113 protein-coding genes, 5 tRNA genes and 2 pseudogenes (2 of these 120 running past the window's edge) are annotated in these 111,766 nt (G+C 50.0%); 71 read left to right on the top strand and 49 right to left on the bottom strand.

Annotated elements, in window-relative coordinates; genetic code table 11:
• Positions 1–72: the beginning of a DUF389 domain-containing protein gene (locus CYJ98_RS08270; RefSeq protein WP_070646540.1), read on the bottom strand. 1,404 nt of this gene lie to the left of the window's left edge; only the first 72 of its 1,476 coding nucleotides appear in the window; it begins with the start codon at positions 70–72; its stop codon lies beyond the left edge, outside the window.
• A 271-nt stretch (positions 73–343) separates the two neighbouring features.
• Positions 344–998: pseudogene (locus CYJ98_RS08265) on the bottom strand (IS1595 family transposase).
• 254 nt (positions 999–1,252) lie between these two features.
• Between CYJ98_RS08265 and acpP the strand changes: the two are divergent.
• The 5 genes from acpP (at position 1,253) to CYJ98_RS08240 (ending at position 6,331) form a co-directional block, all read left to right on the top strand.
• A complete protein-coding gene (acpP, locus tag CYJ98_RS08260) occupies positions 1,253–1,489 on the top strand; it encodes an acyl carrier protein (RefSeq protein ID WP_003679644.1) in 237 nt (78 codons plus the stop codon).
• Between the two features lie 161 nt (positions 1,490–1,650).
• Entirely contained in the window at positions 1,651–2,898 is a 1,248-nt protein-coding gene (fabF, locus tag CYJ98_RS08255; protein WP_049336023.1) for a beta-ketoacyl-ACP synthase II, read from the top strand.
• A gap of 182 nt (positions 2,899–3,080) precedes the next feature.
• On the top strand, positions 3,081–3,773 hold the full coding sequence (locus CYJ98_RS08250; protein WP_101755783.1) for a hypothetical protein: 693 nt from the start codon (positions 3,081–3,083) through the stop codon (positions 3,771–3,773).
• Between the two features lie 141 nt (positions 3,774–3,914).
• Positions 3,915–4,802, top strand: a complete 888-nt coding sequence (locus tag CYJ98_RS08245) for a homocysteine S-methyltransferase family protein (RefSeq protein WP_101755797.1) — start codon at positions 3,915–3,917, stop codon at positions 4,800–4,802.
• 98 nt (positions 4,803–4,900) lie between these two features.
• A complete protein-coding gene (locus tag CYJ98_RS08240; protein WP_101755784.1) occupies positions 4,901–6,331 on the top strand; it encodes a basic amino acid/polyamine antiporter in 1,431 nt (476 codons plus the stop codon).
• 66 nt (positions 6,332–6,397) lie between these two features.
• Here CYJ98_RS08240 and CYJ98_RS08235 read toward each other — a convergent pair whose 3' ends face one another.
• The gene (locus CYJ98_RS08235) at positions 6,398–6,727 is read right to left on the bottom strand and encodes a rhodanese-like domain-containing protein (protein ID WP_101755785.1); all 330 of its coding nucleotides are present in this window, start codon (positions 6,725–6,727) and stop codon (positions 6,398–6,400) included.
• A 50-nt stretch (positions 6,728–6,777) separates the two neighbouring features.
• Positions 6,778–7,434 carry a protein-L-isoaspartate O-methyltransferase family protein gene (locus tag CYJ98_RS08230; protein ID WP_101755786.1) on the bottom strand — a complete coding sequence of 219 codons (657 nt, stop codon included), beginning with the start codon at positions 7,432–7,434 and terminating at the stop codon, positions 6,778–6,780.
• Positions 7,435–7,618: 184 nt separating this feature from the next.
• Between CYJ98_RS08230 and tpiA the strand changes: the two genes are divergently transcribed.
• The 5 genes from tpiA (at position 7,619) to CYJ98_RS08205 (ending at position 9,997) form a co-directional block, all read left to right on the top strand.
• On the top strand, positions 7,619–8,392 hold the full coding sequence (gene tpiA / locus CYJ98_RS08225) for a triose-phosphate isomerase (RefSeq protein WP_004519014.1): 774 nt from the start codon (positions 7,619–7,621) through the stop codon (positions 8,390–8,392).
• Positions 8,393–8,399: 7 nt separating this feature from the next.
• The gene (gene secG, locus CYJ98_RS08220) at positions 8,400–8,759 is read left to right on the top strand and encodes a preprotein translocase subunit SecG (RefSeq protein ID WP_036492092.1); all 360 of its coding nucleotides are present in this window, start codon (positions 8,400–8,402) and stop codon (positions 8,757–8,759) included.
• A gap of 15 nt (positions 8,760–8,774) precedes the next feature.
• Positions 8,775–8,860: transfer RNA gene (locus tag CYJ98_RS08215), tRNA-Leu, on the top strand.
• A 90-nt stretch (positions 8,861–8,950) separates the two neighbouring features.
• Complete coding sequence (locus tag CYJ98_RS08210; protein ID WP_101755787.1) at positions 8,951–9,508, top strand: UbiX family flavin prenyltransferase; 558 nt, start codon at positions 8,951–8,953, stop codon at positions 9,506–9,508.
• A gap of 54 nt (positions 9,509–9,562) precedes the next feature.
• Positions 9,563–9,997: a pyridoxamine 5'-phosphate oxidase family protein gene (locus CYJ98_RS08205; RefSeq protein ID WP_101755788.1), complete on the top strand. Its 435-nt coding sequence runs from the start codon at positions 9,563–9,565 to the stop codon at positions 9,995–9,997.
• 53 nt (positions 9,998–10,050) lie between these two features.
• Here the strand turns inward: CYJ98_RS08205 and ppk2 are convergent, their stop codons facing one another.
• Positions 10,051–10,980 carry a polyphosphate kinase 2 gene (gene ppk2 / locus CYJ98_RS08200; RefSeq protein ID WP_063068373.1) on the bottom strand — a complete coding sequence of 310 codons (930 nt, stop codon included), beginning with the start codon at positions 10,978–10,980 and terminating at the stop codon, positions 10,051–10,053.
• Positions 10,981–11,146: 166 nt separating this feature from the next.
• Between ppk2 and CYJ98_RS08195 the strand changes: the two genes are divergently transcribed.
• The 11 genes from CYJ98_RS08195 (at position 11,147) to CYJ98_RS08145 (ending at position 21,091) form a co-directional block, all read left to right on the top strand.
• The gene (locus CYJ98_RS08195; protein WP_101755789.1) at positions 11,147–12,928 is read left to right on the top strand and encodes a bifunctional chorismate-binding protein/class IV aminotransferase; all 1,782 of its coding nucleotides are present in this window, start codon (positions 11,147–11,149) and stop codon (positions 12,926–12,928) included.
• A 101-nt stretch (positions 12,929–13,029) separates the two neighbouring features.
• On the top strand, positions 13,030–13,887 hold the full coding sequence (locus tag CYJ98_RS08190) for a ParB/RepB/Spo0J family partition protein (protein ID WP_101755790.1): 858 nt from the start codon (positions 13,030–13,032) through the stop codon (positions 13,885–13,887).
• A gap of 281 nt (positions 13,888–14,168) precedes the next feature.
• Positions 14,169–14,522: an ATP synthase subunit I gene (locus tag CYJ98_RS08185; RefSeq protein ID WP_049331704.1), complete on the top strand. Its 354-nt coding sequence runs from the start codon at positions 14,169–14,171 to the stop codon at positions 14,520–14,522.
• Positions 14,512–15,378, top strand: coding sequence for a F0F1 ATP synthase subunit A (gene atpB / locus CYJ98_RS08180; protein ID WP_049331702.1), 867 nt, complete (start codon positions 14,512–14,514; stop codon positions 15,376–15,378). Before CYJ98_RS08185 ends, atpB begins: the two co-directional genes overlap by 11 nt.
• A gap of 64 nt (positions 15,379–15,442) precedes the next feature.
• A complete protein-coding gene (gene atpE / locus CYJ98_RS08175) occupies positions 15,443–15,679 on the top strand; it encodes a F0F1 ATP synthase subunit C (protein ID WP_004519005.1) in 237 nt (78 codons plus the stop codon).
• 73 nt (positions 15,680–15,752) lie between these two features.
• The gene (locus CYJ98_RS08170; RefSeq protein ID WP_003708446.1) at positions 15,753–16,223 is read left to right on the top strand and encodes a F0F1 ATP synthase subunit B; all 471 of its coding nucleotides are present in this window, start codon (positions 15,753–15,755) and stop codon (positions 16,221–16,223) included.
• Between the two features lie 4 nt (positions 16,224–16,227).
• Positions 16,228–16,761, top strand: a complete 534-nt coding sequence (locus CYJ98_RS08165) for a F0F1 ATP synthase subunit delta (protein WP_003683778.1) — start codon at positions 16,228–16,230, stop codon at positions 16,759–16,761.
• Between the two features lie 10 nt (positions 16,762–16,771).
• On the top strand, positions 16,772–18,319 hold the full coding sequence (atpA, locus tag CYJ98_RS08160; protein WP_003676111.1) for a F0F1 ATP synthase subunit alpha: 1,548 nt from the start codon (positions 16,772–16,774) through the stop codon (positions 18,317–18,319).
• 24 nt (positions 18,320–18,343) lie between these two features.
• Positions 18,344–19,219: a F0F1 ATP synthase subunit gamma gene (atpG, locus tag CYJ98_RS08155; RefSeq protein ID WP_101755791.1), complete on the top strand. Its 876-nt coding sequence runs from the start codon at positions 18,344–18,346 to the stop codon at positions 19,217–19,219.
• Positions 19,220–19,257: 38 nt separating this feature from the next.
• A complete protein-coding gene (gene atpD, locus CYJ98_RS08150; protein WP_003683789.1) occupies positions 19,258–20,655 on the top strand; it encodes a F0F1 ATP synthase subunit beta in 1,398 nt (465 codons plus the stop codon).
• Between the two features lie 10 nt (positions 20,656–20,665).
• Complete coding sequence (locus CYJ98_RS08145; RefSeq protein WP_101755792.1) at positions 20,666–21,091, top strand: F0F1 ATP synthase subunit epsilon; 426 nt, start codon at positions 20,666–20,668, stop codon at positions 21,089–21,091.
• Between the two features lie 475 nt (positions 21,092–21,566).
• On the opposite strand, the gene CYJ98_RS08140 is transcribed toward CYJ98_RS08145, so the two are convergent.
• The 5 genes from CYJ98_RS08140 to CYJ98_RS08120 all read right to left on the bottom strand — a co-directional run bounded on the left by CYJ98_RS08140 (position 21,567) and on the right by CYJ98_RS08120 (position 26,711).
• Complete coding sequence (locus CYJ98_RS08140) at positions 21,567–22,574, bottom strand: IS5 family transposase (RefSeq protein ID WP_107696763.1); 1,008 nt, start codon at positions 22,572–22,574, stop codon at positions 21,567–21,569.
• Between the two features lie 118 nt (positions 22,575–22,692).
• Positions 22,693–24,405 carry a flotillin family protein gene (locus tag CYJ98_RS08135; protein ID WP_101756092.1) on the bottom strand — a complete coding sequence of 571 codons (1,713 nt, stop codon included), beginning with the start codon at positions 24,403–24,405 and terminating at the stop codon, positions 22,693–22,695.
• 203 nt (positions 24,406–24,608) lie between these two features.
• Positions 24,609–25,274: a YqiJ family protein gene (locus CYJ98_RS08130; RefSeq protein WP_101756091.1), complete on the bottom strand. Its 666-nt coding sequence runs from the start codon at positions 25,272–25,274 to the stop codon at positions 24,609–24,611.
• A 214-nt stretch (positions 25,275–25,488) separates the two neighbouring features.
• On the bottom strand, positions 25,489–26,157 hold the full coding sequence (locus tag CYJ98_RS08125) for a PspA/IM30 family protein (RefSeq protein ID WP_101756090.1): 669 nt from the start codon (positions 26,155–26,157) through the stop codon (positions 25,489–25,491).
• 53 nt (positions 26,158–26,210) lie between these two features.
• Positions 26,211–26,711: a hypothetical protein gene (locus CYJ98_RS08120; protein ID WP_049331682.1), complete on the bottom strand. Its 501-nt coding sequence runs from the start codon at positions 26,709–26,711 to the stop codon at positions 26,211–26,213.
• Positions 26,712–26,892: 181 nt separating this feature from the next.
• On the opposite strand from CYJ98_RS08120, the gene polA reads away from it, so the two are divergent.
• The 7 genes from polA (at position 26,893) to CYJ98_RS08085 (ending at position 38,427) form a co-directional block, all read left to right on the top strand.
• Entirely contained in the window at positions 26,893–29,688 is a 2,796-nt protein-coding gene (polA, locus tag CYJ98_RS08115) for a DNA polymerase I (protein ID WP_101756089.1), read from the top strand.
• Between the two features lie 10 nt (positions 29,689–29,698).
• Complete coding sequence (locus CYJ98_RS08110) at positions 29,699–31,192, top strand: hypothetical protein (protein WP_101756088.1); 1,494 nt, start codon at positions 29,699–29,701, stop codon at positions 31,190–31,192.
• A 184-nt stretch (positions 31,193–31,376) separates the two neighbouring features.
• Positions 31,377–32,333, top strand: coding sequence for a tetratricopeptide repeat protein (locus CYJ98_RS08105; RefSeq protein ID WP_101756087.1), 957 nt, complete (start codon positions 31,377–31,379; stop codon positions 32,331–32,333).
• Between the two features lie 149 nt (positions 32,334–32,482).
• Positions 32,483–32,968 (top strand): hypothetical protein, encoded by a 486-nt coding sequence (locus CYJ98_RS08100; RefSeq protein WP_101756086.1) that lies wholly within the window; start codon positions 32,483–32,485, stop codon positions 32,966–32,968.
• 229 nt (positions 32,969–33,197) lie between these two features.
• Positions 33,198–36,485 carry a DUF2339 domain-containing protein gene (locus CYJ98_RS08095; protein WP_101756085.1) on the top strand — a complete coding sequence of 1,096 codons (3,288 nt, stop codon included), beginning with the start codon at positions 33,198–33,200 and terminating at the stop codon, positions 36,483–36,485.
• 274 nt (positions 36,486–36,759) lie between these two features.
• On the top strand, positions 36,760–37,140 hold the full coding sequence (locus tag CYJ98_RS08090) for a putative zinc-binding protein (RefSeq protein ID WP_003748129.1): 381 nt from the start codon (positions 36,760–36,762) through the stop codon (positions 37,138–37,140).
• A gap of 486 nt (positions 37,141–37,626) precedes the next feature.
• Positions 37,627–38,427: a sulfite exporter TauE/SafE family protein gene (locus tag CYJ98_RS08085; RefSeq protein WP_003748132.1), complete on the top strand. Its 801-nt coding sequence runs from the start codon at positions 37,627–37,629 to the stop codon at positions 38,425–38,427.
• A 68-nt stretch (positions 38,428–38,495) separates the two neighbouring features.
• Here the strand turns inward: CYJ98_RS08085 and uvrD are convergent, their stop codons facing one another.
• A complete protein-coding gene (uvrD, locus tag CYJ98_RS08080; protein ID WP_101756084.1) occupies positions 38,496–40,703 on the bottom strand; it encodes a DNA helicase II in 2,208 nt (735 codons plus the stop codon).
• 100 nt (positions 40,704–40,803) lie between these two features.
• A complete protein-coding gene (gene gap, locus CYJ98_RS08075) occupies positions 40,804–41,832 on the bottom strand; it encodes a type I glyceraldehyde-3-phosphate dehydrogenase (RefSeq protein WP_003748138.1) in 1,029 nt (342 codons plus the stop codon).
• Between the two features lie 827 nt (positions 41,833–42,659).
• On the opposite strand from gap, the gene CYJ98_RS08070 reads away from it, so the two are divergent.
• From CYJ98_RS08070 to CYJ98_RS08060, 3 genes are all read left to right on the top strand, one after another.
• Positions 42,660–44,141, top strand: a complete 1,482-nt coding sequence (locus CYJ98_RS08070) for a sodium-dependent transporter (protein ID WP_419150082.1) — start codon at positions 42,660–42,662, stop codon at positions 44,139–44,141.
• On the top strand, positions 44,141–44,233 hold the full coding sequence (locus CYJ98_RS08065) for a methionine/alanine import family NSS transporter small subunit (protein WP_036472778.1): 93 nt from the start codon (positions 44,141–44,143) through the stop codon (positions 44,231–44,233). The genes CYJ98_RS08070 and CYJ98_RS08065 overlap by 1 nt, the downstream gene beginning before the upstream one ends.
• Positions 44,234–44,542: 309 nt before the next feature.
• Complete coding sequence (locus CYJ98_RS08060; protein WP_101756082.1) at positions 44,543–44,920, top strand: hypothetical protein; 378 nt, start codon at positions 44,543–44,545, stop codon at positions 44,918–44,920.
• An 80-nt stretch (positions 44,921–45,000) separates the two neighbouring features.
• Here CYJ98_RS08060 and CYJ98_RS08055 read toward each other — a convergent pair whose 3' ends face one another.
• Positions 45,001–45,696 carry an LrgB family protein gene (locus tag CYJ98_RS08055; protein WP_101756081.1) on the bottom strand — a complete coding sequence of 232 codons (696 nt, stop codon included), beginning with the start codon at positions 45,694–45,696 and terminating at the stop codon, positions 45,001–45,003.
• 15 nt (positions 45,697–45,711) lie between these two features.
• Positions 45,712–46,185, bottom strand: coding sequence for a CidA/LrgA family protein (locus CYJ98_RS08050; RefSeq protein ID WP_101756080.1), 474 nt, complete (start codon positions 46,183–46,185; stop codon positions 45,712–45,714).
• Between the two features lie 14 nt (positions 46,186–46,199).
• On the opposite strand from CYJ98_RS08050, the gene CYJ98_RS08045 reads away from it, so the two are divergent.
• Positions 46,200–47,093 carry a LysR family transcriptional regulator gene (locus CYJ98_RS08045; protein ID WP_101756079.1) on the top strand — a complete coding sequence of 298 codons (894 nt, stop codon included), beginning with the start codon at positions 46,200–46,202 and terminating at the stop codon, positions 47,091–47,093.
• A gap of 242 nt (positions 47,094–47,335) precedes the next feature.
• Entirely contained in the window at positions 47,336–48,808 is a 1,473-nt protein-coding gene (gene mgtE, locus CYJ98_RS08040) for a magnesium transporter (RefSeq protein ID WP_101756078.1), read from the top strand.
• A 149-nt stretch (positions 48,809–48,957) separates the two neighbouring features.
• Here mgtE and CYJ98_RS08035 read toward each other — a convergent pair whose 3' ends face one another.
• A complete protein-coding gene (locus tag CYJ98_RS08035; RefSeq protein WP_004518970.1) occupies positions 48,958–49,224 on the bottom strand; it encodes a SemiSWEET family transporter in 267 nt (88 codons plus the stop codon).
• Between the two features lie 218 nt (positions 49,225–49,442).
• Between CYJ98_RS08035 and CYJ98_RS08030 the strand changes: the two are divergent.
• Positions 49,443–49,972 (top strand): annotated as a pseudogene (locus CYJ98_RS08030) (IS1595 family transposase); the annotation flags it as partial.
• A 20-nt stretch (positions 49,973–49,992) separates the two neighbouring features.
• Here CYJ98_RS08030 and CYJ98_RS08025 read toward each other — a convergent pair.
• Positions 49,993–50,232 carry a hypothetical protein gene (locus CYJ98_RS08025; protein ID WP_063076797.1) on the bottom strand — a complete coding sequence of 80 codons (240 nt, stop codon included), beginning with the start codon at positions 50,230–50,232 and terminating at the stop codon, positions 49,993–49,995.
• A gap of 349 nt (positions 50,233–50,581) precedes the next feature.
• On the opposite strand from CYJ98_RS08025, the gene thiE reads away from it, so the two are divergent.
• Genes thiE through CYJ98_RS08005 form a run of 4 tightly spaced genes read left to right on the top strand, consistent with a single transcriptional unit; the run spans position 50,582 to position 52,630 of the window.
• The gene (gene thiE / locus CYJ98_RS08020) at positions 50,582–51,199 is read left to right on the top strand and encodes a thiamine phosphate synthase (protein WP_101756077.1); all 618 of its coding nucleotides are present in this window, start codon (positions 50,582–50,584) and stop codon (positions 51,197–51,199) included.
• A gap of 41 nt (positions 51,200–51,240) precedes the next feature.
• The gene (gene thiS, locus CYJ98_RS08015) at positions 51,241–51,435 is read left to right on the top strand and encodes a sulfur carrier protein ThiS (protein WP_101756076.1); all 195 of its coding nucleotides are present in this window, start codon (positions 51,241–51,243) and stop codon (positions 51,433–51,435) included.
• Positions 51,436–51,493: 58 nt separating this feature from the next.
• Positions 51,494–51,787, top strand: a complete 294-nt coding sequence (locus CYJ98_RS08010) for a YciI family protein (RefSeq protein ID WP_101756075.1) — start codon at positions 51,494–51,496, stop codon at positions 51,785–51,787.
• A 54-nt stretch (positions 51,788–51,841) separates the two neighbouring features.
• Positions 51,842–52,630 (top strand): thiazole synthase, encoded by a 789-nt coding sequence (locus CYJ98_RS08005; protein WP_049332237.1) that lies wholly within the window; start codon positions 51,842–51,844, stop codon positions 52,628–52,630.
• 71 nt (positions 52,631–52,701) lie between these two features.
• Here the strand turns inward: CYJ98_RS08005 and CYJ98_RS08000 are convergent, their stop codons facing one another.
• The 9 genes from CYJ98_RS08000 to CYJ98_RS07960 form a co-directional block, all read right to left on the bottom strand.
• Positions 52,702–53,463 carry a uracil-DNA glycosylase family protein gene (locus tag CYJ98_RS08000; RefSeq protein ID WP_101756074.1) on the bottom strand — a complete coding sequence of 254 codons (762 nt, stop codon included), beginning with the start codon at positions 53,461–53,463 and terminating at the stop codon, positions 52,702–52,704.
• Positions 53,457–53,900: a ribosomal protein S18-alanine N-acetyltransferase gene (gene rimI / locus CYJ98_RS07995; RefSeq protein WP_101756073.1), complete on the bottom strand. Its 444-nt coding sequence runs from the start codon at positions 53,898–53,900 to the stop codon at positions 53,457–53,459. The genes CYJ98_RS08000 and rimI overlap by 7 nt, the downstream gene beginning before the upstream one ends.
• The gene (gene tsaB / locus CYJ98_RS07990; RefSeq protein WP_167382874.1) at positions 53,897–54,571 is read right to left on the bottom strand and encodes a tRNA (adenosine(37)-N6)-threonylcarbamoyltransferase complex dimerization subunit type 1 TsaB; all 675 of its coding nucleotides are present in this window, start codon (positions 54,569–54,571) and stop codon (positions 53,897–53,899) included. The genes rimI and tsaB overlap by 4 nt, the downstream gene beginning before the upstream one ends.
• Positions 54,572–54,733: 162 nt before the next feature.
• Entirely contained in the window at positions 54,734–55,408 is a 675-nt protein-coding gene (locus tag CYJ98_RS07985; RefSeq protein WP_101756071.1) for a glutathione S-transferase family protein, read from the bottom strand.
• A gap of 8 nt (positions 55,409–55,416) precedes the next feature.
• The gene (locus CYJ98_RS07980) at positions 55,417–55,812 is read right to left on the bottom strand and encodes a hypothetical protein (RefSeq protein WP_101756070.1); all 396 of its coding nucleotides are present in this window, start codon (positions 55,810–55,812) and stop codon (positions 55,417–55,419) included.
• Positions 55,813–56,979 (bottom strand): beta-ketoacyl-ACP synthase III, encoded by a 1,167-nt coding sequence (locus CYJ98_RS07975; protein ID WP_101756069.1) that lies wholly within the window; start codon positions 56,977–56,979, stop codon positions 55,813–55,815. It lies immediately after the preceding gene.
• 19 nt (positions 56,980–56,998) lie between these two features.
• Positions 56,999–57,244, bottom strand: coding sequence for a GNAT family N-acetyltransferase (locus CYJ98_RS07970; RefSeq protein WP_070459813.1), 246 nt, complete (start codon positions 57,242–57,244; stop codon positions 56,999–57,001).
• Positions 57,245–57,278: 34 nt separating this feature from the next.
• The gene (locus tag CYJ98_RS07965; protein ID WP_101756068.1) at positions 57,279–58,187 is read right to left on the bottom strand and encodes a hypothetical protein; all 909 of its coding nucleotides are present in this window, start codon (positions 58,185–58,187) and stop codon (positions 57,279–57,281) included.
• 308 nt (positions 58,188–58,495) lie between these two features.
• A tRNA-Phe gene (locus CYJ98_RS07960) sits at positions 58,496–58,571 on the bottom strand.
• Between the two features lie 205 nt (positions 58,572–58,776).
• On the opposite strand from CYJ98_RS07960, the gene CYJ98_RS07955 reads away from it, so the two are divergent.
• Positions 58,777–59,337 carry a hypothetical protein gene (locus CYJ98_RS07955; RefSeq protein WP_101756067.1) on the top strand — a complete coding sequence of 187 codons (561 nt, stop codon included), beginning with the start codon at positions 58,777–58,779 and terminating at the stop codon, positions 59,335–59,337.
• 47 nt (positions 59,338–59,384) lie between these two features.
• Here the strand turns inward: CYJ98_RS07955 and coaD are convergent, their stop codons facing one another.
• The 3 genes from coaD to CYJ98_RS07940 form a co-directional block, all read right to left on the bottom strand.
• Positions 59,385–59,897 carry a pantetheine-phosphate adenylyltransferase gene (coaD, locus tag CYJ98_RS07950; protein WP_101756102.1) on the bottom strand — a complete coding sequence of 171 codons (513 nt, stop codon included), beginning with the start codon at positions 59,895–59,897 and terminating at the stop codon, positions 59,385–59,387.
• Positions 59,898–60,004: 107 nt separating this feature from the next.
• Positions 60,005–60,691 carry a Bax inhibitor-1 family protein gene (locus CYJ98_RS07945; RefSeq protein WP_101756066.1) on the bottom strand — a complete coding sequence of 229 codons (687 nt, stop codon included), beginning with the start codon at positions 60,689–60,691 and terminating at the stop codon, positions 60,005–60,007.
• Positions 60,692–60,856: 165 nt separating this feature from the next.
• Entirely contained in the window at positions 60,857–61,132 is a 276-nt protein-coding gene (locus CYJ98_RS07940; RefSeq protein WP_003682648.1) for an oxidative damage protection protein, read from the bottom strand.
• Between the two features lie 128 nt (positions 61,133–61,260).
• Here CYJ98_RS07940 and glnE point away from each other — a divergent pair, with 128 nt between their 5' ends.
• Positions 61,261–63,945: a bifunctional [glutamate--ammonia ligase]-adenylyl-L-tyrosine phosphorylase/[glutamate--ammonia-ligase] adenylyltransferase gene (gene glnE, locus CYJ98_RS07935; RefSeq protein WP_101756065.1), complete on the top strand. Its 2,685-nt coding sequence runs from the start codon at positions 61,261–61,263 to the stop codon at positions 63,943–63,945.
• Positions 63,946–64,053: 108 nt separating this feature from the next.
• Here glnE and CYJ98_RS07930 read toward each other — a convergent pair whose 3' ends face one another.
• On the bottom strand, positions 64,054–64,275 hold the full coding sequence (locus CYJ98_RS07930) for a cell division protein (RefSeq protein ID WP_101756064.1): 222 nt from the start codon (positions 64,273–64,275) through the stop codon (positions 64,054–64,056).
• A gap of 324 nt (positions 64,276–64,599) precedes the next feature.
• Between CYJ98_RS07930 and CYJ98_RS07925 the strand changes: the two genes are divergently transcribed.
• From CYJ98_RS07925 to CYJ98_RS07910, 4 genes are all read left to right on the top strand, one after another.
• A complete protein-coding gene (locus CYJ98_RS07925; protein ID WP_101756063.1) occupies positions 64,600–65,694 on the top strand; it encodes an FAD-dependent oxidoreductase in 1,095 nt (364 codons plus the stop codon).
• A 168-nt stretch (positions 65,695–65,862) separates the two neighbouring features.
• Complete coding sequence (gene glyS, locus CYJ98_RS07920; RefSeq protein ID WP_101756062.1) at positions 65,863–67,926, top strand: glycine--tRNA ligase subunit beta; 2,064 nt, start codon at positions 65,863–65,865, stop codon at positions 67,924–67,926.
• 164 nt (positions 67,927–68,090) lie between these two features.
• Entirely contained in the window at positions 68,091–69,170 is a 1,080-nt protein-coding gene (apbC, locus tag CYJ98_RS07915) for an iron-sulfur cluster carrier protein ApbC (protein WP_049351619.1), read from the top strand.
• 59 nt (positions 69,171–69,229) lie between these two features.
• Positions 69,230–69,305 (top strand) — tRNA-Lys (locus CYJ98_RS07910).
• Between the two features lie 194 nt (positions 69,306–69,499).
• Here CYJ98_RS07910 and CYJ98_RS07905 read toward each other — a convergent pair.
• From CYJ98_RS07905 to CYJ98_RS07880, 6 genes are all read right to left on the bottom strand, one after another.
• Entirely contained in the window at positions 69,500–70,753 is a 1,254-nt protein-coding gene (locus CYJ98_RS07905; protein WP_101756061.1) for an ABC transporter permease, read from the bottom strand.
• The gene (locus CYJ98_RS07900) at positions 70,750–71,664 is read right to left on the bottom strand and encodes an ABC transporter ATP-binding protein (RefSeq protein ID WP_101756060.1); all 915 of its coding nucleotides are present in this window, start codon (positions 71,662–71,664) and stop codon (positions 70,750–70,752) included. Before CYJ98_RS07900 ends, CYJ98_RS07905 begins: the two co-directional genes overlap by 4 nt.
• A gap of 28 nt (positions 71,665–71,692) precedes the next feature.
• Positions 71,693–72,436, bottom strand: a complete 744-nt coding sequence (locus CYJ98_RS07895; protein ID WP_101756059.1) for a hypothetical protein — start codon at positions 72,434–72,436, stop codon at positions 71,693–71,695.
• 45 nt (positions 72,437–72,481) lie between these two features.
• Positions 72,482–73,225 (bottom strand): SH3 domain-containing protein, encoded by a 744-nt coding sequence (locus CYJ98_RS07890; protein WP_101756058.1) that lies wholly within the window; start codon positions 73,223–73,225, stop codon positions 72,482–72,484.
• An 80-nt stretch (positions 73,226–73,305) separates the two neighbouring features.
• Entirely contained in the window at positions 73,306–74,304 is a 999-nt protein-coding gene (locus CYJ98_RS07885; RefSeq protein WP_101756101.1) for a BtrH N-terminal domain-containing protein, read from the bottom strand.
• A 70-nt stretch (positions 74,305–74,374) separates the two neighbouring features.
• Complete coding sequence (locus CYJ98_RS07880) at positions 74,375–75,223, bottom strand: RnfABCDGE type electron transport complex subunit B (RefSeq protein WP_180947881.1); 849 nt, start codon at positions 75,221–75,223, stop codon at positions 74,375–74,377.
• A gap of 187 nt (positions 75,224–75,410) precedes the next feature.
• On the opposite strand from CYJ98_RS07880, the gene CYJ98_RS07875 reads away from it, so the two are divergent.
• On the top strand, positions 75,411–75,878 hold the full coding sequence (locus tag CYJ98_RS07875) for a YchJ family protein (RefSeq protein ID WP_101756055.1): 468 nt from the start codon (positions 75,411–75,413) through the stop codon (positions 75,876–75,878).
• Between the two features lie 264 nt (positions 75,879–76,142).
• Here the strand turns inward: CYJ98_RS07875 and CYJ98_RS07870 are convergent, their stop codons facing one another.
• Positions 76,143–76,931: an inositol monophosphatase family protein gene (locus CYJ98_RS07870; protein WP_003684681.1), complete on the bottom strand. Its 789-nt coding sequence runs from the start codon at positions 76,929–76,931 to the stop codon at positions 76,143–76,145.
• 163 nt (positions 76,932–77,094) lie between these two features.
• Between CYJ98_RS07870 and CYJ98_RS07865 the strand changes: the two genes are divergently transcribed.
• The 4 genes from CYJ98_RS07865 to CYJ98_RS07850 all read left to right on the top strand — a co-directional run bounded on the left by CYJ98_RS07865 (position 77,095) and on the right by CYJ98_RS07850 (position 79,917).
• Entirely contained in the window at positions 77,095–77,820 is a 726-nt protein-coding gene (locus tag CYJ98_RS07865) for a 16S rRNA (uracil(1498)-N(3))-methyltransferase (RefSeq protein ID WP_101756054.1), read from the top strand.
• A gap of 83 nt (positions 77,821–77,903) precedes the next feature.
• Positions 77,904–78,194, top strand: coding sequence for an acyl carrier protein (locus CYJ98_RS07860; RefSeq protein ID WP_003684646.1), 291 nt, complete (start codon positions 77,904–77,906; stop codon positions 78,192–78,194).
• A complete protein-coding gene (locus CYJ98_RS07855; RefSeq protein ID WP_101756053.1) occupies positions 78,191–79,246 on the top strand; it encodes a beta-ketoacyl synthase N-terminal-like domain-containing protein in 1,056 nt (351 codons plus the stop codon). Before CYJ98_RS07860 ends, CYJ98_RS07855 begins: the two co-directional genes overlap by 4 nt.
• On the top strand, positions 79,228–79,917 hold the full coding sequence (locus CYJ98_RS07850; protein WP_101756052.1) for a hypothetical protein: 690 nt from the start codon (positions 79,228–79,230) through the stop codon (positions 79,915–79,917). The genes CYJ98_RS07855 and CYJ98_RS07850 overlap by 19 nt, the downstream gene beginning before the upstream one ends.
• Positions 79,918–80,024: 107 nt before the next feature.
• On the opposite strand, the gene CYJ98_RS07845 is transcribed toward CYJ98_RS07850, so the two are convergent.
• The 3 genes from CYJ98_RS07845 to cyaY form a co-directional block, all read right to left on the bottom strand.
• A complete protein-coding gene (locus tag CYJ98_RS07845) occupies positions 80,025–81,620 on the bottom strand; it encodes a hypothetical protein (protein WP_101756100.1) in 1,596 nt (531 codons plus the stop codon).
• Between the two features lie 184 nt (positions 81,621–81,804).
• Positions 81,805–82,311 carry an S-ribosylhomocysteine lyase gene (gene luxS / locus CYJ98_RS07840; protein ID WP_004518928.1) on the bottom strand — a complete coding sequence of 169 codons (507 nt, stop codon included), beginning with the start codon at positions 82,309–82,311 and terminating at the stop codon, positions 81,805–81,807.
• A gap of 54 nt (positions 82,312–82,365) precedes the next feature.
• On the bottom strand, positions 82,366–82,689 hold the full coding sequence (cyaY, locus tag CYJ98_RS07835) for an iron donor protein CyaY (protein ID WP_049323082.1): 324 nt from the start codon (positions 82,687–82,689) through the stop codon (positions 82,366–82,368).
• A 71-nt stretch (positions 82,690–82,760) separates the two neighbouring features.
• Between cyaY and lptM the strand changes: the two genes are divergently transcribed.
• Positions 82,761–82,931, top strand: coding sequence for an LPS translocon maturation chaperone LptM (gene lptM, locus CYJ98_RS07830; protein WP_036472795.1), 171 nt, complete (start codon positions 82,761–82,763; stop codon positions 82,929–82,931).
• Positions 82,932–82,948: 17 nt separating this feature from the next.
• On the top strand, positions 82,949–84,169 hold the full coding sequence (lysA, locus tag CYJ98_RS07825; protein ID WP_101756051.1) for a diaminopimelate decarboxylase: 1,221 nt from the start codon (positions 82,949–82,951) through the stop codon (positions 84,167–84,169).
• A 102-nt stretch (positions 84,170–84,271) separates the two neighbouring features.
• Here lysA and CYJ98_RS07820 read toward each other — a convergent pair whose 3' ends face one another.
• Both CYJ98_RS07820 and CYJ98_RS07815 read right to left on the bottom strand, forming a co-directional pair.
• On the bottom strand, positions 84,272–84,499 hold the full coding sequence (locus tag CYJ98_RS07820) for a SlyX family protein (RefSeq protein WP_101756050.1): 228 nt from the start codon (positions 84,497–84,499) through the stop codon (positions 84,272–84,274).
• Position 84,500: 1 nt separating this feature from the next.
• Entirely contained in the window at positions 84,501–85,874 is a 1,374-nt protein-coding gene (locus CYJ98_RS07815; RefSeq protein WP_101756049.1) for a Na+/H+ antiporter family protein, read from the bottom strand.
• A gap of 349 nt (positions 85,875–86,223) precedes the next feature.
• Between CYJ98_RS07815 and CYJ98_RS07810 the strand changes: the two genes are divergently transcribed.
• The 4 genes from CYJ98_RS07810 to CYJ98_RS07795 all read left to right on the top strand — a co-directional run bounded on the left by CYJ98_RS07810 (position 86,224) and on the right by CYJ98_RS07795 (position 91,540).
• Positions 86,224–87,543 carry an MFS transporter gene (locus CYJ98_RS07810; RefSeq protein WP_101756048.1) on the top strand — a complete coding sequence of 440 codons (1,320 nt, stop codon included), beginning with the start codon at positions 86,224–86,226 and terminating at the stop codon, positions 87,541–87,543.
• A gap of 316 nt (positions 87,544–87,859) precedes the next feature.
• A complete protein-coding gene (gene adhE, locus CYJ98_RS07805; protein WP_101756047.1) occupies positions 87,860–90,475 on the top strand; it encodes a bifunctional acetaldehyde-CoA/alcohol dehydrogenase in 2,616 nt (871 codons plus the stop codon).
• Positions 90,476–90,600: 125 nt separating this feature from the next.
• The gene (locus CYJ98_RS07800) at positions 90,601–90,855 is read left to right on the top strand and encodes a helix-turn-helix domain-containing protein (protein WP_003681417.1); all 255 of its coding nucleotides are present in this window, start codon (positions 90,601–90,603) and stop codon (positions 90,853–90,855) included.
• On the top strand, positions 90,842–91,540 hold the full coding sequence (locus CYJ98_RS07795) for a MutH/Sau3AI family endonuclease (protein WP_143485309.1): 699 nt from the start codon (positions 90,842–90,844) through the stop codon (positions 91,538–91,540). Before CYJ98_RS07800 ends, CYJ98_RS07795 begins: the two co-directional genes overlap by 14 nt.
• Positions 91,541–91,552: 12 nt before the next feature.
• On the opposite strand, the gene CYJ98_RS07790 is transcribed toward CYJ98_RS07795, so the two are convergent.
• From CYJ98_RS07790 to leuS, 3 genes are all read right to left on the bottom strand, one after another.
• Entirely contained in the window at positions 91,553–92,368 is an 816-nt protein-coding gene (locus CYJ98_RS07790; RefSeq protein ID WP_101756046.1) for a DNA-methyltransferase, read from the bottom strand.
• Entirely contained in the window at positions 92,361–93,173 is an 813-nt protein-coding gene (locus CYJ98_RS07785; protein WP_070829862.1) for a DNA adenine methylase, read from the bottom strand. The genes CYJ98_RS07790 and CYJ98_RS07785 overlap by 8 nt, the downstream gene beginning before the upstream one ends.
• A gap of 235 nt (positions 93,174–93,408) precedes the next feature.
• Positions 93,409–96,039 carry a leucine--tRNA ligase gene (gene leuS, locus CYJ98_RS07780; protein ID WP_101756045.1) on the bottom strand — a complete coding sequence of 877 codons (2,631 nt, stop codon included), beginning with the start codon at positions 96,037–96,039 and terminating at the stop codon, positions 93,409–93,411.
• A 210-nt stretch (positions 96,040–96,249) separates the two neighbouring features.
• Between leuS and dnaJ the strand changes: the two genes are divergently transcribed.
• Positions 96,250–97,419, top strand: a complete 1,170-nt coding sequence (gene dnaJ, locus CYJ98_RS07775; RefSeq protein WP_101756044.1) for a molecular chaperone DnaJ — start codon at positions 96,250–96,252, stop codon at positions 97,417–97,419.
• Between the two features lie 65 nt (positions 97,420–97,484).
• Here the strand turns inward: dnaJ and CYJ98_RS07770 are convergent, their stop codons facing one another.
• Positions 97,485–97,928, bottom strand: coding sequence for a MarR family winged helix-turn-helix transcriptional regulator (locus CYJ98_RS07770; RefSeq protein ID WP_419150072.1), 444 nt, complete (start codon positions 97,926–97,928; stop codon positions 97,485–97,487).
• A 149-nt stretch (positions 97,929–98,077) separates the two neighbouring features.
• Here CYJ98_RS07770 and CYJ98_RS07765 point away from each other — a divergent pair, with 149 nt between their 5' ends.
• The 5 genes from CYJ98_RS07765 to CYJ98_RS07745 all read left to right on the top strand — a co-directional run bounded on the left by CYJ98_RS07765 (position 98,078) and on the right by CYJ98_RS07745 (position 101,024).
• The gene (locus CYJ98_RS07765; RefSeq protein ID WP_167382873.1) at positions 98,078–98,533 is read left to right on the top strand and encodes a hypothetical protein; all 456 of its coding nucleotides are present in this window, start codon (positions 98,078–98,080) and stop codon (positions 98,531–98,533) included.
• Positions 98,534–98,556: 23 nt separating this feature from the next.
• Positions 98,557–98,994, top strand: a complete 438-nt coding sequence (locus CYJ98_RS07760) for a cytochrome b (protein WP_101756042.1) — start codon at positions 98,557–98,559, stop codon at positions 98,992–98,994.
• A gap of 39 nt (positions 98,995–99,033) precedes the next feature.
• Positions 99,034–99,504 carry an antibiotic biosynthesis monooxygenase family protein gene (locus CYJ98_RS07755; RefSeq protein WP_101756041.1) on the top strand — a complete coding sequence of 157 codons (471 nt, stop codon included), beginning with the start codon at positions 99,034–99,036 and terminating at the stop codon, positions 99,502–99,504.
• 289 nt (positions 99,505–99,793) lie between these two features.
• Positions 99,794–100,372: a TMEM165/GDT1 family protein gene (locus tag CYJ98_RS07750; protein WP_101756040.1), complete on the top strand. Its 579-nt coding sequence runs from the start codon at positions 99,794–99,796 to the stop codon at positions 100,370–100,372.
• Between the two features lies 1 nt (position 100,373).
• On the top strand, positions 100,374–101,024 hold the full coding sequence (locus CYJ98_RS07745; RefSeq protein WP_101756039.1) for a TIGR01621 family pseudouridine synthase: 651 nt from the start codon (positions 100,374–100,376) through the stop codon (positions 101,022–101,024).
• A gap of 74 nt (positions 101,025–101,098) precedes the next feature.
• On the opposite strand, the gene CYJ98_RS07740 is transcribed toward CYJ98_RS07745, so the two are convergent.
• The gene (locus CYJ98_RS07740; RefSeq protein ID WP_003748251.1) at positions 101,099–102,025 is read right to left on the bottom strand and encodes a LysR family transcriptional regulator; all 927 of its coding nucleotides are present in this window, start codon (positions 102,023–102,025) and stop codon (positions 101,099–101,101) included.
• Positions 102,026–102,200: 175 nt separating this feature from the next.
• Here CYJ98_RS07740 and CYJ98_RS07735 point away from each other — a divergent pair, with 175 nt between their 5' ends.
• The 6 genes from CYJ98_RS07735 (at position 102,201) to CYJ98_RS07710 (ending at position 107,061) form a co-directional block, all read left to right on the top strand.
• The gene (locus tag CYJ98_RS07735) at positions 102,201–102,950 is read left to right on the top strand and encodes a Nif3-like dinuclear metal center hexameric protein (RefSeq protein ID WP_101756038.1); all 750 of its coding nucleotides are present in this window, start codon (positions 102,201–102,203) and stop codon (positions 102,948–102,950) included.
• A 123-nt stretch (positions 102,951–103,073) separates the two neighbouring features.
• Positions 103,074–103,655, top strand: a complete 582-nt coding sequence (petA, locus tag CYJ98_RS07730) for a ubiquinol-cytochrome c reductase iron-sulfur subunit (protein WP_003681863.1) — start codon at positions 103,074–103,076, stop codon at positions 103,653–103,655.
• Between the two features lie 18 nt (positions 103,656–103,673).
• Positions 103,674–105,023: a cytochrome b gene (locus CYJ98_RS07725; protein ID WP_003681866.1), complete on the top strand. Its 1,350-nt coding sequence runs from the start codon at positions 103,674–103,676 to the stop codon at positions 105,021–105,023.
• Between the two features lie 14 nt (positions 105,024–105,037).
• Complete coding sequence (locus CYJ98_RS07720) at positions 105,038–105,826, top strand: cytochrome c1 (RefSeq protein ID WP_180947878.1); 789 nt, start codon at positions 105,038–105,040, stop codon at positions 105,824–105,826.
• 213 nt (positions 105,827–106,039) lie between these two features.
• Positions 106,040–106,645, top strand: a complete 606-nt coding sequence (locus CYJ98_RS07715) for a glutathione S-transferase N-terminal domain-containing protein (RefSeq protein WP_039861850.1) — start codon at positions 106,040–106,042, stop codon at positions 106,643–106,645.
• Between the two features lie 11 nt (positions 106,646–106,656).
• On the top strand, positions 106,657–107,061 hold the full coding sequence (locus tag CYJ98_RS07710) for a ClpXP protease specificity-enhancing factor (RefSeq protein ID WP_101756037.1): 405 nt from the start codon (positions 106,657–106,659) through the stop codon (positions 107,059–107,061).
• 139 nt (positions 107,062–107,200) lie between these two features.
• On the opposite strand, the gene CYJ98_RS07705 is transcribed toward CYJ98_RS07710, so the two are convergent.
• The 3 genes from CYJ98_RS07705 to CYJ98_RS07695 all read right to left on the bottom strand — a co-directional run bounded on the left by CYJ98_RS07705 (position 107,201) and on the right by CYJ98_RS07695 (position 108,617).
• Positions 107,201–107,276, bottom strand: a tRNA-Ala gene (locus CYJ98_RS07705).
• A 6-nt stretch (positions 107,277–107,282) separates the two neighbouring features.
• A tRNA-Met gene (locus tag CYJ98_RS07700) sits at positions 107,283–107,359 on the bottom strand.
• Positions 107,360–107,465: 106 nt separating this feature from the next.
• Positions 107,466–108,617, bottom strand: a complete 1,152-nt coding sequence (locus CYJ98_RS07695) for a class I SAM-dependent methyltransferase (RefSeq protein ID WP_101756036.1) — start codon at positions 108,615–108,617, stop codon at positions 107,466–107,468.
• Between the two features lie 400 nt (positions 108,618–109,017).
• On the opposite strand from CYJ98_RS07695, the gene mraZ reads away from it, so the two are divergent.
• From mraZ to CYJ98_RS07675, 4 genes are all read left to right on the top strand, one after another.
• Positions 109,018–109,473, top strand: a complete 456-nt coding sequence (gene mraZ, locus CYJ98_RS07690) for a division/cell wall cluster transcriptional repressor MraZ (RefSeq protein WP_101756035.1) — start codon at positions 109,018–109,020, stop codon at positions 109,471–109,473.
• Entirely contained in the window at positions 109,470–110,432 is a 963-nt protein-coding gene (gene rsmH, locus CYJ98_RS07685; RefSeq protein WP_101756034.1) for a 16S rRNA (cytosine(1402)-N(4))-methyltransferase RsmH, read from the top strand. Before mraZ ends, rsmH begins: the two co-directional genes overlap by 4 nt.
• 63 nt (positions 110,433–110,495) lie before the next feature.
• Positions 110,496–110,759: a cell division protein FtsL gene (gene ftsL / locus CYJ98_RS07680; RefSeq protein ID WP_003681879.1), complete on the top strand. Its 264-nt coding sequence runs from the start codon at positions 110,496–110,498 to the stop codon at positions 110,757–110,759.
• A gap of 78 nt (positions 110,760–110,837) precedes the next feature.
• Positions 110,838–111,766, top strand: the 5' portion of a protein-coding gene (locus CYJ98_RS07675; RefSeq protein WP_101756033.1) for a peptidoglycan D,D-transpeptidase FtsI family protein. Its footprint extends 820 nt past the window's final position; 929 of the gene's 1,749 nt are visible here — the first part of the coding sequence; the start codon lies at positions 110,838–110,840; the stop codon falls past the right edge of the window.

Raw genomic sequence — 111,766 nt, 5'->3', positions numbered from 1 at the left:
CATGGCACCATTGTCTTCTTTTGGCTGATTTTCTTGTTCTTCTTGGTTTTTAATGTTTTCTTGGTCTTGCATTTTCATCCTTAAATCAATCTTAACGATTGTCTCTGAATATTTAATTAACTGGAATTTCGGATACTGATAATTATGCTTTAATACTGATTTCAAATATGATTAAGCAGATACCTTGCAGAAGGTTAGCATACACATGAAAACGCTGACAACGCTGATCCTGCGTAGGCCTTCACGAAACCAGCATATGCAAAAACCTTCTCTCAAATCTAATTCCTACTTTTTCAGCAGCAACCGCCATCAAAATTTTTTAAGGGGCTGTACTAGATTAGCCCTAAATTCCACACCATTTTTGCAGGATTTTAAGCTGTTGAGACGGTGTGCCGAAATTAAATCGAAATTCGCATTCTTTCAAGAACAGCGGGAAAGATTTGCGATCGATTCCGTTGTATTTGCGCAAGACGCGTTTTGCCTGATTCCAAAAATTTTCAATGCCGTTAATGTGGTTCTGACGCTCTGCAAATTCCTTGGAATGGTTGATGCGGTAATGGATGAAACCGCTCACGTCCAACTTGTCGTAGCTGCTCAGGCTATCTGTGTAAACAATGCTGTCCGGCATGATTTTCTTTTTAATGACAGGGAGTAACGTTTCAGACTTGGCATTATCCACCACAACAGTATAGACCCGTCCGTTGCGTTTCAGAATGCCGAAGACAACCACTTTTCCTGCGACACCGCGACCATGTCTGCCTTTACGCCGTCCGCCGAAATAGCTTTCGTCCAGCTCGACAGAGCCCTCGAAAACCTCATTGGCAGCCAAGGCCAAATGATAGTTGATAACCGTGCGGATTTTGCGGTAGAACAGTGCTGCCGAATTGGGATGGATACCCAAAATATCGGCGGCAGAACGGGCGGTAACTTCCAGCACAAAAAAAACGGAGCAGTTCTTTCTGTACTTTTTTCTTTAATTTGCAGTGTGTTATCTTCATATTTCGAGGGTAACATATCTGCTAATCTAGTACAGCCCCTTGTTTTTAATAATGTTAATGTTAATACGTAACAAAAACAAATTCCCGCTTGTAGGTTAAAATCAGGCTATGCTAATATGCACAACAACAGGTTTTTACTGAATAATCTGTGCTAAAATGCAGGATTAGATGGAAAACTCTATCCGAATTCGGTACAATACCGACGAATTATTTCCCTTAAACAACCTGCCGCAAGGCGAAAAGGAACGACTGACATGTCAAACATCGAACAACAAGTTAAAAAAATTGTTGCTGAACAACTGGGCGTAAACGAAGCCGAAGTGAAAAACGAATCTTCTTTCCAAGACGATTTGGGTGCTGACTCTCTGGACACCGTAGAACTGGTGATGGCTTTGGAAGAAGCTTTCGGCTGCGAAATCCCTGACGAAGACGCTGAAAAAATCACTACCGTACAATTGGCTATCGACTACATCAACGCCCACCAAGGCTAATCGGTCGCACCAAACATCCAGCCTCTGCTGCGCCATCGCAATAGAGGCTTTTACCTTATTATTAAACCCCTGAAATTTCAGACGGCATGAGTTTTGCCCGTTTCACGAAGAAAAAGAGCAAGGCTGCCGCGAAAATCCCGACAACCAACAGCGAGATTATCATGAGTCAGAGAAGAGTAGTCATCACAGGTCTTGGCCAAGTATCACCGGTCGGCAACGACGTCGCCACCGCATGGAGCAATCTGCTCGCAGGCAAAAGCGGCATCGGACGGATTACCCGCTTTGACGCATCCGACATCAACAGCCAAATCGCCGGCGAAGTGCGCGATTTCGACATCGGCCAATACATCAGCGCGAAAGAAGCGCGCCGTATGGACGTGTTCATTCACTACGGTATTGCTGCCGCCCTGCAAGCCATCAATGATTCAGGCTTGGACGATTTGGAAACCCTCGACAAAGACCGCGTCGGTGTCAACATCGGCTCCGGTATCGGCGGCCTACCGAGCATTGAAGCGACCGGCAAAGCCGTTATCGAAGGTGGCGCGCGCAAAATCAATCCTTTCTTTATTCCAGGCTCGCTGATTAACCTGATTTCCGGCCACGTAACCATCCTGAAAGGCTACCGCGGCCCGAGCTACGGCATGGTGTCTGCCTGTACAACCGGCGCACACTCCATCGGCGACTCTGCACGACTGATTAAATACGGCGACGCGGATGTGATGATTGCCGGTGGTGCGGAAGGCGCAATCAGCACTTTGGGCGTTGGCGGTTTTGCTGCCATGAAGGCACTTTCCACCCGAAACGATGACCCTGCTACCGCTTCCCGTCCGTGGGACAAAGGCCGTGACGGTTTCGTTATCGGCGAAGGCGCTGGCGTGCTGGTGTTGGAAGAATTGGAACACGCGAAAAAACGCGGTGCGAAAATTTACGCCGAAATCGTCGGCTTCGGTATGAGCTCAGATGCCTACCACATTACCGCACCTAACGAAGAAGGCCCTGCATTGGCCGTTACCCGTGCCCTGAAAGATGCCGGCCTGAATCCTGAAGACGTTGATTACGTCAACGCACACGGTACATCGACTCCTTTGGGCGATGCCAACGAAACCAAAGCCATCAAACGCGCTTTGGGCGATCATGCGCGCAAAGTCATCGTTAACTCCACCAAATCCATGACCGGCCACTTGCTTGGCGCGGCTGGCGGCGTGGAAGCGTTGTACAGTGTATTGGCAGTACACGAGCAAAAATCTCCACCGACCATCAACATCTTTGAACAAGACGTTGAAGCCGGTTGCGATTTGGACTACTGCGCCAACGAAGCACGCGATGCGAAAATCGACGTTGCCATCTCTAATTCCTTCGGCTTTGGCGGTACCAACGGCACATTGGTATTCAAACGCTTTACAGGCTGATAGAAGGTTTTAAGTAGATTAAAAGGTCGTCTGAAACTTGGTTTTCAGACGGCCTTTTTTTATTTTAAAATACAAATATTCTTGATAATCTGTATCATTTATATAAAAATATCGACTCCAATCAATATTGCCCGGATTTTATCGGGTAATCAACCCAATTACATTTTTATCAGGAGTCTGCAATGAAAACTATCCGTATTCTAGCATTGGCCGCTGCACTGGCCGCCGTGCCTGCATTTGCGTCTGATTTCGGCCATGAACAGGCATTGACCATAGACGGCAAGCCTGCCCATTTGGCAGAAACTTCAGCCCGTATTTTGGCAAACGAAACCCTGACTGCGCCGCAACTGGTCGAAGATATCACTGATGGATTCGGTTCGAAAAAAATTCCAGGTTATAAATTGATGATTATGGGCCGCACTTATTCGGTGGTGGCAGAAACCAAACCGCCGAAAGAGGGCCAAACTCAGTGGCGGGACAATACGTTCATTCATCGCGGCGTAAAACTGTTTGTCGGTATTCCGGTCAAAAACGGCAAGATGGATTTGGCGTCTGCCAGATTGATTAATATCGGCGTGGTTGACGATAACGGTGGTGCTGCGCCTCATGATGAGGGTGAAAAAATCCGTCCGGTCGGCAAACAGCTGATGTCTCCCGATACCAAAGTGGAAAATGTGAAACTCAATATTGCTAAACTGACGTTGCCAAATATGAAATTGGGTGAAACCAGTGGCGGTGGTGTGAAATTGGAAGCATCGGCAACATTGGACGGTAAGCCGATACAGACTAAAATCGACAGCACTTTCTCCCGCTTCTATTCCGCTAAACCAGCCGCTACACGGCCGTTTATGGCAGATGCACGGTTTGTGAAATAATCGTAAAGGCCGTCTGAAATCCTGCTTCAGACGGCCTTTTATATAACTAAACTGCATAAGTTTAGTTTTTCATAGATTAAAGGTAAAGAGTTAAAAAAGCGTAGAATGGCGATTTTAAAAATTCATCATTGGAGGTCGATCATGACAGTAACGATTTTAGACGGCGGAATGGGGCGTGAACTGCATCGGCGCGGCGCACCGTTTCGTCAGCCGGAATGGTCTGCTTTGGCTTTGATGGAAACGCCGGATATTGTGCGTGAAACGCATTTGGATTTTCTCCAGGCCGGTGCACAGGTGATTACGACCAACAGCTATGCGCTTGTTCCGTTTCATATCGGGCAGGAGCGCTTTGATGCTCAAGCTGCCGAATGGGCAAGGCTTTCCGGCCGTTTGGCGCGTGAAGCGGTGGAACAAAGCGGGACTACTGCAAAAGTAGCCGCAAGCCTGCCGCCGTTGTTCGGTTCTTACCGCCCTGACTTGTTTGACAAACAAGTCGCACCTGCTTTGGCGCGCCCTTTAATATCGGGTTTGATGCCGTTTGCTGATATTTGGTTGGCAGAAACCGTATCCAGCTTGGAAGAAGCGCGTTTCTGGCGCAGCAGTCTGCCTGATGACGGTAAGCCGTTTTGGGTGTTGTTTACTTTGGAAGATACGATGCCACATGATGTACCGGTGTTGCGTTCGGGAGAAACCGTGCACGAGGCGGCGGATTTCGCGGTAGAAATAGGTGCGGCGGCAATGTTGTTCAATTGCAGTCAGCCTGAAGTGATGGCGGAAGCTTTGAAAGTGGCACATGAAGCCCAAGGCCGTCTGAAACTGGGTGTTTACGCCAATGCATTTGAACCGGTAAAAGGACAGATGAACGATGCCAACGACGGTTTGGATCCGATTCGCGCTGATGCCACGCCGGAAAATTATTTGGCGTGGGCGAGACAATGGGCGGATTTGGGTGCTGAAATCATCGGTGGGTGCTGCGGTATCGCACCTGAACATATCCGTGCGTTGGCGCAAGGATTTAAGGCCGTCTGAAAGTGGCTGCATAATATTTTGATACGGTTAGAACAGGCTAAAAAAGCCGGTAATGCCGTCGCTTCACAAACACATAATGATAAAAATCAGGAATAAACATGCCGCAAAAATCTCAAATCGGCTTGGTTGCACTGACGGCCTTGGTTATCAGTTCCATGATTGGTTCGGGTATTTTCAGCCTGCCGCAGAATATGGCTGCCGTTGCAGGTTCGCAGGCTTTGCTGTTGGGTTGGCTGATTACCGGTGTGGGCATTATCTTTCTCGGCCTGTCATTTTCGGCCTTGTCCAAACTTAAGCCCGAATTGGACGGTGGTATTTATACGTACGCCCGCGACGGCTTCGGCGATTTGATGGGTTTTTTCTCGGCGTGGGGCTATTGGCTTTGCACCACGGTCGGTATTGTCGGCTATTTGGTGGTTGCGTTTGAAGCAGTAGGCGGATTTGTCGATACGCCGGACAACGTGATTTTCGGCAAAGGCAACACATTTGCTGCTTTTGTTGGAGAATCAGTAATTGTGTGGCTGATTTACTGGTTGGTAGTGCGCGGTATTAAAGAAGCGGCAGGAGTGAACCTGATTGCGACGGCAGTCAAAGTATTTCCGCTGATTTTATTTATTGGTATGGCAGCCTATTTCTTTCAAACCGAAGTGTTTATGTCCGATTGGACAGGGGCGAGCCTTGCTACGCCTGAAAATCCTGATGTCAGCCTGATGACGCAGGTGAAAAACACAATGCTGATTACGCTGTGGGTGTTTACCGGTATTGAGGGTGCGGCGGTTTTGTCCAAGCATGCGCGAAGTCGTGCTGATGTTGGTCGAGCGACCATTATCGGAGTCAGCTTGACGCTGGCAATGTATGTGGCAATTACCGTCTTGGCTCAAGGCATTTTACCTCGTGCGGATATTGCTGCAATGGCTAATCCGTCTATGGCGGGCGTGTTGGCGCACATGGTGGGCTCTTGGGGTAAAGTGTTGATTTCTTCCTGCCTGATTGTGTCTGTGCTGTCGTCTTATTTAAGCTGGACGCTGTATGCGACCGAGATTCCGCACATGGGTGCGAGAAACGGCGCATTTCCAAAATCGTTTATCCCGTTGAATAAAAACGAAGTGCCGCAGGGTTCGTTGATGTTTACCACCTTGACCGTGCAGTTTTGCCTATTGCTGGTGTGGTTAAAAGGCGAGGATTATTCTGCTTTGCTGATGGTATCGACTTCCATGATTTTGATACCGTATCTGTTAATTGGTGCATATCTGCTCAAATTATCGCTGACACAAAAGGCTGCAGCAAAATACCGTCTTATCGGCGCGGCAGCAACGCTTTATGCGGCTTGGATTGTCTATGCGGCAGGCACGGAATATTTGCTGCTGTCAGTCTTGCTCTATTTGCCCGGCGTATTGCTGTTTCTCTATTCGCAAAAGAAACACTACGGAAGTTGTCAGTTCAACCGTATGGAAAAAGCCGTATTGGTATTGCTGTTGATTTTGGCTGTGCCGGCCGTACAGCAGTTTGTCGCTAGCTTACAAGCGTAAACAGAAAGGTTTGAAAAAGGCCGTCTGAAATCCAGTTTCAGACGGCCTTTTATTGATAAAACCGATTCAATACCGCATCATTTTGTTGTCCACCTGCATTGCCCAAGCATCAATCCCGCCTTGCAGGTTGTAAAGGTTTTCAAATCCGGCGTCTTCCAAATACATTGCTGTGTGCAGGCTGCGGATGCCGTGGTGGCAGTAAACGACGATGGGTAAATCATCGTCGGGCAGCTCATTTTGACGCAGGGGGATGAGGTTCATCGGGATATGAATGGCGGCGGGTAGGGTGCAGATGGCACGTTCTTCATCGGTGCGGACGTCGAGCAGATGAAATGCGCGGCCTTCGTCCTGCCATTGTTTCAATTCGGTGGGCGAGAGTTGGATGATGTCGGTCATAGGGTTGGGTAAAAGTATGAGGCCGTCTGAACTTTCAGACGGCCTGTTGTTTAAAAATCGAAATCGCCGAACGGATTGGCCGATTTGTCTTCCAAGTGTGCCACGACGGTGTCGAACAATACCTTTTCGGAAAACTCGTTGCCGTTGCGCGTAAGCAAAAGCGCGTGTTGTACCGGTTTGCGGCCGATGATGACCACCATACGGCCGCCGTCTTTCAGTTGCTCTTTCAGAATTTCAGGTACACTGTCTACTGCGCCGCCCACATAAATCGCATCAAAAGGAGCGCCTTGCGATGCTTCGGTCAGGCCGTTGTTTTGCACATAATCGACGTTGGTAAAGCCCAATTCGTCCAAAACTTTTTTGGCGCGTTGCTGCTGCTCGGCGTCGATGTCGTCGGTCACGACTGTGCCGGCCAGTTTGGACAGCAGGGCGGTTGCATAGCCTGAGCCTGTACCGATTTCTAAGACGGTTTCATCTTTTTTCAGTTTCAAGCCTTGAGCCAGGCGGGCAACGACTTTGGGTTCCAACATCTTATGGCCGTTGGCCAGCGGCAGCCCCATATCCGCATAGGCTAAGCCTTGAAAAGCCTCGCCGACGAAATGTTCGCGCTCGATCTCCTCCAAAGCATCCAAAATGTCGAAGTCCAAGACATCCCACGGACGAATCTGCTGTTCAACCATATTGAAACGCGCTTTTTCAAAGTCCATATTTGTGCTCCGTTCAATTCTTAATTTTATCGAAGCATACATTATAAATCCTTGTCGGAGAGTGTGCCATCTTTCAGACGGCCCCGGAGGCCCGTTAATAATTGCCAAGCGCACATATATCCACTAAACTTTCACATTACACGACGCTACAAGCAAGCAACAACCAACACACGGAGCAATAAAGATGTATCACCAAATCGGAATGTGGGACCAAAAATGGGTTATCGGCAACTGGAAAATGAACGGCCGACTCCAAAACAACAATGCACTTATGCACCGCTTCCGTGTCATGCCAACCGCAGAACGCGTGTTAATCGGCCTGGCCGCTCCGACCGTTTATCTGTTGCAACTGCACAACGCCATGCAGATTGTTTTGAACAACCGCATCTTGACCTGTGCGCAAGACGTGAGCCGTTTCCCGAATAACGGCGCATACACCGGCGAAGTGTCCGCCGAAATGCTTGCCGACATCGGTACAGACATCGTCCTCATCGGCCACTCCGAGCGCAGCCTTTATTTCGGCGAGAAAAACGAAATCCAACGCCGCAAAATGGAAAACGTCCTCAACGTCGGCCTGATTCCATTGTTGTGCGTCGGCGAAAGCTTGGAAGAACGCGAAGCCGGTAAAGAACACGAAGTCATTGCCCACCAGCTTTCCATCCTGCAAGGTTTGAACACCAAAAACATCGCCGTTGCCTACGAGCCGGTTTGGGCGATCGGTACAGGCAAAGTCGCCACCGTCGAACAAATCGCCGACATGCACGCATTTATCTACAAAGAAATCTTGTCTTTGTGCGGAAGCGATGTTAAAATCCGCGTTCTTTACGGCGGAAGTGTGAAAGCGGATAACGCGGCCGACATCTTCGCAGTACCTCATGTAGACGGCGCATTGGTTGGGGGCGCGTCATTATCATATGACTCCTTTACCGCCATCATCAACGCAGCACAAGCCTCGTAGAAAACATATGGAAGCCTTTAAAACCCTTATCTGGATTATTAATATTATTTCCGCTCTATTTGTAATCGTGTTAGTATTGCTGCAACACGGTAAAGGTGCGGATGCCGGCGCAACATTCGGTTCCGGCAGCGGTAGCGCGCAAGGTGTATTCGGTTCTGCCGGTAATGCCAACTTCCTCAGCCGCTCGACTGCCGTTGCTGCAACATTTTTCTTTGCGACCTGCATGGCAATGGTGTATATTCACACCCACTCCAATAAGCACGGTTTAGACTTCAGCGATGTGAAGCAGACCCAGCAAGCTCCTAAGCCTGCAACGCCTGCACAAAACAATACAACTCCTGTTGCTCCGAATCCTCAGCAGCAGTAAGACAATTTGATTTATGCCGACATGGTGGAATTGGTAGACACGCTATCTTGAGGGGGTAGTGGCCGTAGGCTGTGCGAGTTCAAATCTCGCTGTCGGCACCACATTAGAAAATCTAACCGCTTTTTAGCGGTTATTTTTTCGTCTTGAGAATCTGCTTTTCCTTTATTTTTAGGCCGAGACAGGGAAATACAATGAAGCGTTTGGTTGTCGGCATCAGCGGTGCCAGCGGTTTTCAGTATGGCGTGAAGGCTTTGCAGCTTTTGCGTGAGCATCAGGTAGAAACGCATTTGGTGGTTTCGCAAGGGGCGGAGATGACCCGTGCTTTGGAAACGGATTACACTAAAGAAGACGTTTATACTTTGGCGGATGTCGTGCATTCTATCCGTAATGTCGGGGCAAGTATTGCCAGCGGTTCGTTTTTGACGGATGGAATGTTGATTGCGCCGTGTTCAATGAAAACTTTGGCTTCGGTTGCTCACGGGTTTGCCGATAATTTGCTCAGCCGTGCGGCGGATGTAACGTTGAAAGAGCGGCGCAGGCTGGTGTTGATGGTGCGTGAAGCGCCGTTAAACTTGGCACACATCGACAATATGCGCCGTGTAACAGAGATGGGCGGTATTGTGTTTCCTCCCGTTCCGGCTTTATATCAGAAGCCTGAATCCATCGAAGATATGATTACACACAGCGTCTCTCATGCTTTGGACTTGTTCGGTATTTTTCAAACCGATGCGCCGCGCTGGCAGGGCTGATGTTTCAGACGGCCTGAAAATAAATTTAATACACTGAGAAAGAGGATAAAAATCATGCAAGCGATTCCTGCCAATATCGTTAAATTTTTGAGCAATCATCATGTCGTCAGTATTGCTGCTGCGGCAGACGGCGAAGTTTGGGCGGCTTGCTGTTTTTATGTGTTTGATGAAGCCAATGCCCGCCTAATTGTGCTGACTTCTTTGAAAACAAAGCATGGCGGACTGATGAGCCGTTCTGCCAAAGTAGCCGGCACCATCGCCGGTCAGCCTGACAGTATCACGAAAATCAACGGTGTTCAGTTTGCGGCGACTGCCGCTTTGATTGAAGATGAAGCGGATTTGAAGGCGGCGCAGTCTTTATTTTACAAAGCGCATCCTGCTGCTCGAGTGATGAAAAGTGATGTCTGGGCGTTGAATTTAGATAATGTAAAATTCACTGACAATAAATTGGTATTCGCACAAAAAACGTACTGGAATCGCGAGGATTAAGAAAAGGCCGTCTGAAAGATGAAATTTCAGACGGCCTTTGGTAATGTTACAAATTAATCATGTCCGAGCTCGACAGTTTTGTCTTTGTAACGTGTATCAGGAACCAAAACGATTTTCTCGTCCACTTTGCCGATGGCTTTCACGTCTTTGCCCGGATAGTCCAGCTGGTGCAGGAAGTAGCGGATACAGTTCAAACGTGCACGTTTTTTGTCGTCGGAGCGGATGATGACCCAAGGCGCGTCGCCGGTATGGGTGTGGAAGAACATGGCGTTTTTGGCTTCGGTGTAGTCGTCCCAGCGGTCGAGCGACTGGATGTCCACAGGGGACAGTTTCCAGTGTTTCAGTGGATCGTCACGGCGAGAGATGAAGCGACGGAGTTGTTCTTCACGGGATACGGAGAACCAGAATTTGAACAGATGGATGCCGCTGGCAACAAGCATACGTTCCAATTCAGGGGTTTGACGCATGAAGAGCAGGTATTCGTTAGGTTCGCAGAAGCCCATTACGCGTTCTACGCCGGCACGGTTGTACCATGAGCGGTCGAAGAATACCATTTCGCCTGCGGTCGGCAGGTTTTGGATGTAGCGTTGGAAATACCATTGGCCGCGTTCGGTAGTGGTTGGTTTCTCCAAAGCAACCACGCGTGCGCCACGCGGATTCAGGTGTTCCATGAAGCGTTTGATGGTACCGCCTTTACCGGCTGCGTCGCGGCCTTCAAACAGGCTGACAATACGCTGACCGGAATCTTTAACCCAGCTTTGTACTTTCAACAATTCGATTTGCAGCTTCTGTTTTTCTTTTTCGTAAACAGAGCGGCGCATACGTTGTTTGTACGGGTAATTGGCAGGAAGCGGTGCGCTGCTGGAATCCTCGTCTGAACCGCGTCCTTCGTGTTCCAAAACAGCCTTTTCGAATACTTGCAGCTGGTCTTGTTTCTCGCCCAGTTCAACATTTTCGAACGGTTCTAGTTGGTGGTCTGCCATAAAGTCTCCTTATCGATTAAGTTTTAAATGATATAGTGTGGTATGGTTTGATTCTACCCTTTTATACTTCGTTCGACTACATAAAATTACATTCGAGTGCTTTTTTTGAATTTGTCTGCTAACTTATGTAAAAGCAGCGTATAATCAGCCTATTTGTACAGCAATCATGCCTTATTTTGCCCTGTTTGACGATGCCGTGAGCGGCCGAGCAAAACTCTATCAAAATCATGTAGAAAGCCATCGGTTTTATCATAACGAACTGGATTCGTTAACAAGTATTTTGCAAGCCGGCTGGAAAAAGGGTTTGCATGCAGTGTTGTTTGCAGACTACGAATTTGGGTTGCCGCTGATGGATATTCCATCTGGCCGCAGTGGCAGTCTGCGTTTGCACTGGTTTGCCGATTGTTCCAAAATCGATGCCGAAAGCTGGCTGGCCAATCATTCAGACGGCCTTGAGGCAGGTATTTCCACTCCCCGATTCTCCGTATCCGAAGCCGATTATCTCGAGCATATCCATCAAATCCACGAAGCCATCCGCCGCGGCGATACCTATCAAATCAATTACACCGCACGCCTGTACCTGCAAACTTACGGCAATCCGATTCAACTTTACCGCCGCTTGCGCCAGCCTGTGCCGTATGCCGTTTTGTCTTGTCTGCCCGACGGGGTAGGGCAGGACGCGTGGACTTTGTGTTTTTCTCCCGAACTTTTCCTCAAAATCGATTCAGACGGCCTGATTACAACCGAGCCGATGAAGGGCACTGCGCCGATTCTTCATGACGGACAAGATGAACGCCGCGCCGTTGAATTGCGAAACGATCCGAAAAACCGCGCCGAAAATGTGATGATTGTCGATTTGTTGCGCAATGACCTCGGCAAAATCGCGCAAACAGGCAAAGTACGCGTGCCTGAACCGTTTAAAGTTTCCCGTTTCGGCAGTGTTTGGCAGATGACCAGTGCCATCGAAGCGCAGGCGCTGGCTGGTGTTTCGGTTGCCGATATTCTCCGTGCAGCCTTCCCGTGCGGCAGTATCACCGGCGCGCCCAAACGCATGAGTATGCAGATTATTGAGTCCCTCGAATCCGAACCGCGCGGTTTGTACACAGGCAGCATTGGCTTTTTGCATCCGTGTGATACGGGTTTGGGGTTTGAAGGCGTGTTTAATGTCGTGATCCGCACTTTATCTCTGAAGCCGGTTTCAGACGGCCTTTATCAAGGTGTTTATGGCGTGGGTTCGGGGATTGTGATTGATAGCGATCCGGAGGCCGAATATCGCGAGTGCGGTTGGAAGGCGCGCTTTCTCAATGACTTGCGGCCTGATTTTGGTATTTTTGAAACCATGCGCGTGGAAGACAAACAATGCCGGTTGCTTGATTTGCATTTGGGCCGTCTGAACAGCTCGGCGCAAGCACTCAACCTGACTTGGCCTGAAAACGCAATAGAGCAAATCCAACATTATATAGATGCGTTGCCAAGAGGGTTATTTAGAGTCAAAGCCGCCTTGTTTTCAGACGGCCTCGCATTGAGCCATGCGGCTGTTTCTGAATTGAGTGAACAACAATACGTCATCTTGAGTGAGCACACATTAAGCCAACGCGATTATCTGCGCCGTTTCAAAACCACGCGCCGTGAAATGTTTGACCAAGCGTGGAAAACGGCAGAAGGGCAGGGCGCATTTGACAGCTTGTTTTTCAATTCAGACGGCCTGTTGTTGGAGGGCGGAAGAAGCAATGTGTTTATCAAATATCAGGGACAATGGCTTACGCCGTCTTTGGATTTGGATATTTTGAATGGGGTAATGCGCCAAGCGGTATTGAAGCAGCCGCGGCTTTTAGGTGCGGATACAATCAAAGAAACCCACATCTCGCGTTCTATGTTGGAAAATGCGGAAGAAATCCGCTTGAGCAATGCTTTAAGGGGTGTGTTTGCGGTTTCGCTCCGTAAATAAATAGCGAGGGTCAAATCATCGTGATTCAAATTGTCGTAAAGCGGCAATATCCGATAGAATACGTCATTTCAACATTGAGGCCGTCTGAAAGGGAAAACAATATGGCAAAAGCAAAAGGATTGGGACGCGGTTTGGATTCGCTAATATCCAATGCGGTGGACAGCAGCAGTAGCGACCGCCTGACAACGGTTGCCATCGCCGATATTCAGCCCGGCCGCTATCAGGCGCGTGTGCAAATGGATGACGAAGCCTTGCAGGAATTGGCCGACTCCATTAAAGCGCAAGGCATTATCCAGCCGGTTATCGTACGCGAACGTGGTCTGTCTCAATATGAATTGATTGCCGGCGAACGCCGTTGGCGCGCTTCCCAGTTAGCCGGTTTGACCGAAATTCCCGTCGTCATCAAAACCATCAGTGACGAAACCGCGTTGGCCATGGGTTTGATTGAAAACCTGCAACGTGAAAACCTCAATCCGATTGAAGAGGCGCAAGGTTTGAAACGCCTCGCCGACGAATTCGGCCTGACCCACGAAACCATCGCAAAAGCCGTCGGTAAAAGCCGCAGCGCCATCTCCAACAGCCTGCGCCTGCTGGGCCTGCCTGAGCCGGTTCAGGAAATGCTTTACCAACGCCGTCTGGAAATGGGTCATGCCCGTGCGTTGCTGACCTTGCATGTGGTCGATCAATTGGAGTTGGCGCAAAAAGCCGTCAAAAACGGCTGGTCGGTGCGCGAAGTAGAACGCCGCAGCCAATTGGCGCATCAAAAAGCCAAGCCCGAAGCAGCCAAAACCATCAGCCCGGATATCCGCCGCATCAATGATGCATTGACCGAGCATTTGGGCGTTAATGCCGAAGTCAAAACCAGCAATCAGAAAAAAGGCAAAATCGTGCTGCATTTTGATACGCCGGAAACATTCGAATATTTGCTGAAGCAGTTGGGCATCAATCAAGCGTTCTAACGGCTTTATAAACAGAACAGGCCGTCTGAAAAAAAGCTTTTCAGACGGCCTCAATTTTTGAAAAAGCGTAGAGCGTATAAATGTTTACAATACAAATCAAAATCTTCTGTAAAATCTATGTAACAACATGTAATTTGTGTTAAACTCCATTCCAGCAAAGATTTGTTTTATATGTGTTAATCATTTATTTGTGAAAGGTTCACAAAGATTAACATATTGCTTGACGTTAACAAACTTCTTGATTATATTAGCCTGCCTTGCTTTTTGGGGTACAAAGTACAATGAATCAGATAGTCCCATTGCAAGTGATTGTATTGTTAATAATTTCAGTTGTTTGTGCATTATTTTCCGGATTGCCCGGCTTCCTCTCTGCTTTGGCGGGAGGATTTTCGTACATTTTGCCTACCCTAGTTGCAGTTTTACTTTTAAAGTTTTCCCGACGAAATCCCGATCTGCAAAGTTCGATGTTTATCGGCGGAGAGGTTTTAAAAGTAGTGCTGTCGCTGGTATCTATGTTGGTCGTTTTTGCGATATGGCATCGATCACTGGTATTTTACCCATTTTTATTGGCGTTTCTTGGCGTCAGTCATTTGGTTTTTTTAGTATTGTTGAGAGTGAAACACTATGGCAGGTGAAACTATGACCGCTGCCGACTACATCAAGCACCACTTGCAAAGCTTGACCAGTATGTCGGATGTTACTCAGGGTCAAGGACTGAAAAACATTGCTGATTTTTCGTTCATTAACCTTGATGCAATCTTTTTTGCCGTTCTATTGGGCGTAATCGGCAGCTTTCTTTTGTGGCGCGGTGCCAAAAAAGCGACGGCCGGTGTTCCCGGTCGTTTCCAAGCGGCTGTTGAAATTCTGTTCGAATTCGTGGATAACATGTGTAAGAGCATTATCCATAACGAACAATCGCGTAAAGCCGTTGCCCCATTGGGTCTGACCTTGTTTGTCTGGATTCTCTTGATGAACGCCATGGATATGCTGCCAGTTGATTTGCTGCCGATGGCATGGCAAGGCATTACCGGTAATCATCATGCTCTGTTGCGCGTCGTGCCGACAGCTGACTTGAATACGACTTTGGCTCTGGCGATTGGCGTATTGCTGATCTGTATTTACTACAATGTCAAAATCAAAGGCCTTGGCGGTTGGATTCACGAGTTGTTCTGCGCACCTTTCGGTCCGTGGCTTGCTCCGGCCAACTTCCTGCTGAACTTGGTAGAGTTTTTGTCCAAAACCGTATCTCACGGTATGCGGTTGTTTGGTAATATGTATGCCGGCGAGCTGGTGTTCCTGTTGATCGCTCTGTTGGGCGGTGCATGGGCGTCAACCGGCAGTGTCGAAACTTTGGATCCGATTTTATTTGTGTTCCACCTGATTGCCGGTTTGGCTTGGGCGATTTTCCACATTTTGGTCATCACCTTGCAGGCATTTATTTTCATGGCGTTGGCGTTCGTATATATCGGACAGGCGCATGATGCACACTAATCAAGTAGTTTTTTTGTAGTTTGTTTTTTGTAGTTTAACCTTTACTATTTTAAGGAGTTTAAAAATGGGTTTGATTGCTATCGCATGTGGTTTGATCGTTGCCTTGGGCGCATTGGGTGCCTCTATCGGTATCGCAATGGTTGGTTCTAAATACTTGGAATCTTCTGCTCGCCAACCTGAGCTGATCGGTCCTCTGCAAACCAAACTGTTCTTGATCGCTGGTCTGATCGACGCGGCTTTCTTGATCGGTGTGGCTATTGCCCTGTTGTTCGCCTTCGTTAACCCGTTTAGTGGTGCGTAATCAAGACGGAGCGATCCGTTCAGATACAGGCTTGCCGTCTGTTTGATTAACCCAGATACGAAGGTTAAGTAACGTGAATATTAATGCAACCTTATTTGCGCAAATCCTAGTTTTCTTTGGCTTGGTTTGGTTTACGATGAAATTCGTATGGCCTCCGATTGCCAAAGCATTGGATGAGCGTGCCGCAAAAATCGCCGAGGGCTTGGCTGCCGCCGAGCGCGGTAAGAGCGATTTTGAGCAGGCAGAGAAAAAAGTTGCAGAACTTATGGCCGAAGGGCGTAATCAGGTAACCGAAATGGTTGCCAACGCCGAAAAACGTGCTGCAAAAATTGTAGAAGAAGCCAAAGAGCAAGCTTCTCATGAAGCAGCACGCATTGCAGCCCAAGCAAAAGCTGATGTAGAGCAAGAAGTTAACCGTGCACGCGAAGTGTTGCGCGAACAGGTCGCTTCATTGGCTGTTAAAGGTGCGGAATCTATCCTGCGTAAAGAAGTCGATGCTTCCAAACATGCAGATCTGCTCAGTGCCTTAAAACAGGAGCTGTAATCTTATGGCAGAGTTCGCAACGATTGCCAGACCTTATGCGAAAGCATTATTTAGTCTGGCTCAGGAAAAAAACCAAATCGAGTCTTGGTTGGGCGAACTGAAAGAACTCGCAGCGGTTGTTCAAGATGAGAAAGTCATTGCTTTCATCGAGCAGCCGGAAACGGGAGCTTCCGAAAAAGCAGAAACGCTCAAAGGTCTTGTCGGTATCAAAAATGTCGAATTGGCAAATTTTATTACCGTTTTGGCCGAGCAAAAGCGTTTGCTGGTATTGCCGGAAATTTATGCCCAATATCAAGATTTGACCTTGATACACAACAATACGAAATCGGCAGTAATTTACAGCGCGTATGAGCTCAGTTCTCAGCAGCTGGCCGATGTTACCGATATCCTGACAAAACGCTTCAACAGCAAATTGGATGTGGTAACTAAAGTCGCCCCTGAATTAATCGGCGGCATCAAAGTAGAAGTGGGTGATCAGGTCTTGGATTTGTCCGTACAAGGCAAACTGAATGCTTTGTATGCGACTATGACAAATTAGGAGAGTTTTCATGCAGCTTAATCCTGCTGAAATTAGCGATTTGATTAAAGCCAAAATCGAAAATCTGTCCGTCAATGCAGAAGTGCGTACCCGTGGTACCGTTGTTTCTGTTACAGACGGCATTGTGCGCATTCATGGCTTGTCAGACGCGATGCAAGGTGAGATGCTCGAATTCCCCGGTAACACTTTCGGTCTGGCCATGAACTTGGAGCGTGACTCCGTCGGTGCCGTAGTGTTGGGTGAGTACGAACACATTAAAGAAGGCGATACAGTTACCTGTACCGGCCGTATTTTGGAAGTGCCGATCGGTCGCGAACTGGTTGGCCGTGTGGTTGATGCATTGGGTCGTCCTATCGATGGTAAAGGTCCAATCAACACAACATTGACTGCTCCAATCGAGAAAATTGCACCAGGTGTGATTGCGCGTAAATCGGTTGACCAACCAATGCAAACCGGCCTGAAAGCCATTGACTCTATGGTTCCGGTTGGTCGTGGTCAACGTGAGTTGATCATTGGTGACCGTCAAACCGGTAAAACTGCCGTGGCACTGGATGCCATCGTTAACCAAAAAGGGACAGGCGTAATCTGTATTTATGTGGCTATCGGTCAAAAAGCATCTTCTATTGCCAACGTAGTACGCAAATTGGAAGAGCATGGCGCGATGGAGCATACCATCGTGGTTGCTGCAACTGCTTCTGAAGCCGCTGCACTGCAATACATCGCTCCTTACTCCGGTTGTACCATGGGTGAATTCTTCCGTGACCGTGGTGAAGATGCGTTGATCGTATACGATGACTTGTCTAAACAAGCCGTTGCATACCGTCAAATTTCTCTGCTGTTGCGCCGTCCTCCTGGCCGTGAAGCATATCCTGGCGACGTATTCTATCTGCACTCCCGTCTGTTGGAACGTGCAGCCCGCGTCAGCGAAAACGAAGTTGAAAAACTGACTAATGGCGAAGTAAAAGGCAAAACTGGTTCTCTGACTGCGTTGCCAATTATTGAAACCCAAGCCGGTGACGTATCCGCATTCGTACCAACCAACGTAATCTCGATTACAGACGGCCAAATCTTTTTGGAGACCGACTTGTTCAACGCCGGTATCCGTCCTGCAATCAATGCCGGTATTTCCGTATCGCGCGTAGGTGGTGCAGCACAAACCAAAGTCATCAAAAAACTGGGTGGCGGTATCCGTTTGGCGTTGGCACAGTACCGTGAATTGGCGGCGTTCTCGCAATTTGCTTCCGATTTGGACGAAGCAACACGTAAACAGCTGCAACACGGTGAAGTGGTTACTGAATTGATGAAACAAAAACAATTCAGCACCTTGAACACTGCCGAAATGGCATTGACTTTGTGGGCGATCAATAACGGTTCTTATGCAGATGTTCCGGTATCCAAAGCCTTGGCTTTCGAAGCAGAATTCTTGAGTTTCGTACGTACGCAACATCCTGAGGTTCTGGAAGCGATTAATGCATCAGGCGCAATGTCTGACGAAAGCGAAAAAGCATTGACCGAAGCCATGAAATCTTTCAAATCTTCTTACGCTTACCAAGCATAAGTATTGAGATGAAAGGAGTCTGAAATGGCAGTCGGAAAAGAGATTCTCACCAAAATCCGTAGTGTTCAAAATACCCAAAAGATCACTAAAGCGATGCAAATGGTGTCGACCTCTAAAATGCGGAAGACTCAAGACCGGATGCGCTTAGCGCGTCCGTACGCCGAAAAAGTGCGTACAGTGATGAGCCATCTTGCACAGACTAATGCCGATCATGGTATCAAATTATTGGAGCCGCACCGTGAAGTGCGTCGTGCCGGTTTCATTTTGATTACCTCGGATAAAGGTTTGTGCGGTGGCTTGAACGCAAACGTACTGAAAAAGTTTTTGGCGCAAGTTCAAGAGTATCAGGAACAAGGTATCGAAGTCGAAGTCGTGTGCCTGGGTAGTAAAGGTTTGGCTGCATGCCAAAGCATCGGTTTGAATGTTATTGCCAGTGCAACCAATTTGGGTGATACCCCAAAAATGGAAGCGTTGCTTGGCCCTCTGACCGAAATCTTCCAACGTTATGAGAAGCATGAATTAGACCGTATCCATATGGTTTACTCACGTTTCGTCAATACAATGCGCCAAGAGCCGCGTATGGAAGTTTTGCTGCCTATCGGTGAAAACGTTATTGACGACGGAACAGGTCATTCTTCATTTACTTGGGAATACCTCTACGAGCCGAGTCCTATCGCCGTATTGGAATATTTGGTTCGCCGCTATTTAGAGTCTGTGGTTTATCAGGCATTGAGCGACAACATGGCATCTGAACAAGCCGCGCGTATGGTAGCGATGAAAGCCGCAACCGACAACGCAGGCAATGCCATCAAAGAATTGCGCTTGGTGTACAACAAATCGCGTCAAGCCGCGATTACCACAGAATTGTCAGAAATTGTAGCAGGTGCAGCGGCAGTTTAATGTCGTCTGAAGCCTGAACAGGAAATTAGGATACGATAATGAGCCAAGGCAAAATCGTACAAGTTATTGGTGCGGTGGTTGACGTGGAATTTCCACGCGACGCTATCCCGCATGTTTACGATGCCCTGAAATTGGACGAGAACGGTCTGACTCTGGAAGTTCAACAGCTTCTGGGTGATGGCGTTGTCCGTACTATTGCAATGGGTAGTTCAGACGGCCTGAAACGCGGTATGTCTGTAAGCAATACTGGTGCGCCAATCACTGTGCCGGTAGGTAAAGGTACATTGGGTCGTATTGTCGATGTATTGGGTACGCCTGTTGATGAAGCAGGTCCGATCGATACCGACAAGAGCCGTGCCATTCACCAAACTGCTCCGAAATTCGACGAGTTGTCTTCAACTACCGAATTGCTGGAAACCGGTATTAAAGTGATCGATTTGCTGTGTCCGTTTGCTAAGGGCGGTAAAGTAGGTCTGTTCGGTGGTGCCGGTGTGGGCAAAACCGTGAACATGATGGAATTGATCAACAACATCGCCAAAGCGCACAGCGGTCTGTCCGTGTTCGCAGGTGTGGGTGAACGTACCCGTGAAGGTAACGACTTCTACCACGAGATGAAAGATTCCAACGTATTGGATAAAGTAGCCATGGTGTATGGCCAAATGAACGAACCTCCAGGCAACCGTCTGCGCGTTGCTTTGACTGGTTTGACTATGGCCGAATACTTTCGTGACGAAAAAGACGAAAACGGTAAAGGTCGCGACGTATTGTTCTTCGTTGACAACATCTACCGTTACACTCTGGCCGGTACCGAAGTATCTGCACTGTTGGGCCGTATGCCTTCTGCAGTGGGTTACCAACCGACATTGGCTGAAGAAATGGGTCGTTTGCAAGAGCGTATTACCTCTACCCAAACTGGTTCCATTACTTCCATCCAAGCCGTATATGTACCTGCGGATGACTTGACTGACCCGTCTCCAGCGACAACTTTCGCCCACTTGGACGCCACCGTCGTATTGAGCCGTGATATTGCATCTTTGGGTATTTACCCAGCAGTTGACCCGCTTGACTCTACTTCGCGCCAATTGGATCCGATGGTATTGGGTCAAGAGCACTACGACGTAGCGCGCGGTGTACAGTCTACTCTGCAAAAATACAAAGAATTGCGCGACATTATTGCCATTCTGGGTATGGACGAATTGTCTGACGAAGACAAACTGACTGTGATGCGTGCCCGTAAAATTCAACGCTTCCTGTCTCAACCGTTCCACGTTGCCGAAGTATTTACCGGTTCTCCAGGCAAATACGTTTCATTGCGTGACACCATCGCCGGCTTTAAAGCCATCTTGAACGGCGAATACGACCATCTGCCTGAACAAGCGTTCTATATGGTAGGCGGCATCGAAGAAGCGGCTGAGAAAGCGAAAACCTTAAACTAAGGAGGCCGGCATGAGCACCATGCAAGTTGAAGTGGTTAGTAGCGAGCAAAACATCTATTCGGGCGAGGCCAGCTTTGTGGTGGTTCCGACCGTTCAAGGTGAGCTTGGTATTTATCCACGACACGAGCCGATTATGAGTTTGATACGCCCCGGCACATTGCGTTTGACTGTTCCGGGTGAAGCTGAAGAAGTGCTGGTTGCCGTTTCTGGCGGTGTTTTAGAAGTACAGCCTGATAAGATTACCGTATTGGCAGACGTTGCCGTCCGCAGTACCGAAATGGATCAGGCGCGTGCTGAAGCAGCTAAAAAAGCAGCCGAGGCAGGTGTTTCTGCAGCCAAAGATGATAAATCTCTGGCCGAAGCGCACAAAGCATTGGCAGCAGCCATTGCCCAGCTGAAAACTTTGGACTACCTTCGTTCGCAAAAAAACAAGTAATGTGGGTTCATCAAGAAAAAGCACAACGAAATGTTGTGCTTTTTTATTTGCCTGAAGATAAGCGGCTTGATATTGAAATATCGATAGATGAGTAGATGATAAGTTTGAAATCGAAACGCTAGAACCGGCTTTTATGACTAAATTGTTGGTGGATCATTATTGAAGTAGTTAGCCTTGTGATTCACATTTAAAATAGCCCACTCAATCTTTTTTAACCACAAAAAGCAGGTTGGATAATTCCTAATTTATTGCAACTGCAATAGATCTGAATTGGTGAGTATTGAAAATATTAGAATTTGTGGAAGTTTTTGTATAAACAAAAGGCCGAGACCTTTGCAAAATTCCCCCCCCTCCCCCGACAGCCGAAATCCAAACACAAGTTTTCGACTGTTTTTGTTTCAAATATCCACTGACTCTCCTCAAATACCCTCCTAATCCTCCCCGGACACCTGATAATCAGGCATCCAGCCGCCTTTTAGGCAGCAACAGGCGCACTTAGCCTGTTGGCGGCTTTCAACAGGTTCAAACACATCGCCTTCAGATGGCTTTGCGCACTTACTTTAATCAGCCCGAAATAGGCTGCCCGGGCGTAGCGGAATTTACGATGCAGTGTACCGAAGCTTTGTTCGACCACATAACGGGTCTTCGACAAATATCGGTTGCGTTTGGTTTGCGCTTCCGACAGCTGATGTTTGCGGTGGGCTTTGCGCATAATACCGTCCAGCAACTGATGCTCTTCCAGATGTTGCCGGTTTTCCTTGCTATCGTAGCCTTTGTCGGCATAGATGGTCGTACCTTCGGCTATCCCTTCCAGCAAAGGCGACAGGTGTTTGCACTCATGGGTATTGGCGGGGGTAATGTGCAGTTTCTCGATATAGCCTTCCGCATCGGTACGGGTATGTTGTTTGTAACCGAGTTTGTAGAGGCCGTTTTTCTTTATCCAACGGGCATCGCTGTCTTTACTCGGTGTGGTTTGGCCGCTGACTTGTCCTTCTTCATCGACTTCTATGGCCTGGCGCTGTTTGCTGCCGGCGGTCTGAATAATGGTGGCGTCAATGATGGCGGCGGATGCTTTCTCTACTTTTAGGCCTTTTTCGGTCAATTGTCGGTTGATCAGTTCCAGCAATTCGGACAGGGTGTCGTCTTGCACCAGCCAGTTGCGGTAGCGGCATAAGGTGCTGTAATCGGGAATGCTCAGTTCGTCAAAACGGCAAAACAGGTTGAAATCGATGCGGGTGATGAGGCTGTGTTCGAGTTCGGGATCGGAGAGGCTGTGCCATTGTCCGAGCAGGACGGCTTTGAACATGGACAACAGGGGATAGGCAGGACGGCCGCGGTGGTCTCGGAGGTAACGGGTTTTTTGACGATTCAGGTATTGTTCGATCGGTTGCCAATCAATCACCTGATCCAACTTCAATAGTGGGAAACGGTCGATGTGTTTGGCGATCATGGCTTGGGCGGTTTGCTGGAAGAAGGTGCTCATGAGAAATCCCCTAAATGTCTTGATGGGAATTTAGGAGATTTGGGGGAATTTTGCAAAGGTCTCAGGCCGTCTGAAAACCTGTTTCAGACGGCCTTTAAACCATTATGACGGCATTCGTTTATGATTGGTCGATGGTTTTATCCAGTCCTTGGGTCAGGCCGTTGATGTTGCCACCATTCAGTCCTAACTCTTTCAAGAGACCGTCAACCAACGGGGCTTGGCTGCGGTAGCGCAGGGCACTGTTGACCATTTGATCTGCAAGGCTGGCTTGTGTGGTTTGGCCGTCTGAAACACCTTCCGCACCGTTTGCACCACCGGCAAAGCCACCCAGACCATTGACCTGCAAAATCTTGATGTCTTCGATTTTTTCCATTGGGCGGACGGATTCGCGGATGATGTCCGGCAGGTGTTTTAAGAGGGCAAGGCGGACTTGCATTTCAACCTGTTCAACGCTCAGGACGTTGGCAGCTTCGTTCACAGCGCGGGTACCTTCGGCGTCAACCTTGTATTGTTGCTCTTGCGCTTGCGCCAACAGAATCTTGGCATCGGCTTCACCTTTGGCTTGAAGGCGTTGTTTCTCGGCTTCGGCTTCGGCGGCGATACGCACGGCTTCAGCGCGGTCTTGTGCAGCTTGTTTTTCAGCTTCAGCGGCAACAGTGAGCGAAATCGCATCTTTTTGCGCAGCTTCTTCGGCGGCAATCAATTCAACCGCTTTGGCACGCTCGGCGCGTTCGGTTTCGCGTACGGTAATCACGCTCTCTTCTTCGCGAACGGCGGCGGCGCGGGCTTTGTCTGCTTCGGCTTTGGCTTCGGATTCGGCACGCGATTTTTCGGCAACGGCGATGGCGCGGTCTTGCTCGGCCAATTCGATGGCTTTGCGGCGTTCAACCTCTGCCTGCTCAACGGCTTGTGCTTTTCTAATGTCTTCGTTTTTAATGTCGCGTTCGGCGGCGATGCGTTTCAAATCCACTTCGCGTTCAGCGGCAATTTTGGCTTCTTCCGCTTCACGTTTTTTCTGGGCTTCTTGTTCGGCGATGCTGGCTTCTTGTTCAGCACGGCGTACCGAGATTTCGCGCTCTTGTTCGAGTTTGGCGTATTCTTCTTCGCGTGAGATTTTCAGGCGTTGTTGTTCGGCTTCGAGGTTTTTGGTTTTGATTGCCAAGTCGGTGTCTTGTTCGATTTCGTTACGTTTTTTGCGGCGGCCTTCGATGGTTTCGGTCAGTTTGGTCAAACCTTCCGCGTCAAAGGCATTTTGCGGGTTGAAGAACTCAAAGCTGGTTTGGTCTAGGCCTGTCAGGGAAACGGTTTCGAGTTCGAGACCGTTTTTAAACAAGTCTTCGCTCACGACTTGCTGTACTTTCTGAACGAAATCAACACGTTTTTCATGCAGCTCTTCCATCGCCATTTCGGCGGCAACGGCGCGCAGGGCATCAACGAATTTACCTTCGACGAGGTCTTTCAACTCATCGGGAGACATGGTTTTCATACCCAGCGTTTGTGCAGCGGTCGCAATGCTCTCGGCGCTGGGTTTAACGCGGACGTAAAATTCCGCCATCACGTCAACGCGCATACGGTCGCGGGTGATCAGCGCTTGTTGGGCAGCGCGGCGCACTTCAAGGCGCAGTGTATTCATGTTGACGGGGATAATTTCGTGCAATACGGGCAGCACCATCGCACCGCCGTTCATAATGACTTTTTCGCCACCAAAACCGGTGCGGACAAATGAGACTTCTTTGCTGGCACGGCGATACAGACGGGTCAGGATGAGGCCGAGTACAAACAGCGCGACGAGTATGACGCCGGCGATAGTGCCGATGGAGACCAAATTCATGGTTTTTCCTTTCTTCTTGTTAATATGCCTTTGGGGGCGGTGGATTCAGAAGGCTTTGAGAGAAAGAGGCCGTCTGAAAGGGTTAAAAATATGGGTTGAAATAATAGGGGGGCTAATTGTTATTTCAAATTTCTAGATAGTGAGGATAGGGCGGTAAAGTATCTATTTTTCCCGTATCGATAAATCAGCGGTTTCAGACGGCCTTAATCTACCAAGCTGCCGCTCGGATTCAAAATCGCCTTAAATGTATTTCCGTTCAACGACACCAGCAATACCGCATCTCCTTGTTTTAATACATCTTCAGAGTCAGGCTCTGCCATCACATAATGCTGTTGGCCGTAAGCATCTTTCACGCGCACTTGCGCCGCATTGCCTACCCGAGCTTCGCCCAATACCACCGTGCCGACGCGGCCGATTAAACTTTCCTGCAAAACGGCAGTGGTTTCATCTTTCGGCATAATTTTGTACAAACCACTAGCCGTCACGCGCACCAAGGGTAGGGAAATAAACCAAACGATGACTGCAGCCAGCGTGCCATTCAGATAACTGCCGAATACAGTGGCAAAGGCCGTCTGAAACAGATAACCCGTCAATCCGTATACAGCAAGGAACACCACCATCAACATCAATACCGGGATACGTCCGACATACAGCCAGCTCAGGAAACGCACGAATATGCCTGCATCCGCCACATCCAATCCGACCTCGGCGTGCGCGGTTTCGGTCAGACTGTCGGGCAACAGGTTGTCCAACCAGTCGCTGATACCGCCTGCCAGCATGGAAATGACTTCCAACACACCGAGCAAAACCATCAGCGCAATGGCAATGCCGAAGATTTCAGTTTCGGGGGCGTTGATTAAATTCCACATATTGCATTTCCTTATTCTTTTTAATTTTCAGACGGCATATATTTTATTTTAAAGTTAAGCCGATTGGATATGGATATTTTTATTAATTTGTCGTAACTGACAGGATTTTTCCCAATCCGTCATCTTTTTGTTATTGAGGCGTGTATGGTTCTCTTTTTTCAGACGGCCCCGTGAAGATAGAGGCCGTCTGAAACTGCAATTTTCTCAATATGGCTTATGATTTCGCTTTCAATGCTGCCAATCTTTCGGCAATGCGGTTGTTGCGGCTTAAGTCTTCCAGTTCTTTCAGCTTGGCCAACTGCGCCGCATCGGTGCTGCTGTGTACCGAGTTTTGGCGACCCATCACACGGTCGAAGGCATTGCCGCTTTTTTCGGCATCACGGGCAATGCGGTTGAGATCGCTGCCGTTGCTGCCGGCTGTTTTGCCTGTGCCCATGCTTTGCTGTGCGGCACGCCAGTCTTGCAACTGCTGCTGCATCTCGCGTTTTTTCGCCTGCAGGGCGGCGATAAAGCCTTCGAGCTCTTTTTCTTGTGCAGCACAATCGGCAATGGTGTTTTCCAAGATGGGCAGACGCGCTTCGATGTCCATCTGTTCGGCGATACCCGCTTCGGCAAGATCATCGCGACCGGCATCTACGGCGGCTTGCAGATTGGCATCGATGGCTTCGTGGCGGTTGCTTTCGTCGGCCATTTTCTTGGCGGCAAGATGTTTCTGCGCCAACACTTTGCCTAACTCAGCACGCACTTCATCTACTGCCCGCTCGATTTCGCGGATGCTTTCGTTCATTACCGCTTCAGGCGCGAGGTTTTCCGCTGCATCAATCAGGGCATGAAAACCGCCGCTTACCAGACGGCCTACTCGGCGGGATAGGGTTTCGCTCATTTGGATTTTCCTTTCACTAAAATGTGTTTGTTTCATTTGGTATGGCGGCAGTCTTAAACTTCATTTGCCTGCTGCACAATCTTCGCCAGTTTCAAAGTGTTTTCAAGCTGTTGCAATACGCTGTCGTCGTATGCCGCGCCTTTTCCGGTTACGGCGAGTTGCAGGATGCTGTCGGTGAGGCGGACGATGCGCCACATCAGTTCGCGCTCGTATTTTTTCAAATCGTCGAGGTCAGCTTCTTCGGGCAGGTCGGCGGCGAGTGTTGCGCCCAAGTCGGGCAGTTGTTCAAACAAGCGTGCCACGATATGCGAATGCACTCCGGCCTGTTTTTCAGCGTGCAAGATTTCGTGTTTTGCCGCTTGGAAAAATTGCTCCTGCGCCGTCAGTGCAGAGCCGTAATCGCGTGTCTGCGTATGCGCCAAGCGCGCCAGCTTGAGCAATTCGCGGATTTTTTCAGACGGCGTATTCGCACCTTCGATTTTTAGTTCGGCAATAAAATCAGCATCTTCCTGAGTGATGCGCACACTAATTGGGATACGGTTCGTTGCATTCATATTCGTTTGATTTGGTTTGTATTCATTTGAATACAAATATACAAGATGGGATTCTGAGGCGCAATACCTGAAACCGTATATTTATGTAAACATCAGGCCGTCTGAAACTTGATTTTCGGTTTTCAGACGGCCTTTTCCTTTATAATCCGTACATTATTTTCATACACACAGCAGGTTCCCCATGTCCAACAAACCCACACTCCTTCTCGTTGACGGCTCTTCTTATCTTTATCGCGCCTATCATGCTATGGGGCAGAATTTGTCTGCGCCCGACGGTGCGCCGACTGGGGCGATGTATGGCGTGTTGAACATGCTGCGCCGACTGCGGGCGGATTATGTGCACGACTATTGCGCGGTGGTGTTTGACGCGAAGGGTAAGAATTTCCGCCACGAGATGTTTCCCGACTATAAGGCGACGCGTCCGCCGATGCCGGACGATTTGCGCCCGCAGGCGGAAGCCTTGCCGGATTTGGTGCGCCTGATGGGCTGGCCGGTATTGGTGATTCCGCAGGTGGAAGCGGACGACGTTATCGGCACGTTGGCGGCGATGGCCAGTGAAGCAGGGTGGAACGTGGTGGTGTCCACCGGCGATAAGGACATGGCTCAGTTGGTGAACGAACGCGTGACGCTGGTGAACACGATGAGTGGCGAGACGCTGGATATTGAAGGCGTGAAGGAAAAATTCGGCGTGCGCCCCGACCAAATCCGCGATTATCTCGCGCTGATGGGCGACAAGGTGGACAACGTGCCGGGTGTGGAAAAATGCGGCCCGAAAACCGCGGTGAAGTGGCTGGAAGCCTACGGCTCGCTGGCCGGCGTGATGGAACACGCTGGCGAAGTCAAAGGCAAGGTCGGCGAAAACTTGCAAGCCGCTTTGGAACAACTGCCGCTGTCGTATGATTTGGTCACGATTAAAACCGATGTGGACTTGCACACCGAGCTTTCAGACGGCCTTGAAAGCCTGCGCCGTACTACGCCTAAATGGGCGCAGCTGGTTGTCGATTTCAAACGCTGGGGCTTCCGCACTTGGCTGAAAGAGGCGGAAAGCCGTATGCACGAAGCGCAAAACACTGATTTGTTCGGCAGCGAGCATATCGGCGAACAGGCCGCATTGGTGATGGAAACACAGCCTGAAAAACAACCCGAACTCGCCCCAGCCCCTGAAAAACTGGATTATCAAGCTATTACCACCGAAGCGCAGTTTGCCGCTTTGTTGGACAAACTGGAGCAGGCGGACACAATCGGCATCGATACGGAAACCACGTCATTAGACGCGATGAACGCCGCGCTGGTCGGTATCAGCATTGCGTTCCAAACAGGTGAAGCGGTTTACATCCCCGTAGGACACAGCCTGACTGCCGCGCCAGAACAGCTCGATTTACAAGACGTATTAGGCCGTCTGAAATCACATTTGGAAAATCCCGCCCTGAAAAAAATCGGGCAAAACCTCAAATACGACCAACACGTTTTCGCCAACTACGACATCGCCCTGAACGGCATTGCCGGCGATTCCATGCTCGCTTCCTACATTATCGAGAGCCATCTGGGACACGGCTTGGACGAGTTGTCCGAACGCTGGCTCGGATTGGAAACCATTACCTACGAATCATTGTGCGGTAAAGGCGCGAAGCAAATTAGTTTTGCCGACGTCGCCATCGGGCAAGCGACCGAATACGCCGCCCAAGACGCCGATTTCGCCTTGCGCCTCGAAGCGCACCTGCGCGCGCAGATGGACGTCAAACAGCTTGAAATGTATGAAAAAATGGAGCTGCCCGTCGCGCAGGTATTGTTTGAAATGGAACGCAACGGCGTGCAAATCGATCGCACCGAACTCGCCCGCCAAAGCGCGGAACTCGGCGCCGAACTGATGAAGCTCGAACAAGAAGCCTACGCCGCCGCAGGCCAGCCGTTCAACCTCAACTCGCCCAAACAGCTGCAAGAAATCCTGTTCGACAAAATGGGCATCCCCACCAAAGGCCTGAAAAAAACCGCCAAAGGCGGCATTTCCACCAACGAAGCCGTGCTCGAACAGCTCGCGCCCGACTACCCCCTGCCCAAAATCATCCTGCAAAACCGCAGCCTGGCGAAACTGAAATCCACCTACACCGACAAACTGCCCGAAATGATTTCGCCCAAAGATGGCCGCGTGCATACCACCTATGCCCAAGCCGTCGCCATTACCGGCCGCCTTGCCAGCAACAACCCCAACCTGCAAAACATCCCCATCCGCACCGCCGAAGGCCGCCGCGTGCGCCGCGCCTTTACCGCACCGCAAGGCAGCGTCATCGTTTCCGCCGACTATTCCCAAATCGAGCTGCGCATCATGGCGCACCTCTCCGGCGACAAAACCCTGATTACCGCGTTCCAAAACGGCGAAGACGTACACCGCCGCACCGCCGCCGAAGTATTCGGCATCGCTCCCGAAAACGTCTCGTCCGAACAACGCCGCTACGCCAAAACCATCAACTTCGGCCTCATTTACGGCATGGGCCAATACGGCCTCGCCAAATCGCTGGGCATAGACAACCTGTCCGCCAAAAACTTTATCGACCGCTACTTCGCCCGCTATCCCGGCGTCGCCGAATACATGCAGCGCACCAAAGAACAAGCCGCCGCGCAAGGCTTTGTCGAAACCCTGTTCGGCCGCCGTCTCTACCTGCCCGACATCCACAACAAAAACGCCAACGCCCGCACCGGAGCCGAACGTGCCGCCATCAACGCCCCCATGCAAGGCACCGCGTCCGACCTCATCAAACGCGCCATGATAGACGTGTCTCGTTGGCTTTCAGACGACCTCTTGCAAAGCAAACTGATTATGCAGGTGCATGACGAACTGGTGCTGGAAGTCCCTGAAGCCGAACTGGATTTAGTGAAAGAAAAACTGCCGCAGATTATGGCGAAAGTGGATGAAGGAATGTTGAAAGTGCCACTGGTGGCAGAAGTAGGCGTGGGGATAAATTGGGAAGAGGCGCATTGAGGAAATGGGTATGTATTTTAATCGCTATGTGTTTGATTGTTATCTGCAAACTGATTCAGCAAGAGAAACTAAAAACTTCTTTGAAAATTTATCTGTATGGGTAAAAGAAGAAAAATGGAAGGAAATATACTCTTACTTATTTAAGCAAGGATATACACAGGAAAGCGAAGGTTATTGGATAGAAACTTTTGTCTTTATACAAGACCTATTAGCAAATTTTTCAGATTGGGAGAGTGCTGAGAATATCGAGCAGGCAATTGAAGAGTTTGAAGGATTTGTTGATTCTTTTCTTGCTGAAAGTGATAAAAAGGAATGTAGGGACAAATTGGCATGGTTAGATGGAATTTCATTGTTTTTGTATCTAAAAGACCCTGAACATTATATTCCGTATTTTTTTACTAACCGGTTTTTCTTGTTGGAAAGAGTTTTCCAGTCATTTGATATACCTTTTCCAATGCCGCCAAGTAAACAGAAATACCATGATCGTTTCCTTTACTATGGAAATTTATGCCGAGAGATATACGAATTTCGGAAAAAATATTCATTAGACTATATAGAATTAAATTGTTTTCTATATGATTTTTCGTTAAAAACCCTACCTGACTTTATCAATACCGATGAATTGCCTGATGCAATCAATATTTATATCAGCGGAGGAACCAAAGAGGATACAGATCTATTAAGGAGTAATGGAGAAAAATATCAAACTTTTTGGCAGGGAAATCCGCAAACGAAAATAGGGGATATTATTTTATTGTATAGTTTGTCCCCGTATAGTGGATTGACGGCTATCTTCCGCGCAGTATCTCCTACCTACTATGATCCATTTAGTTACTATCCTGAACGAGTTTGGGTAGGCTTTCCCATAGTCATTCCGACGATTCATTTATCTGAATTGAAAAGTAACCCAGTTTGGAAAGAAAAAGGTTTGGTTAAAGCCAATATGCAAGGAGTGAATGGAAGGGAATGTACATCAGATGAATACAATGCAATCATAGAGATATTGAAATCTAAAAACTTTGATGTTTCTATACTGCCAAAATTACCGTTTTTAGATGAGCCCGATTTTAGAAATTTAAGTAATGAGCGGGATGTAGAAATTACTTTACTTGAACCGTTGTTGAAACAATTAGGGTTTGATGAAAATGATTGGCTAAGGCAGATGACTTTAAGAATGGGGCGTAATGATCGTGTTTTTCCTGATTATGCCCTATTTGCAAATGATCGACGTGGAGAAGAGAGCGCCCGATTTATTTGGGAAGCCAAATATCGTATTGCTAATGAAAGACAGTTAAAAGATGCCTTCCTGCAGGCAAAGTCTTATGCTTTGCGTTTGGGGTGTGATGGCTTTGGCTTGGTTGCGCTTGAAGGGGTATGGATTTCAACTCGGCAAGATGACTTTAAGTGGGAGCGATTGAAAAAGTTTTCTTGGAGTGAATTGAAACAAAAAGAAAATTTTTCAAGATTGACAGGATTGGCAGATAAACGTGTATTGATTAAATAGTTGTAGGTTGAATTCAAAACATATCCGAGGTCGTCTGAAAACCTTTCAAGGTTTTTAGACGATGTTGTATTCGGCATTATTAGATTTTAAGAATTTGATTTAATGGCAACCCCATTTTAATGAGTGTAATTAAAAAATAGTTATGGTATCGAAAATAAAAAATGAATAAGACTGGGAATATAAGATGAAATTGTTACTCGCTTGTTTTTTAATAGCTGTTGTTATTGTTTTTTTCAAACTTATGCGACGGAGTGTAGGTAAAAGAACTGCGCCTGATTCTATTCAAGCTATTACTCAGTTGGCAGAAGAAGGAAATGTCCAGGCTCAATATGAATTAGCTGGGTTATATTGTAATAAAGAGCCTAAAGATTATCGAAAGGCAGTGCATTGGTATATGAAGGCAGCAGAGCAGGGATATCTTGATGCGCAATGCCTTTTGATAATGGAGTATTCGAGGTTTTTGACCAATCGGGATTATGAGCAGTTGAAACAGTGGCTGCATGCAAAGGCAGAGAATGGAGATGGGAGAACTAAATTTTCTTTGGGAAAGCTGTATTTGGAGCTGTCAGATTATGAACAGGCATTGTATTGGTATCGTCTTGCCAGTAGCCAGGGATATGGCCCTGCTGATTGCCAAATAGGAACAATGTACGAGTATGGAATAGGTGTTCCTCAAGACTATAAACAGGCAGAAGAATGGTTTATTAAAGGTGGGCCATATGGGGAGCCTCGATGGCACTTGTTTATGATGTATTCTCGTATGGCAAGTGAAGGAGATATAGAGGCTCAATACAAATTGGGTTTGCAGTATCGATACGGTGGAAGTGTAGATCGAAGTGATTCTTCTTTTGGTATTGATTATAAGCAGGCACTGTCTTTGTTTCGTAAATTGGCGGAACAAGGGCATGCCGATGCTCAGTTTCAATTGGCTCAGATGTACAATTGGGGAGAAGGGATAACGCAAAATGATGTGTTGGCGATTTATTGGTATCGTAAAGCGGCAGAGCAGGGGGTTGCATCGGCTCAGTTTTGCTTGGGTACTAAGTATAAACTTGGCCAAGGTTTTCAACAGGATGACACGCTGGCTCAGGAATGGTTTGAGAAGGCTTATAGTAACGGATATCCTCGTGAGGAGTCTTAAGTTTCAATAAATAGTTGCTCAATTAACCTGACAATATTATTAGGCCGTCTGAAAATCCCTAAATATTTTCAGACGGCCTTTTTCTATTTTTTCCATTTCCTGTATTATTCATATTGATTTAAACACTCTTTCTTGAAAGGTCAAAAATAATGTCGCTCACTTTAAAATCTGTTCTGACCGCCGGTTTGCTCCTTCTTGGATTTCAAGCCGCTGCCCAAGATATTCCGCAAGCGTTTCAAGGCAAATGGGCCGGGCATTATGAAGGGAAGGTATCGCCCAAACATATAAGGGCTTTATGTGCCATGGGTTATGATGAAAACGCTGCTATGGATAATGTCGATGTGTCGGAAGATAGCGGCTTTTATATTGAAATAGGTAAAAAATCAATTGAATTAAACGGTTGGGAATGGGGTGCGAAATATACGAAACTGAATTATCGAATTTACTCACCCGATAAAATTGCAGGTACGGCACGTGTTCGGGAAGAGGAGCCGGAGCAAGGTACGCAGATTTATAACGATAATTTTGAGTTTTCTTTAAACCGAGGCGTACTGACGCAAAGATTCCGTGATTTTTCAACGGACGGCTCAGGCAAAAAAGTTTGGCGGACGCGTACGCTGATGCGTTGCAAATAATATTCGGTAAATCATTGCTTATCTGTTGATGTATTCATGATACATAAAGAAAACATGCTTAAGGCCGTCTGAAAATCCCTAAACATTTTCAGACGGCCTTTTTCTATGCCGATTTTCTATCTTCTATTTGCCGTATGCTTTTATTCTCGGCCTTTTGTCTCTTTTTTTCATCAATAATGTTGCCGGTGTTACAATCGGCATATTCTTATTGTTATCAAACAGGTGTTTTATGCAGTTTTTTGGCCTGCTTATTCCTATTATGATCGGCTATTTTCTTGATGAGATGGCCACGGGCGTGATTATTGGGTCGTTGTTTTGGCTGGTTGCTTGGTCGATTGCCAAACAGCGTCAAGAAGAGCGTTTGGCTGAATCTGCTACGGCAGGCGACAGGATGCAGAAGCTGGAGCAGGAAATCGAGCTGCTGAAACGGCGTTTGTCGGTGTTGGAGCATGAGGCTGTCCGTGATGAGGCGAAGGTGGGGCAGGGGCTTGAGGCTCGGGCTGTTGCTGATGTTCAGACGGCCTCCGAGCCACTTCAGGTTCGGGTTGAGCCTGAGGCGGAAGCTGCGCCTGTTAAGCAGAAGATTGAAGAGGCGTTTGCTCCTTCTTTTTCTATACCTATTAATCCTGTTTCTGCCAAGGCTGCTGCTTCGTCTGAGCCTGTTGTGGAAGAAGTTGTCGAGGCGGTTGCTCCGGTTGTTGCTGAACAAGCAGGGCTGCCTAAGGAAGAGGTTGTTGTTGCTTCGATGCCGTCTGAAAGTGAAGAAGCGCCATCGCGTCAATTCGTTATCCATAAAGATAAGGTGGAAGGCGGAGAGTATAAGTTTTCCGACAATCCGATTGTTGCTTGGTTCTTGCGCGGCAATCCGTTGTTGAAAACCGGTATTGTGGTGTTATTCCTCGGTTTGGCATTTTTGCTGCGCTATGCCTCCGAGCGGGTTCATGTGCCGGTGGAGCTGCGTTATCTGACGGTGGCAGGCGCGGGTTTGGCGGCGGTAGTCGGCGGTTGGAAACTGCAAAGCCGTAAGCGTGAGTATGGTTTGGTGTTGCAGGGTTTCGGCGTGGCGGTGATGTATTTGACGGCGTTGGCGGCGTTGAAACTGCATCCGCTGCTGCCTGTGTCGGTCGTGTTCGGGCTGATGGTGGCGATGGTTGTGCTGATGGCGTGGCTGGCGGTAAGGCAGAATGCGCAGATTATGGCGCAGGTTGCTTTAATCGGCGGTATGGCCGCGCCTTTGCTGACTTCAGACGGCAGCGGCAATTATTTGGTGCTGTTTTCTTATCTTGCCCTGCTCAATGCCGGTGTGGCCGCAATTGCGTGGTTTAAGGCATGGCGTCCGCTGAACCTGACGGGTTTTGCCGCTACTTTTGCGATTGCCGCGCTGTGGGGCATGCGAAGTTATACGCCGCAACATTTCGCCACTACCGAGCCTTTCTTGATTTACCACTGGCTGCTCTATACCTTTATCGCTTATCTGTTTGCACGCCGTAAGCTGACGGAAAACAGCGAAGACAGCGTTACGCCGATTGCCGACAATGCGACTTTGGAGGAGATTGGCAACAGCATTTATACACACGGCCTGCGTGTGCATGTCCTCGACCATACTTTATTGTTTGGCACGATGGCGGCGGCGTTCGGCCTGCAATACCGCATGGTGGAGCATTGGCCGTCTGCGGATGCGCTTTCCGCATTGGGTTTTGCCGCTGTTTACGGACTGGCCGCGCTGCTGCTGAAACGTCATCAGGGTTTGTATATTTTGCGTCAGGCGTTTTTTGCGTTGGCGGTGTTGTTCCTCACGATTGCTGTTCCGCTTTATTTTGAACCGAGCAATACGGTTATCTTGTGGAGTGCCGAATCCGCATTGGTTTATTTCTTCGGTTTGCGCCAACAGCGTCCGCATATCCGTTTGGGTGCGCTGATGGTTTATCTCTTGGCGGCACTGATTCAGCTGGGCAATTATCAGAACTTCGGCACGGATACCGTTCTGGAAGGGCAGTGGTTTACGACGGTTGTGGTGTTGCTTGGCGGAGCGGCGATTTATTTATTGTGGAATTTCTTGCGGCGCGAAGGTTCGGCGCAATGGGAAAAATCCGTTCAGACGGCCGTGTTATCTGCCGCCTTGCTGTACATTTCTATTTTGCCTTTGCTTTTCTTGGCCGACCAAGGCAGCATTGTCGCTCTTTCTGCTTTGGCGGCGGCGTGCGCATTCTGCCGACGCAAACACGAGCCGAATGTATTTATCACATTTGCCTTGGGCAATGTATTGTTCGCCCTGTTGCTGCAAGCCGGTATTATTTATGAATCCCAAGGCTTCCTGAGCCATCTGTACCTTATTGCCGCCACGCCTTTGCTTTTTGCGGCTGCCTACGCGCTGCAATATCCGCGCGTGCCGGTTGCAAGCGAAAAGCCGGAAGGAAACGAGGTTTACTTTGCGCAGGTTTCAGGCTGGATTATCCTGCTTACTGCGTTGGCGACAGGCAGCTACGCCCTTTATATGCAATGGACAGGCGAGGAAACCCTGTTTATCGAGTTGTGGATGTGGCCGATATTTGCCAGCTTACTGCTGTTTGCCAAACGTTTGAAATGGGAAGAGTTGCTGCAGGCAAACTTGGCATTCCTGCCCGTGTTTGCCATGCATTTTGTCTTCTACCATACCGAACACGCATGGACAGCCGCCGCAGCCTTGCCGCTTGTGGCCGCCACCGTGTTGAACTTCATTATTTTGAACAACTATCCGCGCCATGATCTGATTTGGTTGCACAAACTCAATATCACGATACTCGGCGTACTTTGGACGCTTTGGACGGCGCTGTATGTCGGCGAGCGTTTTTACGGCGTTTGGGCGCAGCTTTCATGGCTTGTCGTGCCGTTGGCGATGTGGATTGTTTTCCATACGCAGCGCCAATGCGAATTTTTCAAACGGCATCAAGCCATTTATCAGCATTTTGCTATGCCGTTGTGCGCCCTTGCCGCTGCCTGTTGGATGCTGTGGACCAACTTCTCCACTCCGTTCCAACCTTCGCCGTTGCCGTATATTCCCGTACTCAATCCGGTGGAACTCGCCAGCGCCGGTATACTTTGGTTTGCCCTGAAATCCCTGCCCGAAGCCTTGCCGCCCGACCTTCGCCGTACCACGGCAACCACTGTCTCAGCCTTGGCATTTATGCTGATCAGCGCAGGCGTGATGCGCGTATGGCATTTCTACGACGGCATCACTTGGCGTCTCGACATCATGCTGCAATCCTTCGGCCTGCAAGCCAGCCTGTCTGTTGTTTGGGCAGTAACCGCCATCATCTTGATGGTACTCGGCAACCGTCGCAAACAGCGTTCCTACTGGATGACAGGCGCGACGCTGATGGGCATCGTGGTCGTCAAACTCTTCCTAATCGAGCTTTCCAATAGCGGCGGTATCGAGCGCATTGCCTCCTTCATCATCGTCGGCTTGCTGCTGCTTCTGGTCGGTTGGTTTGCACCCGTTCCGCCCAAAGCAGAGAATGATGGCGAACCTAAAGCCTAATCATTAATCTTCAAAAGAAAAAGGCCGTCTGAAAAAGCAGCGTTATCTGTTTTCAGACGGCCTTTATTTTTTAGAAGGTACAATCTGCTTTGTTCTGGCATGTCTAATTGTATTGGGTTATGATGCCTTTTAATATGTAAATGGATAAGCCGTGGCCGTCTGAAAAAAGAAAACGGGTGCACCCCGAATATCCGCATACCACGCATGATGCGCCCGACAGACTAGCCATGGATGGACACATAAAGATAAAAACCGCTACCGGAGAAAATAGAAAATGCCTAACCGCAATGAGCTTCCCTTAATTTATTCTTGTTCCGGATGTTCCGATGTGGCGCAGCTGGCCAACAACACAGCCGTGGCGCTAGACCATGCCGGAGAATTTGAAATGTCGTGCATTTCCGGCGTGGGCGGCAAAGTCGCGCCGTTGGTGCGCAAAGCGCAGTCCGGACGGCCGATGTTGGTTATTGACGGCTGTCATCTGCATTGCGCTAAATCGTGTTTGGAAAATGTGGGCGTTGAAATCCCGGAAGGGCATCATGTGAAACTATACGAACTGGGCTACAAAAAACGCTTTGGCAAAAGCTATGACGAGGCTACTGTAGAAGAAGTTTATCAATATGTTTTGACGAAGAAGGGCGATGTATTGAGCAGTTAACGACTTTTATTTGCCTGATTGTCCCCAGAATATCGGTTGAGAATCTAAACCATGGGACTGTAAGTTTTACATATACATGATTTGGAACATGAGACAATAAAAATTTTAGGCCGTCTGAAAACCTATTTAATTTTCAGACGGCCTTTATTTTTTAAAAGTTGTATAGAGTATATGATCTGCCATCTGTCTTATCTTAGCATGCTTCAAACGATTTCTTAAAGAAGAAATTTCTTGATTAAATTAACTAATTCATAGTATATTTTTACATAAATTAATATTGTTGACAAAATCGACAATGTTAATCAACATATTAAAAATTTCTTTAGTCATTATTATATGTATTTAAGATTGCAAGGAGAGTGTGGAGTCTGAAGTATGTTACCTGACACATTGAGTTTAGGGTGTTTGGGACAACTATTTCTCAGATACTTCGTGCAAACACTACCTGCATACAAAAATTTAAATTTAATCAAGAGGAAACAATCCATGGAACAATTATTTATTCCCGGCAGCATTATTGCCGATTATTTTTATCTCGGCCTTTTCTTGCTGGTTGCTGCGTCTTTAATTGCGGGTTACGTTGATGCTATTGCGGGCGGAGCCGGGCTGATTTTGATTCCCGCATTTTTGATGGTAGGTTTACCGCCGCAGGTCGCGTTGGCACAGGAAAAATTGGTGAGTACCATCGGTACGGTGGCTGCGATTAAAAACTTTATGAAGAGCAGTTCGATCGTATGGCATATTGTGCCGGTTGGTATTGTTGCGGCTTTAATTGGGGCATTTGTCGGTGCAAAAGTCATTTTGATTCTTCCGGTGGAAACCATCAATTACATTATTCTTGCGTTTTTGCCCATAGGCTTGCTGGCAACTTTGTTCAAAGGCGTTTTGCTGAAAAAAGAAGACGAGCGTGGCGAGATAAAAAAATCCGTTATCGCCGTATTTTTAACTTGTCTGATTGTTGGTTTTTATGATGGTTTTTTCGGACCGGGCACGGGCAGTATTTTCATCATTGCTTTGTTTGTCATTAACAAATTGTCGTTGTTGCAGGCTTCGGCTACTTCCAAGATTTTCAATTTTGCTTCTAATATCGGGGCATTTGTTGCTTTCTTGATAGCAGGGAAAATGGCGTTCCTAATCGGAATCCCGATGATTTTGGCAAATTTGTTGGGTAACCATTTTGGCAGCCTCCATGCTATCAATTCAAACGGGGAAGTTATTCGTAAGGTTTTGGTCGTAACGGTTTTGCTGATTATCGTTTCAATGGCATATAAGGCTTTTTCGGCTTAATAGGTAGATGTTAAAAGGTCGTCTGAAAAATGTTCAGACGGCCTTTATCATTCCAAGCATTCTAATTTCTACATCTCTTCCAATTTCGCAAACTTGGTATCCAGCTCTTTTACACCCTGTTTGCCGAAGTTGATGGTCAGTCGGGCGGATTCGCCTTTGTCCACGGCATCGATGATGACGCCGGTGCCGAATTTGGCGTGGCGGACGTTTTGGCCGATGCGGAAGCCTGCGTAGGTTTGCGGCTGTTTGAAGTCTTCAATGATTTTGTCTTTGAACGTGACGGTTTGGCGCGTGTTGCCGTAGCTGTCGTAGGCCGGTTTTTTGACCGACAGGTAGTGCAATACTTCGGGCGGGATTTCTTCGACGAAGCGAGAGACAATGCCGAATTGGGTTTGTCCGTGCAGCATGCGTTGTTGCGCCATGGTGATGTAGAGGCGTTTGCGGGCGCGGGTGATGGCGACGTACATAAGGCGGCGTTCTTCTTCGAGGCCGCCGCGTTCGGCAAGGCTCATTTCGCTGGGGAAGCGGCCTTCTTCCATGCCGGTGAGGAAGACGGCGTTGAATTCCAAGCCTTTGGAGGCGTGGACGGTCATCAGTTGGACGGCTTTTTCGCCTGCGCCTGCTTGGTTTTCGCCGGATTCGAGGGCGGCGTTGCTGAGGAAGGCGAGGATGGGGAAGGCGGGGTCGTCTGAAATGTTTTCAGGCAGGGTTTCAAAGTTGCTGTCTTCGGGTTTGAACTCGATGGCGGCGTTGACGAGTTCGTCGAGGTTGTCGAGGCGGTCTTGGTTGTCGCCTTTTTGGGTTTTGTAGTGTTCGGTCAGGCCGCTGTCTTTGAGGATGCCGACGATGATTTCGGACAGGGGCATTTGTCCGACTTGGTTGCGCAGGGCTTCAATGAGGCGGACGAAGGCGGCGATTTTGGCGGCTTTTGCGCCGGCATTGCAGGCTGCCTGCCAGAGGGTGATGCCTTGTTCATTTGAGGCCGTCTGAAGGTTTTCGACGGTGCGTGCGCCGATGCCGCGCGGTGGGAAGTTGATGACGCGCAAGAGGGCGTTGTCGTCGTCGGGATTGACAGCGAGGCGCAGGTAGGCGAGGGCGTGTTTGATTTCTTGGCGTTCGTAAAAGCGCAGGCCGCCGTAGATTTTGTAGGGGATGCCACTGCGGAACAGGCTTTGTTCGATAACGCGCGATTGGGCGTTGCTGCGGTAGAGGACGGCGATTTCGTCCAAATCCCAGCCTTCGCGTTCGAGGGCTTTGGTTTCGTCCACGATGAATTGGGCTTCTTCGAGGTCGGTAAAGGCGGAGTAGTAGCGGATTTTGTCGCCTGCTTCGGCGTCGGTGCGCAGGTTTTTGCCGAGGCGTTCGTCGTTGTTTTCGATAACGGCGTTGGCGGCGGCGAGGATGTTGCCGACGGAGCGGTAGTTTTGTTCGAGTTTGACGGGTGCGTCGATGTGGAATTCTTCCATCAGCGCGGTCATGTTGCCGACGTTTGCGCCGCGGAACCGGTAAATGCTTTGGTCGTCGTCACCGACGGCAAATACTGCTGCGTTGTTGCCGGCAATCAGTTTCAGCCAGGCGTATTGCAGCTTGTTGGTGTCTTGGAACTCGTCGACCAGAATGTGGTTGAAGCGGTTTTGGTAGTGCTGGCGCAGGATTTCGTTGTTTTGCAGCATTTCGTAGCTGCGCAGCATGAGTTCGGCAAAATCGACCACGCCTTCGCGTTGGCAGATTTTGTCGTATTCGGCATAGCACTCAATCATGCGGCGCGTGTGCGGATCGGGCGCGCTCAAGACGGAAGCGCGTAAACCGGATTCTTTTTGCGCGTTGATAAAGCCTTGCAGCGAACGCGGTGCGATGATTTCTTCGGCGATGTTGAGGCTTTTGAGCAGGCGTTTAATCAGGGAAAGCTGGTCACTGCTGTCGAGGATTTGAAAGGAAGACGGCAGGCCGGCATCGCGGTGGTGCAGGCGTAGAAAGCGGTGGCAGAGGCCGTGGAACGTGCCGAGCCACATGGCGCGGACGTTGACGGGAATCATCGCGCCCAAACGGGTCTGCATTTCTTTGGCGGCTTTGTTGGTAAACGTTACCGCCATAATGCTGTGTACGCTGGCCTGACCGCTTTGCAAAAGCCATGCGATGCGCGTGGTCAGTACGCGCGTCTTGCCGCTGCCCGCGCCCGCCAAAACGAGGGCGGATTGCGGCGGCCAGGTTACGGCGGAGAGTTGTTCGGGGTTTAAGCCTTGCAGGAGGTTGGGGGCGGATTCGTTGGGAAACATGAAGAGGCCGTCTGAAAATAAATGGGAATGCGATATTTTAAAGGAAATACAAAAGGCCGTCTGAAAAGATGTTTCAGACGGCCTTTGTGTTGGAAGCCGATTAGAACGGACGTACTTCCAAACCGAACATACGGCGCGCGGTGTTCAGCATTTGGCAGCTGAAGCCCCACTCGTTGTCGTACCATGCGAACACTTTAACCATTTTGCCTTCGGTTACTTTGGTCAGCGTAGAGTCAAATGTGCTGGCTTGGGTGGTGTGGTTGAAGTCCATAGAAACCAGCGGCAGGGTGTTGTAACCCAAAACGCCTTTCAGACGGCCTTCTTCGGAAGCGGCTTTCATCAGCGCGTTGATTTCTTCGACAGAAGTCTCGCGGCTTGCTTGGAAGCTCAGGTCAACCAGGGAAACGTTGACGGTCGGTACGCGGATGGCGAGGCCGTCGAGTTTGCCTTTCAGGGCTGGCAATACCAAGCCGACGGCTTTTGCTGCGCCGGTTTTGGTCGGAATCATGTTTTCCACGCCGCTACGCGCACGGCGCAGGTCTTTGTGGCGTACGTCGGTGACGGTTTGGTCGTTGGTCAGCGCGTGGATGGTGGTCATCACGCCGTTTACGATGCCGATGTTTTCGTTCAACACTTTGGCCACGGGTGCCAGGCAGTTGGTGGTACAAGACGCGTTGGAGATAACGGTCATGTCGCCGGTAATCACGTCGTCGTTTACGCCGTAAACGATGGTTGCGTCAACGTCATCGCCGCCGGGAGCGGAAATCAGCACTTTTTTCGCGCCGCTTTCCAAGTGGATTTTGGCTTTCTCTTTGCTGGTGAACGCGCCGGTACATTCCATGACCAGGTCAACGCCCAATTCGCCCCATGGCAATTCGGCAGGATTGCGGGTGGAGAAGTAAGGGATTTTTTTACCGTTGATGATGAGGTGTTTTTCATCATGGGAAACATCGGCGTCAAAGCGGCCGTGAACAGTGTCAAATTTGGTCAGGTGGGCGTTGGTCTCGATGCTGCCGCTGGCGTTGATGGCAACGATGTCGAGTTGGTCTTGCAGTTTGTAGTCGAAAATAGCGCGCACTACTTGGCGGCCGATGCGGCCGTAACCGTTGATGGCAACTTTGATACCCATGGCTTTTCCTCTTCTTTTGGGTTTGGGTTGTGGATTGAATGGCGGCAATTATAGCAAAAATGTAGTGTTGTGTAATTAATGTTTTATTGAAATTTTTTGATTCGATTATTTTTGATTGTGGATAATTAGAGTAGAAATTCGGGTTTAAAATTAATTTTATTTTGGATTTTTTGTTATTTTATTTTGTATTCATTTTATTTTTGATATTTTATGCTTATTTTAAATGATAGTGATGATGGGCGTAGAAAAAGGCGGATTGTTTTTGTTTATATTAAACGGAATTTTGGGACGGTTTCTTGATTACAACATGCAACAGTGAAATTTCAGACGGCCCGGATGGGACGGAAGGGAAACAGGCCGTCTGAAACATTTTGATGACGGGGATTTGAATGCGTTGGGTTGCCGCTTTTCCTTACGGGATAAGGGAAAGGCGGTTTGCGGCGAGGGCGGTTGTCAGTGGGAAGGGGAGGGAAAACGGGGCTTGGGTGTTGCGTTTGGCTTGTATATAAAGAAGTGTATGAAGATTTTAGTCGTAGTGCATGAAGATTTTCCTTGCGATTTTAATGCAATACTGACTTGCCAACAGTGTTAAATTTTTTTACGATAAGGTCAGATTATGTTTGCATGGCCATAAGCGGTGCATTCTTTAAATACCGGATATTATCCTTGTCCGAATATCTATTTTAACCGGCCGCTTTGTCCGGCCTGATTTCTAAATATATATGCGCAAGGCCGGGAGGCCTTGACGACACTCGATTTTTAAGAGGTTCATTGTGTCAAATTCTCAATCCAGCGAACGCGCGACGTTTAGCAGTCGCCGTGCCTTTATGTTTGCCGCCATCGGCTCGGCCGTGGGCTTAGGCAACATTTGGCGTTTCCCTTACATCGCCTTCGACAACGGCGGTGGTGCTTTCGTCCTCCCTTACTTGGTTGCGCTGTTGACGGCAGGTATTCCGCTGTTGCTGCTCGACTACGCCATCGGCCACCGTTACCGCGGTTCGCCTCCTTTGGCCTTCCGCCGCCTCGGCCGTTGGTTTGAGCCGATGGGTTGGTGGAACTTCCTGACCAACGTCATCATCTGTATCTACTACGCCGTGATTGTCGGCTGGGCGGCAAGCTATGCCTATTATTCTTTGACTTCGGCATGGGGTGCGGATCCGCAGACCTTCTTCTTCAAAGACTTCCTACAAATGGCCGATGCCAAAGACTTGGGCTTGGACTTTGTCGGCAAAGTAGCTGGTCCGCTGATTGCCGTGTGGGTGTTTACGCTGGCGATTATGGCTTTGGGCGTGCAAAAAGGCGTGGCCGGTGCGTCCACATTCTTCATGCCTTTGTTGGTAGTGATGTTTGTCATCATGGTGGGCATCGCCCTGACCCTGCCGGGCGCGGCAAAAGGTTTGGACGCTTTGTTTACGCCTGACTGGAGCCGCTTGGCGGATCCGAAAGTCTGGGTAGCCGCATATGGCCAGATCTTCTTCTCGCTCTCCATCTGCTTCGGCATCATGATTACTTATTCTTCTTACCTGAAGAAAAAAACCGACTTGGGCGGCACCGGCTTGGTTGTCGGCTTTGCCAACAGCAGCTTCGAGTTGCTCGCCGGTATTGGCGTATTCGCAGCATTGGGCTTTATGGCTCAAGCCGCAGGCAAAGAAGTCAGCGAAGTGGCATCCAACGGTATCGGCTTGGCGTTTATCGCGTTCCCGACCATTATCAACCAAGCGCCGATGGGCGCATTGATCGGCGTGTTGTTCTTCGGCTCGCTGGTGTTTGCGGGGGTAACTTCTATGATTTCCATCGTTGAAGTGATTGTGGCCGCAATTCAAGACAAAATGAACATCGGCCGTGTCAGCGCAACGCTGATTGCAGGCGTGCCAATGGCGATTATTTCTACCTTGCTGTTCGGTACGACCACCGGCCTGCCTGTGTTGGACGTATTGGACAAATTCATCAATACTTACGGCATTGTGGCTTCCGGTTTTGTTTACGTTTTGGCGATTGTTTTGTTGCGCAAGCTGCCCGAACTGCGCAATCACTTGAACGCGCTGTCTTCCATCCGTGTCGGTAAAGTGTGGACAGCCAGCGTGGTAGTTACCGTCGCTATGCTCGGCTATATGCTTTATCAAGATACTGCCGGCCTCTTAAAAGAGAATTACAGCGGCTATCCTGACAGCTTCCTCAATATCTTCGGCTGGGGCATGGTAGGCGCTCTCTTGGTATTGTCTGTCTTGCTGTCATTCTTGCCGTGGAAACACGGTCAGGGCTTCAACGTCAAAGACGAACATGAACACGAACGTGAAGGAGACGAATAATGAGTACTTCAGCCATTATTATGATGCTTGTCGCATTGATCGTCATTTGGGGCGGATTCATCGTCTCCGTCCTGCGCCTGCCTAAAGAATAAGGCTTGGGCAAATGAAAGGGCCGTCTGAAAGTCATTTTTCAGACGGCCTTTTTGTTACATAGCAAGGGGACGGAAGAGGGGAAATCATCTTGGTAGACGGCATGGGTGAGATTTTTAATTATGGATGACCGGGTATGATGTATAAATTATATCTATTTGTTTTAAAAAGATTTTAATCCAATTATCGTGTTAATAAACCGTTGTTCCCTTCAATCGTTGCCCACTGTTTTCTTTGTTCTAGAATAGAGTCCGCAATGCCTTTTATGAGGCATTATGTACAGTATCCGTTTATTTGTTAAGGAGAATTTCATGGCTAAAGTACATCAACCAAGTAAAGAAAGTGATTCTGAAGATTTTGTTATTCGCCTCGATCCGCGCGAGTGGGACGGTACTTTTTCAGGAGAAGGCAAAGGTCCTAATGACGGTTATGATGATGACCATATCATCCGCCTTGATCCGCGCGAATGGGAAGGTTTCGAGCCTGCGCTGCCGGCCTCCAAGCCGATATTGGAAACTAAGGCTTTTAGTGGAGATGAGCTTTTGAGCCGTGCGTTTGGTGAGGCTGATCCTCTTGATTCTTCTGCCGGTCTTTCCACAGATAAGGCGACATATTCAAGTCATGGTATTGCTTCATCTGCTTTGGATACCATGCATGATTTAGCGGAAACTTCAGTTTCTACGCTGTAACCTTTCCATAAGATTAAAGGCCGTCTGAAAGTCATTTTTCAGACGGCCTTTTTGCGTATTGGCAAGAATGGAGAAAAGGCTTAACTCATCATCCAAACCACCAAATGCACCATGGTCGGGCCAAACAATACCATAAACAGTCCGGCCAGAATCATGGTTAGGCTGGCCATTACGCCTTCAGTTTCGTGGCGTTGTCCGGCGCGCGATGTGCCGAAGCCGTGGGCGGCATTGCCGAATGCCACGCCGTTGGCGGTACGGAAACGGATGCGGGTGAAGGCCAAAAACAGGTCGCCGAATATCATGCCGACAAAGCCGGTGATGATGGTGAACAGGGAAACGAGCGAGGCGGAGCCGTGGATTTCGCTGGCGAGGACGACGGCAAACGGCGTGGAGATGGAACGCGCCATCAGGCTGTTGGTTACTTCGTTGTTGAAGTGGAACATATGGCTCATGAGGAATGCGCTGACTACGCCGACAAACATGCCCACCATAATGGCGATGGAGAGGATGGGCAGTTGGCGGCGGATGACTTCGCGGTTTTCATAAATGGGGACGGCAAAGGCAACGGTAACCGGAGTAAGCAGGAAGACGATGCCTTGGGTATATTTATGGTAGGTGTCGTAATTGATGCCGAATGCCAGCAGCAGGAGGATGGTGCTGACGGAGACGGTAACGACGGGGGAGAAAATCATTAAGGGTTTTTTGCGGTGGATTTTTTTGGCAACGACATAGGCAAAGCAAGTCCAGATGAAGCAGGCGAGGGCGGTGTAGTCCATTTTTATTCTCTATTTTTAGGAGTGGAGTTTTTTGTAGAGGCGGCGTTTCCAGCGGTAGCAGAAGTCGAGGGTAAGGGCGGTGCTGATCATCACAAGTGCGGTGCCGACGGCGATGGTCAAAATCAGCTGCCAACCTTCGGACATCAGCAGGTCTTGATATTGCAAGACGGAAACCATGATGGGGATGAAGAAAAAGACGAGTTCGCCCAATGCCCATTTTGCGCCGCGGTCAACCATGCCCGGGCGGATGATGCCGAGCCCCAAAAGGGCGAGCATGAGGAACAAGCCTAATACGCCTGAAGAAACAGGCAGATGCATGAAGCGGACGATAAGGTCGGAGACGCCCCATACTGCGCCGATGATGGCAAGCTGCAAGGCCGTCTGAAAAAATCTGGTGAGGGAATCCATGATATGGGTGTGTGTTGAATGAAAGGCTTGATTATAGAAACCTTGTTTCTGCATAATATGAATTATTAAACGAATAATCATGCCTTAGAGGAATAATGGACTTCAAAAGCCTGTATTGTTTTGCCGAACTCATCCGCCTGCAAAGTTTTTCGGCCACGGCTTCCGCGTTGAATTTGACGCAGCCGACGGTCAGCAAAATCATTCAGGCTTTGGAAGAAGAATTGGGCGTGCCGCTTTTGTGCAAAGAAAACGGACGCAAAAAGCGGCAGGTGCAGCCGACCGCAATCGGCGAAGAAGTCTATCGCCACGCTTTAAACCTTTTGCACGAACGCGATTTATTGCTTGCGCGCATTGACGATTATCGCCATGTCAAAAGCGGGACGCTGCGTTTGGGTTTGGCTTTGTTTGGCAGCGATTTGCTCAGTCATGCGCTGTTTGATTTCCACCAAAAATGGCCGGACATCGAATTGTCGTTTTTGGAACAAGGTTCGCTCGCCATCGAGCAATCCCTGCGCAACAACGAACTTGATGCCGGACAGCTGCTCGCGCCGGTTCACGAAGATTTCGACAGCATTACTTTATGCGACTATCCGCTGGTGGTCTTGATGCCGAAAAATCGGGCGAAACACGATGCACTGAAGCTTAAAAGCCTGCAATACGAGCCCTTCATCCTGTTCGGCGCCGGCTTTTCCCTCAACGAAACCATTCAGACGGCCTGCCGCAATCAAGGTTTTACGCCCAACGTTGTTTGCCGTACCGGGCAATGGAATTTGGTTGCCGACATGGTGGCGCACAATATGGGCATTGCCCTACTGCCCGAATACTATGCCCGAAAAATCAATCCCGATGTCTTTGCCGCCATTCCTTTGGTCGAACCCGAAATCCGCTGGCAGCTCACCATGGCATGGAAAAAACACCAACGCCCGACGCCGGCCTTAAGGGCTTGGTTGAATGTGGTCAGAGAAGCGTTTGGCAGGCGAAACAAATAAAATCAAATCATCAGGCCGTCTGAAAAAAGGGATCGATATCACCCGATTTCAGACGGCCTTCCTCGTTAAAAATGGTAAAACGGCCTAAAAAAGAGTAGAATATGCACCGTTTACAACTCTGCGCCTCTCAGCAGGCTCGAATTATGGACCTTCCCAGTTCGCCTTTGAACTTCCCATCAGACACACAACAACAATAATCATCCCGCCGAAATGCCTCCCCGCGTCCGGCGGGCGGAGCATTTATGAGCATCGAACAAACCCCTCCGAATCTTGACCATACCCCCGACAATGATGCGGTGGAAGACAGCATTTCTGACGATCGCATCTCTGACGATATCGACCGCATCCACGCCTTATGCGAAATCCTCGAGCCGTCCTTCGAACAAATCGAAGCCGGTGTGCCGATTGAAGACGAAAGCCTGCGCGACAAGTTCACAGAGCTGACCGTCCTCTTAGCCGAGTTGCACCCTGCCGACGTGGCCGCCGTTTTGGAATCCCTGCCGCCGCGCGAGCGTAACATCGTCTGGCTTTTGGTTGCCCCGGAAGACGACGGCGAAGTTTTGCTGGAAGTATCCGACGCCGTACGCGAAACGCTGATCGAGTCCATGGACAAAGACGAGCTATTGGCCGCCGTTGATGATTTGGACGCGGACGAATTGGCAGAACTGGCAGACGACTTGCCGCACCAAGTGGTGTACGAAGCGCTGCAAACGCGTGATGAAGAAGAACGCGAGCAGGTCAAAGCAGCGATGTCTTACGAAGACAACCAAGTCGGCGCGATTATGGACTTTGAATTGGTCAGCATCCGCGCCGATGTGGCGTGTGAAGTTGTATTGCGCTACTTGCGCCGTTTCGACAGTCTGCCCGACCATACCGACAAGATTTTCGTGGTCGATGAAAACGACGTGTTGCAAGGCGTGCTGCCCATCCGCAAACTCTTGGTCGCCGACCCCGAAGACATGGTGGCGGACGTGATGGCCACCGATGTCGTGCGCTTCCGTCCGGAAGACGACGTGGAAGAAGCGGCACAGGCGTTTGAACGTTATGACTTGGTAACCGCGCCGGTTGTCGATGAAAACAAAAAGCTGATCGGCAGGATTACCATTGACGAAATGGTGGACGTGATCCGTGAAGAATCCGAAGCCGACATGTTTAACATGGCCGGTTTGCAAGAAGAAGAGGACTTGTTCGCCCCGATTTGGGACTCGGTGAAAAACCGCTGGATGTGGCTCGCCATCAACCTGTGTACCGCCTTTATCGCCAGCCGCGTAATTGGCGCATTTGAAGGCAGTATCGAGAAAATCGTCGCACTGGCCGCGCTGATGCCCATCGTCGCCGGTATCGGCGGCAACTCCGGCAACCAAACCATCACCATGATTGTCCGCGCCATGGCAATGGGGCAAATGACCGGCACACAGGCAGGCCGCCTGCTGAAAAAAGAAGTCGGCGTCGCCCTCGTCAACGGCATTATTTGGGGCACCGTGATGGGCGTGATTTCATGGCTGCTCTACGGCAACATCGGCATCGGTCTGGTCATGGTGGCCGCGATGACCTTGAACCTTTTGCTGGCTGCGACCGTCGGCGTCCTCATTCCCGTTATGATGGACAAAGCCGGGCGCGACCCGGCATTGGGTAGCTCAGTGCTGATTACCGCAGTTACCGACTCCGGCGGCTTCCTGATTTTCTTGGGATTAGCAACCATGTTCCTGTTGTAATAGGAAAAAAAAGACGTGTTCGATACGTCCTTTTCAAACCGTTTAAAAGGCCGTCTGAAATTTCAATTTTCAGACGGCCTTTGCTGTTTTTTAAAGCTTTACATCATGAGGGCGTTTAGTTTTGGGGCTGACGTAGATTAGCCCCTTGTTTAAAGCGAAGTCAGAAAAGTCAGAAATCCCAATATCACGCCGACTGCGTTGGGTATAATCAGAATCCAGTCTTTCCGGGGTTCTTTGCTCCAACCGTACAAAACCCAAATCAGACAGGATACTGCTGCAAACAGGGGTTGCCACGGCTGCGCCTTTGCCCCTTGCATATTGGCGATAATTTGGGGGATATAGGCGACAAATACGAAAATACCTATTGCCGCTCCTATGCTGCCGACAACGGTATTGAATTTTGCTTTGCTTATCATGCTGGTAAGTCTCCTTTTAATATGAAAATCGAGGCGGTAGATAATATGGGCAGGCTGACTCAGCCGAGGGAACAGCCGCAGCCGCAATGATGTTCGTGGCCTTGGCCATGTTCGTCCGAATCTTCGGCAAGCAGGGCTTCGTAGTCGCCGCTTTCAATCAGGCTGACCAGTTCTGCCGGACTTTCCGCGCCTTCTACCTAGTCGCAGGATAAATAACTCTATTCTACCGCAAAATATGTATGTCATCATCCATCATTTGGCCTTGGCTGCCGATGAGGTTTTCGAGGGCTCTGTCGAGCTGGACGAAAGCTATTTCGGCGGACAGCGTAAAGGCAGACGTGGTCGAGGTGCGGCAGGAAAAGTGGTTGTCTTCGGCATTCTGAAACGCAACGGACGGGTCTATACCGTTGTGGTGGATAATGCCAAGTCTGAAACGTTATTCCCTGTCATCAAAAAGAAAATCATGCCGGACAGCATTGTTTACACGGATAGCCTGAGCAGCTATGATAAGTTGGACGTGAGCGGTTTTATCCATTACCGCATCAACCATTCCAAGGAATTTGTCGACCGTCAGAACCACATTAACGGCATTGAGAATTTTTGGAATCAGGCAAAACGTTTCTTGCGAAAATACAACGGAATCGATCGCAAATCTTTCCCGCTGTTCTTGAAAGAATGCGAATTTCGATTTAACTTCGGCACACCGTCTCAACAGCTTAAAATCCTGCGAGATTGGTGTGGAATTTAGGGCTAATCTACGTCAGCCCCTTAGTTTTTGATGACGTTTACGGCGTAATGGGCAGTAGTGTTACGGCGGGCTTGGGCGCGCATCATATAGACCTGCACTTTATATTTGCCCGATTGGGTAGCGATACCGTCAAATTTATCGCCTTGTGCCGAACCGTTAAATACGGCTTCATCGTCTTTGGGTGCCCATACGTTGAAATAGGCGTTAGGGCTGCCGGTTTTACTGATGCGCAGGCGGTCGCCCTTGCGTACGGAGAACAAATGCTCGGCGGTTTGATAGCCGGTGATTTTGCCGGAAAACGCTGCTTGGTTTGTTTGTGTGCCGAAGCTGGTTTTAAAGCTTCCGCTTTAGGCGTGGCGGCATTTGAATAAGTGGCAAACAGGAAGGGAAGGGCGGCTAACAAGAGAAATTTTTTCATGGGTTGGGTCTCCGAATGTGGGGCGCCAATATGGCACTCATTTTGATAACCCATCAGTATGTTCATATTTTTATAAAGCCAAAGCCGAATAGGGCAATATTCATTTTTTCAATCAGGCCGTCTGAAAACAAATATTATTCAGACGGCCTTTTCTGATAATATAACAACGAATTATTCCTTTCGGAGCCGTTATGACCTTCCCGCCACTCAAATCCCCCCTGAAATTTTACGCCGTTGTTCCCACTGCTGACTGGGTTGAGCGTATGGTCAAAGCAGGTGCCGACACGGTGCAACTGCGCTGTAAAACCCTGCATGGTGACGAGTTGAAACGCGAAATCGAACGTTGCGTCGTAGCCTGTCAAAACAGTGCAACCCAGCTTTTCATCAACGACCACTGGCGCGAAGCGATTGCCGCAGGTGCATACGGCGTGCATCTCGGGCAGGAAGACATGGACACTGCCGACCTAGCCGCGATTGAAGCTGCCGGTTTGCGCTTGGGCTTGAGCACCCATTCCGTTGCCGAACTCGACCGCGCCTTGTCCGTATACCCCAGCTATGTCGCCAGCGGCGCGATTTTCCCGACCACGACCAAGCAAATGCTGACCGCCCCGCAAGGTTTGGATAAACTGCGCGAATACGTCAGACAGGCACGCGGCACGCCCGTCGTCGCCATCGGCGGCATCGATTTGAACAACGCCGAAGATGTGCTGGCAACAGGCGTTTCCTCACTTGCCGTCGTCCGCGCCGTGACCGAAGCGGAAAATCCCGAAGCGGTGGTTAAAGCATTTCAGGCTTTGTGGGATGAATAGGCCGTCTGAAAATAAGAAGTCTGACAAGAGGAGCAAACATCATGAAGATCATATTAAACAATGAAGCCATCACATTAAACGGCACAACCGTTGCCGACCTTATCGCCCAAACCGCGCCGCAAAAGCCTTTTGCCGTAGCGGTGAATACCGGATTTATCGCCAAAGACGCGTATGCGGAAACGGTTTTGAACGAAAACGACAAAGTGGATATTGTGCGCCCTGTAGTCGGCGGATAAGCGGTTTTACTGCGTGTATGGCTGCGCTATTGGTTTAATGATTAGAAAAGGAAAAGAAATGTTTATCGTATCGTTGGAATATATGAAAGACTTGGCTGCAGTTGAAACCTACCTGTCTAAGCATATTGCGTATCTCGAACGGTATTATCAAGCAGGTGTATTTGTGATGTCTGGACGCAAACAGCCGCGGACAGGCGGCGTTATCCTGATGAAAGCATCAGGCAGGGAACAGGTGGAAAAGTTAATTGCAGAAGACCCGTTTCATCGAGAAGGCGTAGCGAAATACACAATTACCGAGTTTATTCCGACTAAGGTCGCCGAAGGACTTGAGAACTATTTGGAAACTATCTAAACCGATTTTTCAGAATGCTATTGCCCAAAAAATAATATTACAAAGGAATCCATCATGTTTACCCTATACGGAGAAACTTTCCCTTCACGGCTGCTGCTCGGTACGGCTGCTTATCCGACGCCGGAAATCCTCAAGCAGTCTGTCCAAATCGCGCAACCGGCGATGATTACCGTTTCATTGCGCCGTGCCGGCAGCGGCGGCGAAGCGCACGGGCAGGGTTTTTGGTCGTTGTTGGAAGAAATGGGCGTGCCTGTATTGCCCAATACCGCAGGCTGTCAAAGCGTGCAGGAAGCTGTGACCACTGCGCAAATGGCGCGCGAAGTGTTTGATACTGATTGGATCAAGCTCGAACTTATCGGCGATGACGACACGTTGCAGCCCGATGTGTTCCAGCTTGTCGAAGCGGCGGAAATCCTGATTAAAGACGGCTTCAAAGTGCTGCCTTATTGCACCGAAGACCTGATTGCCTGCCGCCGCCTGCTCGACGCAGGCTGTCAGGCGTTGATGCCGTGGGCGGCGCCGATTGGTACGGGTTTGGGCGCGGTTCATGCTTATGCGTTGAAAGTCCTGCGCGAACGCCTGCCCGACACGCCGTTGATTATCGACGCAGGCTTGGGTTTGCCTTCGCAGGCGGCGCAAGTGATGGAATGGGGTTTTGACGGCGTGTTGCTGAATACCGCCGTTTCCCGCAGCGGCGATCCGGTCAATATGGCACGCGCTTTTGCGCTTGCGGTCGAGTCGGGCCGTCTGGCCTATGAGGCGGAACCTGTGGAGGCGCGTGAGAAAGCGCGCGCCAGTACGCCGACGGTGGGCCAGCCTTTCTGGCATTCGGCGGAATATTGAAAAACATTAGGGCGTGTCGAACACGCCCTTTTTTATTGGTGGAAAACCTGATTTTAGGTTGAACAGAATGTTCAGACGGCCTTGGCCAAAAGCTGTTTCAATGGCTTTAAGATTTGCCATGCCTGCGCTTTGAGTTGCGGCTGCATCAGCAGGCGGGCGGGGTGGGGAATGACGAAATGCGGCCGCTCTGCGCACAATTCGTTCATCAACCCGATCATGTCGGGGCTGTCGAAGATTTTGCCGAGAAACAATACTGCGCGCGCTTGCGAAGCGGTCAGCTCGTTTTGCATTTCGGCAAGCTCGGCGCGGATGTGTTCGACATCGGGCAGGGCGGTGAACACGGGCGCGGTTTTGACCCATGCGGTTTTGTGCGCATGCTCGGGTTTAAGGCCGATGGCGGCGAGGATGTTGTCGAGAAGCGTGCCGACATCGCCGCTAAAGAGCGTGCCGTGCAGGCTGTCTTCGGTGGACGGGCAAATGCTGACCACCATGATTTCAGACGGCCTGATGGTTACGTCAAGACGGGGCAGATTGTCTGAATGCGCGGCTTTTTCTGTTTTTGCCGGTGTTTCGGCCATGGTTTTGGGTGCCGCTTCGGGAACGCGGACAGCAGGTTTGGCCGTTTGCGCAGTGGCAATGGCGGCGGTGCGTGCCTGATGGGCACTTGCGGATAAAGTGCGCACGGCTTGCGCGGTATCGGCGGCAATGGTTTTGGGGCGGACGGGCGCGGCTGCTGCTTGGGGCGCGGCATGGATGATTTTGGCGTTTCGGTTCAGCCACATCGGGCCCAAACCCAAGGCTTCGTGCAGGTGCAGGTAGCGGCTGCTTAACATGATTTCTCCATCAATACGGCATCTTCGCTGCCACCGTCGGGCAGGGCGTAGTAGTTTTTGCGGCGGCCGCAGGTTTGGAAGCCGTGTTTGCGGTAGAGCTGTTGCGCGGTTTCATTGCTTGCGCGGACTTCGAGCAGCAATCGGGTTGCGCCTTGCCGTTGCACTGCGTTTTGCCAGTGTTGCAGCAGGGCGGACGCAATGCCTTGGCGGCGGTATTCGGGCGCGACGGCAATCAAGTGCAGCTCGGATTCGTCAAACACGGTTTGCCACACGATAAAGCCGGTAATTTGGTGGTCTGCCTGGCTGAGCCAAACGCTGTCGGGATGGTGTTGAACAGCCGACTCAAACTGCTGCGCCGTCCACGGCGAAGGATTGCCTTGTGTGTCAATAGCGGCAAGGGTGGGGCAGTCGGCAAGTACGGCCGGGCGCAGGTTCACGGTTTGGCCTTTTGTTGGGCTTGCTCTTGCGCGGTCAGGGCAATTTTGTTGCGGACGTAGATCAGCTCGGCGTGCGCCGCGTCGGTGGCAACATAGCGGCCGCTGCGGGCAAGTTTAAGATAGTCGGCGGCGGTCGGCATATCGGCTTGACCGTCAAAAGGTGGTTTGTCGGCGAGGGCAAAGGCATTGCCGATGCCGCCGGTAGGCGTTTTGCCTTCGGGCGCGGTAATGGCGGCGGCTTTGCCAACCGTGTAATCGCTCAAGCGGACGTGGTTTTGCGTATCAAACCATGCGTAGAACACTTCGCCCATACGCGCATCGGTGGCCGCCAGTACACAGCTTGATGGCGGCAGCAATGAAGCGGCGGCATCGAGGCAGGGAATGCCGATCATGGGCGTGTCAAACGGCGTGGCCAAACCTTGTGCAACCGCCGCGCCGATACGCAGTCCGGTAAATGCGCCGGGGCCCTGTGCATAAACGATGCAGCCCAAATCAGCGGCAGTGATGCCCGCTTCTTTAAAGAGGCGTTCGATTTGCGGCAGGATTTGTTCGGATTGCTTGGTGCCGACGTTTTCATGAAACAGGCGGATTTCGCCTTGATGTTCCAATGCGATGGACAGAAAGGATGTGCTGGTGTCGATGGCGAGAGTCGGGCGGTTGTCGGTTGGCATGGTGTTATTTTTTAGAAGGATATGGGTTGCCATTATAGTGGAACGGCGAGGGGGAACAAAGCACTCGGGCGGCGCTTGGGTAAAAACGTCGTTTGCCGCAAAGCTATTCGATAAGTGAACCAAGGTTTCAGGCCGTCTGAAAACGTTTCAGACGGCCTTGTTTTATTTGTCGAGTTTCAATAAAGGCGAACCAGCTTTTTTAACGGCATGGCGGTAGGCTTCATGCGCTTCGATGCGTTGCAAATAGGCGCGGATATTGGGGTAGTCGGCAAAATCGAAGCGGTCGGCCGCGGCTTGCAGCGGATAGCTCATCATGATGTCGGCACCGCTGAGGCTGTTGCCGACCAACCATTCGCGGTTTTCCAACTCGCTGTCGATATGGGAAAGATGCAGCGTGGCTTGCGGATGGATAAAGCTGCTTTTGACGCTGCCGCTGATTTTGCGGGCAATCGGTTTGACGAAAAACGGCATGGGAGCGCTTTCAATCCGGCGGAATACCAGTCCGAGCAGCAATAACGGCATCAGCGAACCTTCGGCGTAATGCAGCCAGCGTTGATATTGCCAGTATTCGCGGCTGCCGCGTTCGGGCATCAGACGGCCGTTGCCGTAGGTTTGAATCAGATAGTCGGTAATCGCGCCGCTTTCCGCCAAGATAAAGCCGTCATCATCCAATAAAGGCGATTTGCCCAAGGGATGGATGGCTTTGAGTTCGTCAGGGGCGAGCAAAGTGTCGGGATGACGGCGGTAGGTTTGCAGGCGGTAGGGCGTACCGAGAATTTCAAGCAGCCAAACAATGCGCAGGGCGCGGGATTGGTCGAGCGAATGCAGGGTAATCATGAGGGACTTTAAATATCGGTTTGTTTGAGGCTGTCTATGCTGATTTGGCAGGCATCGGCGTATTTTTGCAGGGTTTTGGCCGGTAGTTTGGCGAATACTTCGGGACGGAAATGCCGGCGAAGCTGCCATTTCCATACGCCTGCCGCCATGGCCAAGCCGGTTTCATCATAACGGCAGCGGAACATATGGTAGTACAGCGGCGAATATTCGCCTTTTTCGACGGCTTCGCGCGCGGCCTGTGTTTGGGCATCGAGTTCACACACTGCCATTTCGGTGGCGTAGGCTTCATCCTGCCAACCGTTGCTGGTGGCCGCTTCGTAGTGGCCGTCGCGGGTGCCGTAGATGACTTTGCGGTGGCCGTGGTAGCTGGCGCTGTTGTCTTGAGGGATGTCGTCAATCTTCATTCAGACGGCCTTTACTGCTTCCAAAAGCATGAAACATGTTGAAAAGCGTCCGCTTTCCGGAACGTAACACAGGATTTTTTGGCCGTGTTCGATGGGGAAAGTGCGCATAAATTCTTCAAGGATGATGTAAATCGAGGCCGAACCCGTATTGCCCTTGCTGTGCAGATTGGTAAACCATTTTTCCTGCGGAATGTCGAAGCCGATGTTTTTCAGGCCGTCTGAAAGGCGGTCGCGGAAAAAGCCGGAAGAGTAGTGGGGCAGGAACCAATCGATTTCTTCGGCACGGATGCCGTGTTTGGCGGCGATTTGGGAGAGGGGTTTTTCCACCGTATAGCGGACGATGTTTTCGTTCAGCAGTTTGACGTCCTGCTTGACCGACATCAGGCTGTGGCGGCGGCCGTAATCGGCATCGGCGTGTTTCCAGCCTTCAAATACGCCGTCGCGGAATTCTGCGCCGGCATACATACAGGGCGGCATTTCGTTGGCGTAGGAAAGCAGGTCTATCCAATGGATTTTCAGGCTGAGGCCGTCTGAATTGGGGCGGTTGGACAGATACACCGCGCCTGCGCCGTCAGACAGCATCCAGCGCAAAAAGTCTTTTTCAAAACCGATTTCGGGGGAAGCGTTTTCCAGTTTTTTATGGTCGGTTTCACTTTGAAACACTTCGCCGCGCATGACTGCCGAGGCGTTTTCAGAGGCAACGGAAACCGCATGTGCGTGTTCGCCGGTACGCACGGCATTGTAGGCGTGTTTCATCGCCGCCATACCAGCCGCGCATACGCCTGCCATGCTGAACACTTCGCAAGGCGGCATATCCAGCAAACCATGCACCATCACGCCGTGTCCGGGCATGGTTTGGTCGGGATAGGAAGTGGCGCAGGCCAGGCTGCCGACGGTTTCTGCCGCAACGCCTTGGGCAAACAGGCCGTTGACCGCTTCGGCGGCCAATTCGGCATTGGTGTGCGTCGTGCGGCGGCTTTCGGGATCGATGGCGTAATGGCGCGACAAAATGCCGTTGGAACGCAAAATCATACGGCGCACGCGTGACGGCACATCGCCTGCCATGCCGAGGACGGCTTCCATTTCGTCATTGCCGACAGGGGCGTTGGGCAAAAAGGCAGAAACGCGGTTGAGATAAACGTCTTTGAGTGTGTTATTCGATGTCATGATGTGGTTGTCAAAATAATCAACCGATAAACCGCGCCGCGTAGTCGCAGCTTGCAGTCAACGGGATGTGGTGTGTTTCGGCGTATTCCATCAGCGCGCTCACCAGCAGTTTGGCAATGCCGCGATGACGGAAGTTGGGCGAGACCACGGTATGGTTTACGTCCCAGCCGCCGTTGTGTTCGGTATAGCTGATATAGCCTGCTTCCAAACCGTCAATATCGATTTGAAAGCGACGGCGTTCGGGGTAGTGGATAACTTCGGGCATGATGGATTCCTAGTTTGAGGCCGTCTGAAACGTATCATCTGCCTGACGGTTGCTCATAATAATCTGCCAGCTTTTTCAGACGGCCTTTGAGCAGCGGATGCAGCAGCTTTTTCAAAATTACGCTGACGGGTAAAACCACCAAAATCATCGTCAATAAAAAGACGATGTAGAAGCACAGCAGCGCACGGCGCAAAAGCGGAGAAATCCTGCCTGCCGCCATCAAAAGCTTGCCCCAGACGAAGAAGCTGCGGCCGGCGGCACGTTCGCTGAAAATCAGTTTTTCATTGACTGTCACCGCGCCCATGTTTTGAAACAGGGTTTCGTCCAAAGGCTGTTGGTTTAACAGCGCATCGCGCAATTTCGTACCAAACCGCGCCGCATCCGCCAATTCTTCTTCAGCAATGCCGGCAGAGGGCAGGGAGCGGAAATAGCGCTTGTCGCCGGTCAGCATCCATGCGGGCGTGGTAATGAAACTTGCTGCGCTGTTGCAGGCATCGATTTTTACGATGTTGCCGATGAGTTTTGCGCCGTTTTGTTTCAGCAAAGATTTCATTTTTTCCTGCGCGCCCAGCCACATATTGCGGCAGCCGATAAGCGTGATGACCGGTTTGCCGTCCAGCAGCCGGCGCGTTTCTTCGCGTTGCAAAAAGGCGGTAATCGGTTGCGAAGGAGAGAGGAACCAAACGGTGTAGGCAATGACTACCACATCGTAATCTTCGGATGGGATTTGCGGCGGCAGAATCGGGGCAGGTTTTAAATGGACGGTTTCCGGAAAGGTATCGAAAAAACGCCAAAACGGCCATGGAAACGGAAATGCCTGCTCCGGTACAATATTGACGCAATCGACCTGTATCCCGGCTGTTTGCAACGGCGCGGCAAAATTTCGAGCCAGGCTGGAGAGCTGCCCCGTTTGCGAGTAATGCACAATCAGCACTTTTTTCATTATCTTCCCTGCAATGAGTAAGTTATGGTTGGTTTGGACGGTATTATATAGTAAACCAACCTGCCTTGAACTTTATTCATATTCAGTATGTTCGCGAAGGTTTCAGCCGATTTGGATGGAAGCGCCGTATTCTGTCGGAATGGGGCGGTAAAGCGGATTTTTATGCCATGCCAACATGAACAACGGCCGTCTGAAATTTTTCAGACGGCCTTGTGTGGAAATCGGGACGCATGGTCTGGAGCAGGATTTGCGCTAAGTATGGCGTGCAAATCGTATAGATAAAAAAATAACCGCTTCAAGGCGGTTGGTGGTGGCCAGAGGCGGAATCGAACCGCCGACACACGGATTTTCAATCCGTTGCTCTACCAACTGAGCTATCTGGCCTTCGCGTATTTCGTTGCGAGATGTGAATTAAACCAAATTTCGTTGTCTTGTGCAAGCGTTTGCAGGCTTTATTTTTGAGGCGGTAAATTAAGATTTTGTTTTGTATTGAATTATTTTTTCGTTTTAATTGGCGGTTTTTAGGTTTACCGGTTTGATTTTCAGACGGCCTAAGATACAATCGGCTTTTTTGCTTTGGATTTATGCCATGCTGTATGTGTTTGTTCGTGATATGTGGGATGTTTTGCGTTTGCGCTATCGTTCGCCGGAGACGTATTTGTATTCGCCTTTGGTGATGGCGGCGGTGTTGCTGCTGTTGGGTGTGGTGAACGCGGCCAGCATGTCGCCTTTGTTTGGCAGTGGCGCGGCGGCGGTGTGCCTGTCGGTGATTTTGGTGATTGTGAAATGGTTGGTGTTGAGCCGCTCGATGCGCAAGGTGCTGCATTATTACGGTGCGCCCCGGCTGCCTTTGTGGGGCTTTATTTTGGTGTCTGAGGCTTTGCTGCTGCCGCTGTTGCTGGTGTTGTATGTGCCGGCGTTGGCTGCGTTTGCGCTGCTGTGGCAGGCTTGGGTTTTTGTGGTGCAGGTACGCGGTTTGATGTGGATGGGGAATGCGACGGTGGGCCGTGTTTTGGTGGGTTATCTGTTGTATGGTATCGGCGTGCTGTGCATGGGTACGGTGATTCTGATGCTGTTTATTGCCGCCGGTTGGTTGGACATGGAAACGTTGAATCAAAACCTGCAGACGTTGACGTCTGCCCGTAAATAATCAATGGAAATTGGAAGGCCGTCTGAACATTTCAGACGGCCTTTGTTTTATGCGTTTGTTTCGTGGTCTTGCAGGATTTTTTGATAGACGGGGTCGGGGAGGTAGCGGCCTATCATGTCGCGCCAGCCTTGTGGACCGACCAAGCCTTTGACCATGGTGGAGGACACTTCGGCTATTTCGCGCGGCGGCATCAGGAATATGGTGGAAATTTCGGGGGCGATGTCGCTGTTGATGTAGCGCATCGAGCGTTCGTATTCGTAGTCGGCGGCGGAACGGATGCCGCGGACGATGAAATTGGCGTTGGCTTCGCGGGCGTAATCGACCAAAAAGCGGTTTTCAAACACGCTAATGCGGACGTTGGGGAAGGGGTGGGTAATGGCATCGAGCATGGCGCGGCGTTCTTCTATGGTGTAGGTGCTGCGCTTTTCGGGATTGGTGCCGATGGCGACGATGAGTTCGTCAAAGAGGGATTGGGCTTCCTGTATCATCCACAGATGGCCGAGGGTGGGAGGGTCGAAGCTGCCTGCGTACACGGCACGGCGCGGAGTGGTCGTGGTCATTTTGAGTTGGGAATGGGGTTTGTGTGGCATTCAGGATAGGGGAGTTTGCCGGTGATGTCAAAAATCAAAAAGGCCGTCTGAAATTTCAGACGGCCTTTGCAGCTTTATCAGTCGTCACCACTAATAGAGATGAGGATTCTCAAGAGGCTGCTGAAGATGTTGTAGATGGAGATGAAGATGGTCAGCGCCGCGCTGATGTGGCTGTCTTCGCCGCCGTCAATAACGGCACGCACCTGCCACATAATCATCAGGGAACTGAAGACAACGAAGCCGGCCGCGATGGTCAGGCTCAGGGCAGGGATGTTGAGGAAGATGTTGGCCACAACGGCAATCATGAGCACGATGGCACCGGCACCGAGGAAGCTGCCGAGTTTGTTCATGTTCATTGTGGTACGGCGTGCCATGGCGGACATGGTGAAGAATACACCGGCGGTCATGGCGGCGGCCGTACCGACGATTTGCGCGCCGTTGTTAATAGACAGGGTGTATTGCAACATAGGGCTGATGGCAAGGCCCATGCCGAAAGTGAAGATTATCAACAGGGCTACGCCGACGTTGCTGTAACGGTTTTTCTCAATCAGGAAGGTCATGCCGTAGAAAAAGCCGAAGAAGGCGGCCAGGGCAACATAGTATGAACCGAACATGGCGAAAATGTTAAAGCCTGTTTTGGCGGAAAAGAACGCGCCGGCAATGGCAGGAATGAAAGACAGGCCGAGCAGGCGGTAGGTTTTTTGCAGGACGGTATTTTTGGCAACCGAGCCTTGCGAGGTATAGTCGTAAACGTCGTTTTGCATGGCGTTTGCTCCAATGTGGATTGAAAATGAATGAAATTTGGATTTTAACAGAGAATCATGGGTTTGTATGATTTATCTGTTCTATTTGCCTAATATGCGGGGCAATCGGGAATTTTAAAGGCCGTCTGAAAATCGGGTTTCAGACGGCCTTGGTTTTTTCAATGCTTATTTAGGCTCTTGCGGAACATAGCCTTGTACGGCGTCTGCGCCGTCGCCGAAGAAGTATTGTTCCATCTGCTGGGCGAGGTATTCGCGTGCGCGCGGATCGGCAAGGCTTAGGCGGTTTTCGTTGATGAGCATGGTTTGGTGACGGGTCCAAGCCATCCATGCTTCTTGGGAAACGTTTTCAAAAATGCGTTTGCCCAATTCGTTGGGCAGCGGCGGAAATTTCATGCCTTCGGCTTCTTTGCCGAGTTTGACGCAGTGAACCATACGGGTCATGGCGGTTTCCTTATGTAGGGTTGCAAAGGTTGGTATTTTAGCCGATTGCACGGATAGGGGAAAGCGTGGGTTTCAGACGGCCTGAAACCTTGCTATGATGGTCTTTTCTGTTTATTCAGGCAAAGATTATGAACCGCCTCGATACTGCCCGCCGTTATTCCCTTTTTCTCGCCCGCAACCTTGATTCAGGCAAACTCAAGCCCGAAATTTTCCTGCCTATGTTGGACAAAGTTTTGACCGAAGCTGATTTTCAAGCCTTTGCTGACTGGGACAAAATCCGCGCGGAAGAAAATGAGGAAGAATTGGCGCGGCAGTTGCGCGAGTTGCGCCGTTATGTGGTGTCGCAGATTATCGTGCGCGATATCAACCGCATCAGCGATTTGAACGAAGTGACCCGTACGATTACGCTGTTTGCCGATTTTGCCGTCAATACTGCGCTGGATTTCGCCTACGCTTATTATCGGGATATGTACGGCACGCCGATCGGGCGTTATACCAAATCGCCGCAGCATTTGAGCGTGGTGGCGATGGGTAAGGCGGGCGGCTATGAGTTGAACGTGTCTTCCGACATCGATTTGATTTTCATCTATCCCGAATCGGGCGACACCGACGGCAGGCGCGAACGCGGCAATCAAGAGTTTTTCACCAAAGTCGGGCAGAAACTGATTGCGCTGCTGAACGACATTACCGCCGACGGGCAGGTGTTCCGCGTCGATATGCGGCTGCGGCCGGACGGCGATTCGGGCGCGCTGGTGTTGAGTGAAACCGCGCTGGAACAATATTTGATTACGCAAGGGCGCGAATGGGAACGCTATGCGTGGTGCAAAGGCCGCGTGGTTACGCCGTATCCGAACGACATCAAAGCGCTGGTACGCCCCTTTGTGTTCCGCAAATATCTGGATTACAGCGCGTATGAAGCGATGCGCAACTTGCACCGCCAAATCCGCAGCGAAGTTAGCAAAAAAGGCATGGCGGACAACATCAAACTCGGCGCAGGCGGCATCCGTGAAGTTGAATTTATCGCCCAGATTTTCCAGATGATACGTGGCGGCCAAATGCGCGCGCTGCAACTGAAAGGCACGCAGGAAACGCTGAAGAAACTTGCCGAGCTGGGCATCATGCCGTCTGAAAACGTCGAAACCCTGCTTGCCGCCTACCGCTTCCTGCGCGACGTTGAACACCGCCTGCAATACTGGGACGACCAGCAAACCCAAACCCTGCCTGCCTTGCCCGAACAGCAACAACTGCTCGCCGAAAGCATGGGTTTCGACAGCTACGCCGCCTTTTCAGACGGCCTCAACATTCACCGCACCAAGGTCAATCAGTTGTTCAACGAAATCTTGAGCGAACCCGAAGAACAAACGCAAAGCAACAGCGAATGGCAGTGGGCATGGCAGGAAAAACCCGACGAAGAAGAGCGGCTAGGCCGTCTGAAAGAACACGGGTTTGATGCCGAAACTATCGCCGCAAGGCTCGACCAAATCCGGCACGGCCATAAATACCGCCACCTTTCCGCCCACGCCCAGCCGCGTTTTGACGCCATCGTGCCGCTGTTCGTACAGGCAGCGGCAGAGCAACCCAACCCGACCGATACGCTGATGCGGCTGTTTGACTTCCTCGAAAACATCAGCCGCCGTTCCGCCTATCTCGCCTTCCTCAACGAACATCCGCAAACCCTGGCGCACCTAGCACAAATCATGAGCCAAAGCTCATGGGCGGCGGCGTATCTGAGCAAATATCCGATTCTGCTGGACGAACTCATCAGCGCCCAGCTTTTGGATACCGCGTTCGACTGGCAAGCCCTTGCCGCCTCGCTTTCAAACGACCTCAAAGCCTGCGGCGGCGATACCGAAGCGCAAATGGACACGCTGCGCCATTTCCAACACGCCCAAGTCTTCCGCCTCGCCGTTCAAGACCTTGCCGGATTGTGGACGGTTGAATCACTTTCCGACCAGCTCTCCGCTCTTGCCGACACCATTCTCGCCGCCGCCGTGCCGTGCGCGTGGGCAGATATGCCCAAAAAACACCGTGATACGCCGCAATTCGCCATCATCGGCTACGGCAAACTGGGCGGTAAAGAGCTCAGCTATTCCTCCGACCTCGACTTGGTCTATCTTTACAACGATCCGCATCCCGATGCAGGCGACGTGTACAGCCGCCTTGCCCGCCGCCTGACCAACTGGCTTTCCGCCGCCACCGGTGCAGGCAGCCTTTACGAAACCGACCTGCGCCTGCGCCCCAACGGCGACGCCGGCTTCCTCGCCCACAGCATCGCCGCCTTTGAAAAATACCAGTGCGAAAACGCCTGGACATGGGAACATCAATCCCTTACCCGCGCCCGTTTTATCTGCGGTACGCCTGATGTTCAGACGGCCTTTGACCGTATCCGCACCGAAATGCTGACTGCCGAACGCGACCAAACCGTTTTAGCAGGCGAAATCATCGAAATGCGCGAAAAAATGTTCCCCACCCATCCGCCGACCGACAGCAACGTCAAATACGCGCGCGGCGGTGTGGTTGATGTTGAATTTATTGTCCAATATCTGATACTTGCCCATGCCCGCCAGTATCCGCAACTCTTGGACAACTACGGAAACATCGCCCTGCTGAACATCGCTGCCGATTGCGGCCTCATCGACAAAACCCTCGCTGAACAAAGCCGCACCGCCTACCGCTTCTACCGCCAGCAGCAACACAACACCAAACTGCGCGACGCCAAAAAAACCGAAGTGACGGACGAATTGCTGACCCACTATGGCAACGTGCGAAAACTATGGCAGGAAGTATTCGGGGTGGAAGTGAAGTTCGGATAAGTAGCAATTTATTCGATTAAGGCATACTTTCGGACATAAAGTAGGTACTGTTTTGCCGAAGATATAAAAAAGGCCGTCTGAAATTTTTCAGACGGCCTTTTATGGTATTTATTCTTCTTCCTGTTCTGCTTCTGTCTCTTCAGGTTTTTCAAGGAAGTTGCCTGCCAACCACAGTAAAGCGCCACTACCTGTAATGCCTGCTTTAATCCATAGGGCGGTATCTTCGCCCCATTCGTAAATCCAGGCCAAGACTTTGGGGACGGCGTTCATATAATTCAAACCGAATGCCAATACGCCGAGGATAAATAAAGTACTGCCCAAGCTTTTCATCATTATTCCTTATAAAATCAAATGGGTGCATCAAAGCCAATCAGCAGGTGCAATGATGTTGAGTGAATGTAAATATGTCAAAAGATGGCATTATAGTAGGTTTTATGTAAGGAAGATATTTTTATAAAAGCTGATTGGCAGTCTGAGGCGATGGGTAACTGCTTGCAGAGGGAGGGATTCCGTCTGTTTGTTTATAAATTATCGGCTTGATCTGGGCAATCATGATATGCAAAAACTTTTCTCATTTTCTGTCGATATTGTGATACAGCAAAACAAGTTCTAAAATATGCTGCTTATTTATATATTAAAAACAAGGAGAAACTGATGTCTAAGGTTGCGGTACTCGGTGGCGGTCTGTCGGGCCGTCTGATGGCGTTCCAGCTGGTAGAGCAGGGTATTTCGGTCGAGTTGTTTGAGAAAGGCGAACGCAACGGCGAACAAGCCGCCGCTTATGTTGCCGCGGCCATGTTGGCGCCGTCTGCCGAAGCGGTGGAGGCAACGCCCGAAGTCATCCGTTTGGGCAAACAAAGCATCGCGCTTTGGCGTGCGATTGTCGGCCGTCTGAATACGCCGGTGATGATGCAGGAAAACGGCAGCCTGATTGTCTGGCACACGCAGGACAAGCCGCTTTCTGCCGAGTTTGCCCGTCATTTGAAGCGCGGCGGCGTGGCGGAACATGAAACCATACATTGGAACGCGGATGAAATCGCAGCAAACGAGCCGCAACTGGCAGGGCGGTTTTCAGACGGCCTGTATCTGCCGACAGAAGGGCAGTTGGACGGACGGCAGGTATTGAATGCGCTTGCCGATGCTTTGGAATCAATGAATGTAGCGTGTCATTGGTCGTGCGAACGCGAAGTCGAAGATTTGGCGGCGCAATACGATTGGGTCATCGACTGCCGCGGTTATGGCGCAAAAGCAGTGTGGAACAGGCCGTCTGAAAGTGTTTTGCGCGGCGTTCGCGGCGAAGTGGCACGCGTTTACGCCCCCGAAATCGAGCTTTCCCGCCCCGTGCGCCTGCTGCATCCACGCTATCCTTTGTATATTGCGCCGAAGGAAAACCATATTTTTGTGATTGGTGCGACCCAAATCGAAAGCGAAAGCCAAGCGCCGGCCAGTGTGCGTTCCGGTTTGGAACTTTTATCTGCTCTGTATGCCGTGCATCCGGCATTTGGCGAGGCGAACCTTTTGGAACTGGCCACCGGCCTGCGCCCGACGTTAAACCACCACAATCCCGAAATCCGCTTCAACCGCGAACGCCGCCTGATTGAAGTCAACGGTCTGTTCCGCCACGGCTTTATGATTTCCCCGGCCGTTACCGGCGCGGCCGTGCGTTTGGCCGGTGCGCTGTTTGCCGGAAGCGACATTCCCGAATACGACGAAACCAGCGGTTTGCCATATATCCGCACCGCAAATTAAAGCCGTTGCGGACGAAGTTGCTTGAAAATCGGGCAAATTGTTTGTGAAAGACAGCCACAGGCCGTCTGAAAATGATAAAATCGCCGTCAATTCAATTAACCTTGCGTCTGAAAACCGCATGATGCCGTTTTCAGACGCTAAACCAATTTCCTATTTAATGATAAGCACATGACAACCCAAACCCTTTTAATCGAACTTCTCACTGAAGAACTCCCGCCAAAAGCCCTCAATAATTTGGGCAACCATTTTGCCGCTTCCGTTGTCGAAGGCTTGGAAAAAGCGCAACTGATTGACGGCGCAGCCGAATACACTGCCTACGCTTCTCCGCGCCGTTTGGCCGTTCAAGTCAAAAACGTGAAGGCCGTTCAAGCCGATCAAAAAATCGTGAAAAAAGGCCCGGCCGTGGCGAATGCTATGAAAGACGGTACGCCGACTAAGGCTTTGGAAGGTTTTGCGCGCGGTGCGGGTGCGAAAATCGAAGACCTGACCATTATCAACGACGGCAAGCAAGACGTGTATGCCTACGAATACGTCCAAACCGGCAAACCGCTGGGCGAGCTTTTGGAAGACATCATCAATGCCGCAGTGAAGAAACTGCCGATTCCTAAAGTCATGCGTTGGGGCAGCAGCACATTTACCTTCGTTCGCCCTGTACACAGCCTGATCGTGTTGCACGGCAGCGACATCGTAAACGTCAGCGTTTTGGGTCTGCAAAGCGGCAACAAAACATTGGGTCACCGCTTCCTCTCCAGTGGCGAAATCGCCATCGAAAATGCCGACAGCTACGCCGCACAAATGCGCGAGCAAGGCAAAGTAGAAGCATCGTTTGCCGAACGCAAAGCCGCCATTCAGACGGCCTTGAACGAGCAGGCAGGCCGTCTGAATGCGACCGTTGCCGCCGATGAAGCATTGTTGGACGAAGTGACCGCATTGGTCGAATGGCCTGTGGTATTGGAAGCCGGTTTTGAAGAACACTTCCTCGCTGTGCCTCAAGAATGTTTGATTCTGACCATGCAGCAAAACCAAAAATATTTCCCGCTGCTTGACCAAAACGGCAAGCTGATGAACCGCTTCCTGCTGGTGTCCAACCTGCAAACCGAAGACCCGTCACACATCATCCAAGGCAACGAGCGCGTTTTGCGCGCGCGCCTGTCTGATGCCGAGTTCTTCTACAAACAAGACCAAAAAGCGACTTTGGAAAGCCGCCTGCTGAAATTGTCCAGCGTGGTTTACCACAACAAAATCGGTTCGCAAGCCGAGCGCATCGAACGCTTGCAAAGCATCGCCGCACACATCGCCAAAGCATTGGGCGCGGATACTGCTGCAGCCGAACGCGCCGCACGTTTGGCCAAAGCCGACTTGGTGACCGAAATGGTCGGCGAGTTCCCTGAATTGCAAGGCACGATGGGCAAATACTATGCCCGTTTGGACGGCGAAACCGAAGAAATCGCCGAAGCCATCGAGCAACACTACCAACCGCGTTTTGCCGGCGACAACCTGCCGAACGGCAAAGTGGCAACCGCCGTTGCGCTGGCCGACAAACTGGAAACCTTGGTCGGCATTTGGGGCATCGGTCTGATTCCGACCGGCGACAAAGACCCATACGCCCTGCGCCGCTCCGCATTGGGTATTTTGCGTATGCTGATGCAGTATGGTTTGGACGTAAACGAACTGATTCAGATGGCCTTTGACAGCTTCCCCAAAGGTTTGCTTAACGAGAAAACGCCGTCTGAAACTGCCGACTTCATGCAGGCGCGTTTGGCCGTGTTGCTGCAAAACGATTATCCGCAAGACATCGTTGCCGCCGTATTGGCGAAACAGCCGCGCCGTTTGGACGACGTAGTGGCCAAACTGCAGGCCGTTGCCGCGTTCAAACAGCTGCCCGAAGCCGCCGCATTGGCCGCAGCCAACAAACGCGTGCAAAACCTGCTGAAAAAAGCCGATGCCGAGTTGGGCGCGGTTGACGAAAGCCTGCTGCAACAAGACGAAGAAAAAGCCCTGTATGCCGCCGCGCAAGGTTTGCAGCCGAAAATTGCCGCCGCCGTTGCCGAAGGCAATTTCCAAACCGCCTTGTCCGAACTGGCTTCCGTCAAGCCGCAAGTCGACGCATTCTTCGACGGCGTGATGGTAATGGCCGAAGATGCCGCCGTGAAGCAAAACCGTTTGAACCTGCTGAACCGCTTGGCAGAACAAATGAACGCAGTTGCCGACATTGCGCTCTTGAGCGAATAAGGCCGCGTTTCAGTTGACCCACTTTTCAGGCTGCCCGATGATTCAGGCAGCCTGAAGTTTTTCGGGCGTATCCCTTATATGGCGTTCAAGGGTATAATTCAGCAGATTTGTCAGGCAGGCAAATCGCGCACATCAAACAATTTCCCACATTCAAGAGGCAGATTATGAATATTCCAGCCATCCGAACCGCACTCGATGCCGTGTTGATTCCCACTACAATACGCACTTTGGGCAGCGAAAAAGCCGTTTCGCTTCTGGAAGAGCATTCAGACGGCCTGCATATCGGCCTGAAATTCGCGTTCCCAGTTGCCCATATTGCCGCAGACATTGCCAACGCCCTCCAAGAAGCCGTCATGGCCCATACCGGCGACACGCATATCCACTTAAGTATCGATACCGAAATCGGTACGCACAAAGTCCAACCCGGCGTGGCGACCATCAAAGGCGTGAAAAATATTATTGCCGTTGCATCCGGTAAAGGCGGTGTCGGCAAATCAACGACCACTGCCAACCTTGCCACCGCAATGGCCAGAATGGGCGCGCGCGTCGGCGTACTCGATGCCGACCTGTACGGCCCAAGCCAGCCCACCATGCTCGGAGTACAAGATCGCAAACCCGACCAACAAAACAAAAAACTCATTCCCGTTGAAGCCGAAAGCGGCATTCAAGTGATGTCCATCGGTTTTCTGGTCGATACCGACCAAGCCGTTGTTTGGCGAGGCCCGATGGTCAGCCAAGCCTTGCAACAACTTATGTTCCAAAGCGAATGGGACAATGTCGATTATCTCTTCATCGACCTGCCGCCCGGTACTGGCGATATCCAATTGACCCTGTCGCAAAAAATCCCCGTAACCGGCTCTGTTGTCGTCACCACGCCGCAAGACATCGCCCTGATTGATGCACGCAAAGCCGTGGATATGTTCAACAAAGTCAATATCCCGATTTTGGGCGTTTTGGAAAACATGTCTGTCCATATCTGCTCCAACTGCGGCCATGCCGAAGCAATCTTCGGCGCAGAAGGCGGCAAAAACTTGGCAGAGCGTTTGAATGTACCGTTGCTCGGTCAACTTCCATTAAGCCTGCCTGTACGCGAAGCCATGGACAGCGGCACATCTTCGGCCTTGTTTGAAAACAACCAAACCATCGCCGACATCTACACCGAAGCCGCATTCCAAATCGCGCTGGCCATTGCTGATAAAGGCAAAGACTTCAGCAGCCGCTTCCCGAAAATCGTCGTCGAATAAAAAAGTTTAAAAAAGGTGTTGACAGCTGTGGGTCTGATCTCTATAATGCACAGCTTGTCGGGTCGTTAGCTCAGTCGGTAGAGCAGCGGACTTTTAATCCGTTGGTCGAGCGTTCGAATCGCTCACGACCCACCAAATATAAAAACCTGCTTTGAAAAAAGCAGGTTTTTTTACGTTTGGATTTTAGGATTTTGTTGAAAATATTTTGTTATTGAAACAATCCATAGCACATCAAGCATCAGGCCGTCTGAAAATATCTTTCAGACGGCCTGAAGTTTTATAGGAATGGTTTTGAGAAATAAGTTTGTCTACCTAGGGCAGACAAACGTTTAAAACCTAACCTGCGTCTGCAACTGCCTACGATAAACCAATACGGCAGCAGTCAGTGTGGCAAAAGAGAATGCTGACAGTAGAAGCAGATAACGGCCGATTCCGTCCAGTCCGCTGCGGTTGAGCAGTAATTCCTGAAAAGCCTTCAAGCCCCATGCCATTGGGGAAATCCAAGTGAGTTGCTGCATGGTTTCGGGCATGACGTGTGCAGGCACCATAATGCCGCCGATTGCCGCCATCAGGATGATGCCGCCGCCGCCGAGGACGACGGCGTGTTCGGTGGATTTGGCGCAGACGCTGATTAATAGCGCGTAGCCGAGTGCGGCGGCACTGACGGCAGCGGACAGCAACGCGTAGGGAACAAGGCTGCCGTTGAGTATGAGGGCGGGTACGCCGATTTCGGGCAGCAGGTAGCGGCCGAGCAGCAGCATTCCGACAAACTGAAGCTGGTTAATCAGGAAATAGGGGACAAGTTTCGCAGCAATCAGGCCGGATGCGGAGGCGCGGGCGAGGCGCAGGCGGGTAATGGTGTTGGTCTGGCGTTCCAGTGCCATGACGTTCGACAGCGGTATCATAATGAAAAACATGCCGAAAATCAGCCATGCGGGAACGCTGTGCTGTACGGCGTTGGGTTTTTCCACTGTGCCGTTGCCTGCGCTCAGATAGTGTTCTTCCAGCATTTTTTTATCTAAAAAGCTGCGCACGGCGGCGAATTGTTCGTCGTTTTTTTCATCCACTTTTTTCTGGATGTCTTTGCGGATGGAACGAGGCAGTTTTTTATTGTCGATTTTGATGCCGTCATTGTTGTCGAAATAGGCGTCCAGCCGCGTTTCGGTGTAGTGCTGCTGCAAAACGCCTTTGACAGCCGCCAGCCATGAAGGCTCGGTATCGGGCGGTACATAGATTTGCAGGGCTTTGTCGTCGGCGATTTTGCCGGAAGTGGGGTTCGGGTTGTGCAGCACCAGTTGGAAACGTTTGTCGTGCAGGCCGTTTTGCGCGTCGGTTAGTTTTTCAGACGGCATCAGTGTGACATGGATTTGTTCTTTCTCCAGCGCGGCGGCCAGCGCGGTATTGATACTGTCGTTTGCTATGCCAACCAGCGCGATACGGCTGTCGGTGTGCGGGTCTTGGTCGCGGCTTAGCGCCAACGACATAATCAGCATGAAGGCGATGGGCATCACAAACAACACGGCCAAACCGTGCAGGTCGCGGCAGAGCAGTTTGAGTTCTTTGAGGAGGGAGGAAATCGTCATTGTGGATTTTGCTTATCTGTTGCCGGTTCGTCTTTGCGCAGGAAATCAAGGTAAAACGTTTCCAGCGAACCGTGTCCCTGCTGGAAGTAGCGGATTTGTGCGCCGCTTTGTTGCAGGGCAGCGTAAACGGCGGCGGCATCGTGCGTCGTTTCCATCATGCCGCGGCTGTCCACTTGCTTTGCACCCAAAGCGGCCAGCGTCTGAGGCAGCAGCGGCGGTTCGACGGTAAAACGCACGACACCGGTTTGCGTGCCTAGAAGCTCGTCCAAACCGCCGTGGTACACCAGCTTGCCATGTTGCAGCAGCGCGATTTTGTCGCAAAGCTGCTCGATTTCCGACAGATAGTGCGAGGTATAAACTACCGTTACCCCCTGACGCGTCAAATCCGCCACGCTGTCGAGGATAAAGCGGCGCGACTGCGGGTCGATGCCGACCGTAATTTCGTCGAGAAACACCAATTGCGGCGTATTAATCAGGCCGATGGCAAAATTCAGACGGCGTTTAAGCCCACCCGAAAGATGCTTCGCTGCTTTGTTTTTGTGGGCGGTCAGGTCGGTCTGTTCCAACAGCGCGTTCAGACGGCTTTTGTCGTGCACTTTGTAAAGCGAGGCGAAAAACAGCAGGTTGTCCCACACAGAAAGCTGCGGATAAAACGCAAAATCCTGCGGCACCAAACCGATTTTCTGCCGTTCGCTGCGGCTCAACAGGCGCAACGGCTTGCCGTCAAACAAAATTTCGCCCTGCCGTACTTCCTGCAAGCCGGCCAAAAGCGACATCAGCGTCGTTTTCCCCGCACCGTTGTGGCCGAGCAGTCCCAAACATTCGCCGTCGGCAATATCGAACGACACATTGTCCAGCGCGGCAGTTTCAGCTTTGGGATAACGGTGGGAGAGGGATTGGATTTGAATCATGGTTTCAGACGACCTTTTTTAGCGATATTTATATCACAGCACCCCATAAATAACGGCGCTGGAATTTGCCGTCCTTAAATATAAAGCAGACGCCGAAGGGAGCGCCGTCCGAACCTTGTCTGCCGAACAGATAAAGCGTCTTATCGCTGCGGCGGTAATAGGCTTCCCAACCTTTATACACATTGCTGTCGCGTGCAGTGGCGGCAAAATCGGGCGAGAAGAGTCCTTGCAGTTCGGCAGCGGGAACCGCTTGACCGTTTAGCGTGATACGTTCAAGCGCGAACACGCTTTTGGAAATCATAGAGTCCATGCCATAGAACGGCTTGCCTTGATAGAGACGCGCGGTGTATTTGTCTTTGCTGATACCCGAGAAATCACTGAGTTTAGGGTGAATGCGGCGGGCAACGATGTGTACCGTTTGACCGTTGCCGGACAAAGTCAGCGTATCGTCGTGACCGGATTGTTCGCGCAGGCGGACAAAGCTTTTGTCGGCGGCTGGGAATATCAGACGGCTGTAATGGATAAAGCCGGAATCGTCGGCGCTTGCCTGTTGTAGCTGAACAAAACAGAAGTCTGACCTGGTTTCACTGAGTTCTTCCACACATTCCAACGGTGTGCCGTTGGGAATTCTTGCCAAGACTTTGGCATTCAAATCGGGGCTTTTGCGCAAGTTGGTGTGTCCGTCGGCATCATGCACCAAGGCAAAGCCGTTCGGCGGCGCGGCATGGGTTAGGGCGGAACACAATAATAGGAGAGCAGCTAAGTAACGCATTTTTATCTTTTCTTTTAGTTTTCAGACGACCTTTTCGAGCGATATTTATAGCGCAGCATTCCATAAATAGCGGCGCTGGAATTTACCGTCCTTAAATATAAAGCAGACATCGAAACTACCGGCGCCCGAGCCTTGTCTGCCAAATAGATAGAGCCTCTTATCGATGCTGCGGTAATAGGCTTCCCAGCGGTCGTACACCTGGCTATCGCGTGCGGTGGCGGCAAAATCGGGCGAGAACAGTCCTTGCAGTTCGGCAGCGGGAACCGCTTGACCGTTTAGCGTGATGCGTTCAAGCGCGAACACGCTTTTGGGAATGTCGTAGTCTGTACCATAGAAAGGTTTGCCTCGATAGAGCCGCGCGGTGTATTTGTCTTTGTTGATGCCCGAGAAGTCGCTGAGTTTTGGATGGATGCGGCGGGCAACGATGTGTACCGTTTGTCCGCTACCGGACAAAGTCAGCGTATCGTCGCGACCAGATTGTTCGCGCAGTCGGGCGAAGCTTTTGTCGGAGGCGGGAAATATCAGACGGCTGTAATGGATGAAACCGTAGTCTTCTGCGGCAGGTTGTTGCAGCTGGGCAGTACAGAAACTCAGGCTGCCTTCGCCGCCATCACCCAGACATTTCAACGGTGTGCCGTTGGGAATTTTTGCCAAGACTTTGGCATTCAAATCGGGGCTTTCGCGTAAGTTGGTATGTCCGTCGGCATCATGAACTAAGGCAAAGCCGTCCGGCGGCGTGGCATGGGTTAAGGCGGAACACAATAATAAGAGAGCAGTTAAGCAACGCATTTTTATCTTTTCTTTGAGTTTTCAGACGACCTAATTTCAAAACTGTACGCGGCGGTTTAAGTTAAGCCGCATGATTCCCATTATTTCAACAATCCCCGCCACAACGCTTCTTCATCGTCCGCAATCTTGCGCAAAAATGCGGCGATTTCGCGGCAGCCGTTTTCGGACGGCTTTTTGCACTGTTTCACGCACATTGCTGCAAACTGCCGCCATTGGTCGCCGATGGCGGTCATTTGTTCCGAGGCCGTCTGAAACGCGGGGCTGTCGCAGATACGGGCGGCCTGCTCGAGGAAATAGGCGTAGATATAGCGGAAACCCGCGCCGCCGGTGCCGATTTCTTCCTGCATCCGCACCAAATGGCCGAGGAACAGTTTTTGGTATTTGTCGTTTTGTTTGGCAGGCAGGGACTCGATTTTTTTGGCCAGCGTGCGGATGCCTTTTACACCGATGAAAAAGACCGGTGCGAGCATATGTTTGGCGTTTTTGCGTATGGCTTTGCGGATAATAGCGGGCAAGTCTGCCATGATTTTTTCAGACGGCCTGTTGTCTTCTAATGTGTACATCATGCCTTTTGCCGCCAATACGCCTTTGGCAAAGCGCGCCCGTTGCAAATCTTCGGCGGCGCAGCGTTGCACGGTTTCAAATACGGGGTCGCTGATGAGGTAGTCGTTGCCGTCTTTTCCGTACACTAAAAGATTGTGTGCGTTGAAATGGAAGCGCATTTGTGGCGGGAAGTAGGGCAGCCAGAAGACGGAGGTTTGCAAACCGGCCAGTTTGCCTGAGGATAGCGCGGCATCCAATGCGGCTTGTCCGCTTTGTGCGTCGGAAAATTTGCGCACGGATAATTTCAGCCCCAATGCTTTGCAGGTGTTTTTGATAATGCTGCGCGGTGCGGTGCGATAAGAAACCAGCGGCATGCCGTTTAATTTGATCAGCGGCATCCAGACAAACGTCAGCGCGTGGGCAATGCCGAAAATCATGGCTTCGTCTAAATTGTGGCCATGGTATTTGAGCAGGGTGGACATCACACCGCTTTCGCAATGGGCGGTATGCTGGTGTGGAAATTCTTGTGTGGTCATAAAGTTATTGGTTTTCATGCAATGTTTTCAGACGGCCTGATACGGTCGGAATGGTTTGTTGTTTTGGAAATCAGCGGGCTTCCTTGGCCGCTTCCTGCTCGGCTTTGTAGCGGCGCAGAAATTCGATGGCGGCGGTTTTTTCGGCTTCGTTGCCGTATTTGGCATCACGTTGGGCGCGGCGCAGTTCGGCGCGTTCTTTGGCTTCTTCGATTTGGCGTGCTTTGAAGTCTTCGCGGTTGTCGGAGGAGACGAGTTTGCCCTGTTGTGATTGCGCTTTGGCCATGGCTTTGGCAATCAAATCCATGGGGTTGAATGCGGCGCTTGGTGCGGCTGTTTGGGTTTGTGCCTGTGCGGCCTGTTTGGCTTTGACGGCGGCTTCGCGTTGCGCCAGCAGGGCTTTGCGTTCGGCATCGTCGCGCTGTTTGCGCTCGGTATGGCGTTCAAAACGGCTTTGAGCATGTTCGGCGGCGGCAAAGCGCGGTTCGGCAGAGGTGCTGAAACGGCGTGCAGATGGCAGGAAGGGCTGCGATACGGGAACCATGTCGATGCAGTCGACGGGGCAGGGGGTAACGCACAAGCCGCAGCCGGTGCATTCGTCGCTGATGACGGTGTGCATCAGTTTGGATGCGCCCATAATGGCATCGACAGGGCAGGCGCGGATACAGGCGGTACAGCCGATGCAGACGGCTTCGTCAATCAGGGCTACGGCTTTGATTTGTGTTTTTGCCGGGGCGAGGTAGGGTTTGCCCAACAGGTCGGCAATATCTTTCATGACGGTTTCCCCACCCGGCGCGCACAGGTTTACCGGCGCTTCTCCTGCCGACAGGGCGCGCGCATAGGGTAAGCAGCCTTCATAGCCGCACTCACGACATTGGGTTTGCGGCAACAGGCGGCTGATGCTTTGGATGGGAATGGTCATCATGGATAGTCAAAATCGAAAAGGCGCATTATATCAGATTGTTGCGTTTATTTTGGCGAAACCCGCTTTGCTTATTTTAGCGAAACTCTCTACGCTCGTTTTAACGAAACTTGCTACGCTTGTTTTCAGACGGCCTGAGTCGGGTTTGCGTTATAATTTTGAAATGGATTTATTCGGGTAATTAGGAATGACGGCTACACTTTGCCCCTGTCAGTCGGGGTGCGTTTATGCGGAATGTTGCGCACCGTTTCATGCGCGTGAGGCGGCGGCCGCGACGGCGGAAGAGTTGATGCGTTCGCGTTACAGCGCGTATGTTTTGCAGGAAATCGACTATATCGTGGACACGACTGTCCCTGCGCAGCAGAATTTGTTGGACAAGCAGGATTTGGCGGCATGGAGTCAGCAGACGCAGTGGTCGGGATTGAAGGTTATCCGTCATGTGCCGTTTGGCAAACTGCATGCTTTGGTCGAGTTTGAGGCGTATTTTGAAGAGAACGGGCAAACTGAGTGCCATCATGAATTGTCGGCGTTTGTGAAAATAGACGGGCGTTGGTACTTTATTGATCCGACCGTTGCTTTGCCGACGATGAAACAGCCTTGTTTGTGCGGTTCGGGCAAAAAGTTTAAGGCATGTTGCGGACAGTTTTTCAAATAGTAATGTAAACAGGCCGTCTGAACGTTCAGACGGCCTGAGCTGTTTTTGCAGATAAAAAAAACCATTCATACTAAGGGAGAAGTATGAATGGCCAATACATTGCGGGAAAACGTCTTACTTGCTGCACCGCCCAAAAGGGATGAAAGAGCGGTGTTGTGTCAGCGATTGATATTCTACCGTTTTTAGTATTAAATGCTGTTAAGAAGTGAAATAATTTCAATAAGTTGCAAGATAATCGTGATTTTTTGAAGATAAACGGTATTTTTACTGATTTTCTCGAATCCATTTCACCCATTGTTGAAACAGCTCGGGTTGCAATGCGGCGATGACGGAACGCTTGAATACATGTTCGCCGCTCCAAAAATCGTCGCCCTCCAAAGTGGTCAGGCAGCCGCCGGCTTCTTCAAAAATCAATGCGCCGGCAGCGTAGTCCCACAGCTTTTGTCCGCCGTGGATGTAAATATCGTAGCGGCCGCTGGCAAGGTAGCACCAATCGAGCGTGCTGCTGCCCATGCTACGGATTGTGCCGAATGGGGCAAGGGTATTCATGCGGCTGGCGAGTTTGCCCGAACGCAGGTATTTGATTTCTACGCCGGCAATGGATTCGTTGAGTTTTTTGTTTTCCGAGCGCAGCGGCAGCGGCGTGCCGTTGAGGAATGCGCCTTTGCCGCGTTCGGCATAGAAACATTCGCCGCTGACCGGATTGTAAATCACGCCCAATTCGGCGTGGCCGTTTTTAACCAGCGCGACGGATACGGCAAAATGCGGCAAACCGTTGACGAAGTTGTTTGTGCCGTCGATAGGGTCGACAATCCACAGGCCGTCTGAATGTTCGTTCCACAAACGGGTTTGCTCCTGAACGCTCATCTCCTCGCCCAACATCGGACAATCCTCCAATAAGGGCAGGGCGGCGGCAAAAGCGGTTTGTGCGGCCAAATCTGCTTCACTCAAAACCGAACCGTCTTCCTTGCGTCGTGACGGCGTGTTCAGAAAACGCGGCATGACTTCGGTTTGGGCGATGTGGCGGACGACTTTCTGTAAACGGTATAGCACGGCGTATCCTTGTTTTTTGCAGTTTTGCGTGACAGTGGATTAAAATTCAGGAAGTTTTAAATTATAGTGGATGAAATCGAAATCAGGCAGGCAAGAGGATGTCGCCGTGTTTCAACTTCGTTCACGAAAGTTCAAATTATATACATGAATAAAGCAGGAAACCATGCCCCGATTTTACGTTGATTTTGCCTTAAGCCCCGACAGCGTGGTCGAATTGCCCGATAATGTGGTGCGCCATCTGAATGTATTGCGCGTGAAAAATACGGAAGAAATCGTGTTGTTCAACGGCAATGGCAAGTCATATCCGGCTTTGCCTGAAGTTTTGGAAAAACGCCGCGCCAGCGTGCGTATTCTGCGTGAAGAGGCAACGGACAACGAATCGCCGCTGAACATTACGTTGGTACAGGCGGTATCCGCCGCAGAGCGCATGGATTTCACTTTGCAGAAAAGCGTGGAATTGGGCGTGGCAGAAATTCGCCCGGTCATCAGCGAACGCTGTGTCGTCCGCTTGAGCGGCGAACGCGCTGAAAAGCGGGTGGCGCGTTGGCAGGAAATCGTCGTTTCGGCGTGTGAACAAAGCGGCCGCAATATTGTGCCGAAGGTTTTGCCACTGACGACTTATGCACAGGCTCTGCAGCAGTTGCCGCAGGAAACGACCAAACTGTTAATGAGCTTGAACCACGCACAAAAACTGAGCGATGTTCGGCCTCAATCCGGTAAGGTCGTGTTTATGGTCGGCCCGGAAGGCGGCTGGACGGAGAAGGAAGAGCAACAGGCATTTGATGCCGGTTTTCAATCCGTTACGCTTGGCAAACGGGTGTTGCGTACCGAAACCGCTTCACTTGCGGCCATTGCCGCCATGCAGACGCTTTGGGGCGATTTTGCATAAAGTTCGGGCCGTCTGAAAACGAGCGTAGCGAGTTTCGCTCAAACAAGCTGTTGCTTCATGATATAAAAATGGGAGTTTAAAAAATGTCTTACACCTTTACACTGGCCGAGTACGAGCTGGAAGCGGAATTGAAAAAGTTAATCGTGCAAGAGGCCGATAAGGCCGACGATGTGGATATGGATGATTTCACCGACGATGCGCTTTTGTTTGGCGATGACAGTCCGGTCGGTTTGGATTCGCTTGATGCGCTGCAAATCAGCGTTGCCTTGCAACAGTATTTCCAAGTACGCCTACAGGGCGACCGTATGGTGCGCAAACATATGATGTGCGTACGCGATTTGGCGGCGTTTATCCGTGCGGAGCATGGCGCGTGAGTTGGGTTTGCGGTACAGCGGCCACTTCTGCCTTGAATCCGCAAACGGATTTCAGACGGCCTGATGCGGTGTCTTATACGTTTTTAAACCAGCCGCAGCAGGTTGCTTATTTTCGTGCATTCGCCGGCGACAGTTTGGGGCGGAAGGAATTTGCGGATATTGCCGAACAACATTTGCGCCGAGCCGCCGAAAATGCAGGCTGGCCGTCTGAAAGCTGGCACGATGCGCCGGTGTTTATCGGTTCCAGTTCCTATTCCATCTCCGAATATGAAAACCGCCATTTTGCGGGTAATAGGGCGGTAGAGGAACACAATCTGCTTTATCTTGCCGAAGATTTGCGCCGGCGTAGCGGCAATCGGCAGATTTTCAGTTTCGCTACTGCCTGTACTTCATCTGCCCATGCGCTGATTCAGGCGGATAATTGTTTGCGCGGCGGGGCGGAGCGAGCCTTTGTGTTTGGTATTGAAAACCTCAACCAACTGACTTTGCTGCATTTTCACAGCTTGGGTTTGCTGACCGAACAGTATCAGCCTTTTGGCGGAAACGGTTTGATTTTAGGCGAAGGTGTTGCCGCGCTTGCCTTATCTTCCGCTGCTCCTGAATCTTCAGGCCGTCTGAAACTTATCGGACACGCCGCCAATACAGGCAATGACCTGATTCAAAGCGATGGCCAAGCGCAAGAGCAGGTGATGCGCCGTGCGTTAGATATTGCAGGTATCGCTCCTGAAAGCATTGCAGCTGTTAAAACACACGGCATCGGCACGGCTGACAGCGATGTCGCCGAATTGGCTGCACTGGAAAATATATTCGGTATACTGCCCCCTTTGATGGCGTTCAAGCCGCAAATCGGACACACGCTTGGCGCAACGGCAGCCCTTGAAACGGTCCTGCTTTTATCCGCTTTAAAACAAGGTGAAAGCAACGATTATCAGGGGCGGAAAATTCGTTTTTCCGAGTGCGCGACTTCACAAAAAGGCGGCTTTTTCTGTTTGGCCAATCAGTTTGGTTTTGGTGGCAGCAACACATCTTTGGTATGGCAATGGCAACCGTAAATCCTAATATCCGTATTACCGCCGCCGTGCGTTTTGATACTGACGCCGGCACCGGCGGTAAAATCCTCAAACAAACCTTAAAGCAGCAAAGCGGTATAGATACCCGCCGCCTCAGCCGCTTGAGCCTGATTGCCGCGCTTGGTGCAGGGCAACTGAAAGAGCAGTGCGAAATTCGTTCTGATTGCGCTGTTTTTCTCGGTACACCGTTTTCTTCGCCATCCGTATTTGAAAAAATGGCAGACAATGTGCTGAACCATCACGCCGCGATGCCGTTTGACTTTATCGCCAATCTGCACAACTCCCCCGTTTTTCATGCCGCGCAAGCGTTAGGTACGCATGGTGCAACTTTGGTCGTGGCTGCCGACAACGATGTAGATACGTACTTTCATCCATTATCTCTGGCGATGCAGTCTTTGCAAAATGGCGGACAAGCTGCGGTTGGCTGGGCATATGAACATCAAGCAGCTCATGCCGATACTCATGAAGGCAGTATTTGGATTGTGCTTGAAGCCGGTGCAGAGCAGGGGGTTCCCGTTGTGTTGAATGATGAAGGTACTCAGACTGATAGGCCGTCTGAAAAGTCGCAATATTATTGGCAAAATATCGCCGATTGGATAGAAGCAGTAATGGCGCACGAGGGTAGGGATGTGAAGAAATATACTTTGGCGTGATAGGGAAAATGATTTTAGAGAATGAGTTTGTTGAAGTAAATAGGTTGTAAGCCATTAAAAAGGCCGTCTGAAAATATTTTCAGACGGCCTTTTGTATCAAAAACCAATCAACGAGACATTTCGCCTTGAATAGCGCGGATATTCGCTTTACGGGCGTTGATGGTACGGGTCAGCTGTTGGATCTTAATTTGATCGCCTTTTTGTTTGGCCGCATTCAGCTGGGTTTGAAGGCGGGTAATAGCAGCCTGTTCATTGCGCACTTCGGTCTGCAATATCTGTTTGCGGGTTTCTTTAGGGCTTGGCTTAGGAGCCGGCGTAACCACAGGTGCTGTACGGATAACAGGGGCTTTGTATTTGCTGTATGAAGAACTGCGTGATTTGTTCTGACGGTTGCGCAGGGTAATATTGAGGCGCGGATTGGCAGCTTCGGCTGTGTTGGTCACGCTGGTAATCGGTACATTTGGCAGAATTTTGATATCACTGTCATTATTTTCTTTATCCAGCAAAATGTCGGCTGCCGGTTTGTATGCTTGAGGGAAAGGTGTTGGGACAGTGGTTTTGCCATGCTCTACCGGAGTGGCAGTTGCCGGCGTGCTTGGTTCGACCGAAGCGGTGGCAATAGTTTTGGCTGCTTGTTCTTCGGATGTGCGGACAACGGCTGTTTTGGTACGGTTGACCTTGGCTTTGCGTCGAGAGGAGGTTTTGGCATAAGTTTTGCCTTTGCGCTTAGTCTCGACTTTGGCAGGTGTTTTATCGAGCGCTTCATCCTGAGCTGTTACCGCTTGGCTATTTTTGGTAGTTGAAGTTTGCGGCTGAGCTGTCGAGTTCTGAATAATCTCTTGTGGAATTTGGATTGCAGGCACAACAGGTTGAGCAGCTGGTGTTTCATTAATAATAGCAATGCCGTCTGAAACTGTTTTCTCGGTAGAAGCAGTAGGTTGGGCTTGTGCGGCAAGCATGACAGGAACAACACTGTTTTCTGTTTGGGTTGCACTAGACTGAGTTTGTACGACAGGAGTTGTATTGCGGACAGTAGTGTCGGCAACATAGTCTTCAGCTTTTATTGTGGGCGGCGCTTCCAGAGTAGGCGTATTGTTGGAAACAATTACGCTGTCTGCAATGGCTTTGTCGGCCGCAACGGTAGGTTGGGTTTGCGCGGCAAGCATTGGAGGAACAATAGTGTTGTCCGCTTGAACGGCAGTCGTCTGCGTTTGTACGACAGGAGTTGTGTTGTGGACAGCAGTATCGACAACATAGTTTTCAGGTTTTGCAACGGCTGGTGTTTCTAAAACAGGCGTATTGTTGGGAACGATTACGCTGTCTGCAATGGTTTTATTCGCAGGCACAGCTTGTCGAGTTTGTGCCATCGGAATGGAAATAGGTGCCGGAATACCGTATTCATTTCGAGCAACAACGACTGGGGTTTGTACTGCAGGCATTGCATGAGAAGCATGAACGTAGTCAGCGGCAGATGCTTTAAATTCTGTTGTTTGTACCGTTTTTAAAACCGGAGTGTCGCCTGGAATTGCAACGACGCTGTTTTCTGTTACATTGTTTGTTTCAACTATGCGACAGGCGTCATTGATCTGGTATGAAGCATAAACGGTGATGCCTTCAACATTGCAGACATACTCGGCAGCATTAGCGGCGGCGGGGAGGGTCAGGCTGAGGGCAATGGCGGTTTTGCAGAAAAACGGTTTCATAAAGGCAATAGAATCAGGTTGTTTGTTCAAAGTGTAATTATACTATGTACACTGTCAGCATCCGCCAACTTATTTTTAGGCGGTGTAAAACTGTGGCTGAAAGGTTGAAAATTGGAATAAAAGGTCTTAGGCCGTCTGAAACTTGTTATATAAAGTTTCAGACGGCCTTTGTTGTCATAGCGGATTAAGCGTTTAACAGGCTTTCGTCCAATGTCAGTTCTTCGTTTTTATTGACGGCTACTTTGCGTGCCAAAACGTTTTGGGCAATTTCGTGTGCTTCAGCAAGCGAGTGCATCAGGTAAGTACCGCATTGGTATTCGTTCAGCTCGGGGATTTTGCTTTGGTCTTGAACGGTCAAAACATCCTGCATTGAAGCGAGCCATGCGTCGGCCACTTTTTGTTCGTCGGGCGTGCCGATGAGGCTCATGTAGAAACCGGTGCGGCAGCCCATCGGGGAAATGTCGATGATTTCGACGCCGTTGCCGTTTAAGTGGTCGCGCATAAAGCCGGCGAACAAATGCTCCAGCGTGTGAATGCCTTTTTCGGGCAGGATTTCTTTGTTGGGAATGCAAAAACGCAGGTCAAATACGGTAATGGTGTCGCCTTTGGGCGTGGTCATGGTTTTCGCCACACGCACGGCAGGGGCGTGCATACGGGTGTGGTCGACTTTGAAACTGTCTAGTAGGGGCATTTGGGTATCCTTTGAGGTAAATAGATTTTTAGCGGGTCGGATTTAAAGATTCAATCACAATTCGGCAATATTGACTGCCTCGCCCGAAGCCGCGCTCAGTGCTTCGTTCAAAACATCGTAGAAATCCCGTCCGTCGCGTGTTGCCAGCCATTTGCCGTTTTGCTCGGCGAAATGGTAGCCGCCGCTTTTTGCGGCAATCCACAATTCTTGGTTGGGCGTGTGGCGGTTGACGATGATTTGCGTGCCGTCTTCGGCTTCGATGGTCAGGACGTTTCCGGCAAACTGGCAGTCGAAATCCCAGCCGTTTTCATCGATTTGGTCTTCAATGTGTTCAAACAATTCTTCGCTCAGGCGGATGAATTCGCTTTCGGTCATCATGGCTTTTTGTGTGGTTTTTGTTTAAGATACCGAATCTTGCCACATTCGTAATGATGAAGAAAGTTTTACTGATGAAATACGGCGTATTTTTTGCAGCGGCAACGGCTCTGCTGCTTTCTGCCTGCGGCTACAAAGGCGACCTCTACCTGCCCAAAGAAGGCGACAAGGCGCGCTTCGGCGTGATTCAGACCGGCTTGAAATTCGATACGGCTAAAGAGCCGACCACTCAAACTAACGATTAAAAAAAGACTTCACAAACATGACCTTATCCTGCGAACAAATCCCTTATTCCCACCTTGCCGAGGAATTCGGCACGCCGCTTTATGTGTACAGCAAATCTGCGCTGACCGAGGCGTTTGACAACTACCAAACCGCGTTTGCTGCTTTGAATCCGCTTGTCTGCTACGCGGTTAAAGCCAATGGCAACCTGAGCATCATCAAACACTTTGCTTCTTTGGGGAGCGGTTTTGACATTGTGTCCGGCGGCGAGTTGGCGCGTGTTTTGGCGGCCGGCGGCGATGCGGCGAAAACGATTTTTTCTGGTGTGGGCAAGAGTGAGGCAGAAATTGAATTTGCGCTGAATGCGGGCGTGAAATGCTTCAATATGGAGAGCATTCCCGAAATCGACCGTATTCAGAAAGTTGCCGCGCGTTTGGGTAAAGTCGCTCCGGTTTCCTTGCGCGTCAATCCTGATGTCGATGCCAAAACCCACCCTTATATCTCCACCGGTTTGAAAGCCAATAAATTCGGTATTGCCTATGCCGATGCGCTTGAGGCCTATCGTCATGCTTCCCGACAAAGCCATTTGAAAATCATCGGTATCGACTGCCATATCGGCTCGCAACTGACCGACCTCAGCCCGCTTATCGAAGCCTGCGAACGTATCTTGGCCTTGGTCGACCAACTGGCAGACGAAGGTATTGTGTTGGAACACTTGGACTTGGGCGGCGGTGTCGGCATTGTTTACCAAGACGAAAATGTGCCTGATTTGGGCGTGTATGCCCAAGCCGTTCAAAAACTGATCGGTACACGCCGTCTGAAACTGGTTCTCGAGCCAGGCCGCAGCTTGGTTGGTAATGCCGGTGCGTTGTTGACGCGCGTCGAGTTCGTCAAACATGGCGAAGAGAAAAACTTTGTGATGGTCGATGCGGCGATGAACGATTTGATGCGTCCGGCACTTTATGACGCCTATCATCACATTGAAGCGGTCGAAACCAAAGACATTGAGCCTCTGACGGCCAATATCGTCGGCCCGATTTGCGAAACCGGCGACTTCCTCGGCAAAGACCGCACCATCGCCTGCGAAGAAGGGGATTTACTGCTTATCCGCAGCGCCGGTGCGTATGGTTCAAGCATGGCGAGCAACTACAACACGCGTAACCGTGCGGCGGAAGTATTGGTTGACGGCAACGAATGCAAACTTATCCGCCAACGTGAAACCGTCGAGCAGCAAATGGCCAACGAATTGGCTTGTTTGTAAGGTTGGATTGTTTAAAAGGCCGTCTGAAAGCTTGATTGACTTTCAGACGGCCTTTGCTATGAAAGAAAAGGGCATGTATCAAACACGCCCTTTTTCAGTTGATCAATAATGCGGCGGAATTTCATCGCGCAGGCTGTACGGTTCGCGTTCTCCGTTTGCGCCTTTGTCCTTCATCCGTTGATACAGAAGCCGCAACTGGCCTTGTTGCAAATCCAAAGCCTGCTGCATCTTGGCGATGGTGTCGTTCAGGCTGCCGATTAAATCTTCCTGCAAGGCCGTTTGAATTTCCAGCTCCGTGACGCGGTGTTCCAATTCCTGAATATCGCTCATATTACAGCACCATCGCGGCAATCCAGCCGGCAGCCATCAGCGGGATATTGTAGTGGATAAAGGTCGGGATAACCGAATCGCGGATGTGGTCGTGTTGACCGTCGGCGTTCAGACCCATGGTCGGGCCGAGCGTTGAGTCGGAAGCAGGGGAACCTGCATCGCCCAGCGCGCCTGCCGTGCCGACGATGGCCACGGTAGCCATTGGGGAGAAGCCCAAGCTGATGCACAAAGGCACATAAATCGCGGTAATAATCGGCAAGGTGGAGAAAGACGAGCCGATGCCCATGGTTACCAGCAGGCCGACAAACAGCATGGTAAAGGCGGCCATGCCTTTATTGCTTCCGAACAAAGCCATGCTGCGTTCGACCAAAGGCTGAATCTCGCCGGTTGCGTTCATTACGGCGGCGAAACCTTGTGCCGCAATCATAATAAAGCCGACCATCGCCATCATTTTGATGCCTTCGCCGAACACATCGCTGGCGGCGGAGCGGTTCATCACGCCCAACATCATAAACACGGCAAAGCCCAACATAGCGCCCAATACCAGCGAACCATCGTACGAAAGCTGAATGGCAAAACACACGGCAATCGCCACGGCCGCCACCAAGCTGCGATAGGTTGAAGGCTCTTGTTGTTGCACTGCCGCACGGTTGTCTTCCGTGTCAGTGGTATTGTTCTGATAAATGCGCGGCTTGCGGTAGTGCAAAAAGGCCAGCAGCAAGCCGGACACCATGCCCAAAGCCGGAATCGCCATTGCGTGCATCACATTGATGCCGCTGGTGTCCATGCCTGCCGAGCGGATATTGCCCAACATGATGTCGTTCAAGAAGATGGCGCCGAAACCGTAAGGCAGGAACATATAAGTCGTTACCAAGCCAAACGTAATCACGCAGGCCACCAAGCGGCGGTCGAGTTTCAAACGATTGAACACCAACAGCAGCGGCGGAATAATCATCGGGATAAACGCAATATGAATCGGCACAATGTTTTGGCTCATCACGCCCATGCACAAAATAATCGCCAGCAGCAGCCATTTGACCGCGCCTTCGCCTTTCGCATTGCCTTCGCCGCCGTTGAGTTTGCGGATAATCACGCCGGCAAGCTGTTGCGGCAGGCCGGAATGCGTGATGGCCATGGCAAACGCGCCGAGCATGGCATAAGACAGCGCGATTTGCGCCCCGCCTTTCAAGCCTTCGTTAAAAACAGGAATAATCCCTTGCTGCACCACATCGCCGGCCGCGTTGGTTACATTCTCCAAAGGCATACCGGCCACCAAGCCGCCGACAAACGCGCCGACAGCCAAGCTGAGCACCACATGCACGCGCGATAAAGACAGCACAAGCATGATGATGACCGCAATTACAACCGCATTCATATCGTTCTCCGTTGTTTCAGACGGCCTGTTATGTAAAAACAGGCAATCATCTGTTTACATATTACAAATAAACATCATAACCCAAGCATGAAGCCTTTGCAAAAAACGACAGGCCGTCTGAAAAACAGACCATCGGTTTCAGACGGCCTGCCGTGAACCCTTATTCAGAGTTTTAATAGGGCGTGCGGTTCTGGCGATAAAAATATCTAAAAAACACGCGCTTCCTATTCTTTGCATATGGTACCAATGTTAAAATCGACACAATGTCTCGGTTTCGGGTTTGTCACTGAAATTAAAGCATTTATTGCTAAAACCCAATTCAATCATACACAAACAAAGGAAAGAAGTTATGGATATTCTGACGCGGCTGCACAATCTGCCGCCCTCCCGCTTTCATTACAAACTTCTGGTCTTGGTCGGAATAGGCTGGCTGTTTGATGCCATGGATACCGGTTTGGTATCGTTTGTATTGCCGGCTTTGGGCAAAGATTGGGCGCTGGCTCCGGCGCAGTTGGGTTGGATTGTTAGCATTGCCTTTGTCGGCATGGCCTTGGGTGCGGTATTCAGCGGCTGGCTGGCGGATAGGTTCGGACGGAAAACCGTTTTTGCCGGCACGATGGTGGTGTACAGCATTGCCACAGGTTTGTGCGCGCTCGCGCCTGATTTGACGGTTTTGCTGGTGTGCCGCTTTTTTGTCGGCATCGGTTTGGGCGGTCAACTGCCCGTTGCCGTGTCGCTGGTCAGCGAATATGCGCCGCCGAAAGTACGCGGCCGTTTTATTGTGTTGCTGGAAAGCTTTTGGGGCTTAGGCTGGCTCTCAGCCGCGCTGGTGTCTTATTTCTTTATTCCGCAAACCGGCTGGCACAGCGCGTTTTTATTCGGCGCCTTGCCCCTGTTTTATGTGCCGTTGGTGTTGAAATTCGTTCCCGAATCCGTGCCTTACCTGCTTTCCCGCGGCAAAACCAACGAAGCGCACCGTTTGGTGTCCGCGCTGGAAATACAATCGGGCATCACGCCGCCGACACAAGCCGTTGCCGCACCGGCCGCCCCGCGCGAACGCATCCGCTTCGTCCAACTTTGGCAACATCCGTTTGCACGGCGTACGCTGATGCTGTGGCTGGTTTGGTTCGGCATTGTGTTTTCGTATTACGGCATTTTCACTTGGTTGCCCAAATTGCTGGTCGAGCAGGGCAATACCGTGGTCAAAACCTTTGAATATGTGCTGGTGATGATTGTTGCGCAACTGCCCGGCTATATAGCCGCCGCGGCTTTGGTGGAAAGAATCGGCCGCAAAGCAACGCTGGCAGGCTTCCTGGCCGCTTGCGCCGCGTGCGCATGGTTTTTCGGGCAAAGCACCACTGCGGCCGAAGTCATGATTTGGGGCAGCCTGATGTCCTTCTTCAACTTGGGCGCATGGGGCGTTTTGTACACCTACACCCCCGAACTCTACCCCTTGCGCTTCCGTGCTTTCGCATCCGGCTGGGCAGGCGCCATCGGCCGCATCGGCGGCATACTCGCGCCCATAGTGGTGGCGGCGATGGTGGGTAACAGTGGTGGCTTCGGCAATATCTTTATGATGTTTGCGCTGGTTATGCTGCTGATTGTGGCGGTAATCTTGGTATTGGGTGAAGAAACCAAAGGTCGTACGCTGGAAGACATTAGCAAATAAACGGCAAAGCAAAAAAGGCCGTCTGAAAAATATTTTCGGACGGCCTTTTTCATTTACGTTTGTAATTTTAATACATCGATTTTCTGTTTTTATCTTAATTATCGAGGAAAGCGACGAAGAATAACCGTCTTTGTTTTTGCGTAGATAAAAATATTATACTTCAAAGAATTAAAATGAATAAACGATAAAATGACTGTCTGAAAAGTTCAATCATGGTTTGTGATGTAGGTCAAAGCAAAATGTAACTAAATTACCTATAGTTATCGTAGTGAAAATTTATTGACCTTATTGCCACCTTTTATTAAGGAGATACACCATGAACGCATCAGCCGACAACGTCGTCAGCCCAGCCGTAGCCGAGGTAAACAGCCTGGTTGAAAAGGGTTTACGGGCGTTGGATGAGTTTCTTAAGCTGGATCAGGAGCAGATTGATTTTATTGTTGCCAAAGCCTCTATCGCCGCACTGGACAAACATGGTGTACTCGCCATGCACGCGGTGGAAGAAACGGGGCGCGGCGTGTTTGAGGATAAGGCGACGAAAAACTTGTTTGCTTGCGAAAACGTCGTGCGCCGCCTGCGCGATTTGAAAACCGTGGGCGTCATCAGTGAAAACGATGTAACCGGTATTACTGAAATTGCCGATCCGGTCGGTGTGGTTTGCGGTATTGTGCCGACCACCAATCCGACTTCCACCACCATTTTCAAATCCCTGATTGCGCTGAAAACCCGCAATCCGATTATTTTCTCATTCCACCCGTCCGCCCAGCAGTGTTCCGCCCATGCCGCGCGTATTGTGCGCGATGCGGCGATTGCGGCCGGTGCGCCGGAAAACTGTATCCAGTGGATTGAAAAACCGTCTATGGAAGGCACTTCCGCGCTGATGAAGCATCCGGGCGTGGCAACGATTTTGGCGACCGGCGGCAATGCGATGGTGGAAGCCGCGTATTCCTGCGGCAAACCTGCGCTCGGCGTCGGGGCGGGCAACGTACCTGCTTATGTTGAAAAAACGGCGGACATCAAACAGGTGGCACACGATATTGTGATGTCGAAATCTTTCGACAACGGCATGGTGTGCGCCAGCGAGCAAGCGGTGATTGCCGATAAAGAGATTTACAAAGAGTTGGCCGAAGAATTCAAATCTTACGGCGTGTACTTTGCCAACAAAAAAGAAAAAGCCATGCTCGAAGAGTTTATCTTCGGCGTAACGGCGAATTGCGCCAGCTGCGGCGGAGCGAAACTTAATTCCGCCGTTGTGGGCAAACCGGCAACATGGATTGCCGAACAGGCCGGGTTTAAAGTACCTGAAAAAACCAACATCATCATCGCTGAATGCCGCGAAGTCGGTCCGAACGAGCCTCTGACCCGAGAAAAACTTTCGCCTGTTTTGGCCATGATTAAGGCGGATTCGACCGAACAAGGTTTGAAGTTCGCCGAAGAAATGGTTGCCTTTGACGGCTTGGGACACTCCGCCGCCATCCATACTGCCGATGAAGAATTGGTCAAAACGTTCGGCTCACGCGTCAAAGCGCTGCGCGTGATTTGGAATTCGCCTTCTACTTTCGGCGGCATCGGTGACGTTTACAATGCCTTCCTGCCTTCTCTGACCCTCGGTTGCGGCTCTTACGGTAAAAACGCCGTCGGCGGCAACGTCAGCGCAGTCAATCTGTTAAACATCAAAAAAGTAGGCCGTCGGAGAAACAACATGCAATGGTTCAAAGTACCCGCCAAAATCTATTTCGAGCGCGATTCCATCCAATATCTGCAAGACATGAAAGACTGCGAAAAAGTCATGATTGTGACCGACCGTTCGATGGTCGATTTGGGCTTCGTTGATAAAGTGACCCACCAGCTCCACCAACGCAAAAACAAAGTGACCATCCAGCTGTTTACCGATGTCGAAGCCGATCCGAGCGTCCAAACCGTCTATAAAGGCACGGATTTGATGCGCAGCTTCCAGCCCGACACCATCATCGCGCTGGGCGGCGGTTCGCCGATGGACGCGGCCAAAGCCATGTGGCTCTTCTACGAGCAGCCGCAAGTCGATTTTGAGGATTTAGTCCAAAAATTCATGGACATCCGCAAACGCGCCTTCCGCTTCCCCGAATTGGGCCGCAAAGCCAAATTTATCGGCATTCCCACCACATCGGGTACAGGCTCCGAAGTCACGCCGTTTACCGTCATCAGCGACGGCGACAAAAAATATCCGATTGCCGACTACTCGCTGACACCGACCATTTCGATTGTCGATCCTGCGTTTACCATGACCGTGCCGGCAGGCGTAACTGCCGATACCGGTTTGGACGTATTGACCCACGCCGTAGAAGCATACGTTTCCGTACTGGCGAACGACTTTACCGACGGCCTCGCCCTGCAAGCCATCAAGCTCGTGTTCCAATACCTCGAACGCTCCTACAAACACGGTGCGGCCGATCCAGAAGCGCGCGAGCATATGCACAATGCTTCCACCATCGCAGGCATGGCGTTTGCCAATGCGTTCTTGGGCATCAACCACTCGATGGCACACAAAATCGGCGGCAAATATCACGTTCCGCACGGCCGTGCCAACGCCATCCTGCTGCCGCATGTCATCCGCTACAACGGCACGCGTCCGCAGAAAACCGCTACTTGGCCGAAGTACAACTACTACAAAGCCGACCTGAAATATCAGGAAATCGCCCGTACTTTAGGCCTGCCATGCAGCACACCGGCAGAGGGCGTCGAATCCTTCGCCCGCGCCTGTCATGAGCTGGCAGTCAACGTCGGCATCAAAATGTCGTTTAAAGAGCAGGGCATCGATGAGAAAACCTTCCTCGACGGCAGAAAAGAGCTGGCCATGATGTCTTTTGAAGACCAATGCACCCCGGCCAACCCACGCCTCGCCATGGTGGCCGATATGGAAGAAATCCTGACCAAAGCCTATTACGGCGAATAAAATCGGGCAGTTAAAAAGGCCGTCTGAAACCTGACTATAGGGTTTCAGACGGCCTTTCGTATTAGAACTAAAGTTGATACTTATTGTATGTGGAATTTAATTTGCAAACATTAAGAATAGTCATCATGAAATCAGAAATTTTAAAACAATTTGGCAAACATGTTCGTCATTTAAGACAACTCCAGGATTTAAGTCAGGAAACATTGGCTGAAAAAGCGAATATGCACCGGACTTATATCGGAATGATAGAACGTGGAGAGCGTAACCCCGCCCTATTAAATCTTATTCGTTTGGCTAGCGCATTAGATATTTCTTTGCCTGAACTTTTAACTTTTAAGGACTATGTTAATGACGGGAACTGTGATAATGAATCTAACTGATTCGTATGATTTTTTTAGAGAAAACGCCGGAAGGACGCTAGGAGATCTAAAACTTGAATATCAAACCAAATTTCCCGAGTTCACCGCTGAAATGAAGATAAATAAAGGTGGGGTAGGGCAGTTTATCGAGAAATTGATAGGACTTAAGAATACAAATGCTTTGACAGATTTTTCTGATGGTGAGCTGAAAACCAATAAAGCAGATACAGATGGTGCACCACTAGAGACTATGTTTATCTCGCAGATTTCCAGTAACTTTGATCAGTTAATCAGCGATCAGATAAGCTTTGAAGATAGTTGGATATACCAAAAAATCAAGAATTTGCTATATGTTCCTATTTGTAAAGTCGACAACGATCCTGATAAATGGTACATACAGTCAGCCTATCATGTGCAAATAAATGAAGAGGGTGAACTTTTCAGACAGTTATCTGCTGACTTCACGCAAATTAAAAGTAAGCTGTTAGCTGATATTAATTCCGGCGACGGATATATTCATACATCAAACGGTAGTTTTATACAAATCAGATCAAAAGATTTCAAGCCATACCATCCTATATTTTCTGCACAATATAATCGGAATATTTCAAATAAGAATCATGCATTTTATTTTAAAAAAGAATTCATGCGGGAAGTTCGTGAAATGGCCAGACAGGGTAAAGATGGTGTTGTTCGAATAATTTAAAATAAGATGGGGCTACAGCTTTTGTTGTAGCCTTTTCTTTGCTAATTCAAAAAAATCTTCTTCTAGTTCGCAACCACAAAATTTCCGACCATGTTTTAAGGCAGCAACGCCTGTTGTGCCGCTGCCCATGAATGGGTCAAAAATTAAATCTCCGATATTTGAAGCCGATAGTATGCAGCGTTCAAGCAAGGCGAGAGGTTTTTGTGTCGGATGTTTGCCGAATATTTTTTCGGTTTTATTTGGTGGAGGAAATGTCCAAACACATTTCATCTGCTTGCCATCATTTTGTACTTTCATCATTTCATAATGAAACGTATGTTTGGCTTTTTTATTTTTCTTTGCCCATAAGATTGTTTCTGTCGAATGGGTAAAAAAACGGCAGGACAAATTAGGGGGAGGATTGGGTTTTTCCCAAGTAATATTGTTCAAAATATGGTATCCGATGGTTTGCATCAGGTAGCCGATTAAATAAATATTATGGAATGTGCCGCAAACCCAAATTGTGCCGTTTGGTTTTAATAAGGCGTAACACAGTCGAAGCCATTCTTCGTAGAATTCCAAATCTGCCGCCATCCCTTTGGATTTATCCCAGTTGCCTTTATTGACGGAAACCATTTGCCCGTTTTGACAACTGAAACCGTCATTGGAAAGAAAGTAAGGCGGGTCTGCGAAAATCATATCAAAACAGCCGTTTGGATGTTTTTCCAATATCTTCCGCATGACGTTAAGGGAATTTTCGTTGTAGAGAACAAGGTCGTCTGAAACGATTTTTTTCAAACGACTTTGATAAATGGCAGCTTCTTCAGCCAGTTTGTTGAAATCACTCATAAATTGCCAATAATTCTCCGACTTTCTTACGACTGCTGCCTTTGGCGGCAATATTGCGCTGTACTTCAACCGTTTTCAGAATGGCAGAAGAATAAATATCTCTCGTAAATTCAGTATCATGATTTGAAATCAAAACGCCTTGAGAGTTAGGCGCAATTTGTTGGGCTGACTGGGCAAGACGGATTTGATCGTCTAAATTGAAACCTTCTTTGGCATAAGTGGTAAATGAAGCGGTTGGGCTTAAAGGTGCATAAGGAGGATCACAATAAACAGTATCTGTATTGTTTATCAGGGACAGGATTGTTTGAAAATCTCCGCACATTAATTCAACTCTGTCAGATTTTTGAATGAAACCTTCCATTTCTTGTTGGGGAAAGTAAGGAGATTTGTAGCGTCCAAACGGCACATTGAATGCCCCTTTGCTGTTGTAACGGCATAAACCGTTAAAAGCATGGCGGTTCAAATAAATAAATAGCGCTGAACGTTCGTGTAGATCTCGGCTGAAGTTGAATTGTTCCCGCAATTCATAGAATCTTGAATCGCTATTGTTTTCAGAAGTAAAGAAAGAGCGGGTATAGTCTATGAATCCGGATTTTTCTTCTTTTAGGATACGGAATAAGCCGATTAAGTCAGCGTTAATATCATTGAGCAGATAATGTTCGAAATCTAATGCAAGAGACAAAGCGGCAGAACCGCAAAAGGGTTCAATCAGACGTTTTCGTGCAGGAGTGGGTAGATTGTGTTCGATAAAGGGGACAAGTTTATGTTTGCCACCAGCCCATTTTAGGAAGGGTTTTGAAGCCATTAGAATGCCAAGTACAAGCGTGGTTGATTGGCTTCGAATTGTGCCAAAACATCGTGAGGAATACAACGGATTTATGTTTTGGGGGCGTGTGTAGAGTAATTCTAAATCCAATGGAACCTTCCATCCCAATGTGTTATTGGATTTATTAGCTTAATCTACTTTAAAAAGGCCGTCTGAAAACCTGTTTCCAAGTTTCAGACGGCCTTTATCCGTGTGGCTAAACCTTAAAAGCGGTTTAGACGACGATATTCACCAAGCGTCCGGGAACGACGATGATTTTCTTCGCAGGCTTGCCTTCCATGAATTTTACTGCGCCTTCGTTGGCAAGGGCGGCGGCTTCGAGGTCGGCTTTGGATGCGTCGGCGGCAACGGTGATTTTGCCGCGCAGTTTGCCGTTGACTTGAACCATGACTTCGATTTCGGATTTGACCAAGGCGGCTTCATCGACTGTCGGCCAGCCTGCTTCCCACAGTTTCGCGCCGTTCAATTCGCTCCACAGGGTTTCGCAGATGTGCGGCACAATCGGCCACAGCAGGCGTACGACGGCTTCCAATACTTCTTGGGCGACGGCTCGGCCTTGTTCGCCGTTGGTGTCGGTTTTGTCGTATTGGTTGAGCAGTTCCATCACGGCGGCGATGGCGGTGTTGAACTGCTGGCGGCGGCCGTAGTCGTCGCTGACTTTGGCGATGGTGGAATGCAGTTTGTGGCGCAGGTCTTTGAGTTCTTTAGACAAACCGTCTTGGCTGCCTGCGAACGCTTTGACCGCTTCGCCTTGTTTCAGGTATTCGTAAACGGTACGCCACAGGCGGCGCAGGAAGCGGTGCGCGCCTTCGACGCCGCTGTCGCTCCATTCGAGGGACTGTTCGGGCGGTGCGGCGAACATCATAAACAGGCGGGCGGTGTCCGCGCCGTAGGCGTTAATCAGTTCTTGCGGATCGACGCCGTTGTTTTTGGACTTGGACATTTTTTCCGTGCCGCTGATGACGACTGGCAGTCCGTCTGCTTTCAGAACAGCGGAAACAGGGCGGCCTTTGTCGTCGAAAGTCAGCTCGACATCGGCAGGGTTGATCCAGTCTTTGCTGCCGTTGGCGCTTTCGCGGTAGTAGGTTTCGCAGACAACCATACCTTGCGTGAGCAGGCGTTCGAACGGTTCGTCAACATTGACCAAGCCTTCGTCGCGCATCAGTTTGGTGAAGAAGCGCGCGTATAAGAGGTGCAGAATCGCGTGTTCGATGCCGCCGATGTATTGGTCGACCGCGCCCCAGTATTTCGCGGCGGCAGGATCGACCATGCCGTCTGAAAATTTGGGCGACATGTAGCGGAAGAAATACCAGCTCGATTCCATGAAGGTGTCCATGGTGTCGGTTTCGCGTTTTGCCGCGCCGCCGCAGCATGGGCAGGTGGTTTCGTAAAACTCGGGCATTTTTGCCAGTGGCGAACCCATGCCGTCGGGTACGACGTTTTCAGGCAGGACGACGGGCAGTTGGTCGGCAGGGACGGGGACGTCGCCGCATTGTTCGCAATGGACGATGGGAATCGGGCAGCCCCAGTAGCGTTGGCGCGAAATACCCCAGTCGCGCAGGCGGTATTGGGTTTTCGGTTCGCCTGCGTCTTGGCTTTGCAGCTTGGTAGCGATGGCGTCGAAGGCCGTCTGAAAATTCATGCCGTCCAAGTCGCCGCTGTTGACCAATACGCCGTTTTCTTTGTCGCCGTACCATTCTTGCCATTGGTTTGCGTTGAATGCGCTGTCGCCGACGGCAATGACTTGTTTTTTCGGCAGGTTGTATTTGGTGGCAAACTCGAAATCGCGTTCGTCGTGCGCCGGAACAGCCATCACCGCGCCGTCGCCGTAGCCCCACAATACATAGTTGGCAATCCACACTTCCAGCTTGTCGCCGTTGAGCGGATTGACGACGTAGCGGCCGGTCGGCACGCCTTTTTTCTCCATCGTCGCCATGTCGGCTTCGGCAACCGAACCGGCTTTGCATTCGGCGATAAATGCCTGCAACTCGGGTTTGTCGGCGGCTGCGGCGGTTGCCAGCGGATGCTCGGCGGCAACGGCGACATAAGTCGCGCCCATCAGCGTGTCGGGACGGGTGGTATAAACTTGCAGGAATTTCGCGTAATCGCCTTCCAAACCTTGTTTGCTGTCGTCTGAAACGGCGAAGCGCACGGTCATACCGCGTGATTTGCCGATCCAGTTGCGCTGCATGGTTTTGACTTGTTCCGGCCAGTGTTCCAGCTTGTCCAAATCGTTGAGCAGCTCTTCGGCGTAATCCGTGATTTTGAAGTAATACATCGGGATTTCGCGTTTTTCGATCAACGCGCCCGAACGCCAGCCGCGTCCGTCGATGACTTGCTCGTTGGCAAGGACGGTTTGGTCGACAGGGTCCCAGTTTACCGTGCCGTTTTTGCGATAGACGATGCCTTTTTCAAACAGCTTGGTAAACAGCCATTGTTCCCAGCGGTAGTATTCGGGTTTGCAGGTGGCGACTTCGCGCTCCCAGTCAATCGCAAAACCCAGGCTTTTGAGCTGGGTTTTCATGTATTCGATGTTGTCGTAGGTCCAAGCGGCAGGGGCGACGTTGTTTTTCATCGCCGCGTTTTCCGCCGGCATGCCGAACGCGTCCCAACCCATAGGCTGCATGACGTTGAAGCCGTTTAAGAGTTTGAAGCGGCTCAATACGTCGCCGATGGTGTAGTTGCGTACATGCCCCATGTGCAGCTTGCCGCTGGGGTAGGGGAACATGGAGAGGCAGTAGTATTTGGGTTTGGAAGCGTCTTCGGAGACGTTGAAAATACGGGCGTCATCCCATTTTTTCTGCGCCGCAGGCTCAATGGCGGCGGGTTGGTAATGTTCTTGCATGGTCATTCTGTTTTTCGCTTGAAAACGTTGGAAAAAATAAAGATGGGATTATAGCAGGTTGTCGGGCCTGTCGGTTTGACAAAGGCCGTCTGAATGTTTGGATGTCGGAAAAGCACAATTTCAGACGGCCTTGAAAATACTGACTTGAGTTTTTGATACTCGCCCACATATCCCACCCAGTTTGAATTCATTCTTAACACTATCAAAATTATGAGCAATAAAGATTTTTACGAAACCCTTGGTGTTGCCCGCAGCGCTAGCGACGATGAAATCAAAAAAGCCTACCGCAAGCTGGCAATGAAATACCATCCCGACCGCAACCCTGACAACAAAGAAGCGGAAGAAAAATTTAAAGAAGTCCAAAAAGCTTATGACACCTTGTCTGACAAGGAAAAACGTACCATGTACGACCAATACGGCCATGCCGCGTTTGAACAGGGCGCAGGTGCGGGCGGATTCGGTGGCTTTGGCGGTTTCGGCGGCCAAGGCGGATTCGGTGGCACGCAAGGCTTCGATTTTTCTGATATTTTCAGCCAAATGTTCGGCGGTGGCGGCAGCGCAGGCGGCCGTCAGCCGGATTACAGCGGCGCGGACTTGCAGGTCGGCATAGAGATTTCGCTTGAAGAAGCCGCCAAAGGCGTGAAAAAACGCATCAACATTCCGACTTACGAAGAATGTGATGTCTGTCACGGCTCGGGTGCCAAACCGGGTACGTCCGCATCGACTTGTTCGACCTGTCACGGCTCAGGTACGGTGCATGTCCGCCAAGCCATTTTCCAAATGCAACAGACTTGTCCGACTTGTCACGGTACAGGCAAAGAAATCAAAGATCCTTGCGTCAAATGCCGTAGCGAAGGCCGCACCAAAACCAGCAAAACGGTTGAAGTCAACATTCCGGCAGGCATCGACGACGGTCAACGCATCCGCTTGAGCGGCGAGGGCGAGCCGGGTCAACACGGCGCGCCGGCAGGCGATTTGTACGTCAATGTCCGCGTAAGACAGCACAAAATCTTTGAGCGCAACGGCTTGGACCTGCATTGCGAACTGCCGATCAGTTTTGCCATTGCCGCATTGGGCGGCGAAGTCGAAGTGCCGACTTTGGACGGCAAAGTCAAACTGCACATTCCGAAAGAAACGCAAACCGGCCGCCGTATGCGCGTGAAAGGCAAAGGCATCAAGTCTCTGCGTTCCAGCTCGACCGGCGATTTGTACTGCCACATTTTGGTTGAAACTCCGGTTAACCTGACCGACCGTCAGAAAGAGTTGCTGGAAGAATTTGAAAAAATCTCCTCCGGCCTCAATCTCAGCCAAACCCCGCGCAAAAAATCGTTTTGGGAAAAAGTAGGCGAAAAAGTAGGCGATTTGTTCTCCGATAATTAATCGCTGCGAGAAAGGCCGTCTGAAACCTGTTTATATTGAGTTTCAGACGGCCTTTTTTATATTTTTCAGACTTTTATCATCTTTTGTTGCTTCAATATAATTTTCTGTGCCATTTCCAAAAACAGTTTCTGCTCGTCTGCAGACAGAACCGCCAAGGCTTCTTGGTTGATGGCTTTGGCAATTTCGGTAGAGCTTGATTGTAAAGCACGCGCGTGTTCTGTCAGCATAATCAAACGGCTGCGTGCATCTTCAGGATTAGGCTCCCGTGTAATCAATCCGTCTCGCTCCATCCGTGCCAGAGTGTTGGCAATCGTTGCCTGCTTCAAATCGGCACGCTCAACTAATTCCTGTTGGCTCAAGCCGTCTTTATTCCATAGCTCGATCAAAATTGGAAATTGTGCAGGCGCAATCCCCAGTGGTTTTAAGCCTTCGCTCAATAAAATGGCAAATTGGCGGGCAATATGGTTCATCAAATAGCCTACCGATTCAGTTTTGAAAACTTCGTTCACTTTGTTTCCTTTAAAATCAAATTATTGCGGATTATATCACAAATATAGCTTGCTATCTTAATTAATAGCAAGCTATACTTATTTCAACTCGATAGCTTGCTATTTAAATACTTTCAGACGACCTCTCTTAAATGTTCAAGGAAACCATAATGAACCGCAATACTTTACGCAAAATCCACGCCGCCGCAGGGGTGGGCGCATTTTTATTCATCGCTTCGTTTTGGAGCAGCACCGTGTTCAGCGAACTCTTCGGCTCGCACGAAACCGTCGCCGCCGTGAAGCAAATCATTGTTTATGCGCTGTTCGGGTTGATTGCCTGCATGGCAACCGCAGGCGCAACAGGCATGAAAATGGGCGGCAAAAGCAAACACGCCGCGATTGCCGCGAAACGCCGACGCATGCCGTTTATCGCTGCCAACGGAATGCTGATTTTGCTGCCTTGTGCCTTTTTCTTGAATAACCGCGCTTCTGCCGGACAGTTTGACATCGTGTTTTATATCGTTCAAATCGTAGAACTGATTGCCGGTATAGCTAATCTGACGCCGTTGGGACTGAGCATGAAAGACGGATTTTCTATCCGTAAACCCAAATTGAAATCCATTTAATTGTTAATTTAAGAGAAAACATCATGAAACCTGATATTCCGCAACGTTACGGCACTACAACCCGCTTTCTGCATTGGACTATGGCGACCTGCTATCTGTTTATGTTTGCAACCGCCATTGCTTGGAATATGGATGAAAGTCTGAAGTTTTTGACTAATCCTCATAAGGCGGTTGGCTTTCTTCTGCTGATATTGTCTGCTTGGCGTGTGATGCGGGCAATCCGCCAGTCCAGCAATCGACCGGTTGGCAGTATGGCTGCCAAATTTGGACATTGGGCAATGTATCTCCTGATGCTTGCCGTTCCAGTCACAGGTGTTATGAGACAAATTACTCAGGAAGGACAGATTCACGGAGTACTGGCATTTTCGTTGCTGTTCTTGTCTCTGGGACATATCGGCATGGTCGTTTACCACTACATCAAAGGCGAATCCGTAATGCCCCGAATGTTCGGAAGAGCTTAAATATCTCACATCAATTTAAACCTATAAGGAGCTATCCATATGAATATCCGTAAAAAAACAGCTCTGATTGCCATTGCCGTCACTGCCTTTGTCGCTGTCGGTTGTACTGCAAATGCCAAACAGTGGCAGGAAAAATGTGAAGCCTTTCAAAACAGTGTTGTCCTCATTAATACTTTTGAAGTGCCGCAGGGTAAAGAAGCCGAAGCTTTGGCTTCTTGGCAAAAAGCGCGTGATTTTTTGAAAACCCAGCCGGGCTATATAGCTACGCACCTGCACCAAAATATAGATCCAAACGGTAAATATCATTTGGTCAACGTAGCCCGTTGGCGCAATATGGAAGATTTTAAAGCCGCTACTGCCAAGATGCGTCAGGCCCTGCCGGATAATATGCCTGAAGGGGTTACAGCCAGCCCGGGTTTGTTTAAAGTGATTGAAAACGATATGCCGCATGGTTTTGGCGGATATAATGGCAAAGGATTCGGCCGTAAATTTGAAGTATGCGGCAAGTAATCGCAGGCCGTCTGAAACCTGCTTGAATGAGGTTTCAGATGGCCTTTTGTTTTTCTTTTTGTTGCTTCAGGCTATGGTTTGCCTTACAATTCGCGCTTCACTCTTACGGGAGTAGCCATTCGGCGCAATGCCGAAACCGTTGTCAACATAATCGGCTTGTGCGGCCGTGGCAGCGGTATCTTCTCTGCTTTATCGGAAGACAGGCAAGACGTAAGCGTTGTCCATACCCTTGCGGGCGGTATGCACAGCGCTTTTTGTTTGCCCGCTTGTCGGTTGAGTATCTTAAATCATGGAAGCTTTTTTCTCCTCGACGCTGGGCGTTGCCATTGCCGAAATCGGCGATAAAACGCAATTGCTCGCGCTCTTTTTGGCAGCACGTTTTGCCCACAAAAACGCGATTGTTGCCGGTATTTTTATTGCAACCCTGTTGAACCATCTTGTTTCAGCCGCACTCGGTGTCTGGCTGGCATCTGCTATTTCGCCCGAAGTCATGAAATGGGTGGTCGGCGGCAGTTTTATTGCAGTCGGATTATGGCTGCTGTTGCCGGATAAAGACGAAGACCCTGATGGCAAATGGCTGAAATACGGCGCATTTACGGCGACGGTCGTCCTGTTTTTCTTGGCTGAAATCGGCGATAAAACGCAGATTGCAACAGTTCTTTTAGCAGCAAAATACCAATCTATCCTGCTGGTCGTGTTCGGCAGTATTGCCGGTTTGATGATTGCTTCTGTGCCTGCCGTGTATTTGGGCGAAATGCTGATGCGCAAAATTCCAGCCAAAGCAGTGCGTATTGTTGCATGTATCTTGTTCTGCTTACTGGGTATTTTGACCCTGCTTGGCGACGGTATTGTGTTGAAGGCCGTCTGAAATGTGGGACATTGTTTTTGAACACGAAGACTTTGTGGTCATCAATAAGCCTTGCGGCGTATCGGTGCAGAGCGAATCGGAAGGGGATGTTTGCCTGACCGCTTCGCTGGCGCAGCAACTCGGCGTTGAACGCGTGTGGCTGATTCACCGATTGGACAAGGCCACCAGTGGCCTGTTGCTGTTTGCGCTCAACCGCGACAGCGCGGCGGCTTTGTCGGCACAGTTTGCCGAGAAAACCATGCGTAAAACTTATTTGGCACTCGGTACGCACAAGCCGGCGAAAAAGCAGGGCTGGGTGAAAGGCGGTATGGCGCGTTCGCGGCGCGGTACATGGAAGCTGACGCGAGACGAGGATAATTTTGCCATTACCCGTTTCAGCAGCCAAAGCCTGCAGCCCGGTTTGCGTCTGTTTGTGTTGCAACCGTTTACCGGCAAAACCCATCAGCTGCGCGTGGCCATGAAAAGCATAGGCAGTCCGATTTTGGGCGATACGCTGTATGGCGGCGATGCGGCGGGACATCTGTTTTTGCACGCTTGGCGTTTGGTTTTCGACTATCGCGGCGAGCATTTCGATATTCGGGTTACGCCTGATAAAACATGGCCGTCTGAAATCGATTTGTCGGCGTGTTTGGATTCGGATGAATCCGAATAGAAGCAGTGAGATTTTTGTGTATATTAAAAAAGGCCGTCTGAAATTGTTCAGACGGCCTTTTGATTGTTTCAAGTTTACATTTCCAATTCGCTCAAACCCGGCAAGTCGGCAAAACAGCGGTCGTGCGTAATTTGGCAGAAGTTGTCCAGATAGCCTTTGTTGGCATCTTCCGTACGAATGGCTGCATAAAGTTTGCTTTGCAGGCCGTCTGAAGTGATTTTGCGGTGGACGACGTAGCCTTTTTCCAGATACGGCATGACCGTCCAATAGGGCAGGGCAGCGATGCCGCGTTTGCTGGCAACCAGCTGGATAATGGCAATGGTCAGCTCGCTGTGGCGGCGCGGCGGATTAATGCCTTTGGGCAGCAGCACTTTTTTGGGCAAATCCAGCATCTCGTCGGGGACGGGATAAGTAATCAAGGTTTCGTCGATAAAGTCTTCCGCTTCCCAAACGTCTTTGTCGGCAAGCGGGTGATCTTCTGCGCAGATGCCAACCATTTCATAGGCAAACAGAGGGCGGTAGCTGATGCCGTTGAGCGGCTCGGCTTCGGAAACGATAGCAAGGTCGGCTCGGTGTTGCAGCAGCAGCCCAACCGGATCGGCTTGGAAGCCGGAAACGATGTCCAATTCAACTTGCGGCCATAAGGGGCGAAACTCGCCCATGGCAGGCATCAGCCAGTCGAAGCAGGTGTGGCATTCGACGGCAAGTCTGAGTTCGCCGGCTTCGCCTTCGATAATCCGCACCAAATCACGTTCGGCGGCGGCAACCTGCGGCAACAGCTCGCGCGCCAGTTGCAATAGGCGCATACCGGCAGGTGTGAAGCGCAAAGGTGTGGATTTGCGTTCAAACAACGGCGTTTCGTAATAATTTTCCAAGGCGCGGATTTGGTGCGACAGGGCGGATTGGGTCAGGAAAACCCGTTTGGCGGCAAGGGAAACGCTGCCGGTTTCTTCTAAAGCCAGCAAGGTTTTGAGATGACGCAATTCGATAATAGAGTCCATGTGTTTTCAGACGGCCGGTGGGTAAGGTGGGGTATATTAAAATAATTCATGATGATGTGCAAATGATTAATGTTGGGAATGATTGCTGAAATCGGAATGTAAGAATTTGAGGCATAAACAGATTTTGCGGTTAGAATGCGAGGCTGTTTTTGAAGATAGATATAAGGAGCGGAATATGGCTTTACGCCGCGAAATTCTGGCTTGGTGTGATGAGACTTTGCAGGTCGGGCTGTTTAAGGACTATGCGCCCAATGGTTTGCAGGTCGAAGGCAAGGAAAAAATTACCAAAATCGCTACTTCGGTTACCGCCAGCAAAGCTGTAATCGATTTTGCCGTAGGGCAGGGGGCGGATATGCTTTTGGTTCACCACGGCATGTTTTGGAAAAGTGAGCCTGTCACGATTACCGGTTGGAAAAAAGCACGCATTGAAACCTTGCTGCAACACCAAATCAATATGGTGGGCTACCACCTGCCGCTGGACGCGCACCCGCAATTAGGCAATAACGCACAGTTGGCCGAGAAACTTGATTGGGCGCTCGAAAAACAATTCGGTGAGCAAAACCTGTTGAATACAGGCCGTCTGAAAACCACGCAAACGCTGGCGCAGTTGTCTGAACACATTGAGACAACATTCGGCCGCAAGCCGACCGTTATCGGCGATCTAGAACGCGAAATCAAACGTATTGCCTGGTGCAGCGGCGGTGCGCAGGGATTTTTTCAGACGGCCGTAGACGAAGGTGTCGATGCGTATCTGACCGGTGAAATTTCCGAAGCGCAATATCATCTTGCCAACGAAACGGGTGTGGCATTTATCAGTGCCGGCCATCATGCGACAGAACGCTACGGCGTACGCGCCTTAGGCGATGCCGTGGCAGAAAAATTCGGTATCGAAGTGGTTCACTTTGATGAAAACAACCCTGCCTGAGTATTGAGCAATATCATAAAAACTTTACCTTATTTTAAATAATGCTTTGAGTATTACAACAAACTAGGTAGAATTACGCTGTTTAATGGCTCGGTATTCCCAAAATTTTAGGACGACTGAATAATGGATAATCAAGAAATCAACAACGGTCGCCGCCGTTTCCTGACACTGGCTACATGCGGTGCAGGCGGTGTGGCGGCTCTAGGCGTAGCTACGCCTTTCGTGGCCAGCTTCTTCCCATCGGAGAAAGCTAAGGCTGCCGGTGCTGCTGTCGAAGTAGATGTCAGCAAAATCGAAGCAGGTCAAATGCTGACTGCCGAATGGCAGGGTAAACCGATTTGGCTGGTCAACCGCACAGATCAACAGCTCAAAGACTTGAAAAGTTTGGATGGCGCAGTTACAGATCCTAATTCCGAAGTGGATCATCAGCCCGAAAACTGTAAAAACGAGACCCGTTCGATCAAGCCGAACCTCCTCGTCGCTATCGGTATCTGTACCCACCTGGGTTGCTCTCCGACCTACCGTCCCGACGTTGCCCCTGCGGATTTGGGCGCAGACTGGAAAGGCGGCTTCTTCTGCCCGTGCCACGGTTCGAAATTCGACATGGCAGGCCGAGTATACAAAGGTGTTCCTGCACCGACCAACTTGGTTGTACCGCCTTACAAATATCTGAGCGATACAACTGTTTTGGTGGGCGAAGACTAAAAATAAGGAACGATAATTATGGCAAACCAAACCAATAGCAAAGCAAAAGCATTGTTAGGCTGGATGGACGCTCGCTTCCCTCTGTCTAAAATGTGGAATGAGCATTTGGCTCAATACTATGCGCCGAAGAACTTCAACTTCTGGTATTACTTCGGCTCTTTGGCCCTGCTTGTCCTTGTAATTCAAATCGTCAGCGGTATTTTCCTGACCATGAACTACAAACCGGACGGCAACCTTAACGCCTACCATCTGCCTGCTGCCTTTACCGCAGTAGAGTACATCATGCGCGACGTGTCCGGCGGCTGGATTATCCGCTACATGCACTCCACCGGCGCATCTTTCTTCTTCATCGTCGTTTATCTGCACATGTTCCGTGGTCTGATTTACGGTTCATACAAAAAACCTCGTGAATTGGTGTGGATTTTCGGTTCCCTGATTTTCTTGGCATTGATGGCAGAAGCCTTTATGGGTTACCTGTTGCCTTGGGGTCAAATGTCCTTCTGGGGTGCGCAGGTAATTATTAACCTGTTCTCCGCCATCCCTGTTATCGGTCCTGATTTGTCCACTTGGATCCGCGGTGACTTCAACGTCTCCGACGTTACTTTGAACCGCTTCTTCGCCCTGCACGTTATCGCAGTACCTCTAGTATTGCTCGGCTTGGTTGTGGCTCACATCATCGCCCTGCACGAAGTGGGTTCTAACAACCCTGATGGCGTTGAAATCAAGAAAAACAAAGACGAAAACGGTATTCCACGCGATGGTATCCCATTCCATCCTTACTACACTGTTAAAGACATCTTGGGTGTTGTTGTATTCCTGATTGTCTTCTGTTCTGTGTTGTTCTTTGCACCTGAAGGCGGCGGCTACTTCTTGGAAGCGCCAAACTTCGATGCAGCAAATGCGCTGAAAACACCTCCTCACATTGCGCCGGTATGGTACTTCACTCCGTTCTACGCAATTTTGCGTGCGATTCCTTCCTTTGCCGGTACTCAGGTATGGGGTGTAATCGGTATGGGTGCAGCAGTTGTCCTGATCGCCTTGTTGCCTTGGTTGGATAAAGGCGAGGTTAAATCTGTCCGCTATCGTGGCCCAATCTTCAAAACTGCGTTGGTTCTGTTCATCATTGCCTTCATCGGTTTGGGTATTTTGGGTGCAATGGTAGCAACTGATACTCGTACTTTGGTTGCACGTATCCTGTCTTTCGTCTACTTTGCATTCTTCCTGGGTATGCCGTTCTATACCAAACTGGATACCAACAAACCAGTTCCTGAACGCGTAACCATGAGCACTACTAAACAAAAAATTATGTTCTTTGTTTACGTCGGTATTACCGTTGTCGGTGCTTACTTGTTTGCAACCAATATCTGATGAGGGCAGCGAAAATGAAACAAACTTTGAAAAACTGGTTTGCTGCCTTATTGCTGGCAGTGCCTATGAGTGCAGCCGTCGCCAGCGGCGGCCATGCAAACTACGAAAAAGTCGATATCGACCTGCGTGATCAAGTCAGTCTGCAGCACGGTGCGCAAATCTTTACAAACTACTGTTTGTCTTGCCACTCTGCAAGCGGTATGCGCTTCAACCGTCTGAAAGATATTGGTTTGACTGAAGATGAAATCAAGAAAAACCTGATGTTCACAACAGACAACGTTGGTGACGTAATGGTAGCGGCAATGGATCCGAAAGATGCCTCCAAATGGTTGGGTGCGCCTCCGCCGGATTTGACCCTGATTGCTCGTTCTAAAGGTGCAGACTACCTGTACGCTTATATGCGCGGTTTCTATAAAGACCCAACTCGTCCGAACGGTTGGAACAATACTGTTTTGGCCGGCGCGAGTATGCCTCACCCATTGTGGGAGCAACAAGGTGTTCAAGCCGTTGAGTTGGATGCCAAAGGTCAGCCCGTTATGATTAAAGACGAGCATGGCAACCTGACTCCTAAACTGTATTGGGAATCTACCGGTCTGCACAGCCGTCGTCTGCCTAACGGTAAAGTAATCCAAAAAGAGTACGATGCGTATGTGCGCGATTTGGTAAACTACCTGGTATACATGGGTGAGCCTGCTCAATTGCAACGCCACCGTATCGGTTACATGGTTTTGACATTCCTGTTTGCCGTAATGTTGCCGTTGGCGTACTTCCTGAAAAAAGAATTCTGGAAAGACGTTCATTAATTCTTTTGAATCAAAAAGGCAAACCTGTTTCAGGTTTGCCTTTTTGTTTGTGAAATTGGTTTATGCGGAAATAATGTAAATTTTAAAATTACTTAATATAAACAGTGTGTTATTTTAAATTTATGGATTAAGTATTTGAAATTATGTATAATTCTTTCAGAATTTTTATAAGGCTTAAGGCCGTCTGAAAAGATTGATCAGGAGTAGAAGATTATGATGACTTTGTATTCGGGTATTACTTGTCCATTCAGCCAACGTTGCCGTTTTGTGTTGTATGAAAAAGGCATGGATTTTGAAATCAAAGATGTGGACGTGTTCAATAAACCCGAAGACTTGGCTTTGATGAATCCGTATAACCAAGTACCGGTCTTGGTTGAGCGTGATTTGATTTTGCATGAATCAAACATCATCAACGAATACATTGATGAGCGTTTCCCTCATCCTCAGTTGATGCCGGGTGATCCTGTTATGCGCGGTCGCGGCCGTTTGGTGCTGTACCGTATGGAAAAAGAATTGTTCAGCTTGGTACAAGTGTTGGAAAACCCTGAATCTACCAATAAAGAACAAGCTAAAGCGCGTGAAGCCATTGGCAATGGTTTGACATTGTTGGCACCATCTTTTACTAAAAACAAATACATCTTGGGCGATGACTTTTCTATGATTGATGTTGCCTTGTCTCCGCTGTTGTGGCGTTTGGATTATTACGACATCAAACTGGGTAAATCTGCTGCGCCTTTGCTGAAGTACGCCGAGCGCATTTTCCAACGCGAAGCCTTTATTGAAGCATTGACGCCGGCTGAAAAAGCCATGCGTCGTTAAGGGACGGATTTATGGCAACTTCAACCAAACCGTATTTTTTGCGCGCTTTGTATGAATGGTGTCTGGATAATAACCAAATACCACACATCGTCGCTTGGGTAAACGAACATACCCGTGTTCCGCTGCAGTATGTACGTGACAATGAGATTGTTTTAAATATTGGCCCTACTGCCAGCCATAATTTAAATATCGACAACGAATGGGTCAATTTCTCTGCCCGCTTTTCTGGCGTAGCGCACGAGATTTGGATTCCGGTTGGTCATATTGTCAGTATATTTGGTCGCGAAAGTGGAGAGGGTATGGGGTTTGAGGTAGAACCATATCAGCCTGCTTCTACCAGTCCTGCTGCAACGGAAGATAAAAAAGCTGAATCTGCGGAAGAAAAACCGAAAAAAGTATTGAAGCTTGTGAAGTAATCAAAGACAAAAGGCCGTCTGAAATGTTTCAGACGGCCTTTATTGATTAGGTATTGAAGGGAAGCTCTGATGCCTTATCTGGTTATTAATTAACCCAAACAAAAAAGCTCTTGTATTTAACAAGAGCTTTTTTGTTTAGTGGTGGAGGTAAGCGGGATCGAACCGCTGACCTCTTGCATGCCATGCAAGCGCTCTACCAACTGAGCTATACCCCCGAAATTTGGTGGCGAATCAGGGACTCGAACCCCGGACACAAGGATTATGATTCCTCTGCTCTAACCGACTGAGCTAATTCGCCGTTTCGTGAAGTCGCTATTATAGTTTTTTTTGAATATTTGGCAAGCGCTAATTTAGCTTTTTTTTATTTCTTATTGTTTTTAAAAAATAAAAAGTAGGTTGTCAGGCTATAGCTTATGGCAAATATCGCCGTGGCTAAAGCCTGTCCAATCAATATCGATGTCTTTGCCAAAAGCGATCACTTTAAAAAGTTCACCCATTTCGTGCTGATGTATCAGTTTCTGTACTGCGGCAGCGGCTTGGATATATTCAACCGAATCCGGGCTGCCGATTTGTGCCAGCAGGTCAGTGATGCCGAGATTGAGCAGGAAATAAGATTGGGGCAGGTAGCCGATTAAGTCCAAACCTGATTCCGTGCCGGCACGTGCAATATCGGTGAAATTAACGTGCGCAGTCAAATCGGTCAGACCGATATTGAAAAACGGATCATGGATGGTGTGGTGGCGATAGTGGCCGATAAATGTGCCTTCCTTACGTTGCGGATGGTAATACTGAGCGGCATCGAAGCCGTAATCGATAAATATCATGCCGCCGCGCTGCAATTTGGCGGCCAGGGTTTGGATAAAGGCATATTGTGCCGGATGCAGCTCGCTTGTGTATGAGGGAAGGGGAGGGAAGTATAAGGCGGCTGTTTGCGTAAGTTCGGCTTGGGCTAATGGTCTGATGGCTTCGATTAGCTCGTCATTCTTTAGGCTGACGCCGATTTGTTGAAACCCGTCATCTTGATAAATCAAGCGTTCAACCGGCATGGCATCCAATACTTCGTTGCCGATGATGATGCCGTCAAAGTGTTCGGGTAATGTGGTGAGGTGGATGACTTTTGTGGCTGCTTCGGGGGAAGTATGTTTAAGAATATATTGGCGTTGTCTCTCTGCAAGCTCTGCTGATAGTTCGATAATATAGTAATGATTTAGGCCGTCTGAAAGGTTTTGCAAGAGTGTGGCAGCGAGATGACCTGTGCCTGCACCAAATTCGTAGATATTGCCTGCTGTTTGCGGCAGTAATTCGGCAAGTTGTTTGGCAAGGGTTTGTCCGAATAGAGGGGAGAGGGTGGGGGCAGTAATGAAGTCGCCGTCTGTACCGATTTTATGGCTGCCTCCGCTGTAATAGCCGTATTGAGGTGTGTAAAGGGCAAGCTCCATAAAACGGGAGAAGGGTATCCAGTTTTGATGTTGTTCAATTTCGTTTTTTATGAGCTTGGTTAAGTGTGCTGAAGAGGCTTGTGCATTAGGGGAGGGGAGGGGGAGTTGAGGCTTCATGACTGTTAGATAATGTAAAAAATTTGAATTTGTTTGTATATTATAGCCCCTTATGAGAGGGGTGGTAATTGAGTATAAAAATACTATATGTAGTATTTTATACTATAAATAATACTACATATAGTATTTAATGCTAAACGAGACACTTAATAAACCCATATGTCATGCATCATTACATATATAAGATGTTGAATTTAAATCGTTTAGTGTTTTATTTCAGATAAGAAACGGATTTGACCTGATTGCCAAAATTTCTTATAGTGTCGGTTAGTGGGGCATAGTGGGTGAAAGTGGTTACTTTTTCCTAAAAAGTGTTCCGTGGAAGTGAAAACGAAAGATTTTAGGAAGGTGGGATTTTTAATCCCACTCTGTTTTATTTTAATCGAATTTGGGGTGTGATGTGTTTGGCGGTGCTCATGAATTGAGTATGGACAGTAAAGGGCGGTTGGCGATTCCTGCCAAATTCCGCGATATTTTGCTGCGCCGTTATACGCCTGCAATTGTGGTCACACTGGATTCCCGAAAAAAATTATTGATGTATCCCGAGCCCGTTTGGGAAGAAAAAGCCGAGCAGATTTTGAAGTTGAAAGTGGCCGGCAATGAATCTTTACAACGGTATCAGAATTTGCTGCTGCACAATGCGGAGATTTTGGAGTGGGACAGAGCCGGACGCGTTTTGATTCCGGCTAATCTGCGCAAACGCGTGGATTTTGAAAAAGAAGTTACTTTGGTTGGCCGTGCAAACCGTATGGAGTTGTGGGGCCGCGAACATTGGGAAGAGGAAATGAATCAGGCTTTGGATATCGATCCTGATGAATTGGCTTTCCAATTGAGTCAAACGGATTTGCAATTGTGAGTAAAGTTGAAAATTATCAGCATGTTACTGTCTTGTTGCATGAGGCGGTGGATGCGTTGGCAATCCGTGAAGACGGGATTTATGTGGACGGTACGTTCGGTAGGGGAGGGCATTCCCGACTGATTTTGTCGCGTTTGGGTGAGCAGGGGCGTTTGGTTGTTTTTGACAAAGACCCTGAGGCGATTGCGGTAGCCAATGAGCTGGCAGCGCAAGATAAACGCGTCAGTGTCGTACACAATGGTTTTGAGACATTTCAGACGGCCTTGGATGAATTGGGCATCGATAAGATTGACGGTGCGCTTTTTGATTTGGGGATTTCGTCGCCGCAAATTGACGATGGCAGCCGCGGATTCAGTTTCCGCTTTGATGCGCCGTTGGATATGCGGATGGATCCGACTCGTGGGATGTCTGCGGCAGAATGGATTGCAACCGCATCCGAACAGGATTTACACGAGGTAATTAAGAATTATGGTGAAGAGCGGTTTAGTCGCCAGATTGCGCGCGCCATTGTTGCGCAACGCGAGGAGAGTCCCATCGATACAACCCGCAAGTTGGCGCAGCTTGTGGCGCAAAACGTCCGTACTCGTGAGCGCGGACAAGACCCTGCAACGCGCACCTTCCAAGCAGTTCGCATCTTTATTAACCGCGAGCTCGAAGAGGTAGAGGCAGTTTTACCGCAGGTTGCAGGCCGTCTGAAAGAGAGTGGACGCTTGGCTGTCATTGCGTTCCATTCGCTGGAAGACAGAATTGTGAAGCAGTTTATTAAAAAATATTCGCAACATGCGCCATTGCCCCGTTGGGCAGTGGTTAAGGAAGCGGATTTACCTCAGCCGCCTTTGAAGGCTGTGGGCAAAGCAATCAAACCGGATTCGACAGAGACTGAAGCCAATCCGCGTGCGCGCAGTGCAGTTTTGCGTGTGGCGGAGCGAAGCAGTGGCGAATTTTCGGTTATTGAGTAGGGGATGGCGTCTAAACGCTGTCGTAAGAGATAGTCCTGTTGACAGGCCGTCTGAAAGTTTGAGATGGGTAAGTTGAATATTTTATTACTGGTTTTGGTGACGGTCTCAGCCTTTGCCGTAGTGTTTAAGCAAAACCAGTCCCGTTTGCATTTTATCGAGTTGGATAAGGCACAAAAACGGGAAATTCAGTTGGAACAGGATTACGCGCGCCTGAAATTGGAGCAAGCAAGATTGGCAAACCACAAGTTGATTAAAGTGGCGGCCGAAAAGCAACATCTGCTTCCTCCGGGTGCGCATAATACGGCTATGCTGGAACGCAAAAAATAAGAATACAGAGCCTTGCATTGGTGCAAGATTTACGGGATTTGATGGCTCACTGAGCAGCTAAGTCATGAGAAGTTCAACATGTTAATTAAGAACGAATATAAACCTCAAATGCTGTCTGGAACAACAAAAACGAAAAAGCCGCTGACAAGTAACGGGCGAATCGGTTTGGTGCTGGGCGCTGTTGCGCTGGCATTTACCGGTCTGTTGGTACGCGGGGTTTATCTGCAAACCAGTCAGCATGAATTTTTGAAAAATCAGGGCGACCAACGTTTTGTGCGTACGCTTCCGCTGCCGGCATCACGCGGTATGATTACCGACCGCAATGGTGCTACATTGGCTTTGAGTGCGCCTACCGAATCATTGTATGCCATGCCTTCCGGTATGGAGGAAATGCCGACTGACGAGCAGTTGGAAAAATTGTCGGCCATTGCTGATGTGCCTGTTGAAGTTTTGAAAAATAAATTGTCTAAAAAAGACAAAGGCTTTATCTACTTGAAACGTCAACTCAGCTACGAGAAAGCAGAAGAAATCAAAGCATTGGGCATTAAAGGCATTGCATTCCAAAAAGAATTGAAACGCCATTACCCGATGGGCAATCTGTTTGCGCATGTTATCGGTTTTACCAATATCGACGGCAAAGGTCAGGAGGGCTTGGAGCTTTCTCGTGAAGACAGCCTGCGCGGTGAAGATGGCGCGAAAGTCGTATTGCGCGACAACAAAGGCAACATCGTAGACAGCCTCGACTCTCCGCGCAACAGCGTGCCTAAAAACGGCCAAGACATGATTTTGTCTTTGGATCAGCGTATTCAAACGCTGGCTTATGACGAGTTAAACAAAGCGGTGGCTTATCACAAAGCCAAAGCAGGTACTGTTGTGGTATTGGATGCGCAAACCGGCGAAATTTTGGCTTTGGTCAACAGCCCGGCTTACGATCCGAATCAACCGGGTCAAGCCAATAGCGAACAGCGCCGCAACCGCGCTGTAACCGACATGATTGAACCAGGTTC

It is taken from the genome of Neisseria perflava (assembly GCF_002863305.2).
GTDB lineage: Bacteria > Pseudomonadota > Gammaproteobacteria > Burkholderiales > Neisseriaceae > Neisseria > Neisseria perflava_A.
This window is presented reverse-complemented; position numbering and strand designations above follow the sequence as displayed.

What these genes read in the sequence shown, in the direction of transcription:
- acpP (WP_003679644.1), top strand. Translation starts at nt 1,253, where the DNA reads ATGTCAAACATCGAACAACAAGTTAAAAAAATTGTTGCTGAACAACTG.
- fabF (WP_049336023.1), top strand. Translation starts at nt 1,651, where the DNA reads ATGAGTCAGAGAAGAGTAGTCATCACAGGTCTTGGCCAAGTATCACCG.
- CYJ98_RS08250 (WP_101755783.1), top strand. Translation starts at nt 3,081, where the DNA reads ATGAAAACTATCCGTATTCTAGCATTGGCCGCTGCACTGGCCGCCGTG.
- CYJ98_RS08245 (WP_101755797.1), top strand. Translation starts at nt 3,915, where the DNA reads ATGACAGTAACGATTTTAGACGGCGGAATGGGGCGTGAACTGCATCGG.
- CYJ98_RS08240 (WP_101755784.1), top strand. Translation starts at nt 4,901, where the DNA reads ATGCCGCAAAAATCTCAAATCGGCTTGGTTGCACTGACGGCCTTGGTT.
- CYJ98_RS08235 (WP_101755785.1), bottom strand. Translation starts at nt 6,727, where the DNA reads ATGACCGACATCATCCAACTCTCGCCCACCGAATTGAAACAATGGCAG.
- CYJ98_RS08230 (WP_101755786.1), bottom strand. Translation starts at nt 7,434, where the DNA reads ATGGACTTTGAAAAAGCGCGTTTCAATATGGTTGAACAGCAGATTCGT.
- tpiA (WP_004519014.1), top strand. Translation starts at nt 7,619, where the DNA reads ATGTATCACCAAATCGGAATGTGGGACCAAAAATGGGTTATCGGCAAC.
- secG (WP_036492092.1), top strand. Translation starts at nt 8,400, where the DNA reads ATGGAAGCCTTTAAAACCCTTATCTGGATTATTAATATTATTTCCGCT.
- CYJ98_RS08210 (WP_101755787.1), top strand. Translation starts at nt 8,951, where the DNA reads ATGAAGCGTTTGGTTGTCGGCATCAGCGGTGCCAGCGGTTTTCAGTAT.
- CYJ98_RS08205 (WP_101755788.1), top strand. Translation starts at nt 9,563, where the DNA reads ATGCAAGCGATTCCTGCCAATATCGTTAAATTTTTGAGCAATCATCAT.
- ppk2 (WP_063068373.1), bottom strand. Translation starts at nt 10,980, where the DNA reads ATGGCAGACCACCAACTAGAACCGTTCGAAAATGTTGAACTGGGCGAG.
- CYJ98_RS08195 (WP_101755789.1), top strand. Translation starts at nt 11,147, where the DNA reads ATGCCTTATTTTGCCCTGTTTGACGATGCCGTGAGCGGCCGAGCAAAA.
- CYJ98_RS08190 (WP_101755790.1), top strand. Translation starts at nt 13,030, where the DNA reads ATGGCAAAAGCAAAAGGATTGGGACGCGGTTTGGATTCGCTAATATCC.
- CYJ98_RS08185 (WP_049331704.1), top strand. Translation starts at nt 14,169, where the DNA reads ATGAATCAGATAGTCCCATTGCAAGTGATTGTATTGTTAATAATTTCA.
- atpB (WP_049331702.1), top strand. Translation starts at nt 14,512, where the DNA reads ATGGCAGGTGAAACTATGACCGCTGCCGACTACATCAAGCACCACTTG.
- atpE (WP_004519005.1), top strand. Translation starts at nt 15,443, where the DNA reads ATGGGTTTGATTGCTATCGCATGTGGTTTGATCGTTGCCTTGGGCGCA.
- CYJ98_RS08165 (WP_003683778.1), top strand. Translation starts at nt 16,228, where the DNA reads ATGGCAGAGTTCGCAACGATTGCCAGACCTTATGCGAAAGCATTATTT.
- atpA (WP_003676111.1), top strand. Translation starts at nt 16,772, where the DNA reads ATGCAGCTTAATCCTGCTGAAATTAGCGATTTGATTAAAGCCAAAATC.
- atpG (WP_101755791.1), top strand. Translation starts at nt 18,344, where the DNA reads ATGGCAGTCGGAAAAGAGATTCTCACCAAAATCCGTAGTGTTCAAAAT.
- atpD (WP_003683789.1), top strand. Translation starts at nt 19,258, where the DNA reads ATGAGCCAAGGCAAAATCGTACAAGTTATTGGTGCGGTGGTTGACGTG.
- CYJ98_RS08145 (WP_101755792.1), top strand. Translation starts at nt 20,666, where the DNA reads ATGAGCACCATGCAAGTTGAAGTGGTTAGTAGCGAGCAAAACATCTAT.
- CYJ98_RS08140 (WP_107696763.1), bottom strand. Translation starts at nt 22,574, where the DNA reads ATGAGCACCTTCTTCCAGCAAACCGCCCAAGCCATGATCGCCAAACAC.
- CYJ98_RS08135 (WP_101756092.1), bottom strand. Translation starts at nt 24,405, where the DNA reads ATGAATTTGGTCTCCATCGGCACTATCGCCGGCGTCATACTCGTCGCG.
- CYJ98_RS08130 (WP_101756091.1), bottom strand. Translation starts at nt 25,274, where the DNA reads ATGTGGAATTTAATCAACGCCCCCGAAACTGAAATCTTCGGCATTGCC.
- CYJ98_RS08125 (WP_101756090.1), bottom strand. Translation starts at nt 26,157, where the DNA reads ATGAGCGAAACCCTATCCCGCCGAGTAGGCCGTCTGGTAAGCGGCGGT.
- CYJ98_RS08120 (WP_049331682.1), bottom strand. Translation starts at nt 26,711, where the DNA reads ATGAATGCAACGAACCGTATCCCAATTAGTGTGCGCATCACTCAGGAA.
- polA (WP_101756089.1), top strand. Translation starts at nt 26,893, where the DNA reads ATGTCCAACAAACCCACACTCCTTCTCGTTGACGGCTCTTCTTATCTT.
- CYJ98_RS08110 (WP_101756088.1), top strand. Translation starts at nt 29,699, where the DNA reads ATGTATTTTAATCGCTATGTGTTTGATTGTTATCTGCAAACTGATTCA.
- CYJ98_RS08105 (WP_101756087.1), top strand. Translation starts at nt 31,377, where the DNA reads ATGAAATTGTTACTCGCTTGTTTTTTAATAGCTGTTGTTATTGTTTTT.
- CYJ98_RS08100 (WP_101756086.1), top strand. Translation starts at nt 32,483, where the DNA reads ATGTCGCTCACTTTAAAATCTGTTCTGACCGCCGGTTTGCTCCTTCTT.
- CYJ98_RS08095 (WP_101756085.1), top strand. Translation starts at nt 33,198, where the DNA reads ATGCAGTTTTTTGGCCTGCTTATTCCTATTATGATCGGCTATTTTCTT.
- CYJ98_RS08090 (WP_003748129.1), top strand. Translation starts at nt 36,760, where the DNA reads ATGCCTAACCGCAATGAGCTTCCCTTAATTTATTCTTGTTCCGGATGT.
- CYJ98_RS08085 (WP_003748132.1), top strand. Translation starts at nt 37,627, where the DNA reads ATGGAACAATTATTTATTCCCGGCAGCATTATTGCCGATTATTTTTAT.
- uvrD (WP_101756084.1), bottom strand. Translation starts at nt 40,703, where the DNA reads ATGTTTCCCAACGAATCCGCCCCCAACCTCCTGCAAGGCTTAAACCCC.
- gap (WP_003748138.1), bottom strand. Translation starts at nt 41,832, where the DNA reads ATGGGTATCAAAGTTGCCATCAACGGTTACGGCCGCATCGGCCGCCAA.
- CYJ98_RS08070 (WP_419150082.1), top strand. Translation starts at nt 42,660, where the DNA reads ATGTTTGCCGCCATCGGCTCGGCCGTGGGCTTAGGCAACATTTGGCGT.
- CYJ98_RS08065 (WP_036472778.1), top strand. Translation starts at nt 44,141, where the DNA reads ATGAGTACTTCAGCCATTATTATGATGCTTGTCGCATTGATCGTCATT.
- CYJ98_RS08060 (WP_101756082.1), top strand. Translation starts at nt 44,543, where the DNA reads ATGGCTAAAGTACATCAACCAAGTAAAGAAAGTGATTCTGAAGATTTT.
- CYJ98_RS08055 (WP_101756081.1), bottom strand. Translation starts at nt 45,696, where the DNA reads ATGGACTACACCGCCCTCGCCTGCTTCATCTGGACTTGCTTTGCCTAT.
- CYJ98_RS08050 (WP_101756080.1), bottom strand. Translation starts at nt 46,185, where the DNA reads ATGATTATTCGTTTAATAATTCATATTATGCAGAAACAAGGTTTCTAT.
- CYJ98_RS08045 (WP_101756079.1), top strand. Translation starts at nt 46,200, where the DNA reads ATGGACTTCAAAAGCCTGTATTGTTTTGCCGAACTCATCCGCCTGCAA.
- mgtE (WP_101756078.1), top strand. Translation starts at nt 47,336, where the DNA reads ATGAGCATCGAACAAACCCCTCCGAATCTTGACCATACCCCCGACAAT.
- CYJ98_RS08035 (WP_004518970.1), bottom strand. Translation starts at nt 49,224, where the DNA reads ATGATAAGCAAAGCAAAATTCAATACCGTTGTCGGCAGCATAGGAGCG.
- thiE (WP_101756077.1), top strand. Translation starts at nt 50,582, where the DNA reads ATGACCTTCCCGCCACTCAAATCCCCCCTGAAATTTTACGCCGTTGTT.
- thiS (WP_101756076.1), top strand. Translation starts at nt 51,241, where the DNA reads ATGAAGATCATATTAAACAATGAAGCCATCACATTAAACGGCACAACC.
- CYJ98_RS08010 (WP_101756075.1), top strand. Translation starts at nt 51,494, where the DNA reads ATGTTTATCGTATCGTTGGAATATATGAAAGACTTGGCTGCAGTTGAA.
- CYJ98_RS08005 (WP_049332237.1), top strand. Translation starts at nt 51,842, where the DNA reads ATGTTTACCCTATACGGAGAAACTTTCCCTTCACGGCTGCTGCTCGGT.
- CYJ98_RS08000 (WP_101756074.1), bottom strand. Translation starts at nt 53,463, where the DNA reads ATGTTAAGCAGCCGCTACCTGCACCTGCACGAAGCCTTGGGTTTGGGC.
- tsaB (WP_167382874.1), bottom strand. Translation starts at nt 54,571, where the DNA reads ATGCCAACCGACAACCGCCCGACTCTCGCCATCGACACCAGCACATCC.
- CYJ98_RS07985 (WP_101756071.1), bottom strand. Translation starts at nt 55,408, where the DNA reads ATGATTACCCTGCATTCGCTCGACCAATCCCGCGCCCTGCGCATTGTT.
- CYJ98_RS07980 (WP_101756070.1), bottom strand. Translation starts at nt 55,812, where the DNA reads ATGAAGATTGACGACATCCCTCAAGACAACAGCGCCAGCTACCACGGC.
- CYJ98_RS07975 (WP_101756069.1), bottom strand. Translation starts at nt 56,979, where the DNA reads ATGACATCGAATAACACACTCAAAGACGTTTATCTCAACCGCGTTTCT.
- CYJ98_RS07970 (WP_070459813.1), bottom strand. Translation starts at nt 57,244, where the DNA reads ATGCCCGAAGTTATCCACTACCCCGAACGCCGTCGCTTTCAAATCGAT.
- CYJ98_RS07965 (WP_101756068.1), bottom strand. Translation starts at nt 58,187, where the DNA reads ATGAAAAAAGTGCTGATTGTGCATTACTCGCAAACGGGGCAGCTCTCC.
- CYJ98_RS07955 (WP_101756067.1), top strand. Translation starts at nt 58,777, where the DNA reads ATGCTGTATGTGTTTGTTCGTGATATGTGGGATGTTTTGCGTTTGCGC.
- coaD (WP_101756102.1), bottom strand. Translation starts at nt 59,897, where the DNA reads ATGACCACGACCACTCCGCGCCGTGCCGTGTACGCAGGCAGCTTCGAC.
- CYJ98_RS07945 (WP_101756066.1), bottom strand. Translation starts at nt 60,691, where the DNA reads ATGCAAAACGACGTTTACGACTATACCTCGCAAGGCTCGGTTGCCAAA.
- CYJ98_RS07940 (WP_003682648.1), bottom strand. Translation starts at nt 61,132, where the DNA reads ATGACCCGTATGGTTCACTGCGTCAAACTCGGCAAAGAAGCCGAAGGC.
- glnE (WP_101756065.1), top strand. Translation starts at nt 61,261, where the DNA reads ATGAACCGCCTCGATACTGCCCGCCGTTATTCCCTTTTTCTCGCCCGC.
- CYJ98_RS07930 (WP_101756064.1), bottom strand. Translation starts at nt 64,275, where the DNA reads ATGAAAAGCTTGGGCAGTACTTTATTTATCCTCGGCGTATTGGCATTC.
- CYJ98_RS07925 (WP_101756063.1), top strand. Translation starts at nt 64,600, where the DNA reads ATGTCTAAGGTTGCGGTACTCGGTGGCGGTCTGTCGGGCCGTCTGATG.
- glyS (WP_101756062.1), top strand. Translation starts at nt 65,863, where the DNA reads ATGACAACCCAAACCCTTTTAATCGAACTTCTCACTGAAGAACTCCCG.
- apbC (WP_049351619.1), top strand. Translation starts at nt 68,091, where the DNA reads ATGAATATTCCAGCCATCCGAACCGCACTCGATGCCGTGTTGATTCCC.
- CYJ98_RS07905 (WP_101756061.1), bottom strand. Translation starts at nt 70,753, where the DNA reads ATGACGATTTCCTCCCTCCTCAAAGAACTCAAACTGCTCTGCCGCGAC.
- CYJ98_RS07900 (WP_101756060.1), bottom strand. Translation starts at nt 71,664, where the DNA reads ATGATTCAAATCCAATCCCTCTCCCACCGTTATCCCAAAGCTGAAACT.
- CYJ98_RS07895 (WP_101756059.1), bottom strand. Translation starts at nt 72,436, where the DNA reads ATGCGTTACTTAGCTGCTCTCCTATTATTGTGTTCCGCCCTAACCCAT.
- CYJ98_RS07890 (WP_101756058.1), bottom strand. Translation starts at nt 73,225, where the DNA reads ATGCGTTGCTTAACTGCTCTCTTATTATTGTGTTCCGCCTTAACCCAT.
- CYJ98_RS07885 (WP_101756101.1), bottom strand. Translation starts at nt 74,304, where the DNA reads ATGACCACACAAGAATTTCCACACCAGCATACCGCCCATTGCGAAAGC.
- CYJ98_RS07880 (WP_180947881.1), bottom strand. Translation starts at nt 75,223, where the DNA reads ATGACCATTCCCATCCAAAGCATCAGCCGCCTGTTGCCGCAAACCCAA.
- CYJ98_RS07875 (WP_101756055.1), top strand. Translation starts at nt 75,411, where the DNA reads ATGACGGCTACACTTTGCCCCTGTCAGTCGGGGTGCGTTTATGCGGAA.
- CYJ98_RS07865 (WP_101756054.1), top strand. Translation starts at nt 77,095, where the DNA reads ATGCCCCGATTTTACGTTGATTTTGCCTTAAGCCCCGACAGCGTGGTC.
- CYJ98_RS07860 (WP_003684646.1), top strand. Translation starts at nt 77,904, where the DNA reads ATGTCTTACACCTTTACACTGGCCGAGTACGAGCTGGAAGCGGAATTG.
- CYJ98_RS07850 (WP_101756052.1), top strand. Translation starts at nt 79,228, where the DNA reads ATGGCAATGGCAACCGTAAATCCTAATATCCGTATTACCGCCGCCGTG.
- CYJ98_RS07845 (WP_101756100.1), bottom strand. Translation starts at nt 81,620, where the DNA reads ATGAAACCGTTTTTCTGCAAAACCGCCATTGCCCTCAGCCTGACCCTC.
- luxS (WP_004518928.1), bottom strand. Translation starts at nt 82,311, where the DNA reads ATGCCCCTACTAGACAGTTTCAAAGTCGACCACACCCGTATGCACGCC.
- cyaY (WP_049323082.1), bottom strand. Translation starts at nt 82,689, where the DNA reads ATGATGACCGAAAGCGAATTCATCCGCCTGAGCGAAGAATTGTTTGAA.
- lptM (WP_036472795.1), top strand. Translation starts at nt 82,761, where the DNA reads ATGAAATACGGCGTATTTTTTGCAGCGGCAACGGCTCTGCTGCTTTCT.
- lysA (WP_101756051.1), top strand. Translation starts at nt 82,949, where the DNA reads ATGACCTTATCCTGCGAACAAATCCCTTATTCCCACCTTGCCGAGGAA.
- CYJ98_RS07820 (WP_101756050.1), bottom strand. Translation starts at nt 84,499, where the DNA reads ATGAGCGATATTCAGGAATTGGAACACCGCGTCACGGAGCTGGAAATT.
- CYJ98_RS07815 (WP_101756049.1), bottom strand. Translation starts at nt 85,874, where the DNA reads ATGAATGCGGTTGTAATTGCGGTCATCATCATGCTTGTGCTGTCTTTA.
- CYJ98_RS07810 (WP_101756048.1), top strand. Translation starts at nt 86,224, where the DNA reads ATGGATATTCTGACGCGGCTGCACAATCTGCCGCCCTCCCGCTTTCAT.
- adhE (WP_101756047.1), top strand. Translation starts at nt 87,860, where the DNA reads ATGAACGCATCAGCCGACAACGTCGTCAGCCCAGCCGTAGCCGAGGTA.
- CYJ98_RS07800 (WP_003681417.1), top strand. Translation starts at nt 90,601, where the DNA reads ATGAAATCAGAAATTTTAAAACAATTTGGCAAACATGTTCGTCATTTA.
- CYJ98_RS07795 (WP_143485309.1), top strand. Translation starts at nt 90,842, where the DNA reads ATGAATCTAACTGATTCGTATGATTTTTTTAGAGAAAACGCCGGAAGG.
- CYJ98_RS07790 (WP_101756046.1), bottom strand. Translation starts at nt 92,368, where the DNA reads ATGAGTGATTTCAACAAACTGGCTGAAGAAGCTGCCATTTATCAAAGT.
- CYJ98_RS07785 (WP_070829862.1), bottom strand. Translation starts at nt 93,173, where the DNA reads ATGGCTTCAAAACCCTTCCTAAAATGGGCTGGTGGCAAACATAAACTT.
- leuS (WP_101756045.1), bottom strand. Translation starts at nt 96,039, where the DNA reads ATGCAAGAACATTACCAACCCGCCGCCATTGAGCCTGCGGCGCAGAAA.
- dnaJ (WP_101756044.1), top strand. Translation starts at nt 96,250, where the DNA reads ATGAGCAATAAAGATTTTTACGAAACCCTTGGTGTTGCCCGCAGCGCT.
- CYJ98_RS07765 (WP_167382873.1), top strand. Translation starts at nt 98,078, where the DNA reads ATGAACCGCAATACTTTACGCAAAATCCACGCCGCCGCAGGGGTGGGC.
- CYJ98_RS07760 (WP_101756042.1), top strand. Translation starts at nt 98,557, where the DNA reads ATGAAACCTGATATTCCGCAACGTTACGGCACTACAACCCGCTTTCTG.
- CYJ98_RS07755 (WP_101756041.1), top strand. Translation starts at nt 99,034, where the DNA reads ATGAATATCCGTAAAAAAACAGCTCTGATTGCCATTGCCGTCACTGCC.
- CYJ98_RS07750 (WP_101756040.1), top strand. Translation starts at nt 99,794, where the DNA reads ATGGAAGCTTTTTTCTCCTCGACGCTGGGCGTTGCCATTGCCGAAATC.
- CYJ98_RS07745 (WP_101756039.1), top strand. Translation starts at nt 100,374, where the DNA reads ATGTGGGACATTGTTTTTGAACACGAAGACTTTGTGGTCATCAATAAG.
- CYJ98_RS07740 (WP_003748251.1), bottom strand. Translation starts at nt 102,025, where the DNA reads ATGGACTCTATTATCGAATTGCGTCATCTCAAAACCTTGCTGGCTTTA.
- CYJ98_RS07735 (WP_101756038.1), top strand. Translation starts at nt 102,201, where the DNA reads ATGGCTTTACGCCGCGAAATTCTGGCTTGGTGTGATGAGACTTTGCAG.
- petA (WP_003681863.1), top strand. Translation starts at nt 103,074, where the DNA reads ATGGATAATCAAGAAATCAACAACGGTCGCCGCCGTTTCCTGACACTG.
- CYJ98_RS07725 (WP_003681866.1), top strand. Translation starts at nt 103,674, where the DNA reads ATGGCAAACCAAACCAATAGCAAAGCAAAAGCATTGTTAGGCTGGATG.
- CYJ98_RS07720 (WP_180947878.1), top strand. Translation starts at nt 105,038, where the DNA reads ATGAAACAAACTTTGAAAAACTGGTTTGCTGCCTTATTGCTGGCAGTG.
- CYJ98_RS07715 (WP_039861850.1), top strand. Translation starts at nt 106,040, where the DNA reads ATGATGACTTTGTATTCGGGTATTACTTGTCCATTCAGCCAACGTTGC.
- CYJ98_RS07710 (WP_101756037.1), top strand. Translation starts at nt 106,657, where the DNA reads ATGGCAACTTCAACCAAACCGTATTTTTTGCGCGCTTTGTATGAATGG.
- CYJ98_RS07695 (WP_101756036.1), bottom strand. Translation starts at nt 108,617, where the DNA reads ATGAAGCCTCAACTCCCCCTCCCCTCCCCTAATGCACAAGCCTCTTCA.
- ftsL (WP_003681879.1), top strand. Translation starts at nt 110,496, where the DNA reads ATGGGTAAGTTGAATATTTTATTACTGGTTTTGGTGACGGTCTCAGCC.